Annotated in this window: 104 protein-coding genes and 1 riboswitch (1 of these 105 only partly in view); of the genes, 56 read left to right on the top strand and 48 right to left on the bottom strand. The window is 71.3% G+C overall.

The window, feature by feature from the left end; genetic code table 11:
- The 3 genes from ABZ880_RS14295 to ABZ880_RS14285 form a co-directional block, all read left to right on the top strand.
- Positions 1-1568, top strand: the 3' portion of a protein-coding gene (locus tag ABZ880_RS14295; RefSeq protein ID WP_361261263.1) for a SpoIIE family protein phosphatase. 985 nt of this gene lie to the left of the window's left edge; 1568 of the gene's 2553 nt are visible here — the last part of the coding sequence; its start codon lies beyond the left edge, outside the window; it ends in the stop codon at positions 1566-1568.
- Between the two features lie 99 nt (positions 1569-1667).
- Complete coding sequence (locus ABZ880_RS14290; protein WP_361261261.1) at positions 1668-4472, top strand: SpoIIE family protein phosphatase; 2805 nt, start codon at positions 1668-1670, stop codon at positions 4470-4472.
- A 157-nt stretch (positions 4473-4629) separates the two neighbouring features.
- Complete coding sequence (locus tag ABZ880_RS14285) at positions 4630-5469, top strand: chitosanase (RefSeq protein WP_361261259.1); 840 nt, start codon at positions 4630-4632, stop codon at positions 5467-5469.
- 47 nt (positions 5470-5516) lie between these two features.
- Here the strand turns inward: ABZ880_RS14285 and ABZ880_RS14280 are convergent, their stop codons facing one another.
- The gene (locus tag ABZ880_RS14280) at positions 5517-6209 is read right to left on the bottom strand and encodes a hypothetical protein (RefSeq protein ID WP_361261257.1); all 693 of its coding nucleotides are present in this window, start codon (positions 6207-6209) and stop codon (positions 5517-5519) included.
- Between the two features lie 235 nt (positions 6210-6444).
- Here ABZ880_RS14280 and ABZ880_RS14275 point away from each other — a divergent pair, with 235 nt between their 5' ends.
- Entirely contained in the window at positions 6445-7809 is a 1365-nt protein-coding gene (locus tag ABZ880_RS14275; RefSeq protein WP_361261256.1) for an FAD-dependent oxidoreductase, read from the top strand.
- A 76-nt stretch (positions 7810-7885) separates the two neighbouring features.
- On the opposite strand, the gene ABZ880_RS14270 is transcribed toward ABZ880_RS14275, so the two are convergent.
- Entirely contained in the window at positions 7886-8056 is a 171-nt protein-coding gene (locus ABZ880_RS14270; RefSeq protein ID WP_361261254.1) for a hypothetical protein, read from the bottom strand.
- Positions 8057-8231: 175 nt separating this feature from the next.
- On the opposite strand from ABZ880_RS14270, the gene ABZ880_RS14265 reads away from it, so the two are divergent.
- Positions 8232-9266 (top strand): alpha/beta hydrolase, encoded by a 1035-nt coding sequence (locus ABZ880_RS14265; protein WP_361261252.1) that lies wholly within the window; start codon positions 8232-8234, stop codon positions 9264-9266.
- On the opposite strand, the gene ABZ880_RS14260 is transcribed toward ABZ880_RS14265, so the two are convergent.
- On the bottom strand, positions 9260-9823 hold the full coding sequence (locus tag ABZ880_RS14260) for a CGNR zinc finger domain-containing protein (RefSeq protein ID WP_361261250.1): 564 nt from the start codon (positions 9821-9823) through the stop codon (positions 9260-9262). The two genes, ABZ880_RS14265 and ABZ880_RS14260, sit on opposite strands and share 7 nt — an antisense overlap.
- A gap of 134 nt (positions 9824-9957) precedes the next feature.
- Here ABZ880_RS14260 and ABZ880_RS14255 point away from each other — a divergent pair, with 134 nt between their 5' ends.
- Together ABZ880_RS14255 and ABZ880_RS14250 are read left to right on the top strand one after the other, a co-directional pair.
- Positions 9958-11103 carry an FAD-dependent oxidoreductase gene (locus ABZ880_RS14255; RefSeq protein ID WP_361261248.1) on the top strand — a complete coding sequence of 382 codons (1146 nt, stop codon included), beginning with the start codon at positions 9958-9960 and terminating at the stop codon, positions 11101-11103.
- Between the two features lie 104 nt (positions 11104-11207).
- Complete coding sequence (locus ABZ880_RS14250) at positions 11208-11705, top strand: lamin tail domain-containing protein (protein ID WP_361261246.1); 498 nt, start codon at positions 11208-11210, stop codon at positions 11703-11705.
- A gap of 75 nt (positions 11706-11780) precedes the next feature.
- Here ABZ880_RS14250 and ABZ880_RS14245 read toward each other — a convergent pair whose 3' ends face one another.
- From ABZ880_RS14245 to ABZ880_RS14230, 4 genes are all read right to left on the bottom strand, one after another.
- Complete coding sequence (locus ABZ880_RS14245) at positions 11781-12260, bottom strand: hypothetical protein (protein ID WP_361261244.1); 480 nt, start codon at positions 12258-12260, stop codon at positions 11781-11783.
- Entirely contained in the window at positions 12250-12783 is a 534-nt protein-coding gene (locus tag ABZ880_RS14240) for a hypothetical protein (protein WP_361261242.1), read from the bottom strand. The genes ABZ880_RS14245 and ABZ880_RS14240 overlap by 11 nt, the downstream gene beginning before the upstream one ends.
- The gene (locus ABZ880_RS14235) at positions 12780-13160 is read right to left on the bottom strand and encodes a PadR family transcriptional regulator (RefSeq protein WP_361261825.1); all 381 of its coding nucleotides are present in this window, start codon (positions 13158-13160) and stop codon (positions 12780-12782) included. The genes ABZ880_RS14240 and ABZ880_RS14235 overlap by 4 nt, the downstream gene beginning before the upstream one ends.
- A gap of 145 nt (positions 13161-13305) precedes the next feature.
- Entirely contained in the window at positions 13306-13806 is a 501-nt protein-coding gene (locus ABZ880_RS14230; protein WP_361261241.1) for a hypothetical protein, read from the bottom strand.
- Positions 13807-14072: 266 nt separating this feature from the next.
- Between ABZ880_RS14230 and ABZ880_RS14225 the strand changes: the two genes are divergently transcribed.
- The 4 genes from ABZ880_RS14225 to ABZ880_RS14210 all read left to right on the top strand — a co-directional run bounded on the left by ABZ880_RS14225 (position 14073) and on the right by ABZ880_RS14210 (position 19054).
- Positions 14073-15254: a hypothetical protein gene (locus tag ABZ880_RS14225; protein ID WP_361261239.1), complete on the top strand. Its 1182-nt coding sequence runs from the start codon at positions 14073-14075 to the stop codon at positions 15252-15254.
- Positions 15255-15351: 97 nt separating this feature from the next.
- Entirely contained in the window at positions 15352-15921 is a 570-nt protein-coding gene (locus tag ABZ880_RS14220) for a 2Fe-2S iron-sulfur cluster-binding protein (protein WP_361261237.1), read from the top strand.
- Positions 15918-16910 (top strand): xanthine dehydrogenase family protein subunit M, encoded by a 993-nt coding sequence (locus ABZ880_RS14215; protein ID WP_361261235.1) that lies wholly within the window; start codon positions 15918-15920, stop codon positions 16908-16910. The genes ABZ880_RS14220 and ABZ880_RS14215 overlap by 4 nt, the downstream gene beginning before the upstream one ends.
- A 23-nt stretch (positions 16911-16933) precedes the next feature.
- Complete coding sequence (locus ABZ880_RS14210; RefSeq protein WP_361261233.1) at positions 16934-19054, top strand: xanthine dehydrogenase family protein molybdopterin-binding subunit; 2121 nt, start codon at positions 16934-16936, stop codon at positions 19052-19054.
- A 6-nt stretch (positions 19055-19060) separates the two neighbouring features.
- Here the strand turns inward: ABZ880_RS14210 and ABZ880_RS14205 are convergent, their stop codons facing one another.
- A complete protein-coding gene (locus ABZ880_RS14205) occupies positions 19061-20134 on the bottom strand; it encodes a hypothetical protein (protein WP_361261231.1) in 1074 nt (357 codons plus the stop codon).
- Between the two features lie 241 nt (positions 20135-20375).
- Between ABZ880_RS14205 and ABZ880_RS14200 the strand changes: the two genes are divergently transcribed.
- From ABZ880_RS14200 to tgmB, 3 genes are all read left to right on the top strand, one after another.
- Complete coding sequence (locus ABZ880_RS14200; RefSeq protein ID WP_361261229.1) at positions 20376-20690, top strand: YkvA family protein; 315 nt, start codon at positions 20376-20378, stop codon at positions 20688-20690.
- A gap of 117 nt (positions 20691-20807) precedes the next feature.
- Complete coding sequence (gene tgmA / locus ABZ880_RS14195; RefSeq protein ID WP_361261227.1) at positions 20808-20999, top strand: putative ATP-grasp-modified RiPP; 192 nt, start codon at positions 20808-20810, stop codon at positions 20997-20999.
- Between the two features lie 17 nt (positions 21000-21016).
- The gene (gene tgmB / locus ABZ880_RS14190) at positions 21017-22000 is read left to right on the top strand and encodes an ATP-grasp ribosomal peptide maturase (RefSeq protein WP_361261225.1); all 984 of its coding nucleotides are present in this window, start codon (positions 21017-21019) and stop codon (positions 21998-22000) included.
- 7 nt (positions 22001-22007) lie between these two features.
- Here tgmB and ABZ880_RS14185 read toward each other — a convergent pair whose 3' ends face one another.
- Complete coding sequence (locus ABZ880_RS14185; RefSeq protein WP_361261822.1) at positions 22008-22226, bottom strand: hypothetical protein; 219 nt, start codon at positions 22224-22226, stop codon at positions 22008-22010.
- Positions 22227-22351: 125 nt separating this feature from the next.
- Positions 22352-22822 carry a hypothetical protein gene (locus ABZ880_RS14180; protein WP_361261224.1) on the bottom strand — a complete coding sequence of 157 codons (471 nt, stop codon included), beginning with the start codon at positions 22820-22822 and terminating at the stop codon, positions 22352-22354.
- A 179-nt stretch (positions 22823-23001) separates the two neighbouring features.
- Between ABZ880_RS14180 and ABZ880_RS14175 the strand changes: the two genes are divergently transcribed.
- On the top strand, positions 23002-23970 hold the full coding sequence (locus ABZ880_RS14175; protein WP_361261223.1) for a helix-turn-helix domain-containing protein: 969 nt from the start codon (positions 23002-23004) through the stop codon (positions 23968-23970).
- Between the two features lie 12 nt (positions 23971-23982).
- On the opposite strand, the gene ABZ880_RS14170 is transcribed toward ABZ880_RS14175, so the two are convergent.
- Positions 23983-24222 (bottom strand): DUF5133 domain-containing protein, encoded by a 240-nt coding sequence (locus tag ABZ880_RS14170; RefSeq protein ID WP_361261221.1) that lies wholly within the window; start codon positions 24220-24222, stop codon positions 23983-23985.
- 171 nt (positions 24223-24393) lie between these two features.
- Here ABZ880_RS14170 and ABZ880_RS14165 point away from each other — a divergent pair, with 171 nt between their 5' ends.
- A complete protein-coding gene (locus ABZ880_RS14165; protein WP_361261219.1) occupies positions 24394-24747 on the top strand; it encodes a hypothetical protein in 354 nt (117 codons plus the stop codon).
- A gap of 45 nt (positions 24748-24792) precedes the next feature.
- Here ABZ880_RS14165 and ABZ880_RS14160 read toward each other — a convergent pair whose 3' ends face one another.
- Complete coding sequence (locus ABZ880_RS14160) at positions 24793-25650, bottom strand: aldo/keto reductase (protein WP_361261217.1); 858 nt, start codon at positions 25648-25650, stop codon at positions 24793-24795.
- Positions 25651-25865: 215 nt separating this feature from the next.
- Between ABZ880_RS14160 and ABZ880_RS14155 the strand changes: the two genes are divergently transcribed.
- Positions 25866-26759, top strand: coding sequence for a Gfo/Idh/MocA family oxidoreductase (locus ABZ880_RS14155; RefSeq protein ID WP_361261215.1), 894 nt, complete (start codon positions 25866-25868; stop codon positions 26757-26759).
- A 113-nt stretch (positions 26760-26872) separates the two neighbouring features.
- Here the strand turns inward: ABZ880_RS14155 and ABZ880_RS14150 are convergent, their stop codons facing one another.
- Together ABZ880_RS14150 and ABZ880_RS14145 are read right to left on the bottom strand one after the other, a co-directional pair.
- Positions 26873-27202 carry a hypothetical protein gene (locus ABZ880_RS14150; RefSeq protein ID WP_361261214.1) on the bottom strand — a complete coding sequence of 110 codons (330 nt, stop codon included), beginning with the start codon at positions 27200-27202 and terminating at the stop codon, positions 26873-26875.
- Positions 27203-27285: 83 nt separating this feature from the next.
- Positions 27286-28182 carry a GNAT family N-acetyltransferase gene (locus tag ABZ880_RS14145; protein ID WP_361261212.1) on the bottom strand — a complete coding sequence of 299 codons (897 nt, stop codon included), beginning with the start codon at positions 28180-28182 and terminating at the stop codon, positions 27286-27288.
- Between the two features lie 254 nt (positions 28183-28436).
- Here ABZ880_RS14145 and ABZ880_RS14140 point away from each other — a divergent pair, with 254 nt between their 5' ends.
- Complete coding sequence (locus ABZ880_RS14140) at positions 28437-29546, top strand: PP2C family protein-serine/threonine phosphatase (RefSeq protein ID WP_361261210.1); 1110 nt, start codon at positions 28437-28439, stop codon at positions 29544-29546.
- Here ABZ880_RS14140 and ABZ880_RS14135 read toward each other — a convergent pair.
- Positions 29518-31779, bottom strand: coding sequence for an MMPL family transporter (locus ABZ880_RS14135; RefSeq protein WP_361261208.1), 2262 nt, complete (start codon positions 31777-31779; stop codon positions 29518-29520). The genes ABZ880_RS14140 and ABZ880_RS14135 overlap by 29 nt on opposite strands.
- Positions 31780-31992: 213 nt before the next feature.
- Here ABZ880_RS14135 and ABZ880_RS14130 point away from each other — a divergent pair, with 213 nt between their 5' ends.
- On the top strand, positions 31993-32199 hold the full coding sequence (locus tag ABZ880_RS14130; protein ID WP_361261206.1) for a hypothetical protein: 207 nt from the start codon (positions 31993-31995) through the stop codon (positions 32197-32199).
- A 36-nt stretch (positions 32200-32235) separates the two neighbouring features.
- On the opposite strand, the gene ABZ880_RS14125 is transcribed toward ABZ880_RS14130, so the two are convergent.
- Positions 32236-33366, bottom strand: coding sequence for a sulfite oxidase (locus ABZ880_RS14125; protein WP_361261204.1), 1131 nt, complete (start codon positions 33364-33366; stop codon positions 32236-32238).
- Between the two features lie 142 nt (positions 33367-33508).
- Here ABZ880_RS14125 and sthA point away from each other — a divergent pair, with 142 nt between their 5' ends.
- The gene (sthA, locus tag ABZ880_RS14120; protein WP_361261202.1) at positions 33509-34912 is read left to right on the top strand and encodes a Si-specific NAD(P)(+) transhydrogenase; all 1404 of its coding nucleotides are present in this window, start codon (positions 33509-33511) and stop codon (positions 34910-34912) included.
- Between the two features lie 10 nt (positions 34913-34922).
- Here sthA and ABZ880_RS14115 read toward each other — a convergent pair whose 3' ends face one another.
- Positions 34923-35426 carry a DUF5709 domain-containing protein gene (locus ABZ880_RS14115; RefSeq protein WP_361261200.1) on the bottom strand — a complete coding sequence of 168 codons (504 nt, stop codon included), beginning with the start codon at positions 35424-35426 and terminating at the stop codon, positions 34923-34925.
- A 350-nt stretch (positions 35427-35776) separates the two neighbouring features.
- On the opposite strand from ABZ880_RS14115, the gene ABZ880_RS14110 reads away from it, so the two are divergent.
- Positions 35777-37249 (top strand): APC family permease, encoded by a 1473-nt coding sequence (locus tag ABZ880_RS14110; protein WP_361261198.1) that lies wholly within the window; start codon positions 35777-35779, stop codon positions 37247-37249.
- A gap of 11 nt (positions 37250-37260) precedes the next feature.
- Positions 37261-38220 carry a hypothetical protein gene (locus ABZ880_RS14105; protein ID WP_361261196.1) on the top strand — a complete coding sequence of 320 codons (960 nt, stop codon included), beginning with the start codon at positions 37261-37263 and terminating at the stop codon, positions 38218-38220.
- Between the two features lie 29 nt (positions 38221-38249).
- On the opposite strand, the gene prcB is transcribed toward ABZ880_RS14105, so the two are convergent.
- From prcB to ABZ880_RS14080, 5 genes are all read right to left on the bottom strand, one after another.
- A complete protein-coding gene (gene prcB / locus ABZ880_RS14100; RefSeq protein WP_361261194.1) occupies positions 38250-39104 on the bottom strand; it encodes a proteasome subunit beta in 855 nt (284 codons plus the stop codon).
- 79 nt (positions 39105-39183) lie between these two features.
- Positions 39184-40656, bottom strand: coding sequence for a hypothetical protein (locus tag ABZ880_RS14095; RefSeq protein ID WP_361261819.1), 1473 nt, complete (start codon positions 40654-40656; stop codon positions 39184-39186).
- Between the two features lie 89 nt (positions 40657-40745).
- Positions 40746-43082: a glycosyl hydrolase family 65 protein gene (locus tag ABZ880_RS14090; protein WP_361261193.1), complete on the bottom strand. Its 2337-nt coding sequence runs from the start codon at positions 43080-43082 to the stop codon at positions 40746-40748.
- Positions 43079-43822 (bottom strand): beta-phosphoglucomutase family hydrolase, encoded by a 744-nt coding sequence (locus ABZ880_RS14085; RefSeq protein WP_361261191.1) that lies wholly within the window; start codon positions 43820-43822, stop codon positions 43079-43081. The genes ABZ880_RS14090 and ABZ880_RS14085 overlap by 4 nt, the downstream gene beginning before the upstream one ends.
- A 67-nt stretch (positions 43823-43889) precedes the next feature.
- Positions 43890-44315 (bottom strand): SgcJ/EcaC family oxidoreductase, encoded by a 426-nt coding sequence (locus ABZ880_RS14080; protein WP_361261189.1) that lies wholly within the window; start codon positions 44313-44315, stop codon positions 43890-43892.
- A 71-nt stretch (positions 44316-44386) separates the two neighbouring features.
- On the opposite strand from ABZ880_RS14080, the gene ABZ880_RS14075 reads away from it, so the two are divergent.
- Positions 44387-45058, top strand: a complete 672-nt coding sequence (locus tag ABZ880_RS14075) for a nucleoside/nucleotide kinase family protein (RefSeq protein WP_361261187.1) — start codon at positions 44387-44389, stop codon at positions 45056-45058.
- Here ABZ880_RS14075 and ABZ880_RS14070 read toward each other — a convergent pair.
- The 6 genes from ABZ880_RS14070 to ABZ880_RS14045 all read right to left on the bottom strand — a co-directional run bounded on the left by ABZ880_RS14070 (position 45048) and on the right by ABZ880_RS14045 (position 53319).
- A complete protein-coding gene (locus ABZ880_RS14070) occupies positions 45048-46880 on the bottom strand; it encodes a hypothetical protein (protein WP_361261185.1) in 1833 nt (610 codons plus the stop codon). The two genes, ABZ880_RS14075 and ABZ880_RS14070, sit on opposite strands and share 11 nt — an antisense overlap.
- A 51-nt stretch (positions 46881-46931) precedes the next feature.
- Positions 46932-48650: a hypothetical protein gene (locus tag ABZ880_RS14065; RefSeq protein ID WP_361261184.1), complete on the bottom strand. Its 1719-nt coding sequence runs from the start codon at positions 48648-48650 to the stop codon at positions 46932-46934.
- A gap of 2 nt (positions 48651-48652) precedes the next feature.
- Positions 48653-49555: a carbohydrate ABC transporter permease gene (locus ABZ880_RS14060; protein ID WP_361261182.1), complete on the bottom strand. Its 903-nt coding sequence runs from the start codon at positions 49553-49555 to the stop codon at positions 48653-48655.
- The gene (locus tag ABZ880_RS14055; protein WP_361261180.1) at positions 49552-50463 is read right to left on the bottom strand and encodes a sugar ABC transporter permease; all 912 of its coding nucleotides are present in this window, start codon (positions 50461-50463) and stop codon (positions 49552-49554) included. Before ABZ880_RS14055 ends, ABZ880_RS14060 begins: the two co-directional genes overlap by 4 nt.
- Positions 50464-50579: 116 nt before the next feature.
- A complete protein-coding gene (locus ABZ880_RS14050) occupies positions 50580-51911 on the bottom strand; it encodes an extracellular solute-binding protein (protein WP_361261178.1) in 1332 nt (443 codons plus the stop codon).
- A gap of 274 nt (positions 51912-52185) precedes the next feature.
- Positions 52186-53319: an ROK family transcriptional regulator gene (locus tag ABZ880_RS14045; RefSeq protein ID WP_361261176.1), complete on the bottom strand. Its 1134-nt coding sequence runs from the start codon at positions 53317-53319 to the stop codon at positions 52186-52188.
- Between the two features lie 229 nt (positions 53320-53548).
- Here ABZ880_RS14045 and ABZ880_RS14040 point away from each other — a divergent pair, with 229 nt between their 5' ends.
- From ABZ880_RS14040 to ABZ880_RS14010, 7 genes are all read left to right on the top strand, one after another.
- Positions 53549-54448: a BadF/BadG/BcrA/BcrD ATPase family protein gene (locus tag ABZ880_RS14040; protein WP_361261174.1), complete on the top strand. Its 900-nt coding sequence runs from the start codon at positions 53549-53551 to the stop codon at positions 54446-54448.
- A gap of 200 nt (positions 54449-54648) precedes the next feature.
- On the top strand, positions 54649-56583 hold the full coding sequence (locus ABZ880_RS14035; protein ID WP_361261172.1) for a phosphatase PAP2 family protein: 1935 nt from the start codon (positions 54649-54651) through the stop codon (positions 56581-56583).
- 37 nt (positions 56584-56620) lie between these two features.
- A complete protein-coding gene (locus tag ABZ880_RS14030; RefSeq protein ID WP_361261170.1) occupies positions 56621-58372 on the top strand; it encodes a phospholipid carrier-dependent glycosyltransferase in 1752 nt (583 codons plus the stop codon).
- Between the two features lie 124 nt (positions 58373-58496).
- Positions 58497-59420: a MurR/RpiR family transcriptional regulator gene (locus ABZ880_RS14025; RefSeq protein ID WP_361261168.1), complete on the top strand. Its 924-nt coding sequence runs from the start codon at positions 58497-58499 to the stop codon at positions 59418-59420.
- Between the two features lie 284 nt (positions 59421-59704).
- Positions 59705-60076, top strand: coding sequence for a hypothetical protein (locus ABZ880_RS14020; RefSeq protein ID WP_361261816.1), 372 nt, complete (start codon positions 59705-59707; stop codon positions 60074-60076).
- A 60-nt stretch (positions 60077-60136) separates the two neighbouring features.
- A complete protein-coding gene (locus ABZ880_RS14015) occupies positions 60137-60703 on the top strand; it encodes an antibiotic biosynthesis monooxygenase (RefSeq protein WP_361261166.1) in 567 nt (188 codons plus the stop codon).
- A 204-nt stretch (positions 60704-60907) separates the two neighbouring features.
- Complete coding sequence (locus ABZ880_RS14010) at positions 60908-63199, top strand: SpoIIE family protein phosphatase (protein WP_361261813.1); 2292 nt, start codon at positions 60908-60910, stop codon at positions 63197-63199.
- A gap of 283 nt (positions 63200-63482) precedes the next feature.
- Here ABZ880_RS14010 and ABZ880_RS14005 read toward each other — a convergent pair whose 3' ends face one another.
- Entirely contained in the window at positions 63483-64145 is a 663-nt protein-coding gene (locus ABZ880_RS14005; RefSeq protein WP_361261164.1) for a peptidoglycan-binding domain-containing protein, read from the bottom strand.
- Between the two features lie 249 nt (positions 64146-64394).
- Here ABZ880_RS14005 and ABZ880_RS14000 point away from each other — a divergent pair, with 249 nt between their 5' ends.
- Together ABZ880_RS14000 and ABZ880_RS13995 are read left to right on the top strand one after the other, a co-directional pair.
- A complete protein-coding gene (locus tag ABZ880_RS14000; protein ID WP_361261810.1) occupies positions 64395-65063 on the top strand; it encodes a TetR family transcriptional regulator in 669 nt (222 codons plus the stop codon).
- 136 nt (positions 65064-65199) lie between these two features.
- Positions 65200-65613: a zinc ribbon domain-containing protein gene (locus tag ABZ880_RS13995; RefSeq protein WP_361261807.1), complete on the top strand. Its 414-nt coding sequence runs from the start codon at positions 65200-65202 to the stop codon at positions 65611-65613.
- Here the strand turns inward: ABZ880_RS13995 and ABZ880_RS13990 are convergent.
- Positions 65595-66968: a Gfo/Idh/MocA family oxidoreductase gene (locus ABZ880_RS13990; RefSeq protein ID WP_361261162.1), complete on the bottom strand. Its 1374-nt coding sequence runs from the start codon at positions 66966-66968 to the stop codon at positions 65595-65597. The two genes, ABZ880_RS13995 and ABZ880_RS13990, sit on opposite strands and share 19 nt — an antisense overlap.
- A 186-nt stretch (positions 66969-67154) precedes the next feature.
- Between ABZ880_RS13990 and ABZ880_RS13985 the strand changes: the two genes are divergently transcribed.
- Entirely contained in the window at positions 67155-69935 is a 2781-nt protein-coding gene (locus ABZ880_RS13985; protein WP_361261160.1) for a hypothetical protein, read from the top strand.
- 57 nt (positions 69936-69992) lie between these two features.
- Here ABZ880_RS13985 and ABZ880_RS13980 read toward each other — a convergent pair whose 3' ends face one another.
- The 3 genes from ABZ880_RS13980 to ABZ880_RS13970 form a co-directional block, all read right to left on the bottom strand.
- Positions 69993-70385: a PPOX class F420-dependent oxidoreductase gene (locus ABZ880_RS13980; protein ID WP_361261159.1), complete on the bottom strand. Its 393-nt coding sequence runs from the start codon at positions 70383-70385 to the stop codon at positions 69993-69995.
- A gap of 9 nt (positions 70386-70394) precedes the next feature.
- Positions 70395-71153 (bottom strand): type 1 glutamine amidotransferase domain-containing protein, encoded by a 759-nt coding sequence (locus ABZ880_RS13975; protein ID WP_361261157.1) that lies wholly within the window; start codon positions 71151-71153, stop codon positions 70395-70397.
- Between the two features lie 69 nt (positions 71154-71222).
- The gene (locus tag ABZ880_RS13970) at positions 71223-72401 is read right to left on the bottom strand and encodes an aminotransferase class I/II-fold pyridoxal phosphate-dependent enzyme (RefSeq protein ID WP_361261155.1); all 1179 of its coding nucleotides are present in this window, start codon (positions 72399-72401) and stop codon (positions 71223-71225) included.
- A 25-nt stretch (positions 72402-72426) separates the two neighbouring features.
- Here ABZ880_RS13970 and ABZ880_RS13965 point away from each other — a divergent pair, with 25 nt between their 5' ends.
- The 3 genes from ABZ880_RS13965 (at position 72427) to ABZ880_RS13955 (ending at position 75806) form a co-directional block, all read left to right on the top strand.
- Positions 72427-73434, top strand: coding sequence for a hypothetical protein (locus tag ABZ880_RS13965; RefSeq protein ID WP_361261153.1), 1008 nt, complete (start codon positions 72427-72429; stop codon positions 73432-73434).
- 54 nt (positions 73435-73488) lie between these two features.
- Complete coding sequence (locus tag ABZ880_RS13960; RefSeq protein WP_361261151.1) at positions 73489-74310, top strand: SAM-dependent methyltransferase; 822 nt, start codon at positions 73489-73491, stop codon at positions 74308-74310.
- A 113-nt stretch (positions 74311-74423) separates the two neighbouring features.
- Positions 74424-75806 (top strand): S1 family peptidase, encoded by a 1383-nt coding sequence (locus ABZ880_RS13955; RefSeq protein ID WP_361261149.1) that lies wholly within the window; start codon positions 74424-74426, stop codon positions 75804-75806.
- A gap of 4 nt (positions 75807-75810) precedes the next feature.
- On the opposite strand, the gene ABZ880_RS13950 is transcribed toward ABZ880_RS13955, so the two are convergent.
- The 3 genes from ABZ880_RS13950 to ABZ880_RS13940 all read right to left on the bottom strand — a co-directional run bounded on the left by ABZ880_RS13950 (position 75811) and on the right by ABZ880_RS13940 (position 78154).
- On the bottom strand, positions 75811-76647 hold the full coding sequence (locus ABZ880_RS13950) for an EamA family transporter (protein ID WP_361261147.1): 837 nt from the start codon (positions 76645-76647) through the stop codon (positions 75811-75813).
- Positions 76648-76708: 61 nt separating this feature from the next.
- Positions 76709-76894 carry a hypothetical protein gene (locus tag ABZ880_RS13945; protein ID WP_361261146.1) on the bottom strand — a complete coding sequence of 62 codons (186 nt, stop codon included), beginning with the start codon at positions 76892-76894 and terminating at the stop codon, positions 76709-76711.
- 99 nt (positions 76895-76993) lie between these two features.
- Complete coding sequence (locus tag ABZ880_RS13940) at positions 76994-78154, bottom strand: ROK family transcriptional regulator (RefSeq protein WP_361261144.1); 1161 nt, start codon at positions 78152-78154, stop codon at positions 76994-76996.
- Between the two features lie 168 nt (positions 78155-78322).
- Between ABZ880_RS13940 and ABZ880_RS13935 the strand changes: the two genes are divergently transcribed.
- The 4 genes from ABZ880_RS13935 to ABZ880_RS13920 are packed head-to-tail and all read left to right on the top strand — an operon-like array spanning position 78323 to position 82834.
- On the top strand, positions 78323-79291 hold the full coding sequence (locus ABZ880_RS13935; RefSeq protein WP_361261142.1) for a sugar ABC transporter permease: 969 nt from the start codon (positions 78323-78325) through the stop codon (positions 79289-79291).
- Between the two features lie 18 nt (positions 79292-79309).
- A complete protein-coding gene (locus ABZ880_RS13930; RefSeq protein WP_361261140.1) occupies positions 79310-80233 on the top strand; it encodes a carbohydrate ABC transporter permease in 924 nt (307 codons plus the stop codon).
- A 10-nt stretch (positions 80234-80243) separates the two neighbouring features.
- Positions 80244-81593, top strand: coding sequence for a sugar ABC transporter substrate-binding protein (locus tag ABZ880_RS13925; protein ID WP_361261138.1), 1350 nt, complete (start codon positions 80244-80246; stop codon positions 81591-81593).
- A 38-nt stretch (positions 81594-81631) separates the two neighbouring features.
- Positions 81632-82834, top strand: a complete 1203-nt coding sequence (locus ABZ880_RS13920; protein WP_361261804.1) for a Gfo/Idh/MocA family oxidoreductase — start codon at positions 81632-81634, stop codon at positions 82832-82834.
- A gap of 48 nt (positions 82835-82882) precedes the next feature.
- On the opposite strand, the gene ABZ880_RS13915 is transcribed toward ABZ880_RS13920, so the two are convergent.
- Together ABZ880_RS13915 and ABZ880_RS13910 are read right to left on the bottom strand one after the other, a co-directional pair.
- Positions 82883-83581, bottom strand: a complete 699-nt coding sequence (locus ABZ880_RS13915; RefSeq protein ID WP_361261136.1) for a L,D-transpeptidase family protein — start codon at positions 83579-83581, stop codon at positions 82883-82885.
- A 160-nt stretch (positions 83582-83741) separates the two neighbouring features.
- Positions 83742-84539 (bottom strand): SDR family NAD(P)-dependent oxidoreductase, encoded by a 798-nt coding sequence (locus ABZ880_RS13910; RefSeq protein WP_361261134.1) that lies wholly within the window; start codon positions 84537-84539, stop codon positions 83742-83744.
- A gap of 49 nt (positions 84540-84588) precedes the next feature.
- Here ABZ880_RS13910 and ABZ880_RS13905 point away from each other — a divergent pair, with 49 nt between their 5' ends.
- On the top strand, positions 84589-85137 hold the full coding sequence (locus ABZ880_RS13905; RefSeq protein WP_361261132.1) for a hypothetical protein: 549 nt from the start codon (positions 84589-84591) through the stop codon (positions 85135-85137).
- On the opposite strand, the gene ABZ880_RS13900 is transcribed toward ABZ880_RS13905, so the two are convergent.
- The 5 genes from ABZ880_RS13900 to ABZ880_RS13880 form a co-directional block, all read right to left on the bottom strand.
- The gene (locus ABZ880_RS13900; protein ID WP_361261130.1) at positions 85128-86042 is read right to left on the bottom strand and encodes an SDR family oxidoreductase; all 915 of its coding nucleotides are present in this window, start codon (positions 86040-86042) and stop codon (positions 85128-85130) included. The genes ABZ880_RS13905 and ABZ880_RS13900 overlap by 10 nt on opposite strands.
- Positions 86043-86161: 119 nt before the next feature.
- Positions 86162-86572 (bottom strand): hypothetical protein, encoded by a 411-nt coding sequence (locus ABZ880_RS13895; protein WP_361261128.1) that lies wholly within the window; start codon positions 86570-86572, stop codon positions 86162-86164.
- A gap of 17 nt (positions 86573-86589) precedes the next feature.
- Positions 86590-86964 carry a DUF4180 domain-containing protein gene (locus ABZ880_RS13890; protein WP_361261126.1) on the bottom strand — a complete coding sequence of 125 codons (375 nt, stop codon included), beginning with the start codon at positions 86962-86964 and terminating at the stop codon, positions 86590-86592.
- A gap of 85 nt (positions 86965-87049) precedes the next feature.
- On the bottom strand, positions 87050-87679 hold the full coding sequence (locus ABZ880_RS13885) for an MBL fold metallo-hydrolase (protein ID WP_361261124.1): 630 nt from the start codon (positions 87677-87679) through the stop codon (positions 87050-87052).
- The gene (locus ABZ880_RS13880; RefSeq protein ID WP_361261122.1) at positions 87679-88767 is read right to left on the bottom strand and encodes an S-(hydroxymethyl)mycothiol dehydrogenase; all 1089 of its coding nucleotides are present in this window, start codon (positions 88765-88767) and stop codon (positions 87679-87681) included. Before ABZ880_RS13880 ends, ABZ880_RS13885 begins: the two co-directional genes overlap by 1 nt.
- A gap of 182 nt (positions 88768-88949) precedes the next feature.
- Between ABZ880_RS13880 and ABZ880_RS13875 the strand changes: the two genes are divergently transcribed.
- Positions 88950-90704: an ABC transporter ATP-binding protein gene (locus ABZ880_RS13875; RefSeq protein WP_361261120.1), complete on the top strand. Its 1755-nt coding sequence runs from the start codon at positions 88950-88952 to the stop codon at positions 90702-90704.
- Between the two features lie 6 nt (positions 90705-90710).
- On the opposite strand, the gene ABZ880_RS13870 is transcribed toward ABZ880_RS13875, so the two are convergent.
- A complete protein-coding gene (locus tag ABZ880_RS13870; protein WP_361261118.1) occupies positions 90711-91556 on the bottom strand; it encodes a (2Fe-2S)-binding protein in 846 nt (281 codons plus the stop codon).
- A 208-nt stretch (positions 91557-91764) separates the two neighbouring features.
- On the opposite strand from ABZ880_RS13870, the gene ABZ880_RS13865 reads away from it, so the two are divergent.
- From ABZ880_RS13865 to ABZ880_RS13825, 9 genes are all read left to right on the top strand, one after another.
- Entirely contained in the window at positions 91765-92757 is a 993-nt protein-coding gene (locus ABZ880_RS13865; RefSeq protein ID WP_361261802.1) for an iron ABC transporter permease, read from the top strand.
- Complete coding sequence (locus tag ABZ880_RS13860) at positions 92754-93803, top strand: iron ABC transporter permease (RefSeq protein ID WP_361261116.1); 1050 nt, start codon at positions 92754-92756, stop codon at positions 93801-93803. Before ABZ880_RS13865 ends, ABZ880_RS13860 begins: the two co-directional genes overlap by 4 nt.
- 35 nt (positions 93804-93838) lie before the next feature.
- A complete protein-coding gene (locus ABZ880_RS13855) occupies positions 93839-94648 on the top strand; it encodes an ABC transporter ATP-binding protein (protein ID WP_361261799.1) in 810 nt (269 codons plus the stop codon).
- 33 nt (positions 94649-94681) lie between these two features.
- On the top strand, positions 94682-95701 hold the full coding sequence (locus ABZ880_RS13850) for an iron-siderophore ABC transporter substrate-binding protein (protein WP_361261114.1): 1020 nt from the start codon (positions 94682-94684) through the stop codon (positions 95699-95701).
- A gap of 87 nt (positions 95702-95788) precedes the next feature.
- Complete coding sequence (locus ABZ880_RS13845; protein WP_361261112.1) at positions 95789-96964, top strand: ATP-grasp domain-containing protein; 1176 nt, start codon at positions 95789-95791, stop codon at positions 96962-96964.
- The gene (locus ABZ880_RS13840) at positions 96961-98643 is read left to right on the top strand and encodes an IucA/IucC family protein (RefSeq protein WP_361261110.1); all 1683 of its coding nucleotides are present in this window, start codon (positions 96961-96963) and stop codon (positions 98641-98643) included. Before ABZ880_RS13845 ends, ABZ880_RS13840 begins: the two co-directional genes overlap by 4 nt.
- Positions 98640-99833 (top strand): MFS transporter, encoded by a 1194-nt coding sequence (locus ABZ880_RS13835; RefSeq protein ID WP_361261108.1) that lies wholly within the window; start codon positions 98640-98642, stop codon positions 99831-99833. Before ABZ880_RS13840 ends, ABZ880_RS13835 begins: the two co-directional genes overlap by 4 nt.
- Positions 99833-101566: an IucA/IucC family protein gene (locus ABZ880_RS13830; RefSeq protein WP_361261106.1), complete on the top strand. Its 1734-nt coding sequence runs from the start codon at positions 99833-99835 to the stop codon at positions 101564-101566. The genes ABZ880_RS13835 and ABZ880_RS13830 overlap by 1 nt, the downstream gene beginning before the upstream one ends.
- On the top strand, positions 101563-102765 hold the full coding sequence (locus ABZ880_RS13825; RefSeq protein ID WP_361261104.1) for a type III PLP-dependent enzyme: 1203 nt from the start codon (positions 101563-101565) through the stop codon (positions 102763-102765). Before ABZ880_RS13830 ends, ABZ880_RS13825 begins: the two co-directional genes overlap by 4 nt.
- Positions 102766-102854: 89 nt before the next feature.
- On the opposite strand, the gene ABZ880_RS13820 is transcribed toward ABZ880_RS13825, so the two are convergent.
- Positions 102855-103187: a hypothetical protein gene (locus ABZ880_RS13820; protein WP_361261103.1), complete on the bottom strand. Its 333-nt coding sequence runs from the start codon at positions 103185-103187 to the stop codon at positions 102855-102857.
- Positions 103188-103359: 172 nt separating this feature from the next.
- Here ABZ880_RS13820 and ABZ880_RS13815 point away from each other — a divergent pair, with 172 nt between their 5' ends.
- Positions 103360-103725, top strand: coding sequence for a nuclear transport factor 2 family protein (locus ABZ880_RS13815; RefSeq protein WP_361261101.1), 366 nt, complete (start codon positions 103360-103362; stop codon positions 103723-103725).
- A gap of 265 nt (positions 103726-103990) precedes the next feature.
- A riboswitch (ZMP/ZTP riboswitch) is annotated at positions 103991-104074 on the top strand.
- 23 nt (positions 104075-104097) lie between these two features.
- Positions 104098-104946 carry a bifunctional 5,10-methylenetetrahydrofolate dehydrogenase/5,10-methenyltetrahydrofolate cyclohydrolase gene (locus ABZ880_RS13810; protein ID WP_361261099.1) on the top strand — a complete coding sequence of 283 codons (849 nt, stop codon included), beginning with the start codon at positions 104098-104100 and terminating at the stop codon, positions 104944-104946.
- Here the strand turns inward: ABZ880_RS13810 and ABZ880_RS13805 are convergent, their stop codons facing one another.
- Both ABZ880_RS13805 and ABZ880_RS13800 read right to left on the bottom strand, forming a co-directional pair.
- The gene (locus tag ABZ880_RS13805; protein WP_361261096.1) at positions 104947-105921 is read right to left on the bottom strand and encodes a CU044_5270 family protein; all 975 of its coding nucleotides are present in this window, start codon (positions 105919-105921) and stop codon (positions 104947-104949) included.
- Positions 105914-106465: a sigma-70 family RNA polymerase sigma factor gene (locus ABZ880_RS13800; protein WP_361261095.1), complete on the bottom strand. Its 552-nt coding sequence runs from the start codon at positions 106463-106465 to the stop codon at positions 105914-105916. The genes ABZ880_RS13805 and ABZ880_RS13800 overlap by 8 nt, the downstream gene beginning before the upstream one ends.
- A gap of 105 nt (positions 106466-106570) precedes the next feature.
- Between ABZ880_RS13800 and ctaD the strand changes: the two genes are divergently transcribed.
- Both ctaD and ABZ880_RS13790 read left to right on the top strand, forming a co-directional pair.
- Positions 106571-108178, top strand: coding sequence for a cytochrome c oxidase subunit I (gene ctaD, locus ABZ880_RS13795; RefSeq protein ID WP_361261093.1), 1608 nt, complete (start codon positions 106571-106573; stop codon positions 108176-108178).
- Complete coding sequence (locus ABZ880_RS13790) at positions 108175-108510, top strand: hypothetical protein (RefSeq protein WP_361261091.1); 336 nt, start codon at positions 108175-108177, stop codon at positions 108508-108510. The genes ctaD and ABZ880_RS13790 overlap by 4 nt, the downstream gene beginning before the upstream one ends.
- A gap of 88 nt (positions 108511-108598) precedes the next feature.
- Here the strand turns inward: ABZ880_RS13790 and ABZ880_RS13785 are convergent, their stop codons facing one another.
- Positions 108599-110566, bottom strand: coding sequence for an RICIN domain-containing protein (locus ABZ880_RS13785; RefSeq protein WP_361261090.1), 1968 nt, complete (start codon positions 110564-110566; stop codon positions 108599-108601).
- Positions 110567-110783: 217 nt separating this feature from the next.
- On the opposite strand from ABZ880_RS13785, the gene ABZ880_RS13780 reads away from it, so the two are divergent.
- The gene (locus ABZ880_RS13780; RefSeq protein ID WP_361261796.1) at positions 110784-112013 is read left to right on the top strand and encodes a glycosyltransferase; all 1230 of its coding nucleotides are present in this window, start codon (positions 110784-110786) and stop codon (positions 112011-112013) included.
- The last annotated feature ends 91 nt before the right edge of the window (positions 112014-112104 follow it).

Raw genomic sequence — 112104 nt, 5'->3', positions numbered from 1 at the left:
TGGGCCGCTCCCGGGCGCAGTTGCTCGGCCGTCCGCTGTGGGAGGGCGTGCCCTGGCTGAACCAGCCCACCTGCGAGGACCATCTGCGCAGCGCCCTGCTCTCCCCGGAGCCGGTGCGCTTCCACGTGGGGCGCCCCGGCACGGACGGCGCGGACGACGACGCGTCGCACGAGAGCGCCTGGCTCGACGTGTCCGTCCATCCGGGTCCCGACGTTCTGACGTGCACGTTCCGTCCGGCCAACCGCGTGGCGGACGCCACCGCCGACCTGGCGCCCCAGCCGCCGCCGGAGCCGGAGCCCGTCGCGTCCTCCGCGGCCGACGTGCCGTCGATGGCTCCGCTGTACCGGCCGATCGTCCTCGCCATCGCGCTCACGGAGGCGGTCACCGCGCGCCAGGTGGCGGCCGTGGTCATGCGGGAGCTGCTGCCCGCGTTCGGCGGCCGCCGTCTCGCGATCTACCTGCTGCAGGACCGGCACCTGTATCTGGCCTGGGAGAACGGCTTCCCCAAAGGTTTCCTCGCCCCCTTCGAGGGCGTGGGACTTGACGCCCGGCTGCCCGGCGTCGAGACACTGACCACCGGCCGGCCGCTGTTCTTCGACTCGATGCAACAGCTGACGGCCGCCTACCCGGGCATCGCGCTGGACGCGGAGGTGGGGGCCCGCGCCTTCCTGCCGCTGATCGCCTCCGGCCGCCCCGTCGGCTCCTGCATCCTGGGCTTCGACCGCTCCCGCAGCTTCAGCACCGAGGAACGCACCGTGCTGACCGCGCTCGCCGGGCTGATCGCGCACGCCATGGAGAAGGCGCAGCGCTACGAGAGCGAGGCGGCGCTCGCCCGGGGCCTGCAGCAGGCCCTCCTCCCCCGCCGGCTGTCGGCCCATCCGCAGGTGGAGACCGCCGGGCGCTATCTGCCCGGCACCCAGGGCATGGAGGTGGGCGGCGACTGGTACGACGTCGTAGAGGCCGGGGACGGTCTGGCGCTCGTCATCGGCGACGTGCAGGGGCACGGGGTGCAGGCGGCCGCCACCATGGGCCAACTGCGCAGCGCCGTAAGGGCGTTCGCGCTCGGCGACCGTCCGCCCGACGAGGTGATGAGCGGTACGAACCATCTGCTGATCGACCTCGATCCCGGCCAGTTCGCGAGCTGCTGCTACATCCGGCTCGATCCGGCCTCGGGGGTGGCGCGGGCGGCCCGGGCGGGCCATCCGCCGCCGCTGCTGCGCCATCCCGACGGGCACACCGAGGTGGTCGATCTGCCGGTCGGTGTCGTGCTCGGGGTGGATCCGCAGGCCCACTACCCGGTCGCGGAGCTGCGGATCGAGCCCGGCGCCGTGCTCGCGCTGTACACCGACGGGCTTGTCGAGCGGCCCGGCGTGGACATCGACGAGGGCATCACCGCCCTACGGGTGGCGCTGGCGAAGGCGGGCGCCCCCGCCACCCGGCAGGGCCGCCGTCCGCTGGCCGGTGTCGCCGACCGCCTCACCGCCACGGCCCGGCACTCGGCCGACCGCCCCGACGACATCGCCCTGCTGCTCGCGACCCGCCGGGTCGGGCACCACGGTCGGCGCTGAGACGGCCCGCCCCCGACATCAAGCGCGGACGGCGGCGCATCCTGTCACCCTCTGTGACGCCTCTCGCCTCCTGGGGCCCGGCAGTGTAGACATGGGCACATGGTCCGACTTCCGGACCGTTCCGGGACCCGGTCGCCCCGCCGTCCCGGCGGTCCCCGTGCCCGGCTCACGAGCGAGCGCGCCCACGGAGCGCACCGGCGGCGAACGGCGCGGACGCCGGGCAGTGCGGCCACCCGGCACGGCAGGCAATCGGGCGCGACGGACCAGGGCCGTCTCGCGGAGTTCCGCTCGGCGCTGACCGGCCGCAGCATCGCCAGGCAGGTGTTCGTCTTCCAGGTCGTGATCGTGCTGCTGCTGGTGGTCGCCGCGGTGGTGGCGCTGTATCTGCAGGTGCGCCACGACAGCACGCAGGAGGCCCGCAACCGGTCGGTCGCCGTCGCCGAGTCGTTCGCCAACGCGCCGGGCACCCGTGAGGCCCTCAGCAGCCCCGACCCCACGGCGATCCTGCAGCCGCGGGCAGAGGCGGCCCGCAAGGCGACCGGCGTGGACTTCATCGTCGTGATGAACACCGACGGCATCCGCTACACCCACCCCAAACCGAACCGCATCGGCAAGAAGTTCGTCGGCACGATCGAGCCCGCGCTGGCCGGCAAGACCGTCGTCGAGGAGATCAACGGGACGATCGGGCGGCTGGTGCAGGCGGTCGTGCCGATCAAGGATCCCGAGGGCAAGGTCGTGGGCCTGGTGTCGGCGGGCATCACGACCGAGAACGTGGGCGGCGCCGCCAACCGGCAGCTGCCGCTCGTCCTGGTCGCCGCCGCCGTGGGCCTCGCCCTGGCGACCGGCGGTACGGCGCTGGTGAGCAGACGCCTGCTGCGCCAGACGCACGGCCTGGGCCCGCACGAGATGACCCGCATGTACGAGCACCACGACGCCGTACTGCACGCCGTCCGCGAGGGAGTGCTCATCGCCTCCGGCGAGGGCCGGTTGCTGCTCGCCAACGACGAGGCGCACCGGTTGCTCGACCTGCCCGCGGACGCCGAGGGCCGGCACGTCCTCGACCTGGACCTGCCGCCCGACACCGCCGATCTGCTGGCTTCCGGCCGTGTCGCCACCGACGAGGTGCACCTGGTCAAGGACCGGCTCCTCGCGGTCAACCAGCGGCCCACCGACGTCCAGGGCGGCCCGCCGGGCAGCGTCGCCACGCTCCGCGACTCCACCGAGCTGCGCGCCCTGTCCGGCCGCGCGGAGACGGCCCGCGAACGCCTCAACATGCTCTACGACGCCGGGGTCGGCATCGGCACCAGCCTGGACGTCGCCCGCACCGCCCAGGAGCTGGCGGATCTCGCCGTGCCCCGGTTCGCCGACTTCACCACGGTCGACCTCTTCGACGCAGTGCTCAGCGGCGGTCAGCCGGAAGAGGTGACCGCCTTGCGCCGCACCGCGTTCGGCGGGATCCGCGAGGACGCGCCCCTCTATCCGACGGGCAAGCAGATCCGTTTCGTCGACTCCTCGCCGCAGGCCAGCAGCCTGCGCTCCGGACAGGCCGTGCTGGAGCCCGACCTCCGCAGGGCGCCGGGCTGGCACGCCCAGGACCTGGAGCGGACCGCGCAGGTCGTGGAGTACGGCATCCACTCGCTGATCACCGTGCCGCTGCGCGCCGGGACACTGGTCCTGGGTGTGGTCAGCTTCTGGCGCTCCCAGAAGCCGGAAGCCTTCGACGCGGACGAACTGGCCCTCGCCGAGGAGCTGGTGGCCCGGGCCGCGGTCTCCATCGACAACGCCCGCCGCTACACCCGCGAGCACAGCATGGCCGTCACCCTGCAGCGCAGCCTCCTGCCGCGGAGCCTGCCGGAGCAGTCGGCCCTGGACATCGCCTACCGGTATCTGCCCGCGCAGGCCGGTGTCGGCGGCGACTGGTTCGACGTACTGCCCCTGTCGGGCGCCCGTGTCGCCCTCGTCGTGGGCGACGTCGTCGGACACGGACTGCACGCGGCGGCCACCATGGGACGGTTGCGTACGGCAGTGCACAACTTCTCCGCCCTCGACCTGCCGCCCGACGAACTGCTCGCCCTGCTCGACGAGTTGGTCGGCCGCATCGACCAGGACGAGACGGCGGAGGGCGGCACCGCCCCGGTCACCGGCGCGACCTGCCTGTACGCGGTCTACGACCCGGTGGCCCGGACCTGCACCATCGCCCGCGCCGGCCATCCGCCGCCGGCTCTCGTACGGCCCGACGGCACCGTCGAGTTCCCCGACGTGCCCGCCGGTCCCCCGCTCGGCCTCGGCGGCCTGCCGTTCGAGACGGCCGATCTCGCGCTGGAGGAGGGCAGCCGTCTCGTCCTGTACACGGACGGGCTGGTCGAGGACCGGGAGCGGGACATCGACGAGGGGCTCGAGCTCCTGCGCGGCACGCTGGAACGAGCGGGTACCTCGCCGGAGGAAACCTGCCAGATCGTGCTCGACTCACTGCTGCCGACCCGGCCGAGCGACGACGTCGCCCTGATCGTCGCCCGCACCGAGGCGCTCGCCGACGACCGCATCGCCGAGTGGGACGTGCCGAACGACCCGGCGGCCGTCGGCGAGGTCCGCGCCGCCGTCACCCGGCAGCTCGCCCGCTGGGGGCTGGAGGAGCTGGAGTTCACCACGGAGCTCGTCCTGAGCGAGCTGGTGACCAACGCGATCCGCTACGGCGCGGATCCCATCCACGTCCGTGTGCTGTACGACCGCACCCTGATCTGCGAGGTCTTCGACAGCAGCAGCACCTCACCGCATCTGCGGTACGCGGCGATGACGGACGAGGGCGGCCGCGGGCTGTTCCTCGTGGCCCAGCTCGCCGAACGCTGGGGCACCCGCTACACCCCGAAGGGCAAGGTCATCTGGGCGGAGCAGCCGCTGCCCTGACCGGGTGTCGTTTCGTTCGTCCCTACGAATTTGCCGCGCGAAGGGTGTCCGCGGTCACAGGTATCTGATAGGAAACCTTCCAATCAGAGTTAGGAAACCTTCCTAACGCAGTGACGCACGGTCAACTCCCCACCCCCCACCACCCTTTGGAGCCCCCGTGAGGCACCCCTCCCCCGACTCGGCGCAGCCTGCCCACACCTCGCGCCGCACCCTCCTCGCCCTGCTCGGCGCGACCCTGACCGCGGCACCCCTCCTGCGCCCCGCCCACGCCTCGGCGGCGGCGAACTGCGCCGGACTCGACGACCCGGCGAAGAAGGAGATCGCCATGCAGCTGGTGTCGAGCGCGGAGAACTCCTCGCTCGACTGGAAGGCGCAGTACAAGTACATCGAGGACATCGGCGACGGCCGCGGCTACACCGCCGGGATCATCGGCTTCTGCTCCGGCACCGGCGACATGCTCGACCTCGTCCAGCTCTACACCGACCGCAAGCCCGGCAACGTACTCGCCAAATACCTGCCGGCCCTGCGCCGGGTGAACGGCTCCGACTCGCACGAGGGCCTCGACCCCAACTTCCCCAAGGACTGGCGCAAGGCGGCCCAGGACACCGCGTTCCAGCAGGCGCAGAACGACGAACGGGACCGCGTGTACTTCAACCCGGCCGTGGCGCAGGGCAGGACGGACCGGCTGGGAACGCTGGGGCAGTTCGCGTACTACGACGCCATCGTCATGCACGGCGACGGCGACGACCCGACGAGCTTCCGCAACATACGCAAGCGCGCCCTGAACAAGGCCAAGCCGCCGGCGCAGGGCGGCGACGAGGTGGCGTACCTGAACGCCTTCCTCGACGCGCGTGTGTGGGCCATGAAGCAGGAGGAGGCGCACAGCGACACCAGCCGGGTCGACACGGAGCAGCGGGTCTTCCTGCGCAACGGCAACCTGTGCCTGAACACACCGCTCAACTGGAAGGTGTACGGGGACAGTTACCACATCGGCTGACTGCCGGGCCGCCGTACCGCGAGCGCGCGGTACGGCGGCCCACGGGCTCAGGGACGTCGGCCGATGCGGTCGACGACGCCCCTCCCCTCCAGGGCGAGCACTTCGTGGTACCAGCCGTGGGCTTTCCACTCGCCGCCGACCCAGTCCGCGGTGCTTCCCTTCGAGCGCATGCCCAGATAGGCGTACGTCTGCGGGTCGAAGACGAACGCGAAGTCGGTCTTCGGGTACGAGACCGCGACCCCGCGGCCGCCCAGAGCGTCCACCGCCCGGTGGTCGACGCTCACCCCGGGAATCCTCGCGACGGCCTCGAACGTGGCGGCCTCCAGACCGGGCGGCATGACCCACGGCACCACGAAGAGCCGGCAGGCCTTCATGAACGCTTCCTTGTCGGCCCCCGGCTCGGCGTACTCGGTCGACGCCCGGATGCGGTCGACGGAGAGCCAGCTCTCGTCCGACCAGGTCCTGGTCCCGCCGCCGTTCACGTAGGTCCTGGTGGTGTGCGTCTTCGTGTACACGTACTGGCCGTCGCGCGGCATCGGCATGTCGGCACTCTCGGCCCGGGACCTCTCGGCGGCCCTGCGCAGCAGCCGGGCCGCGTCGGTCGGCGGGGTGTCCGTCTCCCCGTCGTGCCGCATGGCCACGACAACGCCGCCCACGACCGCCGCCGTGGCCGTTCCGGCGACGGCGGCCCTGAGCATCAGCCGCCGGGACAGCGGGCGAGAGCGGGCATCGTCATTCACGATCGGCCTCCTCGGTCTCCTCGTGAGATCATCCCAGGCGATCAGCAGCAGCACGTCCCGGTGCCGGGAGGGCAACGCCACGAGGGTGACCGCCAGTTGGGCACGGGAGGCTCCAGCCGCCAGCTCATAAAATTGATTTATGAGCTCATAGACCGGACCCGCGTACCGACTTAGGCTTGCCTTAGCTTAGGCTTCCCGATCGAGTCGCCTGTCATCGCTCGAAGGGAACCTGATCATGCCGCGCCCCCTGCGGGTAGCCATCGTCGGAGCCGGCCCCGCCGGGATCTACGCCGCCGACGCCCTGCTCAAGTCCGAGGTGGCCGCCGAACCCGGCGTGTCCATCGACCTCTTCGAGCGGATGCCCGCACCGTTCGGCCTGATCCGCTACGGGGTCGCCCCCGACCATCCGCGCATCAAGGGCATCATCACCGCCCTGCACCAGGTGCTCGACAAGCCGCAGATCCGTCTCTTCGGCAATGTGGACTATCCGAACGACATCAGCCTGGACGATCTGCGCGCGTTCTACGACGCCGTGATCTTCTCGACGGGCGCGACGGCCGACCGCGAGCTGCGCATACCCGGCATCGACCTGGACGGCTCCTACGGCGCCGCCGACTTCGTGTCCTGGTACGACGGTCACCCGGACGTGCCCCGCACCTGGCCGCTGGAGGCCGAGAAGGTCGCCGTCCTCGGCGTCGGCAACGTCGCGCTCGACGTGGCCCGCATCCTCGCCAAGACGGCGGACGAGCTGCTGCCGACGGAGATCCCGCCGAACGTCCACGACGGCCTGAAGGCCAACAAGGCGCTGGAGATCCACGTGTTCGGCCGCCGCGGCCCGGCGCAGGCGAAGTTCTCCCCGATGGAGCTGCGGGAGCTGGACCACTCCCCGAACATCGAGGTCATCGTCGACCCCGAGGACATCGACTACGACGAGGGCTCGATCGAGACCCGGCGCGGCAACAAGCAGGCCGACATGGTCGCCAAGACCCTTGAGAACTGGGCGATCCGCGACATCGGCAACCGCCCGCACAAGCTGTTCCTGCACTTCTTCGAGTCGCCGTCCGAGGTCCTCGGCGAGGACGGCAAGGTCGTCGGCCTGCGCACCGAGCGCACCGCCCTCGACGGCACGGGCAACGTCAAGGGCACCGGCGAGTTCAAGGACTGGGACGTCACCGCGATCTACCGCGCGGTCGGCTACCTCTCCGACAAGCTCCCCAAGCTCCCCTGGGACATCGACTCCGGCACGGTTCCCGACGAGGGCGGCCGCGTCATGCAGGAGTCCGGCGAACACCTGCAGTCGACGTATGTCACCGGCTGGATCCGCCGCGGCCCGGTGGGCCTGATCGGCCACACCAAGGGCGACGCCAACGAGACGGTGGCCAACCTGCTGGACGACTACGCGGGCGGCCGTCTGCAGACGCCGGGTTCGCCCGAGCCCGAGGCGGTGGACGCGTTCCTCGCCGAGCGCGAGGTCCGCTTCACCACCTGGGAGGGCTGGTACAAGCTGGACGCGGCGGAGAAGGCGCTGGGCGAGCCGCAGGGCCGCGAGCGCGTGAAGCTGGTCGAGCGCGAGGACATGCTCAGGGAGAGCGGCGCCTGACAAGACCCAAACCGAACGCCGGTCGTGCCACGGGGCACGACCGGCGTTTTCCTTTGCGCACTCACCGACACGCAACTCACAGGCACGTACGAACGAGCCACTCGTCGGAGTTGTAGGTGTCCCGCGCCGGATCCGGCACCGTGGCAGGCCGCTCCTCGACGGTGTCCTCGAGCCGAACCCGCTCCGGCAGCGTCCCGAACCGGGCCCGCCGTACGATCTCGGCCGCTTCCTTGTCTGTGACAGCCATGAGGAGTCTCTTCCCTGCCGAAGTTCACAGTTACTGATTCGATCGGTGACGATGCTTACAGCAAGAGCGCCACCAGTCAAGTCAGCTTTCTAGCGTCACCGCTTTGACAGGTGACACCCCTCGTGCCACAGTCATGCTCGAAACCGCAACACCGGGCCGGCAGAGGGGACTTCACATGTTCGACAGGCGCAGCTTCGGCAAGTTGACCGGTGCGGGAGCGGTCGCCGCCTCGCTGACCGGATGGTCCGCGCCTTCGGCCGCTGCCTCGCCGGCCACGTCGCACACGTCCTTCGCCCCGCTGAAGCAGGTCAGGGCCGGCGTGCTGAACATCGGATACGCCGAGGCCGGGCCCGCGCACGGCCCCGCCGTGATCCTGTTGCACGGCTGGCCGTACGACATCCACAGCTACGTCGACGTCGCTCCCCTCCTGGCCGCGGAGGGTTACCGGGTCGTCGTCCCGTACCTGCGCGGCCACGGCACGACGCGTTTCCTGTCCGAGCGGACGGTCCGCAACGCCCAGCAGTCCGCGGTCGCCCTGGACGTCATCGCCCTGATGGACGCGCTCGGGATCGAGAAGGCCGTCCTGGCGGGGTACGACTGGGGCTCACGCACGGCCGACATCGTCGCGGCGCTCTGGCCGGAGCGCTGCAAGGCGCTGGTCTCCGTGACCGGCTACCTGATCACCAGCCGCGCCGCGAACAGGCAGCCGTTGCCGCCGGCGGCCGAGTGGGCCTGGTGGTACCAGTACTACTTCGCCACGGAACGCGGCCGGCTCGGGCTGGAGAACAGCGATTACCGGCGCGATCTGGCCAGGCTGGTCTGGAAGTTCAACTCGCCGACGTGGGACTTCGACGACGCGACCTTCGAGCGCGCCGCCGCCGCGTTCGAGAACCCCGACTACGTCGACATCGTGATCCACAACTACCGCTGGCGACTGGGCCTCGCGGAGGGCGAGCCGCGCTACGACGCCCTCGAGCAGCAGCTCTCCCAGGCGCCCGCCATCACCGTTCCCGCCGTCACCCTCGACGGTGAGCGCGATCCCTTCACCCCGGCCGGGGACGGTGCAATGTACCGGGACAAGTTCACCGGCCCCTACGCCCACCGCACGCTGCAGGGCATCGGCCACAACGTGCCCCAGGAGGCGCCGGAGGCCTTCGCCGACGCCGTGATCGAAGCCGACGGATTCACGGCATCGCGCACCGCTCAGTGAGCGGCGGGCTCCTCCACCTGCTTCCTGCGCGCGCGATAGGCAGCCGCCTTCAGGCGGTTACCGCAGGACTCCATGCCGCACCACTGGCGCCGCATGCCGCGCGACCGGTCGATGTAGACGCGGGTGCACTCGGGGTTGCCGCACTCCTTCATCAGCGGCACGTCCGGCCCGCTGAGCAGCTCGACGGCGTGGCGGGCCACCGTGGAGAGCGCCTGCTCCGGTGTCGCGTCGGACCACCGTCCCGTCGGGGTGAGTTGAGGGGTCACGGGAGACCTGCGGGCCGCGTTGTTCATCACCGCGAGCGCGGTCTTGTCGTAGGTCTCCCCGGCCAGACGCGCGGTGACCAGCTCGTAGACCGCTTCCCGCACCGCGACCGCCTGCTCGACATCCGCTTCCCGGCTGGGCGTGACGGCGTCGACGATCCCGGACTCCAGGTACCAGGCGTCCAGCCGGTCCGGCGAGGCGAACATCTCGAACCGCGTCGACCGCCGGGCGCGAAGGGTCGCGGCGAAGTCGAGGGCGGGGTTTCCGCACAGGAAGACATGATCCAGGTTCACATCACCATCCTGACAGGTGACGCGGCCGTCCGGCAAGGATCGTCACGCCGGCGTGGAACCCCTGCCGCCGCTCGGGCGTTCCTCCCTGTGCGTGTACGGCCGCGGGGGCCGGGCGGAGGCGAGCGGGGTGGGGCGTGGCGCGAGTACTGGTCATCGGCGGCGGAATCGCCGGTACGGCGACGGCTCTGGCCCTGCACAAGGCGGGCTTCGACGTCGAGGTGTACGAGGCGCATCCCGACTCGGCCGAGGATCTGGGCGCGTTCCTCACCCTCGCCGGCAACGGCATGCTCGCCCTCGCGCAGGTCGACGCCTCCCCCGCGGTAACCGCGCTCGGCTTCCCGCTGACCTCGATGCGCGTCCTGGACGACACGGGCTCCGAGCTGGCACACGTCCCCCTGGGCGAGGCCGCCGACCCACTCCTGCAGTACCGCTGCCTGCGCCGCGGTGACCTGAACACCGCCCTGCAGACGGAGGCCGCACGCCGAGGCATCACCGTCCGGCACGGCATGCGAATCGACTCCGTCGAGGACGAACCCGGCGGCGTCACCGCCCACTTCACCGACGGCACAGCCGCGACCGGCGACCTGCTCATAGGCGCCGACGGCCTCAACTCCACGGTCCGCCGACTGCTCGCCCCCGACACCCGGCCGCTCTACGCCGGCCAGCGGGTCTTCTACGGCTACACCGCCGCCGTGCCCCTGTCCGAACCGGACGCGTGCATCACGATGGTGCGCGGCAGCGCTGCCGCCTTCGGCTACGCCGTCTCGCCCGAGGGTGAGACGTACTGGTTCGCGCGCGTGGCAGGCGAGCCACTGCCCGCCGACGAACTCACGGACGGCACTCCCGCCGCCTGGCGCGATCTGCTCGTGCCGTTGCTGCGCAAGGACGCCACACCCGCCGCGGACATCGTCGCGGCCACGGGCGACGACGTCATGGTCACCAACGCCACCGAGATACCCACCGGCACCCCCTGGCGATCCGGGCGGACCCTGCTCATCGGCGACGCGGCCCACGCGGCCTCGCCCGCGACCGGGCAGGGTGCGTCGATGGCGCTGGAGGACGCCGTCGTCCTCGCCAAGTCCCTGCGCGACGCACCGGACACGGAGACCGCGCTCTCCCTCTACGAGGAACTGCGCCGCCCGCGCGTGGAACACAACATCACCGTCAGCGGCAACATCTCCCGCGGCGGCCCCTCGGCCCGGGGCACGGCCGCACCCGGCCCCGGGGAGGACGAGCTCGTCCGGCTCCTGGAGTGGGACATCGACATCCGGACGACATAACTCCGGGCGATGCGTGGCCTTTTCGGCGAAATCAACCCCCAAATCCCCCCGGTTGTATACGCTCCAGATCCTTCACCGGGAAATCCACAACAGGGGGGATTTACATGCGTATACGCACTGTCGCCGCCACCGCGACCGCCGCCGGCACTCTCGCCGTACTCGCCACCGCCGTCCCGGCGCACGCCACCGAGTACCAGTCCGCGCTGAAGATCAAGGGCATCCAGTACGACGCGCCCGGCCGCGACTCCAACAACTGCACGACCGGGAACACGCGCGACGAGTATCTGACGATCAAGAACTACTCGTCCGGCACGACCGTGAACCTCAAGGGCTATGTCGTGAAGGACAAGGCCGGCAACAAGTTCACCTTCAGCCACAACCACTATCTGCAGCCCGGGGACTACGTGAAGCTCCGCGGCGGCCGCGGCACCGACTCCGACAGAAACAACGTCGTCTACCGCAACAACTGCAACTTCATGTGGAACAACGACAAGGACACGATCTACGTGTACAAGCCGTCCGGCAGCGGCGCCGACTCGCACGCGTACACCAAGACGGCCAACGACCCCGACAAGAACGGCTACATCACGTTCCACGGATGACGGCGGCCGAACGGGGTCACCGTGCGGGCCGCCTCCGCCTTCACGTCGTGCGGACGGCCGTGTCGCCCCGGCAGGTCAGCGTGCGGCGAGGTCGCGCCTGGCCGCGACCGCCAGCACCACGGTGAGCAGTGCGAGCGCGGCCGTCTGGCCGAGCGCCCCGCCGAGATAGGCGGCGGGGAGGGGAACGCCGAGCCAGGGATACAGCGCGGCGATGCGCACGATCAGGAGGAGCAGGCCGAGCGCGGCCAGGGCGAGGGCGGGGCAGGCGGCGCGCCGGTCCGTACGGTGCCTGCGCAGCAGGAGCCAGCCGAGGGCGCCGACTACGAAGCTCGTGGCCGGCGCCCAGGCCGCGTCGGCCATGGCGGGCAGCACCACGAGGGACGCGCCCATCACCACACTGCAGGCCGCGAAGGCGAGGCCGGGCGAGCCGACGGGCAGCTCCGCGGCCGGGGCGTCGCGGTGGTAGGCGGCGCACAGGGCGAGCGCCGGCAGCCAGGCGAGCAGCGCGGTGGCGGTGGCGAACCACGGGTCCGCGGCCGCCAGTTCACCGGCCATCGGCCCGAGGAACGGCCACAGCGTGGGCAGCGCGGCGAGCAGCACCGGACGCCCGGGCCAGGAGCCGACGGTCGTGCAGGAGGGCGAAGAAGGCGACCGTCCACAGCAGCGGCAGTGTCCATTCGGCGGCCTCGACGACGCCGGGCAGCACTCCGCGGCCGGTGAATCCCGACACGAACATGTCCCAGTCGCGCGGGCCGTGGGTCGAGGACCAGGTCAGGATCAGCACCCGGTCGACGACCGCGGCGGCCGCCTGCAGCAGGACGGCGAACAGCGCGAAGTGGCGGGCGGCCGCCCCCAGCAGGACGTACGGCCGCGGCGCTCCGGCTGCGGCCAGCCTGCTGCGCACGGCGAGGGCGGCGACGCTCGCCACCTCGCCCAGCGTGGGCCTGCTCTGGTCCTGGGTGTCGCGGTCGAGGTCCCACAGGTACACCTCGACCATCTCCTCCTCCCGGGCCCGCCGGTAGTAGGCGGGGAGCAGGCGCAGCACGGTGCGGTAGCGCGCCTCGAGCAGCGTCGTCATGCGAGACCTCCCGCGAGTCCGGGTCCTGCGGACGGGTTGGTGACCGGCTTCGCGGCGGGCCCGGGGGCCTCGCGTCCTTCGGCGATCCGCCGCTTGGCGGCGCTGGCTCCGGCGGCCATGCGCTCCGCCTCCGCGTCCAGGGCCTGCATGCCCTCGTCGGTGAGGCGGTAGTAGCGCCGCAGCCGCCCGTCGTGCACCTCCTCGCGGTCCAGGACGATCAGCCCGTCCGCGGTCAGCCGGTCCAGCACGCCGTACAAGGTGCCGACGCGCAACTGCACGGCGCCGTCGGACAGTTCCTCGACCTCACGCAGAATCCCGTAGCCGTGCCGGGGCTGGTCGGCCAGGGCGGTGAGGACGAAGAACGCCGCCTGAGTCATGTTCTTCGATGCCATGCGGCCATGATATCTCGGCTCCCGATATATAGCGACTGGGCGAGTCACGCGGCGTGTCGGGCCCCGCCCCATGCGTGTACGGGCCCTGGGGTTTTCGGAATACCGGGCCCACAGGCGGTGCCTCGGACTCTCAGTCGCTGAAGCAGCCGAAGTCCTCGTCGTCCCGGGCCTCGTACTGCTTGCGGGATTCCGCCTTGCCGCTGTCGAAGACGATGCGGCCGGAGCCCGCCGACAGCTGGCCGGGGCGGAAGGTGAGGAAGCCGGAGACCAGGTCTTCCGACTTCATGTTGGTGCGCAGGGCGTAAGTGGTGCCGGGTTCGAGGGTGGTGGTCAGTGCGTGCAGGGTGGTGAAGCCCTTGGGGGTGCTGCCCAGGCGGAGGCGGTGCAGCAGGGCGCCGTGGTCGGACTTGATGCGCCACAGCAGTTCGCCGGGCTCGTCGACCGTGCTCGACCTGTCCCACGTGTACAGGCCGACCTCGTCGATGCCGTCGGGGTCTGCGCCCGGGCAGTCCCGCCACCCGATGACGGGCCCGGCGGCGTCGCCTTCGACGTAGAGCGGATCGAACTCGGCGCCGCAGGACGTCAGCAGGAACATGAGCCCGGCGGCCGCTGCCGCTCTCCCCCATCGCATGGGCGGAGTGTAGAGGGCACCGCCGCGGCCGGGGGCACGCGAACAGGACCCGCCCCGAAGCGGATGGTGGGCGGGCCCTGTTCGGGGCGTCATTATGGCGGCACGCGTACCCGGGGGGACATGGGTGAACTGCCGCGGTCTGGAGTGGACCGCTCGCGCCCCGAGTGCGTGCCGCACATCCCGTGCGCACCACCCCCCGGGTGATCTCCGCCGACCCGCACCGACGATACTGGGGTACGCACGTGCCCCCGCCTTTAGATGGACTCATGCGCACCTCCGCCACCGCCCGCCCGACGCCCTCCCCCACGCTGTGGCTGGCCCGGGGCCGCCATACCGGGCCCGACGCGGAAGACGTCGTACACCGGACCCTGCAACGACTCAAGGCCGCCGAGGTCATCGACGACCATTCGGATCCGGCTCCGTCCGGGTCCGAGGACTCCGAAAGCGCCGAGAAGCTCGTCTTCGAGGCGCGTTGGAGGATCGCCGGGACGGTCACCGTGCGCGCCCGGCTGACACTCGCGCGCGCGTCGGAGGACGGGCGGGAGTGGGTGCTGGCGGCCGAGGCGGAACGCCCGTGGCAGCAGGAGTGGCCCTCCCCCGCCACCATGTTCTGGCCCGACGCACCGGACGCCACCTGGGACCACGAGCCCGCCACGGGGCTGCGCCTGCGGGACGTCAACCGGCTGCCCGAGGACGACAAGGACATCCGGCGCCTGCTGCGGGCCTCCGTGCGCGGCAGCTGGGGCATCAACCTCGTCGTGCACGAGGCGATGACACCCGACGAGCGCGGCCGGCGGTCGCTCGGCCCGTTCCTGCCGTCGAGCCTGCGCCACCGCGTGGTGGAGCACAGGGCCGCCCCCGACCAGCTGCGCATCGTGAACCGGGTGCTGCGCGAGTTCGGCGTGCAGGTCCCGCGTGGCGGCGCCGTCGTGCTGCCCACGACGCCGGCCCCGGAAGGCTTCGACGGGGACGACTTCGCCGTACGCACCGTCTTCCTCGACGGGTCGCGGCCGACGGAGCTCATCGACACCGTGGCCCGCTTCGCCGCGCTGCCGCTTCCGCTGCCGGACGGTGCCGAGGAGGCCGTCACCGCGCTGCGGGAGGAGTGGGAGCTGCTGACCCTCGAGGAGGAACTCGCCCGGCAGCGCAGCCTCGTCGCCATGTACGCCGAGGCGCTCGAGGCGATGACGAAGTCCCGGGACCTGTACCGCGAGGCCGCCGAGCGCGCCCACGAGGCGCTGGCCGTCTACCGCGAGTCCGGCACCGAGATTCCCGCGCAGTCGCAGTCGCAGCCGCCCACCGCGCCCGCGGGCTCCCCGTTCCAGCAGCTGACGCGCAGGCTGGAGCGTCTGAAGGACACCGCGAAGGCGCTGCGGCCCACGCCTGCCGCCGACGGCGGGCGGAAGGCGGACGACATCTCCGACCGATCGGACTCCTCCGGCGACTGAGGTGCACGCGGGTGACACCGGGGTGGATGTGTCAGTCGGCGCAGCCTGGATACGCGGTCGGGACGGCACCACAGTGCGTTCCGGAAGGTCTCCCCTCATGGCCGGCAGCCAGCACCTCCACCCCGGGAGCGGCACCGCGGCCGCGCCCCGCCACCGCTCCGACACCACGCTGCGGGTCAACGGCACGGCTCACACGCTCGCCGTGGACCACCGGCGCGTCCTGCTGGACGTTCTGCGGGAGGATCTCGGCCTGTTCGGCGCGAAGAAGGGCTGCGACCACGGCCAGTGCGGTGCATGCACCGTCCTGGTGGACGGGCGCCGCGTCAACAGCTGCCTTCTCCTCGCGGTGGCGCTGGACGGCTGCGAGGTCACGACCGTCGAGGGGCTCGGCGCCGCCGGACAGGAGCTGCACCCCCTGCAGCAGGCCTTTCTCGACCGTGACGCCTTCCAGTGCGGGTACTGCACTCCGGGACAGATCTGCTCCGCGATCGGCGCGCTCGCCGAGGCCGCGGCAGGCCACCCCTCCCATGTCACCGACCCCGGCACGCCCTCCGGCCGGCCCGTGCCCCTGAACCGGGACGAGATCCGTGAACGGCTCAGCGGGAACCTGTGCCGCTGCGCCGCGTACCCGCACATCGTCGAGGCGGTTGAGGACGTGATCCCGTGAAGCCCTTCGACTATGTCCGCGCCTCGACCGTCGAGGAGGCCACCGCCGCGTACGCCGCCCTGCCCGGCGCCCGCTACCTCGGCGGCGGCACCAACCTCGTCGACCTGATGAAGCTCGGCGTCGAGCAGCCTCTCGCGCTCGTCGACGTCAGCCGTCTCCCGCTGGATGCGGTGGAGGAGCTGCCCGACGGTTCGCTGCGCGTCGGTGCCATGGTCCGCAACAGCGACCTGGCGGCCCACCCGGTCGTCCGCGACCGCTATCCGGCGCTGTCCCAGGCACTGCTCGCGGGCGCGTCGGGACAACTGCGCAACGTGGCCACGACCGGCGGCAACCTGCTGCAGCGCACCCACTGCCCGTACTTCCAGGACGTCTCCAAGCCGTGCAACAAGCGCGAGCCGGGCAGCGGCTGCGGTGCGCGGGACGGCGTCCACCGCGACCACGCCGTACTCGGGCACTCGCCGCAGTGCATCGCCACACACCCGTCGGACATGGCGGTCGCACTGGCCGCCCTCGACGCCCGGATCGAGCTGTACGGCTCCGAGGGTGCCCGCAGCTTGGCCGCGGCCGACTTCCACCGGCTCCCCGGGGACCGTCCGGAGCAGGACACCGAGATCCGCCCCGGCGAGCTGATCACGGGCGTGGTGCTGCCGACGGCCACGGCCGGGCTGCCGTCCGTGTACCGCAAGGCCCGCGACCGGGCTTCGTACGCCTTTGCGCTGGCCTCCGTCGCTGCCGTGCTGCGGGTGTCGGACGGCGTCGTCGCCCATGCCGGGCTCGCTTTCGGGGCGCTGGCCCACCGGCCCTGGCGGGCGCGGACGGCCGAGCAGGCGCTGACCGGCGCGGCCCCCACCGCGGCCGCGTTCGAGCGTGCCGTGGACCTCGAACTCGCCGCGGCCAGGCCGCTGCGCGACAACGCCTACAAGGTGCCGCTCGCCCGCGGTCTCGCCCTGGACGTCCTGACCCGGCTCGCCGAGCCCGTCCGTATCTGAACCGGCTTCCCGAGGAGGACCGCATGCCCGGCACCCCCACCGCCGTGGGCGCTCCCGCCGAGCGCCGGGAAGGGCGGGAGAAGGTCACCGGCACCGCCCGCTACGCCGCGGAACAGGCACTGCCCGCCCGCGCGTACGCCTGGCCGGTGCCTGCCACGGTCGCGCGAGGCACGGTCACCGCCGTCGACACGGCCGCCGCGCTGGAACGGCCCGGTGTCCTGGCCGTGCTCACCCACGAGAACGCGCCCCGGCTCGCCGAGCCGGACGATCCCACGCTCGCCGTGCTGCAGAACTCCCGGGTGCCGCACAGGGGTTGGTTCGTGGCGCTGGTGGTGGCCGAGACCCTGGAGGACGCCCGGGCGGGTGCCGCCGCGGTGCATGTCTCGTACGACGTGGAGGGCCACGACGTGACCCTCACCGAACGACATCCGGGCGCGTACGTTCCCGAGGTGGCCAACGGCGGATATCCGGGCAGCCGTGAACTCGGCGATCCCGAGGGCGCGTTCGCCGCCGCGGAGGTGCAACTCGACGTCGGCTACCGGGTGCCGCCCCTGCACAACCATCCGATGGAACCGCACGCGAGCACCGCGCGCTGGGACGGCGACCGGCTCACCGTGCACACCTCCAGCCAGGGCGCCACGGTCGTACGGGCCGTGCTCGCCGGGTTGTTCGGGCTGCCGGAGGAGCGGATCGGCGTCGTGGCGCAGCACGTCGGCGGCGGTTTCGGGTCGAAGGGCACGCCACGGCCCGACGTCGTACTAGCCGCGATGGCGGCGCGGCAGACCGGCCGACCCGTCACCCTCGCCCTGCCGCGCCGCTTCCTGCCCGCGGTGGTCGGACACCGGGCGCCCACCCTGCACCGCCTCCGCCTCGGTGCGCATGCCGACGGACGCCTCACCTGTCTGGTCCACGAGGTCACCACGCACACTTCGCGTATCACGGAGTTCGTGGAGCAGGCGGCGGTGCCGGCCCGTGTCATGTACGCCGCGCCGCACAGCCGGACCCTGCACCGCGTGGTGCCGCTGGACGTGCCCTCGCCGTCCTGGATGCGGGCGCCGGGCGAGGCTCCCGGCATGTACGCGCTGGAGTCCGCCATGGACGAACTGGCCTGTGAACTCGGCATGGATCCGGTCGAGTTGCGGGTCGTCAACGAGCCGGACGTCGAACCCGACAGCGGCAAGCCCTTCAGCAGCAGGCATCTCGTGGAGTGCCTGCGCGAGGGCGCGCGCCGCTTCGAGTGGTCCCGGCACGACCCGCGGCCGCGCTCACGCCCGTCCGGACCGCTGTGGCTGGGCACGGGTGTGGCCGCGGCCATGTTTCCGGTGCTGATGTGGCCGTCCACGGCGGCGGCCCAGGCACTACCAGACGGGACCTTCCTCGTACGGATCAACGCCACGGACATCGGCACCGGCGCCCGTACCGTGCTGGCACAGATCGCGGCCGACGCGCTCGGCGTGCCGCTGGAACGGGTCCGGACCGAGGTGGGGAGCAGCGATCTGCCGTCGGCCTCGCTGGCCGGCGGCTCGTCCGGCACCGCCTCGTGGGGCTGGGCGGTCCACGAGGCCTGCACCCGGCTGGCGGCTCAACTGTCCGCTCACACCGGGCCGTTGCCCGAGGACGGCATCGGTGCCCGCGCCGACACGGGCGGGCAGGCCGACGCCGACAGCCCCTGGGCGCGCCACGCCTTCGGGGCGCACTTCGCCGAGGTGGCCGTCGACACGGTGACCGGTGAAACGCGGGTGCGCCGACTGCTGGGCGTGTACGCGGCCGGGCGGATCATCAACTCCCGTACCGCGCGCTCCCAGTTCATCGGCGCCATGACCATGGGCCTGGGCATGGCGCTGACCGAGACCAGCACCATGGACCCCGCGTTCGGCGACTTCACCGAGTCCGACCTGGCGTCGTACCACGTGCCCGTGCACGCCGACGTGCCGGACATCGAGGCGCACTGGATCGACGAGGCCGATCCGCACCTCAACCCCATGGGCAGCAAGGGGATCGGTGAGATCGGCATCGTCGGAACCGCGGCCGCGATCGGCAACGCCGTCCACCACGCCACCGGCGTCCGCTTCCGCGAACTGCCGCTGACACCGGACCGGGTGCTGACCGGACTGCGGTCCCACCACGACCCGCGGACGGCGTGAGCCGGATCAGTCGGGCCGGCGACTCGCGGTGGCCAGGCGCTGCGGCGGCCTCGGTGCCCGGGGCGGCCGCGGTGCCGCCTTCGCGGCCGGTGCGCGCGAGGCGAGGCGGACGATCAGGGCCGTCAGTGCCACCAGCGCCGCGCCCATGGCGGCCAGGCCCGCGACCGAGCCCGGAGCGAGCGTGAGGTCGAGCGCCTGCGACAGCCACGGGTTCTGGAGCCGGCCCTCGTACAACTGGGCGGCGGCGAGCAGCGCCGGCACCACCACCGCGACCACGAGGGCGGGCACCACCGGCCGCAGCGTCAACAGCCCGGCCAGCGCCGCGCACAGCACCGACGCACCGAGGGCGATGCCGTAGGACTGCAGCGACGCGTCGTTCCGGTACAGCGGGAACCAGAGCATCGCGCACAGCAGGAGTCCTGCCGCGGCGAGCAGGCCCGGCCACGTCGGCTGCGCGACACGGCGCTCCGGCGGGCGGACGGGCCGTCGCGCCACGCCCTCGACAGCGATCGCGGGCGGGGCGACCGGAAGGGGCGGCGGGAGGACGAAGTCCCGGGTCCGCTCCTGCTCGCGGTTCGGCTGCCATGCCGGCATGGGCATGGGCGTCGTCAGCGGCGGAGCGCCACGGGTGTCGCGCTCCTCACTCAGCCGGCCGATGAGTTCCACGAGTTCCTCGACGGGCCGTGCGGTGGCGGCCGCGCGGGCCGCCGCCTGTCCGCAGTGGGGCTCCATCGGCGCCCGGTGCAGCAGCGCCATCAGCCGTGACACGTCCTCCACCGACCGGGTCTCGGCCGCCGAGCGGATGGCCTCGTCCGCGCTCGCGGGGTCTCGCGGCGGTTTGGTCAACAGGGTGACCAGACGGCTCACGTCCTCCATGGAGCGGTCCGTGCCGACCGCGCGCAGCGCGTCGACCGTGGCCTGCGCGTACTGCGGGGACTGCTCCAGCAAGGTGATCAGGTTGGCGACCTCCTCCAGGGGCCGGTCGGCGACGGCAGCGTGCAGCAGGGCGCTGAGCGGATCGTCGTGCGCGGCGGGTATGGAGGGTTTGTTGGAATGGGATGTTGAAGAGCGGGTTTCCATGCTCTCCTCCTGCTCTGTTCCATCGCTCGGATGGAAGAGTTCGTCGGCTCTCGCGCCCCGGACGTGCCTCACGCGACGTCACGGTGCCATTAGTAAGCGCTGCTTGCCCCACCTGCCACTCGGGTGCGCCACGGGCATGAGGCAGCGCACACCACCGGCCGACACCCGGATACGTATGAGTGCCCGATCCGGGAATCCGTGAAGTAGGCGGGCCGTTCGGCACGCCGGACGGAGGAGGACCGTGAATTCCACCACAACGGTGATCGTCGTCGCCGCAGTCCTCGCGGTGCTCGTCCTCGCGGTGGCCGTGACCCTCCTGGTGCGGCTGGTGCGGGCCCGGCGCGACCTGAGGCGGGCGGGCCTTCCGACCGGTCCGCGCTGGGTTTTCTGGGGTGCCGTCCTCTATTTCGTCCTACCGACCGATCTGTTGCCCGATCCGGTGTACCTGGATGACATCGGCGTCCTTCTCCTCGCTCTGCGCACCCTTCACAGCTCGCTCGGCAGGGCGAATGATCACGAATCGTCCCTTCCTTCTCCTCTTGATTACAGAGAGTAAGGAAACCAATCACCCGTTCGATTCGTATAAGTAAGCGGAAGGGCAAGGCAGTCGGCGGCCCGGGCGCGCCGCAGGGCGAGTACCGCTCGGGCGGCGCAGACCGACGAGGGAGACACGATGCAACCGTTCGCGCTCAACTACGCACGTCCGGCGGTGAAGTTGGAAGCCACGACTCCGTACGCCTACGACTCCGGGCTGCAGTTGAACGTGCTCTTCGACGGCCGGGTCGCAGCCCGCGACCTGGCTCTGCTCAGAGAGTTGGGGACGACGACATCCACCGCGGGCTCCAAGACCCACTTCGACGACTGAACGCGGAACCACCGACCATGACCGTGCTGATCCTGACCTGTGAAGAGGATGTGACCGCCGACATGGTGGTCGTGCACCTGAACGCGTCCGGGGTCCCTGTGGTCCGCCTGGACCCCGCCGACCTCCCCGGCGGCGTTGCGCTGTCCGGTGAGTACGTGCACGGCGCCTTCCGCGGCCATCTCCAGTCCGCGGGCCGCCTGGTGAGCCTGGCCGGGCTGCGGTCCGTCTGGGTGCGCAGGCCGGGCACCGTCGCGACACGGACGGCCGAGCCCTCCGCGTGGCTGACCGAGGAGTCCTCCCAGGCGCTCTACGGCATGCTGCGCGGATCGGACGCCCGCTGGATGAACCACCCGGACGCGGCTCGCCGGGCCCGCCACAAGCCCTGGCAGCTGCGGCTCGCCCAGCGCTGCGGGCTGCCCGTACCGGCCACGCTGATCACGACGTTCCCGCAGGCCGCCCGCGAGTTCGCCGAGCGCTATCCGGATCTGGTGGTCAAGCCGGTCTCGGGAGCACATCCGCAGGATCCGCCCCGGGCGGTGCCGACCAGCCGGGTGGCGCCGGACACGGACTTCACCGCGGTGGCGTACGGGCCGACGCTGCTGCAGCGGCGCGTCGCGAAGCGGGCCGACATCCGGCTGACCGCGGTCGGCGAGCAGTTGCTGGCGGCCCGCAAGGCGACCGCCCCGGACGCCGATCCCGACGACGTGGACGTGCGGTTCGCCAGCGGCGACACACCGTGGCGCCCCACCGACGTCCCGCCGCGTGTCGCCGCCGCCGTCCACTCGTACCTGAAAGCGGCCGAACTTGCTTACGGCGCCTTCGACTTCGCCGAGGACGCCGACGGGACCTGGTGGTTCCTGGAGTGCAATCAGTCGGGACAGTTCGGCTTCGTCGAGGTGGAGACGGGTCAGCCGATCGCCCGGACCATCGCGGAATGGCTCGCCCATTCCGGCCCGGAACCGCAGACACGCGTCAACGGCTCCAATACGACGGTGTGTTGAGGGAGGGTCAGTGCGGCAGCGAGCCGGGCAGCAGCGCGCTCCGTTGCCAGCCGGCACCCGGGGAGGCGGGGCGCTCGGGGGACAGGCCGGGGCCGAGGGACGACTGCAGCGGTCGCATGACGTACTCCAGTTCCCGGCTGACGCGCTCGGCCTCCCGGCGTGCCTGGGTGGGGACGTCGCCGCGCTCGGCGACGAGTCGGTCGTAGATGGGGGAGTCCTGGAACACGGACGCGCCTTTCGTGTGGTGGCCCATGCGCATGGGCACGGTTGACGAGTCTATGCGGACCAGGACACCGGGGTGTGAATTCCCCAGGAGCACTTGACGTCGGACGCGGCACCGTGCGTGGCCGGTCACGCCCCCGTCGTCGAGCCGGGACGGACGATCATCAGGACCGTGACCGTCGCCCACAGCAGGTTGAAAAGGCCCGTGAACATGGCGAGTTGCACGGTGTTCGCCCGTTCCACGGGCTGTCGCGCGTCCAGTTGCCCGAGGAGCTCGTCCTGGCGGGGCAGGACGAAGGCGATCAGGATGCCGGCGGCCACGGCGGTCAGGGTGATGGACGTGATGAGCCAGCCGCTGCCCAGGACGCCCATCGCGGCCGCGGTGGCCAACCCGAAGGCGGGCACCGCCAGTCCGATGCGGGCGTAGACCCGGCAGATGCGGTGCAGCAGCCGGACCGTGCCCACGGCCCCGGCGTCCACTCCCCCGTCGCCGGCCTGGGCACGGCGCACCACCGGCGGAACCATGCTGGCCGCGACCGTCACCGGGCCGACGGCGACGATGGCGGCCAGGACGTGGAGGGAGAGCAGGAGCTTGGTCATCGAGCGCCTTTCCATGGTGCGGTCAGCCGTGTGCCCGGCTCACGCTAGGGATCTCCAAGACGGCCGCACAGAGGCTGAAATGACAGGAACCAACGGGTTCTCGCCAACGCTGCAGTCTGCTCCTCCCGGGCATACACCCAGCTCTGCCTCTTGGCGGGAATCCGCCTATCGTGGGGATCATGCACTCAGTGGCGATCCTCGCGCTCGAAGACGTCGTGCCCTTCGACTTGGCGGCACCGCTGCAGGTGTTCGACTGGGCACGGCTGCCCGACGGACGGCGGCCCTACCGTGTGCGGGTGTGCGCCGAGTCGCCCGAGGTGCGCGGGGACGGTCTCGCCCTGCGGGTGGACCGGGGGCTCGAGGCGCTGGAGGACGCCGACACGGTGATCGTGCCGGGCTGCGCCCCGGGTTCCGGCCCCACGTCCGAACCGGTGCTGGCGGCCCTGCGGCGGGCGGCCGGGGCGGGCACCCGGATCGCGTCCGTGTGCGTGGGCGCCTTCGTGCTGGCGGAGGCGGGACTGCTGGACGGGCTGCGCGCGACCACGCACTGGGTGGCCGCCGACCAGCTGGCGCAGCGTTATCCGGACGTCACGGTGGAGCCGGGCGTGCTGTACGTCGACAACGGTCAGATCCTCACCTCGGCCGGTGCGGCCGCCGCGCTGGACATGTGCCTGCACATGATCCGGCGGGACCTGGGGTCGGCCGTCGCCGCGGACGCCGCGCGGATGTGCGTCATGCCCCTCGAACGGGAGGGCGGGCAGGCGCAGTTCATCGTGCACGAGCAGCCGCCCGTGCCGCGCGGCTCGACCCTCGAACCGATCCTGGAGTGGATCGAGGACAACCTGGCCGGCGAGATCACCCTGGGCGCGATGGCGGCCCGCTCGGGCATGAGCGAGCGCACCTTCAGCCGCCGCTTCCGGGAGCAGACCGGGACGACGCCGCTGCAGTGGCTGCTGCGGGCGCGGGTACGGCGGGCCCAGTACCTGCTGGAGAACAGCGACCGTCCCATCGAACGCATTGCTCAGCAGGCGGGGTTCGGGTCCCCGACTGCGTTCCGCGAGCGGTTCCGCCGGGTGGTGGGCACCACACCGCAGTCGTACCGCTCCGCGTTCCACGGCAAGGCGCGTGTCCTGGCCGCACACTCCTGAAGCCGTACGGCTTCAGACGGCCAGTGAGAGGCCGTCCTCCTCGTCCGTCGTCCGCCGCGGGGCGAGCAGCAGGGCGTCCGCCTTCGCGATCGCCTCCTGGATGCTCCCGGCGCCGGTCAGGCGGCACAGGGCACGGCTGACCTCGGCCAGCTCCCGTGCCGCCTGCGGCTTCTCGCGCTCCGCCTGCGCGATGCGCAGCGACGCGTACCTGGTGAGCAACGTTCTGACGACCTTCGGGTCCGGAACGAGCACGAAGCGCCCCTCTCTCGGTTGTTCGCCTCCCATGCCCGGGCAGGGCCGGACCAACCACTTCTTCCGTGCCCCGGGCCGTATGTGACGCAATATCGCCGCTCGACCCGATTCCCCGCGCCCCGCGAGACGTTGAACAGAGGGTAACTCTCCCACCACGAACGGTGAATACCCATGAACCGCTCCGGTCGCCTCCTCAGTGCCCTGTACCTCGCCACCACCGGCGGGCTCGCCTGGACCACGGTCCTCGAATTCCGCTACGGCCCCCGGTGGGCCGCGTTCCTGTTCGCCGCCGCGAGCCTGGTCCCGGTCATCGCCGTCGTACGCGAGACCCTGATCACCGACCTGATCCGGGCGGCCGTCGCACCGCAGCTGCCCGAGCACCCGGCGGCGGACGCGGTGACCCGCGAGGACGCGGTCATCCGGGAGGAACTGGACGCCGCGTGCTGCGAGCGCTGGTGGACGAGTCTCGGCACCGACCACGACCTGGTCTGCCGACACCGGAGCCGACGCAGCAGCGCCGCCTGAGGCGGTGGCCGACCGGCCTCGGGCGGCGCATCCGACAGGGCTGTTTCAGACGGCGTCCAGTTCGGCGAGTTCGTCGGCGGTCAGGACGAGGTCCGTCGCGGCGAGGGAGTCGAGGATCGTCTCCGGGCGGCTGGCGCCCGGGATGGGGACGACCACCGGCGACTTGGCGAGCATCCAGGCCAGGCACACGCGCTGCGGACTCACCCCGTGGGCCTCGGCGATGCGTGCGAACGGCGCGTACGTGGAGCCCAGTTCACCGGCGCGGGAGATGCCGCCGAGCGGACTCCAGGGCAGGAACGCGATGCCGAGCTCGTCGCACAGGTCCAGCTCCTGCTCGCTGGAGCGGAAGGCCGGGGAGAACTGGTTCTGCACGGAGACCAGGCGCCCGCCGAGGATCTCCTGCGCCTGCCTGATCTGGTCGGGGTTCGCGTTCGAGATGCCTGCCAGGCGGATCTTGCCCTCGTCGAGCAGATCCCGGATCGCACCGACGGACTCGGCGTACGGCACCCTCGGGTCGGGGCGGTGGAACTGGTAGAGCCCGATGGCCTCCACGCCGAGCCGGCGCAGGGACGCTTCGCAGGCCTCCTTGAGGTGCCGGGGGCTGCCGTCGAGGGTCCAGCTGCCGTCGCCGGGGCGCAGGTGGCCGCCCTTGGTGGCGACCAGGACGTCCCCGCCGCGGTCGTGGGAGGCGAGGGCCTTGGCGATCAGGGTCTCGTTGTGGCCCACCTCGTGGGCGTCGCGGTGGTAGGCGTCCGCGGTGTCGATCAGGGTCACGCCGGCGTCGAGCGCGGCGTGGATCGTGGCGAGGGAGCGTGCCTCGTCCGGCCGTCCCTCGATCGACATGGGCATCGCGCCCAGGCCGATGGCGCTGACTTCGACGTCACCGATGCGGCGGGTGTGCATGTGCTCTGACCTCTTTCGGCTCTCGGTGCCGGAACGGTCTCCAGCCTGTCCCGCCCGTGGCCCGAGGTCCAATAGAGGATGGAGAACGCATTCAGCAGCCGGTCCACTGAATCGCGGTGTCCTGCCGTGAACCGGGTTGCGCGCTCCGGCGGTCGGTGTGCGACGCTCGCCCCGATCGGACGCCGCGACGTGCGGCGCGGTGGAGAGGCGGCGGCATGCGCATAGGACTGCTCGGTACCGGCCCCTGGGCGGGGATGGCTCACGCTCCGGCCCTGCACCAGCACACCGGACTGGATTTCGCGGGTGTGTGGGGCCGGCGCCCCGAGGCCGCGAAGGAGCTCGCCGACCAGTACGGCACGCGCGCCTACGACGACGTGGACGCGCTGTTCGCCGACGTGGATGCCGTCGCGGTCGCCCTGCCGCCGGGTGTTCAGGCGGAGCTCGCGGTGCGGGCGGCGCGGGCGGGGTGCCATCTGCTGCTGGACAAGCCGCTCGCCACGACGGTCGCCGAGGGGCGGGCGGTGGTCGAGGCCGTGCGGGAGGCCGGTGTCGCGTCGGTCGTCTTCTTCACCAGCCGTTTCGTCTCGGAGACGGAGGCGTGGATCACCGAACAGGCGGCCGCGGGCGGCTGGTTCACGGCGCAGGCGCAGTGGCTCGGGGCGTTGTTCGGCGGCGACGGCGACAGCCCGTTCGCGAACTCGCCGTGGCGGCGTGAGAAGGGGGCCCTGTGGGACGTGGGCCCGCATGCCCTGTCCGTACTGCTGCCGGTCCTCGGCGACGCCCGGCGCGTGGCGGCCGCGGCTCCCGGTCCCGGGGACACGGTCCATCTGGTCCTCGACCATGTGAGCGGCGCGTCGAGCACCGTCACGCTCAGCCTGTCGGCCCCGGTCGCGGCGGCCGGAGCGGCGGTCGAACTCCGGGGCGGGACCGGCGTGTCGGTACTTCCGGAGAGCTCCGAAGGAGCGGTCATCGCGCTCGTCCATGCCGCCGACGCGCTGATCGCCGCCGCCGACAGCGGACAGCCGCACGCCTGCGACGCGGCATTCGCACTGCGCGTCACGGAGATCCTCACCGAGGCCGAGGCCCTGCTGGAAAGTGGCATCGGCTGACACACCGTCATGCCGGCGCGGGCCGGCACAACGTCATGCCCGGTCCACGGCGGCGATGACCGAGTCCGCCATCGCCGCCACGGGCCGCCCCCGCATCGCCCACGTCGCCGGCCCTACTGATCCTGGTCCTCGAACGGCTCGTCGCTCCAGCGGAACCAGGCGCGGTCGCCCTCGATGTGCAGCAGGAATTCCGGGACCGGTCCGTCCGGTGAGGAGAGGGAGACGCGACGTCTGATGTCGTCGTACGCCGACTCCCACTCCTCCCAGTCGTCGTCCCGCTCGGCCAGGGCGAGTTCGCGGACGAACAGTTCCCGGACGGCGCCGTACGCCTCACCGGCGGTGAAGCGGCCCGACAGCCACGGAAAGTCGGCGTCGTCGATCAGGATCTCCCCGACCGCCTCCTCGCCGCTGCGTACCCGCCAGACCTCGCCCACGAACCCCACTGCGCCTCCCCCGCCACGCGTTGATCACGACACGGACCAGCATCGCACGCGGCACTGACAGCCGGTCCGGTCACACAGCAGGGCTATTCACGCCGCGCGGGTGCGAAGTTGATGCGTTCGCGTACGACGGGATAGCCGGCCTTCGTGAAGTTCGCGGCCATGGGGAAGTTGCCGCGGTCGGTCGCCGCGGACACGGACTCCGCGTCCCGCTCGACCAGGAAGTGCGTGCACTCCGCCAGCAGGTCGTAGGCGTAGCCACGGCCGCGTTGCTCGGGCACCACGCCGATGAAACCTACGCACGGACCCCCGGGATTGTGTACGGGGATGTGGATGCCCGCCAGCTCCCCCGCGGTCGTGTACGCGGTCTGCCACCACTCCCGCGGCGACGGGCACCAGCGGAAGAAGTCGAGCTCCTCCTGCGCGGCCCGGTCGAGGCCTCCCTCCTCGATGGCCTTGAGGGAGTGCGCGTCCAGGGTGACGGAGTGGATGCGCCGCAGTGCGTCGAAGAACACCGCGTCGTCCGGTTCGGCGCGGAACACGAGCCGTCCGGGGCGCTCCGGCAGCCCGCAGTCCGGCGTCCACCGGTACAGGAACCGTTCCACCAGGAGCTCGTATCCGGCGGCTCGGGCGGCGGTGAAGCGCGCCTCGGCGGCAGCCTGCAGCCGCGTGTCCTCCCGCCAGCCGGCCGGCAGGTTCAGCTCGAGCTCGACCTGCCAGGGGGCGCTGCGCAGGAGCTCGGCCCCCGCGTCCTCCTCCCCTTCGGCCACGTCGAACCAGTTGACGTTGACGGGTTCTGTGTCGTCGGGGCCGCCCCACCAGGCGGCGCGCGCGACAACCTCGCCGTCGCGCAGGGCGACCCGCTTCCAGTCGGCGCGATGCCGGGTCAGCCGGTGCGCCGCACGGGCGTCCAGCGGGTCCTGCAGGGTGTCGAAGAGATGGGCGTCGCTCTCGTCGAGCGCGCGGATGACCAGGTCGGTCATGGATCCTCCGGGATGCGTACTGCGTGGAGCGCTCCCGGGTCAGGTCAGACGAAGCACGCCGGGGCAACGGAAAGGGAGCGCTGGTTCGGTGTGGTCTGCACGGCACTCGCCTCCTTCCGTCGGTCTCGGGGCGTGGCGTGGCGTCACACGATACGGACCTGTCGTGACCATGTCCATCACTTTCCCGGCATGCGTTCGTCCGGCATGCGTTCGTCCGGCATGCGGGAGGCCGCCCGGCGTAGGAGCGTGGTGGTGTGGGAAAGGTGCGCGTCCTGTCGTCGCGCCGGGACCGTGCCCGGCAGGGCTGGCTGCGGGGTGCGCCGCCGCCGCGCTGGGTGAAGGTCCTGCCGGTCGCCCTGATCGCGGGCGTGTGCGCGGCGACGCTGATCAGCCCCGACCCCCTCGACATCGGATTCCTGCTCGGCGCCATCCCGCCGCTGGCCGTGCTGACGTACGGGCCCTGGGCGACCGCGGTGCTCGGCGGTCTCGTGGTCGCCGTGCTCAACATTCCGACCTTCCATCTCAACCACCCCGGCAACACAGACCTGTTGACCATCTCCTTCGTCGCCGTGCTGAGCGTGTTCGTGTCCTACGTCCGCAGCCGCCGCGACGCCCAGCTGGACCTGGAGCGCACGGTCGCCGAGGCCGCGCAGCGCGCCATCGTCCCGCCGCTGCCCGAGCGGGTCGGCCCGGTCCGCTGCGTCGGTCTGTACCGGGCGGCGCAGCGCGGCACGCTGGTCGGCGGCGACTTCTTCGACGTGCGCGAGGGGCCCCACGGCGTGCGCGCGGTGATGGGGGACGTCCAGGGGCACGGGCTGTCGGCGGTCGCGACGGTCGCCTCGCTGCTGGGAGCCTTCCGGGAGGCGGTGCTCGAGCAGCCGGACCTGGAGTCGATCGCCACCCGGCTGGACCGCAGGCTGGTGGTGGACTCGGCGTCGTCCCGGTACGCCGAGCTGTTCGCGACCGCCGTACTGCTGGAGTTCTCGCCCGACGCCCGGACGGTGCGGATGGTGTCCTGCGGGCATCCGGCACCGGTGCTGCTGCGCGGCTCGCGGGCCACCGAGATCGAGCTGGCCGCGTGGACGCCGCTCGGTCTCGGTCTGTCCGACGGCGGCCCGCAGGCCGGGCTCACGCTTCGGCTGGAGCCCGGCCAGAGCCTGTTCCTGGCCTCGGACGGCGTGAGCGAGGCCAGGGACGCCTCCGGCACCTTCTATCCGTTGACCGCCCGCCTGTCCGCGCTGGCCGACACCGACCCTGCCGTGCTCGCCGACCGGGTCTGGTCGGATCTCGTACGGTACTGCCCGGCCGTCGTCGACGACGTGACGATGCTGGTGCTCACGCCCGCGTCACCGGACGCTCGCTGACGTCCTGCTCGGCGCTCTGTTCCTGGTCGCCCTCGGCGTCGATGTGCGGCAGGATCCGGTCCAGCCAGCGGGGCGTCCACCAGGCGTGCGGCCCCAGCAGCGTCATCACGGCCGGAACCATGAGCAGCCGCACGACGGAGGCGTCGATCAGCACGCTCACGGCGAGGCCCAGACCGAGCATCTTGACCACGATGTTGTCGCTGACGATGAAGGCGGCGAAGACGCTCATCATGATCAGTGCGGCGCAGGTGATGACCCGCGCGGTGATCTCCAGCGCGTGGGCGACCGAGGCCTTGGCGTCCCCGGTGCGCAGCCAGGCCTCGTGGACGCGGGAGAGCAGGAAGATCTCGTAGTCCATGCTCAGGCCGAAGATGATCGCGAACATCATCATCGGCACATAGCTCTCGATGGGTACCTTGCCGTTGACGCCCAGCGCGGGCCCACCCCAGCCCCACTGGAAGACGGCCACCACGACGCCGTACGAAGCCCCGATGGACAGGACGTTGAGGACTGCGGCCTTGACCGCGACGAGCAGGCCACGGAAGACGGCCAGGATGATCAGGAAGGCCAGCGCGACGACGACGCCGATGATCAGGGCGAGCCGGCTCGCGACGATGTCGCGGAAGTCGACCTGGGCCGCGGTGGTGCCGGTGACGTAGCCCTTGGCGTCGGTGCCGGAGACCGCGTCCGGGAGGGTGTGGTCGACCAGGCGGTTCGTCAGGTCCGTGGTGGAGGCGCTCTGCGGGGACTGCTTCGAGTAGACCGTGCCGATCAGGACGTCCCCGTCCTTGGTGGGCGTCAGCTGGGTGACCGTGGAGGCGCCCGCCACGCCGTTGAGGGTCTTCTGCGCCTGCGTGGACAGGGAGGAGCGCTGGTCGGACGGTACGGAGCTCTGGTCGATGACGACGGTGAGCGGGCCGTTGGAGCCCGGTCCGAACGCGTCGGTCATGAGGTCGTACGCCCGCCGGTCGGTGAAGGAGGTGGGGTCGGCGCCGTCGCCGATGTGTCCGAGCTGGATGGAGAGCACCGGGATGGCGAGGATCACGACGGTCGTGACACCGGCGGCCAGGAACTGCCACGGTCGTCGCTCGACGCGCTGTGCGTAGCGGTGCCAGGTGCCGGTGGGGGTGGCGCCCGGGTCCGCGTCCGTCTCGGCGACGGGACGGCGGACGTGGTAGCGGTCGATCCGTCTGCCGATGAGCCCGAGCAGGGCCGGGACCAGCGTCAGCGCGCCGATGACCGCCGAGACGACCGTCACGGCGGCCGCCAGGCCGAGTTTGCCGATGAAGCTCACTCCGGACGCGTACAGCCCGGCGAGGGCGATGATCACGGTGCAGCCGGAGACCAGGACGGCCCGTCCGCTGGTGGCGGTGGCGTGGCCGGCCGAGTGCACCGGGTCGGCGCCGTTCATGAGGTTCTGCCGGTGCCGCGTGATCAGGAAGAGGGAGTAATCGATGCCGACGCCGAGGCCGATCATCGTGGCCAGGGTCGGCGAGACGGTGGCGAAGGTGAAGGCCGCGGCGACCAGCCCGAGGATCGCAAGCCCGCCGACCGCGGCGACCAGTGCGCTCAGCAGGGGCAGACCGGCGGCGATCACACTGCCGAAGCCGATCAGCAGGACGACGATCGCGACCCCGAAGCCGATGAGTTCGCTGACCCGGTCGTCGGCGGCGGGCCGGGCCAACTCGCCGAGCGGTCCCCCGTACTCGACCTGCGCGCCGGCCGAGCGCAGCGGCTGGACCGCCTTGTCGACGCCGTTGAGGTAGCTGTCGCCCAGCGTCGAGGGCTGGACGTCGAAGCGGACGGTGATGTAGGCCGTCTTCCCGTCGGTGGACAGGGGACCGACCTTCGAGGCGGGGGCGGACAGCGGGTTCTGGGCGGACAGGACGTGCGGCAGCTTCTGCAGGTCGCCCACCGTGGTGGACATCTGCGAGCTCAGCGTGGTCACGGACTTCTGTCCGTCGTGCAGGACGATCTGGCTGCTGTAACCGCCCGCCGCGGGGTCATGCTCCTTGAGAACGTCCAGGCCCTTCTGGGACTGCGAGTCGGGCAGCGAGAAGTTGTCGGAGTAGTCCCCGCCGAACGACCGGTTCAGGGTCTGCAGTGCCACCAGCGCGACGAGCCAGGCAATGATGACGATCACGAAGTGCCGGGCGCACCACTCTCCCTGCCGTCGCAGTACCCCTTTGGCGACGGGCCCCGTTCCCCCCGCGGTGGTGCGGGTCGGTGGCATGGCCTCGGTCTTCTCCGCCGATGTTCTCGGTCGGCCATCGCCGCGATCTGCCCTGTCGCTTCTCCGGCGGCCGACTCGTGCGTCGTCTCTCATTAGACGCCCGCCCGGTCACTCCGGCATCTCGGGCCCCTTCCCTGTCCCTTCCGGATGCACGCCGCGCCTCGGCGGTGAATGGTGATAGCAGAAGCGATCCGGACATGAGGAGCCGAGACCATGCCGACGTCACAGCCCGACGCGTCCAGGTCGTTCGAGGACCGCGTCACCCCGGACGACCTTCTCCACACCAGCACCGGCACCGAAGTGTCGCCGGAGGACCTCGTCCTTGCCACGGGCAGGGACATCACCCCGCGCAACCTCGAGTGGGCCAGGCGCAAGCTCGAGGCGGAGGGACCCGCCGCCCTCGAGAAACTGCTGCCGTAGCGTCCGCGGGCACCCGTCCGGAGATCCGGCGTCGGTTCAGCCCTGCTCGCCGGGCTCCAGGCACAGCACCGGCACCCGCTGGACGAGGTTGTTGACGAAGCCGCCGCGGTTCCAGGGCTGTTCCAGGGGCTGGGTGCGGCCTTCGGCGTCGCTGGCCCGTGCGCTGAGCTCGTGCTCGCCCGGGGTAGCCGTCCAGTCGTAGTGCCAGCGGCGCCACGCCCACCGCCGCCCGCCGTCGGGCCCCAGTTCGGCCTCGTGCCAGGTGCGCCCCGCGTCCGTGCTCACCTCGACGCCGGCCAACGGCCCCTGTCCCGACCAGGCACGCCCCTCGAGCGGCACCCGGCCCGGCCGCACCACCCGGGTCCGCGACATGAAGTCAGGGAAGCCGGGCGGGAGAAGCAGGGCGCGCGGAGCGATCCGGGTGACCGGCTCGCCCTCCTCGCCGGACTCCTGGCGCAGCCGGTAGGCGACGCTCTGCTGGAACCCCGTGAACGGTTCGTCGGTGACGGCGATCTCGCGCAGCCACTTCACGTGCGCCATGCCGTACCAGCCGGGCACGACCAGCCGCAGCGGACGGCCGTGCTGGGGCGGCAGCGGGGCGCCGTTCATCGCGTACGCCACCAGCACCTCGGGCTCGGTGCCCATGGCCACGTCCAGTGGCAGGGACCGTTGGTAGTCCTGCTCGACGCCGCGTTCCACGCCGTGGTCGGCGCCGGTGAACACCACGTCGACGGCGTCCGGTTCCACCCCGGCCTCGGCGAGCAGCAGCCGCAGCGGCACGCCCGTCCACTCGGCGGTGCCGACCGCCTCGACGAGCCAGGGCTGGCTGACCGGGCGGGGCGTCAGCAGGGCCCGCCCGTTGCCCGCGCACTCCAGCGTGACGCGGGTGGTGACCGCGGGGAAGGCCCGCAGATCGGCCAGGTCCAGGTGCAGCGGACGAGCGACGCGGCCTGCGACGGCCAGCGGCCAGGGGGTGTCGTCGGGGACGTACGGGATGTCGTAGTGCGTCAGTACGTAGTGCAGGCCCGGCGGGGTGACGTCGTAGCGGAGCGCCTCGAGCGGGAGGCCGTGGTTGCGGGTGGCGAGCGCCAGTTCGTCCCGGCCGATGCCCTCGTCGGGGGCGGCCAGCCGGGCGGGTGTGCTCGCGTCGGCGAGTCGTTGGCCCATGGGGGCATTATCGCGCCGGACGGCCGGAAGGGAGAACCGACGGCGCGGGTGAGGCAACCGAGCAGCGATCAAGCGGAGTTGAGATCGCTGGTTGCCCGTTCACCCTTTCGAAGAGGGCCTTCGGGCTGACAGACTCCTGAGGGTGCCCGACTTCGACATGCTCGTCATCGGATCCGGCCCGGGCGGCCAGAAGGCCGCCATCGCCGCGGCCAAGCTCGGCCGCCGGGTCGCCGTCGTCGACCGCCCCGACATGGTCGGCGGGGTCTCCATCCACACCGGAACCATCCCCTCCAAGACCCTGCGCGAGGCGGTGCTGTACCTGACCGGTCTCACCCAGCGCGATCTGTACGGCCAGAGCTACCGGCTGAAGGAGGACATCACCGTCACCGATCTGACCTCGCGCACGCAGCACGTGGTCAGCCGTGAGGTCGACGTCATCCGCAGCCAGCTCTCCCGCAACCACGTCTCCCTGTTCGCCGGCACCGGCCGCTTCGTCGACCCGCACACCGTGGCGCTGCGCGAGGTGACCGGTCACGAACGGCTGATCAGCGCCGAGAACATCATCATCGCCACCGGTACCCGCCCGGCGCGGCCGGACAGTGTCGAGTTCGACGGCCGTACGATCATGGACTCCGACAACGTCCTCAACCTCGAACGCGTGCCGCGCTCCATGGTCATCGTCGGCGCCGGGGTCATCGGCATGGAGTACGCCTCCATGTTCGCCGCGCTGGGCAGCAAGGTGACGGTCGTCGAGAAGCGGGCCGGGATGCTCGACATGTGCGACGTCGAGGTCATCGAGTCGCTCAAGTACCACCTGCGCGACCTCGCCGTGACGTTCCGGTTCGGGGAGACCGTCGCCGCGGTCGAGCGCCATCCCCGCGGGACCCTCACCGTCCTGGAGAGCGGCAAGAAGATACCGGCAGACGCCGTGATGTACTCGGCCGGCCGGCAGGGTCTGACCGACGAACTCGACCTGGACAAGGCGGGGTTGGCCGCGGACAGGCGCGGCCGGATCACGGTCGACGAGCACTACCGCACCGAGGTGCCGCACATCTACGCCGTCGGTGACGTGATCGGCTTCCCCGCGCTGGCCGCGACGTCGATGGAGCAGGGCCGGTCGGCGGCCTACCACGCCTGCGGCGAGCCGGTCGGGCAGATGCACAACCTGCAGCCCATCGGCATCTACACCATCCCGGAGATCAGCTTCGTCGGGCGGACCGAGGACCAACTGACCGAGGACTGCGTGCCGTTCGAGGTCGGCATCTCCCGCTATCGCGAGCTGGCCCGCGGCCAGATCATCGGCGACTCGCACGGCATGCTGAAGCTGCTGGTCTCCCCCGAGGACCGCAAGCTGCTCGGCGTGCACTGCTTCGGCACCGGCGCCACCGAACTGATCCACATCGGGCAGTCCGTGATGGGCTGCGGCGGCACCGTCGACTACCTGGTCGACGCGGTGTTCAACTACCCGACGCTGGCGGAGTCCTACAAGGTCGCCGCCCTGGACGCCACCAACAAGCTGCGGCAGATCGACCGCATCGGCGACTGACGGGCGGGCGTCAGCGGCCCTGCTCGGCGTCGGGCAGCTGCGTCTCGTCCTCGACGACATGGACGGCGGCCTCCTCGGCGCCGGCGGCACCGCCGTCGATGCCCACGTCGGTGGCGACCGTCTCCTTGGTCGTGTCGGGGTGGGCGCCCTCGTCCGGGGCGACCAGACGGCCGGCGCGTTCCGTGCCGGCCTCGGGGTCGACGGGCTCGCCCTCGCCTCCGGGGAGGTCGCCGACCTCGTCGCCGGCGGGCGCGGCCACGTCGGGAACCTCCTCGGCGAGCCGTTCGTCGAGGCTCTCACCGGTGTGCTGCTCGGCGGCGGTCGTGCCGTGCTTGGTGACGCCGAGCGGCTTCTCGGGTGGGGACCAGCCCTCGTCGAGGGTGTCGTCGTAGGTGCGTTCGTCGACGGCGTCCTGCAGGTCGAGCGGCGCCGCGTCCTCCTGCTCCTCGTTCCTCGCCGTGGGCTGGTAGGCGTCGTCGGCCATCGGTTCGGGGCGCGTGCGTTCGCTGCCCATGAGTGCCTCCCTCGCGCGCTGGGGCGGGTCGTTCCCTCAACGGTGACCCGATCCGCGTTTCCCGTTGCGCGCCGTCCAACCACGGCCGTCCCCGGCAGCGCCGGAGGTTACCCCTTGGTCAATCTTGAAAGGTCAAAGAGTAGGGCTATCATCACTCGCACACACGGCGTGACCGAACGGCAACGCAGGCAGTCGTGCGCTCTCCACCACCCCCTTTTGTTTTTCGCTGCCCTTGATCCGACCCGAGGCCAACCCTCGGTGATCCGGGGCGGGTTCGTAACCCCCCACCTTCCCCTACGTCGCCGGGGCCAGGTCGCCCTTGCGTCGTGCAAGACGGAAAGCAGCGCAACATGAGCATCAGCAGGGGCAGAGGGCTGCAGGCCAATGCCCTCGGTACGTTCGACACCGTGGTGATGGCCGTCGCGGGCAGTGCTCCCGCGTACTCGATCGCCGCGACCACCGCGGTCCTCGTCGGCTCGGTGGGACTGGCCAGCCCGGCCGCACTGCTGTACTGCGCGATACCCATGCTGGGCATCGCGCTGGCGTTCAGCTACCTCAGCCGCATCGACGTGAACGCGGGCGCCAGTTACTCGTGGGTGGGACGCACCCTTCATCCCTTCCTGGGGTTCATCAGCGGCTGGGCGCTGGTGATCTCGGCGACGATCTTCATGGTGGCCGGCTCGCTGCCCGCCGGTTCGATGACGCTCGCCCTGTTCGACCCCGACCTCGCCGACAACACCGCCCTGTCGACGGTGGTCGGCGCGGCCTGGTTCGTCGTGATGCTGCTCGTGGTGCTCGGTGGTGCCCGCCTCACCGTCCGCGCCCAGCTGGTCATGTCCGGCATCGAGCTCGCCATACTGGCGCTGTTCGCCGTGCTCGCCCTGTTCCACACGGGCAACGCCCGCGCCTTCGACTGGTCCTGGCTCGGCTTCTCCCACTTCGACGGCATGGCCGGCTTCGCCTCGGGCGCACTCGTCGCCGCCTTCTACTACTGGGGCTGGGACGTCACCAGCAACCTCAGCGAGGAGACCCGCAACAGCCGCCGTACGACGGGGCTGGCGGGCCTGATCGGGGTGGGCATCGTCTTCCTGCTGTTCGAGGTGTTCACCATCGCGGTGAACGTGATCCTGTCCTCGAAGCAGATCGAGGACAACGACGCGAACGTGCTGGGCGCGCTCGGCGAGGAGATCTGGCCGGGTCTCGGCGGCAAGCTGCTGATCGTCGCGGTGATGCTGTCGACCATCGCCACCCTGGAGACCACACTCATCCAGGTCACGCGCTCCCTGTTCGCGATGGGCCGCGACCGTACGATGCCGTCGGCGCTGGGCCGGGTGCACCGCACCTGGAACACCCCGTGGGTGGCGATCGCCGTGGTCGGGGGCGTGTCGCTGGCGATGTTCATCGCCTCCAACGCCCTCGGCTCGGTGGGCGAGATCCTCTCCGACGCCATCTCGGCAATCGGCCTGCAGATCGCCGTGTACTACGGGCTCGCGGGCCTCGCGGTGGTGGTGGCGTACCGCAAGATGCTGCTGAAGTCGCCCGCCAACTTCCTGCTCGGCGGGCTGTGGCCGCTGTTCGGCGCCCTGTTCATGTTCTGGATCTTCGTCGAGTCGTTGAGCGAGCTGGACACCGCGGCGATCGCGATCGGCATCGGCGGTCTCGCCGTCGGTCTGATCCCGATGTTCTGGTACTGGAGGAAGGGCAGCGACTACTACCGGCCCGCCCGCCTGGACGCCACCCGCACCGTCGAGGCGGAGTACGTGCCCGACGGCCATGAGATCGCGAACGCCCGTACCTACGAGGGTCTCCCGACCGACTTCTGAGGGAGACCCCGATGGCGCGAGACCGTTTCGCTCCCGACTTCGACCCCGACTGCGGGGATGCGGCCCTCACCAACGCCTGCCACGACATCGTCATCGGCCGCTGGCAGGGCCTCAGGGACCTGCTGCGGACCACCGGCGCCGACTGGCTGGCCCGCGGCCACCGGGTCCGGCTGCTCGCGCAGGCCTGCGCGGGCAGTTCGACGACGGAGACCTGGCTGGCGGCCGAGCCCCGCAGCGCCGACGCGCTGGTGCTGCGGGCGGCGACGGAGACGGCCCGGGCGTTCAACCTGGCGATCAGTGCGGGTCGGGGCGTGCCCATCGACCAGCACCGCATCGACACCGCCGTGACGGCGTGTCTGCAGGCGGCGGACGCCTACCTGGACGATCCGACGCCGTGGATCTCCCTCATCTCCGTGGCCCGCCTCTACCCGGCGGGGGTGCGGCGACAGGAACTGGCGCGCTGGTGGGACGAGTTGCACCAGCGGGACCCGTACAGCGTGGAGGGCCATCTGCAGGTCCTGCACTACTACTCGGCTCGCTGGCACGGCACGCACGGCCTGATGTACGACTTCGCCCGCGACGCGGCCGGAGTGGCACCCCCGGGCTGCGCGCTGCCGGTACTGGTGCAGTACGCGCGCGTGGAGGAGTACCGCTACGCCATCGACGCGGGCCACACCGGGCAGAGCGCCGTCGGCCTCGGGCAGCACTGGAGCAACGACGGCGCCCTCAGCGACGTACGCCGCACCTGGCAGCGCTGGATCATGGGCCGTCCCGACAGCGGCATCGCCCCGGGCGAGCTGCGCGACCTCAACTACCTTGCGCACGCGGCCTGCAACTCGGGCGACAGGGAGGTCGCCGGCGCGCTGCTGCGCATGCTGGGCCCGCGGGCGACGCGAACTCCCTGGTCCTACACGGGAGATGCGGAGCAGCAGCTCCTCAAGTGGCGCAAGGAGCTGAAGCTGCGCGGCTGAACGAAGGTCCGAGCCGGGGCGGACCGGCGTCACGGGGTGGCGTTCGGTCCGTCCGGGCGGTTGCGGCGCTGCTCGACCATCTCGCGGCTCAGCGCCTCCGTCTCCGGCTCGGACAGCCGCTCGAAGCCGTCCTCGGTGATGACCGAAACGATGGGGAAGATACGGCGGTTGATGTCCGGGCCGCCGGTCGCGGAGTCGTCGTCGGCCGCGTCGTACAGCGCCTGCAGGGCGGTCAGGGCGGCCTCGCGCCGGTCCATGCCCTTGCGGAACAGCTTCTTCAATGCGCCCCGGGCATACGGCGATCCGGAGCCCTCGGCGTGGAAGTCCGTCTTCTCGTACAGACCGCCGGCGACGTCGAAGCTGAAGATGCGGCCCTTCTCGCCGTCCGGGGCCGACTCGTCGTAGCCGGTGAGCAGCGGTACGACGGCGAGGCCCTGCATGGCCTGGCCGAGGTTCTGCCGGATCATCCCGGCCAGGCGCCTGGCCTTGCCGCTGAGGGTCATCGGGATGCCCTCGATCTTCTCGAAGTGCGTCAGCTCGACCTGGTACAGCTTCACCATGTCCAGGGCGAGCCCGACCGAGCCGGCGAAGGCCACGGCGGTGTAGTCGTCCGCGGGGTGCACCTTCTCCAGGTCGCGCTGGGCGATGAGGTTGCCCATGGTGGCGCGGCGGTCGCCGGCGATCATCACGCCGTCGCGGTAGGCGAGGGCCAGGACGGTGGTGCCGTGCGGGAACTGTCCGGGCTCGGCGCGGACGCCGTCGGGGAACGGGCGGCGGGTGGGCAGTAGTTCGGGGCGGTGCACCGCCAGGAACTCGGTGAAGGACGCGGTTCCCGGAGTGAAGAACTCCTCCCCCAGCTGGCCCCCGGTGTCGCTGGCTGTCATGCCACTCCCCCTTCTTGTCGGCCGGACAACCGAGTCCTACCTGAACCGGGCCGCCGGGAAACGCCCGGCGGCCCGGCGCTCAGGTCGCCGGGGCCACGTACAGGTGCATGGTGCCGACGCGGTGGGCGGTCCAGTCGCGTGCGTACGCGGGCGGGGAGCCGCCCGGTTCCGTGACGGCTGCGACGGGAATGCGCCGGGCTGTCTGCAGGACGGCCGCCGGCGTCGTGTTGGCGTTGTTTCCGCTGGTGTCGGCCGAGGCGCAGCCGGTGTAGTAGGCGATGGGGATGGCCTCGTGGCCGGTCAGCAGACAGGGCGGACGGACGCCCAGGCGGTGCAGTTCGGCGGCGGTACGAGTCCATTTGTGGCGGTTGGCCAGGGATCCGTCGACGGTGTGCTCCAGGACCGCGTACTGGATGGCAGCGTGCCCGGCCAGCCCGAGCGCCATTACCGCCGTGACCGCCGGCCGCAGCCTTCCGCCCGGCGCGGTGACCAGGTGGAACAGGGCGTCGGCGACCGGGACGGCGAGCAGGGCGTAGACCGGGAGCAGGAAGCGGGGCGCCGCGTATCCGATGAGGAACAGGTAGGGGAAGGCGGCCGTCGCCGCGCAGAGCAGCGGCAGCAGGGTGGGCGCGGTGCGCCGGGCCCGGACGGCGACCGCCAGGCCGAGGAGTGCGAGCAGCGGCAGGGCGAACCACCACAACATGACCGGCGGTGCGGGCATCGCTCCCGTGCACGGACGGCACAAGGTACGTCCGGCCAGGCTGCGCAGCTGGTCGACGACCGCCGGGTGCCAGCCGAGGCCGCCCTGGATGCGGGAGGCGTCGGCGAGCCGTTGTCCCAGGCCGCCGTAGCCGACGCAGGCCTCGATCACCCACTCGCCCGCGCCCGCCAGGAGCCCGGCGAGGACCGCGAGCATGAGCCTCGGGCGGCGGCCTGCGAGGACCAGCAGCGGCAGCACGACCCAGACCGCGTCCATCGGCCGCATCCACGCCATGAGCGCGACGCTCGCGACCAGGCCCCACAGCGCCACCCGGTCCCGTCGGTCCGCGCGGGCCCGCAGGAAGCAGCCGACGCCCGCCAGGGCGCCGATCGCGACCCAGAGGTTGGGCATGGCCTGCGGGCCGTAGAAGACGGTCACCCACAAGGAGGCGAACAGGGCGCCGGCCGCGGCCAGGACGCGGGCCGGGAACAGCGGGCGCCAGACGCGCAGGGCCAGATAGAGGCCGAGGCCGGACAGCAGCGCCAGGTACACCCGCAGCAGCGGAGTGGACGACGACCACAGGGCGACGGGCGCCACGAGCAGCGGGACGCCGCGGGCACGGGGTGCGCTGAAGAAGGCCGTGGGGGTGTCGGGGGCGACCTGGCTGACGTACACCACTTCGTCCCAGCCGAGTCCCAGGCCGGGGCGGACGAAGAGGAGCTGGGCCAGCGTGAAACAGGCGGCCACCGTCGCGAGCAGGAGGTCGCCGCGGACGCGGCGGGGAGGGGCCGGGGCGGTCGACGGCGCGTCACGCCTCGCTCCAGCGAGTGCGGCGTGCGCGCCGTCGGCCATCATCCACCTCTTGATCCTGCACGTACTGGACAAACTAGAACGAGCAGGGCGGACATGCCGTGCGGAATACGGCCAAATGCCTGACGGGTCTAGTGAGGGCTGCGGTGCGGTGGCTGTTCCGGGGCCGGGTGGGCCGGGGGCTGCGGGACCGGGCGGGCGACGGGGCCGTCGTCGCTCAGGGTCAGCGGGGCCTCGTGGTGGCGGATGGTCAGGGGCGGGCCGGACAGCCGGGTGTACGTGGCCTTGTCGGGGCCGATCTCCACGCGCAGGCGGCGGCCGAGGAGCTGGAGGGTGAAGGCCAGGCGGCTGAACCGCTCGGGCAGGCGGGGCGCGAAGCGCAGACTGTCGCCGTCCCGGCGCAGTCCGCCGAAGCCCGCGACCAGGGCCGTCCAGGTGCCGGCCAGCGACGCGATGTGCAGTCCGTCGCGGGTGTTGTGCTCCAGGTCCGCCAGATCCATCAGCGCGGCCTCGGCCGTGTAGGCGTAGGCGAGGTCCAGATGGCCCGCCTGGGCGGCGATCACGGCCTGGACGCAGGCGGACAGCGAGGAGTCCCGGACGGTCAGCGGCTCGTAGTAGGCGAAGTTGCGGGCGATGTGCTCCTCGTCGAAGTGGCTGCCGCACATGTACATCGCCAGCACCAGGTCGGCCTGTTTGACGACCTGCTTGCGGTAGAGGTCGAAGTACGGGAAGTGCAGCATGAGCGGGTACTGGTCCGGGCGGGTGCCGGCGAAGTCCCAGCGCTGGTAGCGGGTGAAGCCGGCGTGCTGCTCGTGCACGCCGAGTTCGTGGTTGTACGGGATGTGCATGGCCTCGGCGGCGTCGCGCCAGGCCGCGCTCTCCTCGTCGTCGACGCCGAGACGCGCGGCCCGGTCGGGGTGCCGCTTGCAGGCGTCAGCGGCGTCCAGCAGGTTCGCGCGGGCCATGAGGTTGGTGTAGGTGTTGTCGTCGGCGATGGCGCTGTACTCGTCGGGGCCGGTGACGCCGTCGATGTGGAAGGCGCCCCGGTCGTCGTGATGGCCGAGCGAGCGCCACAGGCGGGCCGTCTCCACCAGCAGTTCGACCCCGGCGTCCTGTTCGAACCGCTCGTCCCCGGTCGCCGCCGTGTAGCGCACGACGGCGTCGGCGACGGCCGCGTTCACATGGAAGGCCGCGGTGCCGGCCGGCCAGTACGCCGAGCCTTCCGGGCCCTCGATGGTGCGCCAGGGGAACGCGGCGCCGTTCAGGCCGAGTTGGGCCGCGCGCTCCCGGGCGGCGTCCAGGGTGCTGTGCCGCCAGCGCAGCGCCTCGGCCACGGCGTCGGGCGCGGTGTAGGTGAGCAGGGGCAGGACGAAGGCCTCGGTGTCCCAGAAGGCGTGGCCGTCGTAGCCGGAGCCGGTCAGGCCCTTGGCGGGTATCGCGCGCTGTTCGGCGCGGGCGCCGGCCTGCAGGACGTGGAAAAGGGCGAAGCGGACGGCCTGCTGGATCTCCTCGTCGCCGTCGACCTCGACGTCTGCGCGGGCCCAGAAGTCGTCGAGGCTCGCGCGCTGTTCCTCGGCCAGCCCGGCCCAGCCGCCGACCGCGGCGGCCGCCAGGGCCGCGTCGACCTGGTCGCTCATCGCCGGTTTGGAGCGGGTGCCGGACCAGCCGTGTGCGACCAGCTTCTCCACGCGCAGCCGCTCGCCCGGCTCGAGGACCGAGGTGACGGTGAGCCGGGCGACGTCCTCGTTGCTCTCACTGCCGGTCGTGGTCGCGTCCGGGCCCGAGACCACGTGGTCCGCACCCACCGCGACGCGCAGGCCGCTGCGCCGGGTGCGGTGCACGAGTCGCAGCCGGTGACCGTCGGCGAAATCTTCCTCCGGCTCGAGGGGCGACTGCAGGGCGACGGCGGCCCGCGGGTCGCCCTTCGTCTCGGGCAGCTGCTCGTTGGTGACGAGTTCGGACTGGATGACGACACGCGTGCGCGTGTCGACGGGCTCCACTTCGTAGGCCACGGCGGCGATCGCCCGCTGGGTGAGCGAGACCAGCCGGGTCGAGCGCACCCGGACCGCCGTACCGGAGGGCGAGACCCACTCGCAGACCCGCTCCAGCACTCCCCTGCGCAGGTCCAGGGTGCGCTCGTGGGAGACGAGGCGGCCGTAGCGCAGGTCGAAGGGCTCGTCGTCGACCAGCAGCCGCAGGACCTTGCCGTTGGTGACGTTGATGACGGTCTGGCCGGACTCCGGGTAGCCGTATCCGGCCTCCGCGTAGGGCAGCGGGTGCAGTTCGTGCACACCGCCGAGGTAGGAGCCGGGCAGGCCGTGCGGCTCCCCCTCGTCGAGGTTGCCGCGCCAGCCGACGTGGCCGTTGGACAGCGCGAAGACGGACTCGCTCTGCGCCAGGACGTCGAGGTTGAGCTCCGTCTCGCGCACGCACCACGGCTCGACGGTGTACGACCGGTGGCTGATCACGCCCCGCCCCCCAGCTCCGCCAGGTCCTTGACCACGATGTCCGCTCCGTGGGCGAACAGCGCGTCGGTCTGCCCGACCCGGTCGACTCCGACGACGTAGCCGAAGTGGCCGGAGCGCCCTGCGTCCATCCCGGCCAGGGCGTCCTCGAAGACGGCGGCCCGGGACGGTTCGACGCCGAGGTCACGGGCGGCGGCCAGGAAGGTGTCGGGGTGCGGCTTGCCGGGCAGTCCGCGCTCGGCCGCCACCACGCCGTCGATGCGTACGTCGAAGAGGTGCTCGGCGTCGATCGAGCGCAGTACGTCGAGGGTGTTGGCGCTGGAGGAGACGATGGCGGTGCGCAGGCCGTCGGCGCGCACGGCCTCGATGTAGCGAAGGGTGCCCTCGTAGGCCTCGACGCCCTGGGCGCGGATCTTCTCCAGGAGCACGGCGTTCTTGCGGTTGCCCACGCCGTTGACGGTCGGCGCGTCCGGTGGGTCGTCGGGTTTGCCTTCGGGCAGTTCGATGCCCCGGGAGGCGAGGAAGGTGCGGACGCCGTCCGCGCGCGGGCGGCCGTCGACGTACTCGTCGTAGTCGTTCACGGAGTCGAACGGCCGGAAGTCTTCGCCCTCGCGCTCGCGCAGGAACACGTCGAACGTCTCCTTCCAGGCGGCCGCGTGCACCACGGCGGTCCGGGTCACGACCCCGTCGAGGTCGAAGAGGCAGGCCAGGATGGATTCGGGAAGTCCGAGCTGCTGCGTCATACAGGACCGGTTCCCCCGCAGGACCGCTTCCAGCGGGTGGCGCAGGCCACACTGCACGGGAGGTGGGTCAGTCGTGGGGGAACGAATGGTGTTCGTGCGCTACCCGCCAGCGGCCGCGCTCCTTGCGCAGGCCGAGCGTCAATCGCAGCCGGAGTGTGGGGCGTTCGGCCAGTTCCTCCGGTGTGCCGCAGCGCAGCAACGCGTGCGCGTAGGCGACATCGGTGCCGGCGGTGACGTCGAGGGAATCGATGTCGAAGCAGGCTCCCTGCGCCTGCCACTCGAAGAACGGCGGCCAGGTAGCGCGGTAGGCGGCCAGGCCGTGGAGGCCCTCGTGCGGCGGTGGGACGTCGTACATCACGATGTCCTCGGTGTGGTCCGCGAGGACGCCGTCGAGATCGCCCCGGTGGACGGCCTCGGCCCACTTCTGGATCAGTGTGCGGATCTGCGCCGCGTCGTCGGCCACGGCACCGCTCCTTCCCGTACGGAGCTGCATCGACCTGTATGGATACGACTCCCCGCCCGCCCGGAAATCATCGCCGCCGGCCGGGTGACACACTCTGCTGTGTGCCGCTGACTTTCGACGACCTCCTCACCCGTGCCCGCGCCCTCGTCCGCCCCGGCCGGCGGGCGGTCCTCGGCATCGCCGGCAGCCCCGGTGCCGGCAAGACGACGCTCGCCGAGAACCTCGTACGGGAGCTGAACGGGACCGGCGAGCCATGGGTCGCGCACGTCCCCATGGACGGCTTCCACCTGGCCGACGTGGAACTGGACCGGCTCGGCCGCCGGGACCGCAAGGGAGCGCCGGACACCTTCGACGCGGCAGGCTACGCGGCCCTGCTGGGGCGCCTGCGCGAGGAGGGGGACGGCGAGGTGGTGTACGCGCCCGGGTTCGAACGCGTGCTGGAGCAGCCGATCGCGGGGACCGTGCCCGTGCCGCCCACGGCTCGGCTGGTGGTGACCGAGGGCAACTACCTGCTGCTGGAGAGCGGCGCCTGGCCCCGGGTACGGCGGCAGCTGGACGAGGTGTGGTTCTGCGAACTCGACGAGGAGGAGCGGCTGCGGCGGCTCATCGCCCGGCACGAGGAGTTCGGCAAGGGGCACCAGGAGGCGGTGGCGTGGGTGATGCGCAGCGACCAGCGCAATGCCGAACTGGTCGCTGCCACCCGGGACCGGGCGGACCTGGTGGTGCCGGTGGCCGCACTGGGCCGCCCGTCCCGCACGGGCGTCAACGGCTGACGGCACTCAGAGTCAGCGTCGGCTCCCCCTGCTGGTCCTCCGGCCCGATCACCGCGGTGAAGGCGTCCGTCCGGATGGCCAGTCCCTCCTCGGTCCACCCGGCCGACACGGTGATCGGCTGTTCCGAGCCGTACCGGACCGCGAACACGTGCAGGTCGTCCGGCGTGTCGGGGATCGGGTCCGCCTCCAGCGCAGTCGAGCCGACCAGGTGCTTCCAGCCCTCGTCCGGGTTGCCGTAGCCGCGCGGGTCGGCGGCGAGGGCGAACGCGGCCTGTTCCTGGGTGAGTTCGGCGCGGGCGTCGAAGTGGTCCGCGTCCTGGACCGCCGGGTGGGTCAGTCGCAGCGAACCCGCCGACGACACTGCCCCGGCGGCCGTCCGCCGCACCCGGTCGCCGTCGTCCTCGGCGTACGGCAGCCCGGCCAGCAGGTACGGCGTCCCGTCGAGGCGTTCGACGGCGACCGTGGTCCAGAGGGTCGCGCCGTCGGTGACGTACAGGGACCGCACGTGCCGCAGGGCGTGGTCGCGGCCGACGACCGGTTTCGTGACCAGCTTGGCGGTCAGGCCGTCGGCGCGGACGTCGCGGACGCGGACCTCGCCCATGGGGCGGCAGAACACGAATCCGTCCAGCACCGGCCCGAAGCCGTGCTGACGGTTCACGGCCGCCGGCAGGTAGTACGTCCCGCCCGCCTCGACCACCGCCGGAGTCATACGGCCGTCGAAGGCCACCGAGACGGTGCCCGCCCGGAGTTGGTGGCGCACGGGCTCGGTCGAGGGCGTGCGGTGCCAGCGCGTGGTGTCCTGGATCTGCCAGACCAGCATCCAGGCGAAGTGGCCGTCCACCCCGCCGTCCGGCTTGCACGCGTGCCTGGCCCAGCGGCTGTCGCCGCGGTAGCGACCCAGGTCGGCGCCGATGCGGGCACCGAAGTACCGCAGCCCCAGGACCGATTCGAAGGCGGAGTGCTGCTCGCTGTAGCGTGGACCGCCGTTGTCGAAGCCGCCGTTGGTCAGGCGGGCGTCGATGTAGCGGGCGAGCGCGTCGCCGTCCTCGGCGAAGACCGGCTCCCCGCTGACCCGATGGGCCTGGGCGAGGAAGGACAGGGAGATCGGGCCGTAGTTGTTGTCGTAGGCGCCGCCGTGCTCTGGCGGCAGCAGGGCGCCCCGGTCGGCGACGCGGTGGGCGCGGATCTCGTCGCTGTACAGCTTCAGTGCCCGTGCGCGCACCGACTCGCCCTCGGCGTCCGTCAGATGACGCGCCAGCATCAGACCGCCGACCACGCAACCGATCGCCTGGTTGCCCGCCTCCTGCGGGTTGAAGAAGGTCGCCTCGGTGAGCCGGCGCCAGTAGCCGTGCGCCAACTCCAGCAGTTCCGCCCGCTGTTCGTCAGCCACGAGCCCGTCGGTCAGGTCGAGGATGTTGACGGCCTGGAGCAGCGCCCACGCCGTGCTCGGCCAGTCGCCGATCGGATGCGCGCCCACTTCGAGTACGTAACGGGCGTACGGGAAGCGGGAGTTGCGTTGCTTCAGGTTCGGGTAGCCGGGGTTGTCCTCGACGTAGACCCGCTCACGCAGATGGAACGCGAGGCTGCGGTGCACCGCCTCCGGCAGCCGTGGATCCTTGGTCCGCTGCCAGGCGAGCGCCAGCAGCGAGGTGATCCCGAGGGAGGTGTCGCCGATGTCGTCGGCACAGTCGGGGTGTTCGAGGTTGCCCTCCGGCGTGAGCCGGACCAAGGCCTGCTCGACGACGTCGGCGAGGACGGCGTCGTACGCCTCCGGGGTGTCCGGAAGGTCGTGCAGCGAACCGCGCTGGTGGAGGAGGTGCACGGGTGGATCAGCCCTTCATGCCGGAGGTGGCCGTGGCGTGGGTCGTCGGAGTCACGGGACGGGTGCGGGGCGGCGGGCGCGCAGTGCGACGGTCAGTGTCTGCGGGCCGTGGCCACCGATGTGGACACGGTTCCCGGTCGTCGCATCGGTGCCGCCCACCACGGTGTAGTCCTGCCCCGGGTCGTAGCGCAGTACGTCGCCCCGGTCCGGTCCGGCGAGCGGTTCGCCTGCCTCGACGTCGGCCTCGATCCGGATCTCGTCGTCACCGACCCGGTAGGTCATCGGCCCGGTCGTCAGGCACCAGCGCCCGTCGCCGATCGGTACGGCGCCCTCTGGCACGCCACCCGGCCGGAAGGTCAGTTCAAGGGCCCAGGGCACCCGTGGTCCGCTGATGTCGATCCGCAGGTCGGCACCGTCCTCCCTCAGGTCCACTTCGACGCAGGTCGTGTGGGATACCTCGTCCCGAGGCCGGTCCGGGAAGGCCATCGCGGCCGAGAAGCGTCCCTCGTCCACCAGCCGGTACGCGCCGTCGTCCCGCCTCCGGTCCGCAGGGAGCGGCTGGTAGTAGCCGGCCGTGAGGGTCTCGCTGAGCCGGTAGCGGCCGTCGGCGAGCTGTTGCATGCCGGCGGCGCGGAACGGGCCCAGGTCGAAGAACCCCCGCGAGAGGCGGACCGCGTCGAGGACGGCGGCGCCGGCGAACAGGCGCAGGAAGGTGGGGTTGCAGGCGAGGCCCGAGCGGATGCGCCGGTGCTCGGGCACGTCGGAGCCGCCGTACACGACCGTGTGCGCGGTGGCCGAGGCGCGGGAGGCGAGGCGCGCGGTGGTGATGTACCGGTCGCGCGGAAGTGTCTCCGCGGCCGGGGCCGGGAGGGGGTGGCACAGGTCCGGGGTGAGCAGGGTCTGGGCGAGCAGGTCGGGGTCGTTGATGCCGCCTGCGGCCGCCAGCCGCGCCGCCCGGCTGAAGTCGCCCCGGTCGGTGCGGATCGCGAGCAGCCGGTAGTGCGGCAGGTAGGGCGCCAGCGGGAACGGGCGGTTCTGGTCCTGCCGCCGTGAGTGGACGGTCTCCACCGTGCCGTCCGGCCTGATGAGGTCCAGGGTCGTGGCGAGGTTGCGTTCGACGGCATCGAGCAGGTCGGTGCGGCCGAGGACGTCGGCCAGCAGCAGCAGCGACGGGTTGGACACATGGGCCGCGTAGTTGGCGCTGCGTTCCGAGTACAGGCCCTCCGCATCGATGTCCACGCCCTCGGCGAGCCACTCCTCGACGCGGTCGAGCAGTCGGCCGTCCGGGAACGACCTGTGCAGCCGGGCCAGCGCCGCAGACAGCTCCCAGCGGTGGTTCGGGGTGTGCACCCCACCGGTGAGGAGACTGCCGGAGGCGGCCCCGGCGATCTCGGCGAGCGCGGCCGTGACGTCGTCCAGTTCCGGCCCCGCGCCGACGGCGAGGACGTGCGCGTCGCACACGTCGTTGACGGTGAACGCGGAATCCGGCGGTGACTGCACGTTGTCGCCGCCGGCGAAGAGGCCGGTGGCGGTCTGCACGGCCCGGAGGGCGCGGAGGTGGGTCGTCGCGGCGGCGATGGCCTGGGTGCTGCCGTGCAGTGCCGAGTCCGGGGAACGGTACGCCGCGACCAGGGTCTTCACCCGGCGGGCCAGACCACGGTGCGGCACACCGGCGGGTTCCTCGACGGGGCCTTTCGCCAGCGGGACGGCCAGCCGGTCGGCGGCGCGGGCCACCGACCGGACGAACTCGTGGTCGAGCGGGGTGGGCAAGGTCAGTCCTTCAGTCCGGCATTGATGTCGGCGCCCATGACGTAGCGCTGGAAGACCAGGAAGATCACGATCAGCGGGATCATGGAGATGACCGATGCGCCGAGCAGGACCGACCAGTTGATGTTCTGCGCGCCGACGATGCTCTGGATGCCGATCTGCACGGTGAACTTGTTGGGGTCGTTGAGCATCAGCAGCGGCCAGATGTAGTCGTTCCACCGCCACTGGAAGGACAGGATGGCGAGGGTCAGCATGATCGGCCGGGACAGCGGCACCATGATCCGCAGGAAGATCGACAGTTCGCGCGCGCCGTCGATGCGTGCGGCCTCGACGAGTTCGTCGGGAACCGTCAGGAAGAACTGGCGGAACATGAAGCATCCGGTCGCGGTGAGCACGGCCGGGAGGATGATGCCGCTGAACGAGTTGTAGAGGCCGAGGTTGCGGACCACCAGGAACTCCGGGGCGAGCATGACCTCGGACGGCAGCATCGTGGTGGCCAGGATGCAGACGAAGAAGACCTTGAGCCATTTGTTGTCGTACTTGGCCAGCGCGTACCCGGTGCAGCAGCTGACGCCCACCGTGAGGATCGTCGTGATCACGCACACGATGGTCGTGTTGATGAAGTACTGGGAGAAGTTGGCACTGCGCCACGCCGTCAGATAACCCGACAGGGTGGGGTTGTGCGGAACCAGCGTCAGCGGATACGAGAACAGGTCGCTGGCCGGCTTGAGAGAGCTGAGGATGAACCACAGCACCGGCAGCCCGTAGAGGCACGCGAGGATCCACAGCAGTGTCGTCGCGGACACCGCCTGCCGGAGCCCGCCGCCGGCCGCGCCGCGGGTCCGCTTCCTGGAAACGGCCCGTCCGGGATCGGCGTCGACCTTGCGAGGCATGTCTGTGGTTGTCATCGGTTCTCCACCCGCCGGTTGACGATCAGCTGCACGATCGCGACGGCCATCAGGATGAGCATGAGCACGAATGACGCGGCGCTCGCGTAGCCGATCTGGCCCCGTTTGAAGCCGGTCTCATAGATGTACTGGACAAGGAGGTTGTTCGACGTTCCGGGTCCGCCGTTGTTGAGGGCGACGAACACCGGGTATTCCTTCATCGCGTTGATGGTGTTGAGCAGGATCACGATGAACGAGGTGGGCGCGATGCTCGGCAGCGTGATGCTGAAGAACTGGCGCCAGGGGCCGGCGCCGTCGAGCGAGGCCGCCTCGTAGTACGACACCGGTACGTTCTTGATCGCCGCGATGAACAGCAGCATCGTGAAACCCGTCCAGGCCCACGATGCCGCCATCACCACCACCAGCAGCGACAGGTCCGCGTTCGACTGCCACGGAACGGCACTTCCGCCGAGCTTCTCGATGACGTAGTTGACCAGTCCGAAGTTCTCACCGAACAGCCACCGCCACAGGACACCCACGACGATGGGCGACAGCAGCCACGGGATGAAGAAGATGACGCGGGCGACCGACGCGCCCTTGGCGTGCTTGCTCACCACCAGGTTGGCGGCGAGCAACGAGAGCGCGAAGTTCAGCGGCACGAAGAGCACGGCGTACAGCAGCGTCCGGGTCAGCGCGTCGTAGAAGGTGGAGTCCCCGAACAGGTTGTGGTAGTTGTCCAGTCCGATGAACTGGAACGCCCCCACACCCGTGTAGTTCGTGAAGGAGTAGCCGAGCCCGATCACCGCCGGCCAGACGAAGAACAGAGCGAAGAGCACGACATTCGCCGCGATGAGCACGAGCGGCGCAAGGGTGTACTTACTGCGTCTCCTGGGCGGGCTCGCTGACACGACCGAGGCGCGTTTTGTCATCTTCCTGACTCCGTGCTGGTGGAATGGATTCCTGTGGGCTCACGCCATGAGCCCGGCATCACGAGGGCGCCAAGGTCCGGGCGGCGGTGTCTCGACCCGCCGCCCGGACCTGTGGCCTACGATGCGCCGCCGACCTGCTGGTTGTAGCCGGCCACGATGTTCTCCAGGGCCTTGTCGGACGACTGCTGGCCGTTGATCGCCTTGCCGAGTTCCGTCTTGGTCGGGTCCTCGGTGAGGCTCTTGCCCTTCAGCACCCAGTTCGTCTGCGCGCCGTTGAAGTAGCCGGAGATCGGGGCGTAGAGCGGGATCTCCTCGTTGTAGAGCTTGAACGCCGCCTGCGCCGCGTCGGACTTGAAGGGGTACTTCGGGGTCAGACCGCTCTCGACGGGCAGGAACCCGGACGCCGCACACAGCTCGGTGTAGTGGGACGGCTCGTACAGCCAGGACATGAACTTCTTCGCGGCGGTGGCCGCGTCGCCGTTGTTGTTGAACCCGACCATCATGCCGCCGCTGTTGACGTCACTGGCCTGCACCGGCTCCGCGGGGGTCGGGACGCTCGCCCAGTCGAACTTCTTGATGCTCTCCGAGAAGGCGGCGACCTGCCACACGCCGGACCAGTAGGCGACCACGTCACCGCTCTGGAACATGGCCGACGGGTCGGCGCCGCTGGTCCACACCGACTTCGGCATGGTCTTGTCGTCGTTCCATCCGACGAAGGTCTTCACGGCCTTCTTGGTCGCCGCGTCCACCGAGAACTTGCCGGAGGAGTCCGCGTGGACGTACTTCCCGCCGAGCTCGTACACCATGGCGCGCAGCCGGGACGGCGACTGGTCGAACGTCAGGGAGTACTTGGCGCCGGTCTTCTCGCGGACCTTGTTCGCCGCCTTGATGAAGTCGGTCCAGGTCCAGGTCTTGTCGGGCGAGGTCGGGAAGGAGACGCCGGCCTTCTTGAACAGGGACTTGTTGATGAAGAGGCCGGACGCGGTGACGTCCGAGGGGATGGACAGCACCTTCCCGGACGAGTCCTTGGCGAGGAAGTTGGCGTTGATGTTGTTGCTCTTGTTGTTGGCGATGGAGGTGAGGTCGATCAGCTTGTTCGACCAGATCGGGTCCAGCGCCGGCACGGCCGCCACATCGGGCAGGGAGTTCGCCTGCGCGGCGTTGTGCAGCTTCGTCGTGTAGCCGTCGTAGGGGATGTTGACGAGCTTGACCTTGACGCCGGCTTCCTTCTTGTACTGGGCCACCAGCTTCTTCCAGCCCGCGTCCTGTCCCGGGACCGTGGAGATCCAGAACGTCAGCGACTTCGAGGTGCCGCCCGAGCTCGACCCCGACCCGCCGCAGGCGGAGAGCAGAAGGGCACCTGCCGTTGCCACGGCAGCGAGGGGAACTACGCGGCGTATACCGCCGCGGCCGAGTCGGCGGGAGCGCCGCACACCCACACTGGTCATTTTCGATCCCTTTTCGTCGTACTGGACGGAGCACGGCGCCAGCCGAGGCGGCACGGGTGCATTTTGCAGGAAATTTCGCTTTCCGGGGGCACGGCCTCGCCCGGCCGCGTCGCCTTGACAGGTGGGGTCCCCGGCCATGAGGGCCGTCGTCGCACAAGCACGCCCTCGTGCGGCTGCCGTACTTCGAGTACGGGCGGGAGGCTCACCCGGAGTCGGCGTCCCGGCCGACTTAGAAAGCGCTTGTCCGGACATTGGCAGATCGAGTCGGAGGCCGTCAATCCTTCGCCCCCGCGGCCTCGGTCACGGTTTGGACTCCTCGGGAGACCGCGAGCCGGGCGGCGCCCACGACGGTGCCGAGATCGCCGACCGTGCTGCTGACCACTTCGGTGGGCCAGCTCAGCCGGGCCAGCTCGGCCCGCACACCGGGCAGGATCTGCGGGTCCGCGCCGGTGCTGCCACCCAGGACGATCAGTCCCGGGTCCAGTACGGCGGTCACGGCGGCAGCGAGACGGCCGACGTCGGCGGCATGACGGGCGAGCACGGCACGGGCCGCCGGCCGGCCCTCCCCGGCCAGGGCGAAGAGCTGCTCGGCGGTGCGCGGGCACGGCCCGTCCTCGTCCGGCCAGGCCTCGGCCGCCCGCCGAAGCAGCGAGCGGGCGCCGATGTACTCCTCCAGGGCCTCATGGCGCGGCTCACGGCCGTCGTCCCAGGGGTAGGGCAGCCGGGCCAGCTCACCGGCGGCGCCGTTGGCTCCGCGCAGCACCTGCCCGCCGACCACGATGCCGAGGCCGATACCGACGCCGATCCGCAGGTAGCCGAAGGTGCGCCGGCCGCACGCGGCGCCCTCGTGCAGTTCGGCGAGCGCGGCGCAGTTGACGTTGTTCTCGAGGTGGACGGGAACGCCCGGCGGCAGGGCTACGGCCATGGCGTCGAAGACGGGGCCGGCCTTGGCCGTGGCGGGGCGCATGCGGGCGCCCTCCTTCTCGCGTGCGGTGACGTCGCCGACGGCGACGACGACGGTGCGCAGCGGGGCGCCCGCGGGCAGCGCGACGAGTGCCTCGCGCACCACGTCGGGGGCCTGGTCCCGGGTCCCGGTGGCCTGGGCGAGCAGGGTGCCGTCCAGGGCGCAGCCACGCACCCGGGTGAGGGCGGGACCGAGGTCCACGGCGAGCACCACCCCGGCGGCGGGCCCGAGACCGTAGACGGCGGCGGAACGGCCCGTACCGCCGGAGGCGGTGCCGGAGTGGGCGGCGAGCCGGGCACTCTCCAGCTCCGCGACGGCGGAGGACACGGTGGGCTTGGACAGGCCCGCAAGGCTTGCGAGCTGCGGCCGGGTCGCGCTGCCCGCCTCGGCGAGCACGGCGAAGACCGCACTTGCACTCTCGGTCAGACGGGGGGCTTCCGCCACGTCGTGTATCACAGTTCTCCCACGGGTCACGGGCCGCTCAGTGGTCGAGTGCGCGATGCCTCTTGACGCACTGTACTTCGTTAGTTAACTTCCTAACGAACTTCACGGTACTCGCCTGCCGTGTCCGCCAGAAGCCCGTCCCGGGGCTTCCCTAGATCACCAACTCCCCTTCCTACCAGCACGGTTCGCCCACCGTTGCAGTCCAGCGCAACGACGAAAATGAGGTTCCGTGCAGGACTTCACACGCCTCGTGGTCGGTATCGACGTGGGTGGCACCAAGACACATCTGCGTGCCTGCGTCGGCACGGAGCTTGTCGCCGATCATGTGCGGTCGAGCAGCGGCTGGCGGCCGCACGACCCCGTGGCCGCCGCCGGCTGGCTGGCCGCGCTGGCCGCCGACGCGCTGCCGCAGGGCGCACGCCCGGCGACCGTCGCCGTGGGCGGCCACGCCTGTGAGACTCCGCGCCAGTGCGCCCAGATTCGTACCGCTCTCCAACTGCACTTCGACGCGCCCGCGCTGGTCGTGGGCGACGCCGAACTGCTCGCTCCCGCGGCGGGGTTGGACAAGGGGGTCGGCCTGGTGGCCGGCACCGGTTCCGTCGCCGTGGGCCGTCTGGCCGACGGCACGGCCGTCCAGGTCGGCGGCTGGGGTGCGGTACTGGGCGACGAGGGCGGCGCGGCCGGTCTCGTCCGCGAGGCCGCACGGGCCGCATGGGCGGCCCACGACCGCGGCGAGCAGCCCGACGAACTCGCCCTCGGTCTCGTCTCCGCGTTCGGAGTCGCCGAAGTACCCGCGCTCGGGGACGCGTTGGAGAGCGCCCAGGACGTCTCCGCGGAATGGGGCCGGCGCGCGCCGGTCGTGTTCGCGGCCGCCGAGGCCGGCTCCGCGCTCGCCCGCACCGTGATCGCCGAGGCCGGACGGTCGCTGGCCGCACTGGTCGAACGGCTCGCCGCGCGCGGGGTCGCCGTGGACGACGTGGTGGTCGCCGGCGGCACGATCCTCAACCAGCCCGCCCTGTACGACGCGTTCGCGTCCGCGCTCGCCGCAGCCGTGCCCGGGGCACGCCCGCAGCCGCTGCGGGCGCCGCCGGTGGAGGGTGCGGTCGCGCTGGCCCGTTCGATCCTGTGAACCGGTCGGCCCACGTTCACGCACACGACACGTCACGGTCGCCGGGCAATCGCCGACGGGTCAGGACCCGGCCGTAGATCTTCGCTCAAAGCTTCACGGGACACACCGGAATCGCACATCACATGCGTCCCGCGGAACACCTTCCTTCGCACGATCTCCTTCCTGGCCGCAGGGCCGAAGAACTGAAGAGAGGCACACGCATGCCGTCACCTGCCGGGCACCGCTCCTCCTCGTCGGCCGGTCGACTCGCCGTCGGCCGGCGGGGGTTCCTCAAGTCGTCCCTGGGCGCCTCGGCCGGTGTGCTGGCCGCGCCGACCTTCGTGTCGTGGCTGGGCGCCGCGGACGCCAAGGCGGCCACGAGCGCCGCCGCGTTCGTCGACGACTACAAGACGAACGTCCTGGCGAACCTCACGCCCGAGACCAACGCGGTCGTCCGGGTCCTCGGCGGCTTCGCGCAGATATGGAAGACGGGCGGCGCCTGGAACACCGGCGCACCCCTGCTGCCCGAGGTGCTGCGCGCCAACATGAGCTACTGCGCCCGGATCACCGGCGCGCGCACGGACGCGCAGGCCAAGGAGGCGTTCCTCTACGACCGCCAGCACCAGAGCTACGCGATGATCGCGGGCCTGGGTCCGCTGGCCGACCTCTACAAGGCGGGTGCCAAGGCGGTCACGTCGATCACCAGCGCGCCCGACGGCACGCCGGCCACCACCATCAGCGACGCCGTGCCCGCCGGCGCCCCGGCCGGCTCCGCGCTGGGTGCCGGTTCGCACGACTCCGCGCTCGGCAAGGTGGCCGAGCTGGTCGACACGGTGCGCGGCCCGTACGCCTCGGGCAACCCGGCCAAGTACGCCTTCCAGTACCCGCGGCCGTGGCGCATGAACGAGGACAGCGAGGTCGTCGACACCGGCGCGAAGGACGCGCTCGGCTACCCCGTGTACGACTCGAAGGTGGTCGTCGCGCCTCAGCTGCTGCGCCAGCGCAGCACGTCGGCAACGGACGACGGCGGTTTCCCCAGTGGCCACACCAACGCCTTCCACCTGGCGGCGCTGGCGTACGCGTACGCCGTGCCCGAGCGGTTCCAGGAGCTGGTGACGCGGGCCTTCGAGCTCAGCCACACCCGGATCATGGCGGGCATGCACTCCACGGTCGACGTGATCGGCGGCCGCATCATGGCCACCGCCCTCGCCGCCGCCACCCTGGCCGACTCCGCGAACGCCGACCTCAAGGCCGCGGCCCGCGCCCAGGCCCTCGCCTACTTCGAGGCGCAGACCGGCACGACGGCCGACACCCTGTACGCGTACGCGCACTCCGACGCGAGCGACGCCTACGCCGACCGGGACGCCAACGAGCGTGCCGTCGAGCCCCGGCTGACGTACGTGCTGACCCGGCACGGCCGCAGCGAGGACCTGACCGTCCCGAAGGGCGCCGAGGTACTGCTGGAGACGCGGCTGCCGTACCTGGACGCGGCGCAGCGGCGCGAGGTGCTGCACTCGACCGCGCTGCCGTCCGGGTACGTCCTGCTGGACGGCTTCGAGCAGTGGGGACGGATCAACCTGTTCGCCGCTGCCGACGGTTACGGCGCCTTCGACTCCGACGTGACCGTGACACTGGACGCGTCGGCCGGCGGCTTCAATGCGGCCGACAGCTGGCGCAACGACATCGACGGCGACGGCGGCCTGACCAAGAAGGGCACCGGCACGCTGACGCTCACGGGCCACAACAGCTACACGGGCGGCACCGTCCTCAAGGAGGGCGTACTGGCCGCCGCCTCGGCGCATGCCCTGGGGCACGGCGACGTCCGGGTGTCCGGCGGGACGCTGCGGGTGGCGACCAAGTCGTCGGTGCAGATCCACGGCACGTACGCGCAGGAGTCGTCCGTGCTGGAGGCCACCCTGCGTTCGGGACGCGGCCCCGCCCTGGAGGTGACGCGGCGCGCGGTGCTGGGTTCCGGCAGCGTGCTGTCGCTGCGGCTCGACGCCGACAAGCCGCCGGCCGCGGGCAGCACGGTGCGCGTCCTGGCCGCCCAGGGACTGCGCGGCCAGTTCGACCGCGTGGAGCTGAACTCGGACACGCTGCGGGCCGTACCCGTCTACACGACGGAAGGTCTGTCGGTACGACTCCTGAAGCGGTGACGCCCCGGGGGGCGGGAGCTGATGCGAAAGTGGGCGCATGGGGCGCCCCGAGGATCACTCCCGCCACCCCGCGGCCGGTGTCGCCGCGGGGCGGATCATGGCGCACGAACAGCACTCGGTCCTCGATCCCGTCGCCCGCGACGGTGAGGAACACCCCCCGCCGCGGGTGACGGCGCCCCGGCCGCCCGGCCGGCCCGGCCGGCGGTGGCTGCTGCCGCTGCTCGTGTTCGTGCTGCTCGCGCAGATGGCCGCCGCCATGGTCACCACTGCCGTACAGCAGACCCCCACCATCGACGAGCCCGTGTACGTCGGCACGGCCGCCGACTATCTGCACGAGCACCAGCTGCGCCTCAACCCCGAACATCCGCCGCTCGGCAAGCTCGTGATCGCCGCCGGGGTGGCGGTCGCCGACCCGCACGTGGACACGTCGTACACCGGCGACCAGGGCGCCTTCGGACGGCATCTGCTGTACGAGTCCGGGAACGACCCCTGGCGGCTGATGTTCTGGGCCCGGCTGCCGGTGATCGCGCTGACGCTGCTGTCCGGGCTGGTCGTGTTCGCCTTCGCCCGTGAACTCGCGGGCGCCGGGGCCGGGTTGGCGGCGCTGGCACTCTACGCCTTCTCCCCCGACGTCATCGCCCACGGCTCGCTGGCCACCCTCGACGTGCCGGCCGCGGGGTTCGTGCTGACGTCGGCCTGGCTGGCGTGGCGGGCCCGCCTGCGGCCCCGCCTGTACGTGCCGCTGTCCGGACTGGCGCTCGGCGCCGCGCTGGCCACCAAGATGAGCGTGCTCCCGGTCGTCCCGGTACTGCTCGCGCTGGCCGCCTGGTCGGTGTGGCGCGCGGGTGCGCAGGACCGGCGCAGAACCCTGCTGCGCGCGGCCGCCGCGGCTTGCGTCGCCGCTGCGGTCGCCGTGGCCGTCGTATGGGCCGCGTATCTGGTGGTCGATCCGCGGTTGCGCTGGTCGCCCGAGGAGCATGTGCCGTCCGTGCACGGGCTGAAGGGGCTGCTCGTGCAGCTGATGCCGTTCCCCGAGGCGTACCGGGACGGCATGCGGATCCAGTTCGGCTTCGAGAACTACCCGTGGCAGGGCTTCCTGTTCGGGCATCTCTACACCGGGTCCCTCTGGTACTACCTGCCGGCCGCGCTGCTGGTGAAGACGCCGCTCGGCATGCTCGCCCTGTGGGCCGCGGGTGCCGTCGCGATGGTGGCGGTACGGCGGCTGCGGCCGGCGGCGCCGTACGTGCTGGTGCCCGCCGGCGTGCTGCTGGCGGCGGCCATGACCGGGTCACGCGACTTCGGGACGCGGTACGCGCTGTTCGTGCCGATGTTCCTGGCGGTGGCCGCGGGCTGTGCACCCGCGGTGCGGTGGCGGTGGGCGCCGCTGGTGACCGGGGTGCTGGTGCTGTTCGTCGCGGTGAGCTCGCTGCGGACGTTTCCCTACTATCTGCCGTACTCCAACGAGGCGTTCGGCGGTCCGGCCAAGACGCATCTGCGGCTGCACGACTCCAACGTGGACTGGGGCCAGGACCTGGGCCGGCTCGCGGACCGGCTGCGCGAGCGGTACCGGGGCGAGCGTATCTGGCTGGTGTACAAGGGCAGCGGCGTGCCCTCGTACTACGGCATCCACGCGTCCGACCCGCGCAAGGTGCCCGCCTCTGACGTGCACGGGCTGCTGGTCGTGTCGGACTCGTCGGTGGCCAAGGCGCAGGGACGGCTCGCCGAACTGATCGCAGGCAGCCGTCCGGTCGACGAGGTCGGGCATTCGATCACGATCTACCGCCGGTGACGCAAGTGCTGGGCGAGCAACCTGAGGATCCGTCCGCCGAGGGCCGGATGCCCTCGTACAAGCCCTGGTCAAAACGGTGTGTGAGCTATGTTGAAGCACTGTGGGAGACAAAGGAGGCGCACCGGTGCCATCGCCGCAGCAGGCACGCGCCCAGGCATCCGCGATCACCTCGGGCAAGACCGCTCCGGAGGCCGAGGCCGCCCCGGCCTCCCAGCTGCGAACACTCTTCGACCGGCCCCGGCTCTCCCCGGGCCAGCGGCGCATCGCCCAGTACCTGATCGAGCACATCACCGAGGCGGCGTTCCTCTCGATCACCGACCTCGCCGAGCGCGTCGGCGTGAGCCAGCCGTCCGTGACGCGTTTCGCCGCGGCGGTCGGCTTCAGCGGCTACCCGGCGCTGCGCGAGAAGCTCCAGTCGATCGCCCTCGGCACCCTGGCCGGCGGGCCCGCCGCGACCGAGGAGAACGGCAGCAACGAACTGCAGGCGGCGGTCGACGCCGAGATCGAGAACCTGGAGAACCTGCGGCGCGACTTCGCCGACCCCGACCAGCTCATCGACGTCGGCCGCAAGCTGTCGGCGTCCACTCCCCTGACCGTGCTCGGGCTGCGCATCTCGGTCTCGCTGGCCGAGTACTTCGCCTACGCCGCGCGCCGTATCCACCCGGACGTGCGGCTGGTGACGCGGGGTGGCAGTGTCGCCTACGACGCGCTGTTGCAGTCGCGTGAGGCGGGGGGCACGTGGGTGCTGGCGTTCTCGATGCCCCGGCATGCCCAGGAGACCCTCACGGCGGTGCGGGTCGCGCGCAGCGCCGGGCTGCGGATCGCCCTGGTCACCGACCTGGCGCTGGGGCCGGTGGCCGACGAGTCGGACGTGGTCTTCGCCACCGGCACCGGCTCCCGCCTGGTCTTCGACTCCTACGCGGCGCCGGGCGTCGTCGCCGCCGCGCTGCTGCAGGCCATGACGGACGCCGATCCCGAGCGCACCCAGGCCCGGCTCGAGGAGTACGAGCAGATCTCCGACCAGCACCAGTTCTTCCTCCGGGACTGAGTCCCGCACCCCACTCCTGCCATACGGCATTACAAAGGGACCTTTCACAACATATCGCGCATGAATGTTTTCATACGTCTTGCAAAGCGGACGGCATATATAAATACTGCTCACGCGTCACCCGGACACCCGAAGCCGCCGTCTCCTACCCGCGTCGGCGCCCGGGGTGTCCGGCCGGGCCTCGCCTGCGCGAGCGCCCGTGGCGGCCCCGGTCATCCCCTAGACCGGGGCCGCCCGCCCTCGTCGGACCACCCTCACGACGCCGCACACCGGAAGCGATGACCATGACACTGACGACGACCACGCGCATCACCTCGGACTGGCCGTGCCAGGTCAAGGCACCCGGCTCCTACGACTGGGAGCGTTCGGCGGCGAAGTGGCTGCGCGAACTGGTGCCGGCGCGCTACGCCAGCTACCCGGCCCTGATCCGCCACCCGGTGCTGCTCGCTCGTCATGCTCAGATCCAGGTCCAGCACGAGATCCGGGTGGCGCGGACCGCGCTGCAGACCGCGCGCGCCGATCTGCCCGCGCTCGGCATGCCGGAGTCGGTCATCGAGCACACGATCAAGCTGTACGCGGCGGAGGTGCTGCAGCTGCAGCACATCGCGCGCAGCGTCCGGGCGGTCACCCAGGCACTGATCGACTCCGGGCGCTGACCCCGCAGAGTCCGGTTGCGCGGGGCATGATTCGTGCCACGCGTGGCACACGTGGTGAGCATGAGCACCACCCAGTTGCGCAGGCGCGATCCGGTCACCACCGTGCTGACCTGGCAGGTGCGTCCCGGCCGGGAAGCGGAGTTCGAGGAGTGGACCCGCGGGATCACCCGCTGCGCCAGACGGTTCCCCGGCAACGAGGGCGTCTCCTGGCTGCGCCCCGAGGACGGCCACCGCTACCACGCGGTGCTGCGCTGGTCCGATCCGGAGCGGCTGACGGCCTGGCTGGAGTCCGCCGAGCGGGCCGAGTGGCACGCCCGGATCCAGGGGATCGCCACCGAGGCCGACGACGAGCGGCAGTCGACGACCGGCATGGAGACCTGGTTCAGTCTGCCCGGCACCACCGCGCAGTCCCCGCCCCGCTGGAAGATGGTGCTGACCACCTTCCTCGGCGCCTATCCGTGCACCCTGCTCATCCAGTGGCTGGTGACGCCCCGCACCACGGCCTGGCCGCTGCCGCTGCGCGCGGCCGTGTTCCCGATCGTGCTTCTGCCCGTACTGACCTACCTGGTCATGCCGCTGCTGAGCCGGTTGTTCCGGCTGTGGCTGTACCCGCCGCCCGACGGTTGACCGCGGCGGGCACGCCCCGGCGTCCACCGCGACGGTCCGGGGCTTCTTCTTTCGAGTGAAGCCCGAGGGGACAAGCCCCCGGTCAGACGCCCCTACTTGTGCAATGCTCGACGCGTGACGAGCGAACCAGCCACGCCGGCGGAGTCCCGGACCGCTCCCGACACCGCCTCGCTGGCCAAGGTCGTCGCAAGGCAGCGCGCCGAGATGGACCGGCTGCGGCACCTGGCGGCGATGTCGGCCGTCCTGGAGCAGGCCAAGGGTGTGCTCATGGCGCTGACCGGCTGCTCCCCCGGTGCCGCCGAGGAGCTGCTGCAGCAGCGCGCCGAGGCCGGCGCCCGCTCGGTGCTGGAGGAGTGCTGGATCACCCTCGGCAGCCTGCCGCCGCCGGGCGGTGAGGCCCCCGAGACACAGCCCGCCGCCTCCCTCGAGTCGGCCGTGCCGCCCGCGCGGGACGAGGCCGCCGTCGAGGGTTCCGCGGTCCTCGGCGCCCTCGCCAGGGAACTCGTCCACGTCGCCACACCGCAGGATCTCGCCCACTGTCTGCTGGAGCATCTCGCGCCCGAGGTCGGCGTCGACGCGATCATGATCTATGCGCGGCTGCCCGCCGGAGGACTCGAACTGGTCGGCCACGTCGGCATCGACGACACGCTCGCCGCCCAGTGGCGCCAGGTCCCGCCGCTCAGCGGGATCGCCGCCCTCGCCGCACTGCGGGCGGGCGAGCCGCGCTGGCTGGAGGACGTGGCGGCGGACCGGAAGCGGTATCTGCTGATCGGTGATCCGCCCGACCGCTGGTCGTCGCGCGCCTGGCTGCCCGTGCCGGCCGGCGCCTCGCCGAACGTGTGCATCGGCGTCCTGCGCACCCGTCAGGGGCGGTTCACCGCGAGCGAGCGGGCCCATCTGCAGGCGGCCGCCCGGCTGTGCGGCGGCCGTCTGCACGCGTTCGACACCGGTCCGCAGGCCGCCGCCGACGCCGCCGCCGACGCGGTGCAGACCGTCTTCGACGCACTGTCCGGCGCCGCCATGCTGCTCACGCCGCTGCCGGCCGCCTCCGGAGGGATCGAGGACTACCGCATCGACGCCGCCAGCGCGCAGGCCGACGACGTGGTCGGCCGCGCCGGGCGCGAGCTGGTCGGCCGGCGGTTCCAGGAGGCCTGCCCGGCGCTGGCGGGCGAGCCGCTGTGGCAGGGCCTGCGCAGCGCGCTCGCCACCGGGGAGCCGTACGAGAGCGAGCCGTTCGCGCATCACGAGGTCGTGGACGGTGTCGCGGAGCTGTCCACGTACACGGTGCGCGCGGCACGGCTGGGCGACGGACTGGTGGTGACCTGGGTGCGGCACGGCTCCTCGGACCGCCAGGAGCAGCGCCTTGCGGACGTGCAGCGGCTGGGCAGCCTCGGCTGGGCGAGCTGGAACCTGGTCACGCACGAGGTCACCTGGTCGTCGCACGTCTTCTCGCTCCTGGGCCGCGACCCCGCCGAAGGCCCGGTCGGCCTCACCGACCTCCCGGACCTCGCCCTGCCCGAGGACGTGCCCGCGCTGGCCCATGCCATCGGCGAACTCCTGGGCGGGCGCGGGCCGTTCGACGTCCCCTTCCGGATCAGGACGGCCGGCGGGCTACGGCATCTGAGAGCCGTGGCCGAGGCCGTACCCGACGTGCACGGAACGCCCGTCGAGGTGCACGGCGTCGTACAGGACCTCACCGCGCAGCGCAGCGCGGAGCTCGCCCTCGTCGAGAGCGAGCGGGCCATGCTCACCCAGCACGACGTGCTGCGCGCCGAGCGGACGCTGGCCGGCCGGCTGCAGCACGCCCTGCTTCCTCTGCCCACCAGGCCCGTGCGGCTGACCGGGCTGTACGTCGAAGTCGTCTATCTGCCCGCCCAGTCGGGCATCCACGTCGGCGGCGACTGGTTCAGCGCCATCGAACTGCCCGACGGCAAGGCCCTGTTCGTGGTCGGTGACGTCGCCGGGCACGGCATCGACGCGGTCGCCACGATGGCCCAGCTCCGCTTCACCGCCAAGGGCATGGTCATCACCGGGTCCTCGCTGACCGGCGCCCTCGCCCGGCTCAACACGCTGCTGCTGCACTCCCGTGACACCCATGGCACCGCGACCATGGTCCTCGCCCGGTACGACCCCACGGAGCGCCGTCTGGTCTGGGCGCAGGCCGGTCATCCACCACCGCTGCTGCTGCGCGACGGCCAGGCGCGCTATCTCGACCGTCCGGGCGGCATGCTGCTCGGGGCGAGTGCCACGCCGTCCTTCCAGGAGGCGGAGTGCCTTCTGCGGCCGGGCGACCGCGTCATCCTCTACACCGACGGACTGGTCGAGCGGCCGGGGGAGGGACTCGACCGGGGGCTGAAGCGGCTCGCCGAGGCCGTCACGACCCACCACACCGACGAGCCCGGCTCCCTGCGGCCGCTGCTCGCCGCGTTGCTGGAGGGCGAGCGGCGCGACGACGTCTGCGTGCTCGACATCAGGGTTCCGCGGGACGAGGAGTAGCCGGCGGCACCGACCCGGCCGGGGGATCTGTCAGTCGTCGCCGCGATGCCGCCAGTACCAGAACACGCCCACGACAAGAGCCAGTAGGAACACGGCGGGCAGCACCAGGCCCGGGATGCGGGAGCCGGTCATCGGTCATGGCTTTCGGGTCGGGACGGGCGGGACGCCACGTACGCCGGCCCTGTGCCCATATGGTGACGCGTGACAGTCCCTTGTCCAGGCCCTCCACCAGGTCTTTCCCCACCCGTTGCACGGTGTTCGAGCCTGCGTGCAGGCCACCGCGTCAGCCGGTGCCGGAACCCGTCCGGGACTCCAGCGATTGCCGGGTGTCGTTGCCGTAGACGCCGGTCTCGTCGCCCCTGATGCCGTACCAGAGCTGGAAGCGGGCCACCGCTGCCTTGAGGGTGGCGTCGTAGGTGCCGCTGGTGGAGCCGTTGGCGTAGACGTCCGGGATGCGCAGCAGCCGTTCTTGCAGGTCGGTCACCGCGGGGCCGCTGTCGCCCTCGCGCAGGGTGCCTTCGCCGTCGGGGTCCGAGGCGCCGGTGGCGGTGGCGGTCGGGGTCGGCTCGGCGGACGCCGTCGGGTGGGGCGGCTGCGCGGCTGCGTCGTCGTTCCTGGCGACCAGCAGGAGGGCGGAGCCGAAGCCGATGACGGCGGCCGCGGCGACGCCGATCGTGATGGCGGCGCGGCGCAGCCCCGGCCCGAAGCCGAACCGGCCTTCGGGGGGTGCCGAGTTGCGGCCGTCCACGCGCACGGGCGGCAGTTCCTGCGTCTCGCCCTCGTCCCAGGACCGCGAGTCCGGTACGGCGACGGACTCGAGGTCGCCGGTGCCCTGCTCCATCTCCTTGAACAGCTCCGCCAGGGCGTCGGTGCGGCGCGGGCGCAGGACGACGATGGGCTCCAGCGGCGGACGGTCGTGCGACCCGGATGCGGACGGTGTGGGCACTGTGCTCTCCTTCCGTCCCGTGATCACGGGACTCTCCGCCTTCCCCGAGGAGTGATACGCGGCCGCCGCCCCGGGAGTTCAGCGATCCGGTGCGGATGCGCACGGGATCACCGGCCGGCTGGGGTGAGCGCTCTTCAGCCCCGAGGGGAGCACTGAGTTCCCTGTCAGGTGTGCACTGAGTGCCATCAGTACGTTTGGGGTGCTACGTTCCCGTCCATGAAGACGGAGCCGGCGGCCGGGAAGCCACCGATGCGGGACGCGCTGGTGGCGGCGGCCTTCCAGCTGTTCCTGGAGCGGGGCTACGAGCAGACGACCGTTGACGACATCGTGGCGCTGGCCGGCGTGGGACGGCGGTCGTTCTTCCGCTACTTCCCCTCCAAGGAGGACGTGGTCTTCCCCGACCACGAGCGCTGCCTGGCCGACATGACGGCGTTCCTCGCCGACGGCGCGGACGAGGACGAGCCCGTGCAGCGGGTCTGCGACGCGGCCCGGCTGGTGCTGCGGATGTACGCCGAGAACCCGACCTTCTCCGTGCAGCGCTACCGGCTGACCAAGAAGGTGCCGGGGCTGCGGGCGTACGAGCTGTCGGTGGTGTGGCGCTACGAGCGCGCCCTGGCCGAGTATCTGCGCGCCCGCTTCGCCGCCCGGCGCGGCGGCACGCTGCAGGCCGACGTGATCGCGGCCGCGGTGGTGGCGGCGCACAACAACGCGTTGCGGTCCTGGCTGCGTTCGGACGGCGAGGGCGACTCCGAGGCCGCGGTCGACCACGCCCTGGGCTACGTCCAGTCCGCCTTCGGCGAGCCGCCCGCGCACCGCGGCGGCGCGGAGCCCGAGGACGTGGTGGTCGTCGTCTCCCGGCGCGACGCACCCCTGTGGCGGGTCGTCCAGGAAATCGAGTCCGCTCTTGGTCGGAATTGAGGGTACGCAGTGCCTTTACCTGTGGCACTGAGTGCCATACATTGAGGTCGTGCACGGTGGCACGGTGAACCGCGCACGTGCGTGCACGGGCACCCGCGCACGCGGGATTCCGGCCGAGCGCAGGGAGTTGACCAGCGTGTACCACCACTCAGGAAGCGTTGTTCGTGAGGCAGCCGGCTCCGCGACGGGACTGCTGGACGCCGCGAAGTCCGAATCGGACGCCATCCTCTTCCAGCGCTGCACCTGGTGCGGCACCGCCATGTACCACCGGCTGCTGTGTCCGGTCTGCCAGGGCGGCGACCTGCGTACGGAGCGCAGCGAGGGCGTGGGCACGGTCCGCCACTCGACGATCGTGCACCGCAACACCCCGGCCGCACGCAATGTGTCGCTCGTCGAGATGGCCGAGGGCTTCGTCGTACGGGGTCGGGTCATGGGCCCGCCGATCGGCATCCACAGCGGTGACCGGGTACGGCTGTCGACGGCCAAGGACCCGGTCCGCGGCGAGCCGGTCTTCCAGCTGGTCGACGAGCCCTACCGCGCCTGGACCTGACGCTCCCCCACCCCGGGCACCACATCCCGTACGGCCACGGGACGCCCGGTGTCGAAGCACCGGTTGGCGGCGAGCCCCACCGCCAGGGCCAGGGCGCCGTCGCGTTCGGTGGCCGTGGGATGCGCGGCCCCGCCCTGATCCGCCCCGCCCGTGTCCGCCGTACCGGAGTCCACGGGTCCGAACAGGGCGTCGAGCATGCGGGGGTCTCCCCCGCCGTGGGCCTCGTGGGCGACGTCGAGCGGGACCTCGACCGGCGGCCGCCACAGCGTGCGCAGGGCGAGCCGGGCGCCGCCCGCGTGTTCCGCGGCCGTGTCGCCGTGCACGGCGCCGCTGTCCGAGGCGATGCGGGTCTGCGGCTGCGCCCAGCGGCTCTCCTCGACCTCCAACTCCAGGCGGCCGGCGCTGCCGTTGAACATGACCCGGTACCCCTCCCACGGGGAGTAGGCGGTGAGGTGGTACGTCATCGTCGCCCCGCGCGAGTAGCGGACCAGGACCGCCATGTCGTCCTCGATGGTGACCGGGCCGCCGAAGACGTTGCGGTCGCGGAGGTAGCCGTCGTCCTGCTCGGCGTCGAGGTAGAGGGCGCGCAGGGTGTCGTTGGCGGCCAGGTCCAGCGCGAAGGGGTCGTCGGCGGCCGGTTCGGCGCCGTGGGCACGGTCGTAGTCCCGGCGCAGTCCGTGGCGTTCGCCCGCGGCACGGCCGTAGAAGCCGAGCCGTCCGTAGCCGAACACCTCGTGCGGCTCGTCGGCGAGCCACCAGTTGACCAGGTCGAAGTGGTGGCTGGACTTGTGGACCATCAGGCCGCCGCTGTTGATCTTCTCGCGGTGCCAGCGGCGGAAGTAGTCGGCGCCGTGGCGCACGTCGAGGACCCACTCGAAGTGGACGGAGAGGATCTCGCCGATCGCGCCGTCGGCGAGCAGGGCGCGCACCCTCTCGTGGACCGGGTTGAAGCGGTAATTGAACGCGACGGTCAGGGAGTTGCCGGTGGCCCGCACCGTGTCGAGGATGCGGGCGCAGCGGGCCGCGTCCACGGTCATCGGCTTCTCGGTGACCACGCGGCAGCCCGCCTGCAGGGCCGGGACGATGTAGCGGTCGTGGGCCGCGTCGACGGTGGTGACGACGACCTCGTCGATGTCCTCCTTGGCGAGCAGCTCGGCGAAGCCGTCCGGCTCCCAGGTCGTGGCGGCGGGTTCGCCGGCGGCGGTCAACAGCCTGTTGTGGAAGGCCATTCGGGTCGGGTTCGGGTCGCACAGGGCGGCCACGCGGTGGCCGGGGCGTGCGGCGAGGCCGCGGGTGAAGGTCTGGGCACGGTGGCCGGTGCCGACGATCGCGGCGCGCAACGGGGTTCGGCTCATGCGGGTGCCCTATCCCCGAGTCGGCGCGTGCATGCCTCCTCGGCCGGGTTGGCCTGATCGCGCCCCGGACGCCCGCCGGTTGCCCGGACACAGGCAACCCACAGACTCCCGTTGCCGTCCTCCGAGACGCAAGAGGCCCCCGCTGACCAACGGGGCGCCTGTGCTCATGACTTGAGGAGGGCAACCTTGTTCCGTGCCCGGCGAATATGGGTCACCGCTGCGGCGGTGCTCGCGATGGCGGGGGGATCGCCAGGGCTGGCACAGGCGGCACCGCCGTCGGACGCCAGACCGACGGCAGCGGCCGACGACAACAACGGCGGTCTTCCGCCGGGCTGGCGGATCACCGGGGAAGGTGACGCACGGCAGCTCGTCTGGCGCTCGACGGCGCCGGTCGCGATGGGGGACGCGCGCGTCGACTTCTACGCCGGGGACCGGCTGCTCGGCCACCCGACGCCCGGAAAGGACGGGCGTACGTACCGCCTCGACCTCGAACGGGTCCGGACGGCAGGCAAACTGACGGATCTTCATGTACGCGCGGGTGGGCGGCAGTTGGACGCCGCAGGCCGCACCGAGACGCCGGGCGGCCGGAGTGCGGCGGCAGCGGCGCAGCCGCCCGCGCAGCTCCCGGCGAACTCCGTCGACCCGGGCAAGCCGGGCTCGTACCGCACGGCCACCGGCGAGTACGACCTCGACCCGGTGAAGCTGCCCGGCTTCCCCGAGCCGGTCGAGATGCGCGCCGTCGTGGTCGCACCGAAGGGCGCCACCGGGCAGCGGCCGCTCGCGCTGTTCCTGCACGGCCGCCACGCCACCTGCTACAAGGGCGACGACGTCACCGGCGACTGGCCCTGCCCCACCGGCACGAAGTCGATCCCCAGCTACCGGGGCTATCTGCGCGACCAGCAACTCCTGGCCTCCCAGGGCTATGTGACCGTGTCGATCTCCGCCAACGGCATCAACGCCCAGGACTACGCGGCCGAGGACGGCGGTGCCCAGGCCCGCTCCTCGCTGGTACGGCAGCACCTGGCCCGCTGGGCCGACTGGGCCGCCAACCCGGCCTCGGCACCCGCGGTCGTACGCAACGCCCCGAAGGCGGACCTGTCCCGCGTGCTGCTCGTCGGCCACTCGCGGGGCGGCGAGGGCGTGAACCGCGCGGCCATGGACAGCCTCTACCCGCCGCCGGCCGCGCAGGACGGCTACCACGGGCCGGTGCGCTGGCACATCCGCGGCACCGTCCTGATCGGACCGACGATCTTCGGCCAGAATCCGGTCGCGGACGTGCCCTCGGCGACGATCCTGCCGGGCTGCGACGGCGACGTGTCCGACCTCCAGGGCGAGGTGTTCGTCGACGGCACCCGCTCGGTCAGCAACGGCAAGGCCCTGCACAGCGCCGTGTACGTGATCGGCGCGAACCACAACTTCTTCAACACGGAGTGGACTCCGGGGCAGGCCCAGGCGCCCTCGGACGACGACTTCTACAACGACCCCGAGCACCGCGACCCGGTGTGCTCGCCGGGCACCGCGACCCGGCTGACCGCGAACCAGCAGCACAAGGCCGGCAGCACGTACATCGCGGCGGCGGCGCGGCTGTTCGTCGCCGGTGACGACCGGGTACGGCCGCTGCTCGACGGCTCGGGCAGGCGGGCACCGTCGGCCGACCCGGCGCGTGTGCTCACCCACGCGGTCGGCGCGAACCGCGGCGGTGGTTTCCTGCCGGACGGCGAGTTCACGGTGACCGGAGGACGGCTGTGCTCGGCCGTGGACCCGGACGACCACGTGGCCTGCCTCGGATCCGGGGTGAAGGGGGCCTCCCCGCACTTCGCGCAGTGGGACACGGAACGCGAGGTCGGCCGCCGCGCGGTCGCGCTGAACTGGTCGGCGCCCGGTTCCGCCGTGACGCTGCGTCCGGGGACCCCGGTCGGACTGACCGGTTCCAAGGGCCTTTCGCTGCGGGTGATCGTGCCGCCCAACTCGACCGGCACCAAGCTCGACGTGTCCCTCACCGACACTCACGGCAAGCGGGCCACCCTCGGCCGCGTCCGGGTCGACGGGCTGCCGGGCACCGGGCAGACGGCCTCCTACTGGGCGCGGGAAGTCCGCGTCCCGCTGACCGCTGCGGCTCGTGCCGGACTCGACCTCAAGCACGTCAAGTCCCTCGAACTGACGCCGCGTTCGACCAAGGGACGGGCCTGGCTGATGGACGCCTGGGGCTGGCGCCCGGGCACCCCGGCGGTGCGGGAGGCCGCGCTGCCGCGCGTCGACGTCGGCCGTACGACGGTCAAGGAGGGCGACTCGGGCGTCCGTACGTACCAGGTGCCGGTGCAGGTGTCCGGGCAGGGCAGCGGGCAGGTGCGGGTGTACGTCGTCGACCCGGCCACCGGCAAGACGGAACAGCACCTGGTCACGGTGCGTCCGGGCGGCCACGACATCGACGTACCGGTGCAGGTGAAGGGCAACACGCGCTTCTCCTACGACGTCGACAACACGGTGCTGGTCAAGGCCGTGCGGGGCGCGGTGATCGGCTCGTACCGCGGCGGGGTCACCGTGGAGAACGACGACCCCATGCCGACGGTCGGCGTGACGCCGGTGGCGGACCGGGTGACCGAGGGACAGCCCCTGAAGTGGAAGGTGACGCTGTCCGAGGCCGCGGACGTGGACATCTATCCGTACTTCGTCGTCCAGCCGGTCACCGGTGGTCCGGAGCTGTCCACGAAGGACGTCGACCCGGCGTGGCTCGACTCCGTCTCGGGTGAGAAGCCCGATCCGGAGCGGCCGCTGTCCCAGGTGAAGTACCTGGCCCTGTTCGCGGAGGTACCCGCGGGGAAGCTGAGCGCGGAGGTGAACCTGCCCACGGTCAAGGACCAGGTGGCCGAGCCCGCCGAGTCCGTCCGCTTCCAGCTGACCGACGACAACGGGAATCCGCAGCCGGGCGGGCCCGTGCTGAGCGGCACGGTGCTGGACGCGTCGTAGGCCGGGATCGGAAGGTGTGACGACCGCGCGGTTCTCCTCGGAGGGCCGCGCGGTTCGTCATGCGGTCGGGTCCGGGGTCACGCGGATGCCCACGGTCCCCTTCAGCCCCCGGCGCAGTCGGCTGCCGAGAAGGGTCAGCCGGCCGACGATGCCGTACTTGCGCGCGATCAGCTTGCGGTAGCGGGCGACGGTGGCCTCGTCGGTGATCTCGGCGCTCGCGGGCAGCTGGGCGCCGGTCGGGTTGCCGCGCAGGTCGCAGGGGCCGACGAGGATGTCGCCGCGCGCCCGGATCCGCTTGACCTTCCAGGAGTCGGCGACCGTCCACACACCGAGCGTGCCGCCGTCCCGCACCACCCAGACCGGGGTGGCGACCGGGGTGCCGTTCTTGCGATAGCTGGTGATCAGCACGTACTTGCCCGCCCCGAGCCGCTCCAGCGACGTGTCGTCCATGGCGGAAGTCTAGGCATCCATCGGCTTCCCGAGGAGTTCGAGGTAGCGGCGGGCGAAGAGGTAGGCGTCGCCTGGCCAGCGCGCCGACACGTAGGTGCCGTCCTGAACGACGAAGGCGTGGGTGTCGTCGGTCTCGGTGCCGCGCCGGGTGAGGACGCGGGGGCCGCGTTCGAACTGGGCGGCCGGATCGGCGAGGGCGGAGCGCACTTCTTCCTCGACGTATGCCGGGTAGGTGCGGTAGTAGCGGCCGAGGCGCCAGGCGGTGGTGACGTAGGCGGTGCGTTCCATGTACTTGGGCAGGCAGGTGGTGCGGCGGTCGGCCAGGACGCTGCGGCCGGTGCCGGGGTCCTGGGTGCGGGCCAGGACCAGCACGCCATGGCAGATCGCGCCGACCGGCCGGCCGAGCGCCCAGAACCGGGCCACCTGTTGCTGCAGGTCGGCGGATCCGAGGTACTGCCGCATGCCGGGCGCGTGTCCGCCCGGCAGCAGCAGTCCGTCGTACGCCGTCATGTCCACGTCGGCCCAGGCGACGGTGGCGGTGAATTCCGGGGCCGCGGTGAGCTGTTCGTAGAACTGTTTCGGCTCGTCCTCCGCACCGAGCTGCCCGAACAAGACACCGGTCAGCAGGCGGGGATCGGCCGCGAGCCGGGTGCCGGCACGCTCGGTGGCAAAGACGACCTCGTGCCCGGCGTCGGTGAGCAGCCGCCAGGGCACGGCGACCTCGGTGACGTCGAAGTCGTGGTCGGGGACGGGCATCAGCACGCGCATGGGGCCATCATGCAGCGCTGTCACGTGTCCATGACACCCGACCCCCGGCGTCCATGACGTCCGTCCCGCTCAGCCGAGCGCCGCCGCCATCCGCCGTACGCCCTCCGTGAGCACCTCGGGCGAGGTCGCGAGGTTCAGGCGCGCGTGTCCTGCCCCGCCCGTCCCGAAGGGGATCCCGGAGTTCAGCGCCACCCGCCCGCGTTCCAGGAAGACCTCGGCGGGATCGTCGCCCAGACCGAGCGTGCGGCAGTCGAGCCAGGCGAAGTACGTGCCCTCGCCCGGCCGGTGGGTGAGGGCGGGGAGGTGTTCGGCGAGCAGGTCGGTGAGCAGGCGCCGGTTGTCGTCGAGGCCGGCCAGCAGCGCATCGAGCCAGTCGGTACCGTCCCGCAGGGCCGCGGTGTGGGCGATGACACCGACGTGGCTGGGCCCATGGCTGACCTCCTCGGGCAGCCGGGCGAGGTCGGCGGCGGCCTCGGGGCCCGCGATCGCGAGCGCAGCCTTGAGCCCGGCCAGGTTCCACGCCTTCGACGCGGACATGAGGGACAGGCCGCTCTCCGCGCCGGTGACGCTCAGGTACGGCACGAAGTCGACGCCCGCGGCGGTCAGCGGCGCATGGATCTCGTCGGCGACGACGCGCACGCCGTACCGGTCGGCGAGGGCGGCGACGGCTGCCAGTTCCTCGGCGGTGTGCACGGTGCCGGTCGGGTTGTGCGGGCTGCACAGCAGGTAGGCGGCCCGGCGGCCGCCCGCGACGGCCTGCTGGAAGGTGGCCTCCAGCGTGCCGAAGTCGATGCGCAGGTCAGCACCGAGCGGGGCTTCGAGGACCTGCCGGTCCATGTGCCCGACGAACTGGAAGAACGGCGGATACACAGGCGAGTTGACGACCACCGGGTCCCCGTGCCCGGTGACCAGCTTCAGCATCTCGACGACGCCGAGCATGACGTCCGGCACGATCGCGGTGCGCTCCACCGCGAGCCCGCCCCACCCCCACCGCTTGTCCGCGAAGCCGGCCAGCGCCTCGGCATAGGCGGTGCCCGCGGGATATCCGGTGTCCCCGGACTCGAGTGCCTGGTTGACTGCGGTGACGACGGGTTCGGCGAGGGGTACGTCCATTTCGGCCACCCACAGCGGCAGCACATCGGCCGGATAGGTGCGCCATTTCATGCTCGTACGACATCGCAGGCGGTCGAGGGAGAGTGCGCGCAGGGGATTCGGTTCACCGGACGTGTCGTGCGGGATGCTGGTCATGGGGCACAAGATAGGGGGCTGTGGTGTGACCTGGAACGTCCTGGAAGTCGGCTGCGACGAGTCGGGGTCGGACGGCGAGAATCTCACCGGCGGGAACACCGATGTGTTCGCGCACGCCAGTGTGCGGCTGCCCGTCGATTCCGCGGCCGGACATGTACAGGAGGTCCGGGACCGCATTCGCTCGCCCGCGTCGGAGTACAAGGCCAATCATCTGCTGCGGGAGAAGCATCGGGCAGTGCTGGAATGGCTGCTCGCGCCCGAGGGGCCCATGCACGGGGCCGCCCATGTGCATCTGACGGAGAAGGCGTTCTTCGTCGTGGACCGGGCGACCGATCTGCTGCTCGGTGAGAGTGCCCCGGCCCTGGTGCTGTTCCGGGAGGGGCGGCGGGTATTCGGGGACGAGCAATGGCAGGAATTCCTGGAGGCGGCCAATCAGCTTCTGCGCGTCAGGAACGACGGGGAACCGTCGCAGCCCGCAGACGTCTTCTTCCGTACGGTGGACGACTTGCGGCGCGCGCATTCCGGTACGGATGTCGCCCCGGTCCTGGAAAGGCTGGCGGCGACCCGTTCCCGTGCCGATTCCTACCGGGCCGCGATTCTCGCAGGTCCGACCCTGGTTCCGGTGCTCAATCCGCTGCTGCCCGCCATCCTCAGAACCGCCGCCTACTGGAGTGCGGACGGCCGTCCCGTCCATCTGGTGCACGACCGGCAGAACATGCTGACGCCGGAGCGCATCGCCTGGATCGAGGAGACGGCACGGCTGTCCGGAATCGGGCTCGACGGCATGCGGCTCGTGCAGGCACGGCTCGATCCGCGGGTGCAGCTGGCCGACTTCCTCGCCGGGATCGCCCGCAAGCTCGCCTCCGACGAACTGAACCGCCGGGCGGACCCGGCACTGACCGCTCTGCTGCGCCCGTACGTGGATACGGCGTCCGTGTGGGGCGACGAGGCCGGCTGGGCGCTGCTCGGGGGAGGAAACCGGGGAGAAAACACCCGCTCCGCACCCTCGGCAGACATCAACTCCGCCGTCTAGATTGCCGGTTGTCGTCGTACGATCGCACCACCAGGCACTCCAGGAGCTGAGCCCGTGACGGAGAAACCGGCAGCCACGGAAGAACCCGCCGCGGCACTGCGCAGACGCATCGACACACTGCGCCCGCACACGGCGCGGATCTGGAACTACTGGCTGGGCGGCGGGGACTACTACGAGGTCGACCGGGTCGCCGGTGACCGGATCCGCGAACTGCACCCGGGCATCGGCGAGTACGCCCTCGCCGACCGGCTGTTCCTGGGACGCGCCGTGCATCATCTCGTCGCCGACGCCGGCATACGGCAGTTCCTCGACATAGGCACCGGGCTGCCCACCGCCGACAACACGCACGAGGTCGCCCAGCGGCTGGCCCCGGACACCAGGGTCGTCTACGTCGACAACGACCCGCTGGTCCTGGCCCACGCCCGCGCGCTGCTCACCAGCACGCCCGAGGGCCGTACGGACCATCTGGACGCGGATCTGCGCGAGCCCGAGGCGATCCTGGAGCGTGCCGCCGAAACGCTGGACCTCAGCCGGCCGGTCGCGCTGATGCTGCTCGGGGTGGTCATCTTCCTCGGCGACGAAGAGGACCCGTACGGCGTGGTGCGGCGGCTCATGGACGCGCTGCCGTCCGGCAGTCATCTCGTGCTGTCCCACACCATCACGAGTCCGGCACTGCCCGAGGTGGACGAGGCGGTCCGGTTCTGGAACGAGCACGGCACGCCGAGGCTGACCCAGCGCACCCCCGAGGATGTCGCCCGGTTCTTCGACGGACTGGAGCTGCTGGAGCCCGGCGTGGTGTCGTGCTCGCACTGGCGGGCGGAGCATTCGGACGTGCCGGTAGTGGCCATCCACGGCGGAGTGGGCCGCAAGAGGTAGAAGATCGTCCGTTCACTGAACGCGGACGCCCCCGCACACGTATGGAGAGAGGGCCCTCAACGACCGGAGTGCCCCGCGGTGTTGAACCGCGCGTTCGGGTACGGGAGTCATGCATGAGGCACGCACGACGACGGATCGTCCGGCGAGTGACGCGGCTGGCGGCCGTCGGCGGCCTTCTCCTCGGAGGAGCGATGGTCACGCAGGCCGCCATGGCGAGCGAGACCCCCGGCACCTCCGCGCTGCCGTTCAGTGCCTCGGGGACCTCGGACAACCCCGGCGCCACGCTGGTCTCCCAGCTCGGCACCTCCCGTACGGCGGGCACCTGGATCGGCGCCGACGGGCGTCCGGTCGTCGCGGTGACCGACAAGCAGGCGGCGGCCGAGGTCGAGCGTGCGGGCGTCGAGGCGAAGATGGTCGGCCACAGCATGAACGAGCTGAAGGCCGCCACCAAGACGCTGCGCTCGGCACCCCGGGTGGCCGGCACGGCCTGGGTGATGGACTACCGAACGAACCAGGTGGTGGTGCAGGCCGACAGCACCGTCTCGGCCGGCGACTGGTCGAGCATGACCAAGGTCGCGAGCGGCATCGGCTCCTACGTCCGTATGGAGCGCACACAGGGCAAGTTCACGACCCGCCTCAACGGCGCGCAGCCGATCCTGTCGACCGGCGGGCGCTGCTCGGCGGGCTTCAACGTGACCAACGGGCAGAGCGACTTCATCCTCACCGCCGGGCACTGCGGACCCACCGGGTCGACCTGGTTCGCGGACAACCAGGGCAACCAGCAGCTGGGCAAGACGGTCCAGCAGAACTTCCCCGGCAGCGACTTCTCCCTGGTCCAGTACGCGAGCGGCTCGGCCGGCCAGGGCGCCGACATCGTGGCCATCGGCAACGGCAACGGGGTGCGCATCACGGGCGTCGGTGATCCGGCCGTCGGACAGCGCGTGTTCCGCAGCGGCAGCACCAGCGGGCTGCACGACGGCGAGGTCAAGGGGCTCGACGCCACCGTCAACTACCCGGAGGGCACCGTCACCGGCCTCATCGAGACGAATGTGTGCGCCGAACCCGGCGACAGCGGCGGCCCGATGTTCTCCGACGGCATCGCGCTGGGCGTGACCTCGGGCGGCAGCGGGGACTGCACTTCGGGCGGCACGACGTTCTTCCAGCCGGTGACGAAGGCGATGCAGGCGCTCGGCGTCCAGATGATCGTGTCGAAGCAGGCAGCCGCCGGGCAGAGCTCCTCGCCGTCGCCCGCGCCGTCCGCCTCCGCCACGCACAGCGCGATCGCACCGGGCTCCACGTCCCCCGGTTCCTCCGCCCCCGTGACGGGGATCGCCGACGGCTCGACCCTGCTGGCCCGGCTGACGAATCCCAGGAACATCGGTCCCGGGATGCTGGTCATCGGAGGCAGCCTGCTCGCCCTGGTGGCCACCCGCTACATCCGCGCCGAACAGGACCGCAAGGCGTACCGGCGCTACTACTCGGCGACTTGGGGCTGAGCCCTCAGCCGAGCGTCAGCAGGACCGTGGCCGCCGCCGCGCCCAGCAGCCCGGCCGTCTGCCACCGGGTGACCCGCTCGTGCAGCAGGGCGAGGCCGAGGACGACGGGGAGCGCCGGGTAGAGCGAGGCGAGGACCACGGCGACAGCGAGCAACTGCCGCTGGGCGGCGAGCAGGTAGAGGATCAGCCCGAGGGCGGCCCCGGCCCCGACGAGCAGCGCCTGGGCGGTGAGCCCTCCCGGCAGCCTCAGGCGCCGTCCGTGCCGCATCGCGGCGGGCAGCAGCACGAGTACGGCGGCGACGCGGCCGGCAGCCACGGGCCACAGTCCGGCGGCCGGCCCCGCCAGCCCGAGTGCGACGTACTGCACGGCGACGCCCGCGCTGGCGAGCAGCCCGTCCCGTACCTCACCGCCGGCACCCTCCCGGTCCGATCCCCCGCCGCCGGCGACGAGCCAGAGCGCGGGCACGGTGACCACGATGCCCGCCCAGGCCAGGACGCCCGGGCGGTCGCCGAGGGCGAGCACCCCGCACAGCACGGACAGGGCGACACCGGTCACCGCGCTGACCGGCACGACGACGCTCATCGCGCCGCGGCTCAGCCCGCGGTTGAGGAAGTGCATGGCGGTGCCGCTGCCGACGCCGGACAGGGCACCCCAGCACAGGTCGGATGCGCGCACGGTGCCGGCAGTCACAAGGAGCCCGGCGGCGCAGGCGAGGACCAGGCCGCCGAGTTGGCCGAGGAAGGTGATCGAGGTGTGGGGCGCGCGACGGGACAACAGCCCGCCGGCGAAGTCGACGATGCCGTAGCAGACGGCCGAGGCCAGTGCGAGGAGAGGGCCCATCCGGTCAGGGGTGCCCCGGAGCGGGGCGCCGATGCACGGCGGCGGGCCTCAGCCGGAACTCTCAGGCGGCCCGCGCGGGCTGCGGGGCCGCGGCGGCCCACTCCAGGACGAGGCGCTGGTACTCCTCGCGCTGCTCGCCGCTCAGTGTCCCGCCCGACCGGCGCCACAGGGCCCGGATCTCCTCGTTGACCTCGGCCGCCGAGCGATCGGAGCGGGGTTCAACAGTGGTGGACATGTTGTGAAGCATACGGCTCCGGGGGTGAAGGCGCTGTGAGTAAGCTGACACGAATCGGGCCTATCGGACGTGTTGCTGATCACGTCCATGCGTCAAGATCCGTCGGTTAGTTCACGCTTCCACTGCCCCCAGGACCAGCACCTGGATGGCCAGGACGGCGGCGCCGCGGGCCCAGTCGTGAAAGTCGGACACCTTGGTCTCCAGGGCGACCGGGGCGGCCATCGGATGCCGGTTCGTCCGGATCGTCTCCTGCACTGTGTTCCCGGCCACGTCCATCAGCCCGACCCCCTCGCCCGCGAGCAGGATCTTCTGCGGCATGGCGAAGTTGGCGATCTGGGCGACGAGTGTGCCCAGGGCGCGCGCCGCCTCGTCGATGACGCGAGCCGGCATGGGCTCACCGGCGGCGGCCTGGGCGAGGATCTCCTCGTAGCCGTGGTCGCGGCCGGTGGCGGCCCGGATCTGGTAGCGGATACTGGAGATGGTCAGCAGCGAGACGGCGCTGCCGCGTTCCCCCTCGGGGGTGAGCGGCCCGGCGGGGTTGACGATCCAGTGGCGGCCGAAGCCGCGGTCCTCCTCGGCGCAGGACACCCGCTTGCCGCCCAGGACCAGGCCGTAGCCGATGCCGGCGCCGATGGTGAGGACGACGAAGCGGTCCAGCCCGCGGCCGGCCCCGAACCAGGTCTCGGCCTCCACGAGCGCGGCGACATCGTTCTCGACGACCACCGGCAGCCCGGTCCGCTCCTCGACGAGCCCGGCCAGCGGGACGTCCCGCCAGTGCAGGAAGGGTGACTCCCCCACCACGGCACGGTCCTCGACCAGGCCGCCCACGCCGATGCCGATACCGGCGAGACGCGGGTGCGCACGGGCGAGCTCGTCCGTCATCTCCGCGAGCAGGTCGGCGACTTCGGCCGGATCATGGCTGGTCAGCGGGCGGTCGTAGCGGGCGACGATGTCGCTGCGGAGGGTGGTGACGACGCCGTAGACCATGTCGTCGGTGATCTTGTAGCCGATGAAGGAGCGGGACTCGGCGACGACGTCGAGCGGCTGCGAGGGGCGTCCCTGGCGCACCTCCGCCGGGGTGCCGGCCTCGGTGACCTCGATCAGCAGGCCCGACTCGATCAGCGGTTTGGTGAGCCGGGTGAGACTGCCCTGGGACAGGTCGAGCCGTCGGGCGAGTTCGGTGCGCGACAGCGGGCCGCCCAAGAGCACCTCGATCGCCACCGAGCGCTCTCCGGGGCTCAACGGAAGCCAACTGGCGGCAACTGTGGTCATGAAGGTCAGACTCCCACATGATTTCTTTCGCCATAAAAGCAACCAGGTCAGAGTAGCGAGCTCAACGCGCCCCGCAAAAGATGCTTGCAGGCCTCTTGACGACTCGATTCTTTCGCATCAAAAGTAAGTGGCCCGAGGACGAGCCGCCGCAGACGAGGGAGTCTCCCGATGACCATCGCCTCCAGCAGCCCTCCGTCGCGTCTGCCACTGAGCAGCGCCGAAGGGGCGGGCAGCAAACAGAGGACCGGACGACGGGCCAAGGCCCGTGAGAGCGGAGGCGACGGGCGGCTGGCCGCGGTGTTCATCGCACCGGCGCTGCTGGGCTTCACGGTCTTCCTGCTCTGGCCGACGCTGCGGGGCATCTACTTGAGCTTCACCCGCTTCAACCTGCTCACTCCGGCGGAGTGGGTGGGGTTCGACAACTACGTGCGGATGGTCCACGACCCCATCTTCTGGGACTCGTTGAAGGTCACCGTCGAGTACGTGGTCATCAACATCGGCATCCAGACGGTCTCCGCCCTCGCGATCGCCGTGCTGCTGCAGCGGTTGACGCAGTCGGCCGTGCTGCGCGGGATCGTGCTCACGCCGTATCTGATGTCGAACGTCGTGGCCGGCATCGTCTGGCTGTGGATCCTGGACACCCAGCTGGGCATCGGCAACGAGATCATCTCGGCGATCGGGTTCGACCACATCCCCTTCCTGGCGGACGAGACCTGGGCCATCCCGACGATCGCGCTGATCAACGTGTGGAGGCACGTCGGGTACACCGCGCTCCTGCTGTTCGCCGGACTGCAGGCCATCCCGAACGACGTGTACGAGGCCGCCAAGGTGGACGGCGCGAGCGAGTGGCGGATGTTCTGGCGGATCACGATGCCGCTGCTTCGGCCGGTGCTCGCAGTGGTGCTGATCATGACGGTGATCGGTTCGTTCCAGGTGTTCGACACGGTCGCCGTGACGACCGCGGGCGGTCCGGCGAACGCCACCAACGTCCTGCAGTTCTACATCTACGGCGCCGCGTTCGGCCGCTTCCAGTTCGGCTATGCCTCGGCGATGTCCGTGGCCCTGCTCGTCGTGCTGAGCGCGATCACCGTCCTGCAGTACCGGCTCACCCGGGCCGGCCAGAGCGATCTCGGCTGACGGAAGGGAGACACCGACATGGCTGCCGTGACCACCACTGCAACGACACACGTACGGCCCGCCAGGCGCCGGCCCTCCTTCGGACGGGTCGTGGCCTGGGCGGCGATGGCCGCGATCGTGCTCGTCACCCTGCTGCCGTTCTACTGGATCCTGCGCACCGCACTGTCCGCCAACAGCGGTCTGGCCGCCCACCCCGGCGACCCGCTGCCGGTCGATGTGACGGCCGGCGGTTTCGAGCGGGCGCTCGGTCTGCAGTCGACCAAGGAGGCGATCGCTCAGGGCGGTGCGGGCGGCGGGCTGAAGTTCTGGCGCTATCTGCTCAACTCGGTGATCGTCTCGACACTGATCACCGTCTGCCAGATCTTCTTCTCCTCGATGGCCGCGTACGCCTTCGCACGGCTGCGCTGGCGCGGCCGGGACAAGGTGTTCGGGCTGTTCCTGGCCGGGCTGATGGTGCCGACCATCTTCACCCTGCTGCCGAACTTCGTGCTCATCAAGCAACTCGGCCTGGTGGACACGCTGTTGGGGATCGCCCTGCCGACGATGTTCATGACACCGTTCGCGGTGTTCTTCCTGCGCCAGTTCTTCATGAACATCCCCTCCGAGGTGGAGGAGGCGGCGCTGCTCGACGGCGCGGGCAAGGTACGGATCTTCTTCCGGGTGCTGCTGCCGATGGCGTCCACGCCGATCCTGACGCTGGCCGTACTGACGTACATCACCGCCTGGAACGACTACTTCTGGCCGCTGATGGTGTCGTACAGCGACAGCTCGCGCGTGCTCACCGTGGCGCTGGCCATCTTCCGGGCGCAGACCCCGCAGACCGGCACCGACTGGTCGGGCCTGATGGCGGCGACGCTCATCGCGGCCCTGCCGATGCTCGTGCTGTTCGGGTTCTTCGCGCGCCGCATCGTCGGCTCCATCAGCTTCACCGGCATCAAGTAAGGGGACGGACATGCGAGTTCGGATGCGTACGGTCGCGGCACTGACCGGAGCACTGGCGCTGTCCCTGGTGAGCGGCTGCGCGAAGGGCGGGGGCACCGGGTCGTCGGCGAACACGGTGACGTACTGGCTGTGGGACGCCAACCAGCTGCCCGCCTACCAGGCCTGTGCGAAGGGGTTCGAGAGGCAGAATCCGGGCCTGAAGGTGAAGATCACGCAGATGGGCTGGGACGACTACTGGACCAAGCTCACCGCGAGCTTCATCGCCGGCACCCAGCCGGACGTGTTCACCGACCACATCCAGAAGTTCGGCCAGTTCGCGGACCTGAAGGTGCTGGAGCCGCTGGACGACCTGGACATCGACGACTCCGCCTACCAGCCCGGCCTCGCCGCCAACTGGATCGGGCAGGACGGCCACCGCTACGGCGCGCCCAAGGACTGGGACACGGTCGCCCTCTTCTACAACGAGAAGGCGGCCAAGGCCGCGGGCCTCACCGCCGAGCAGCTGAACGACCTGTCCTGGAACCCCAAGGACGGCGGCACCTTCGAGAAGGCCATCGCGCACCTGACCGTCGACAAGAACGGCAAGCGGGGCGACGAACCCGGCTTCGACAAGAACAACGTCAAGACCTACGGCCTGGCCAGCAACGGTGGCGGTGACGGCGACGGGCAGACGCAGTGGAGCAACTTCGCCGCCTCCGCGGGCTGGAGCTACACCGACAAGAAGCGGTGGGGCACCAAGTACCAGTACGACTCCAAGACCTTCCAGTCGGCCATCAAGTGGTACTTCGGGCTGGCGAAGAAGGGCTACATGGCGCCCTTCACCGCCTACAACTCCCAGTCCAGTCCGGGCAACGCGCAGGTGGCGGCGGGCAAGGCGGCGGCCACGTTCGACGGGGCGTGGATGATCTCGACGTATGCCGGCTTCAAGGGCATGAAGATCGCCACCGCGCTCACCCCCGAGGGTCCCACGGGCAAGCGCGCCACGATGATGAACGGCCTCGCGGACTCCGTCACCAAGAACGCCACCAACAAGGCGGGCGCGAAGAAGTGGGTGCAGTACCTGGCGTCGAACGAGTGCCAGAAGACGGTGGGCAGTTACGGCATCGTCTTCCCGGCCACGCCCGACGGTACGAAAGCCGCAGTGGCCGCGTACAAGAAGAAGGGCATCGACGTCACGGCCTTCACGAAGCCGGTCGCCGACAAGAGGGACTTCACCACCTTCTCCTATCCGATCACCAACTACGCGGCCGACGTGTTTGCGTTGATGCACCCGGCCATGCAGGACATCTACGGCAACGGCAAGTCCGCGAGCAGCCTGAACCAGACCAACAGCCAGATCAACCTGATACTCGACCAGTGAGTCGACCTGTCACTCGACCCATGAAGGGCATGCCTTACATGACGTTCTCCCTCGGCATCGTCGGCGCCGGCCAGTTCTCCGGCCAGTTCGCCACGCTGTTCCAGGCCCACCCCGGAGTCGGCGACGTCTACGTCACCGACCTGCTGCCCGAGCGCGCCGAACAACTCGCCGCCGCACAGGGGTTGGCGGGCACCTTCCCCTCCTACGAGGCCATGCTGGAGTCCCCGGCCGTGGACGCGGTCGCCATCTTCACACAGCGCTGGACCCACGGACCGCTGGTCCTGCAGGGCCTGAACGCGGGCAAGCACGTGTACTCCGCGGTCCCCATGGCGATCGCCACGGAGGAGATCGCCGCCATCATCGACGCGGTCAAGGCGACCGGGCTGACGTACATGATGGGCGAGACCAGCCAGTACAACCCGGCAACCGTGCACGCCCGCAACCAGATCGCCACGGGCGCGTTCGGGCGGATCTTCTACGCCGAGGGCGACTACGTCCACGACATGGATCTGGGGTTCTACGAGGCGTACCAGTACAGCGGCGGCGAGAACTGGAAGCAGACGGCCAGCTATCCCCCGCTGCTGTACCCCACGCACTCGGTGGGCGGTGTGCTCGGCGCCTGGCAGACGCACGCGGTGAGTGTGTCGGCGATCGGTGTGGTCGACGAGCGCGGCGACGGCGTCTTCGACAAGGACGTCAGCCAGTTCGGCAACGACTTCTCCAACGCGACCGCACTGTTCGAGGTGGCGGGCGGCGGTTCGTTCCGTACGAACGAGTTCCGGAGGGTCGGCTATCCCTCGCACATCCGGGAGTCCCGTTTCCGGTTCTTCGGCACCGACGCGAGCATGGAGCAGCTCGCGACGGTCGCGCTGTGGCAGGACAAGAAGGGCGTGCAGGACATCAGCGAGCTGCTGGAGCCCAAGCCCACCATGTCTCCTGACGACCCGTCACTTCAGCACATCGCGCCGGAACTCCGGGCCGCCTTCACCTCGGGATCGGCGCCGGTGCACGACCGCGCGCGGCTGCCGCGGGAGTTCGACAACCTGCACAACGGACACGAGGGCAGCCACCATTTCCTGGTCGACGACTTCGTGACCGCCGTGAACACACGGTCGCTGCCGTCGGTGAACGCATGGGTGGCCGCCCGCTACACCCTGCCGGGCATCGTCGCGCACGATTCGGCACGGCAGGGCGGGGCCAGGCTGGAGATCCCGGACTTCGGGGACGCCCCCGAGGTGTAGGGCCCGGCCCTCGGATCAGCCCGGCGCGAGCCGGGTGCCTGCGCTGCGTCAGGTGCCCGGCTTGCGGCCGTACACGAAGACGTCGTCGCCCGTCTTCAGCAGCGACCAGTACTTCTTGGCCGTGGTCGAGGTCATGTTGACGCAGCCGTGCGAACCCGGCGGGTTCCACATGCTGAGGCTGACCGAGTGGAAGGCCTGGCCGCCGTCGAAGAACTGGCTGTAGGGCATCGGCACGTTGTAGATGTTCGAGACGTGGTCGATGTCCCGCCAGTAGATCTTCTTCAGACCGGTGCGGGTCTCGTAGCCGTCGCGGCCGGTGCGGACCGGGACGGGGCCGTAGACGAGCCTGCTGCCGTCCTGGATCCAGCTGAGCTGGAGGGTGAGGTTCACGCAGGCGATGCGGCCCTTGTTGGTCGGGCACTTGCCGTCCTTGTTGGGGTTGTTCCCGACGGCCTTCTGCTTGTTCATGAGATCCATCACGCCCCAGGTGACGGACCCGGCGTAGCCGATGTTCGGCGTGATGCCGTGCTTGGTCTGGAAGGCCTTGATGGCCTTGCAGTCGGTGGCGGACTGCTTTCCGTCGACCGGCAGGCCGAGGAACTTCTCCACCTGCTTCTGGTAGGGCCCGGTGCTCGTGGTGCAGCCCGTGGCCGCCTGGGCGGGTGCGGTGCCCAGTGCGAGCGTGAGCGGTGCCACCAGTCCGGTGATGCCGAGCGCGACGGCTCCCCGTCTGCGTATGTCCCCCATGGCAGGCCTTGCCTTTCGTGCGGAATGGACGTCTGATCTGCGAGCTCTGCCAGCTAGACCGGTATCCGGCGCGATCGGTTGCAGGGCCCACTCACGATGCGACGAAACGGTGACATTCGCAGTGCCGCAGGTCACAGCGTGATCATTGCCGCAGAGGTGCTCAGACGTCCCTGTTCTGGCGGGTGGCCCTTAGGAATCCCGTGTTCACCGCGGTGACGCCGCCGTCGACCGTGAGGGCGGTGCCGGTGATCCAGGACGCGTCGCGGGAGGCGAGGAAGGCCACGGCGGCGGCGATGTCGTCCGGTTCGCCGACCCGGCCCAGTGGATAGAGGCTGCGCATGGCCTCGAGCTCGTCGTCCCGGCCCTCCCACGCCGAGGTCCGCACCGTGCCCGGCACCACGAGGTTGACGCGGACACCGCGGGCGGCGACATGCGCGGCCATGGTGCGGGTCAGGGAGCCGAGGCCGGCCTTCGCGGCGCTGTAGGCGTGGTTGCCGAAGTCCTGCAGGGCGTTGACCGAGCCGATGTTGACGACGGCGCCACGGCCGGTGGCGGCCAGGTGCGGGAGGGCGGCGCGGCAGCAGCGGTAGGTGCCGGTCAGGGTGATGTCGAGGTCGAGGTCCCAGGCGTCGTCCGGGCCGTCCTCGAAGAGCGGGGTGTCCGGGGTGCAGTGCGCGGCGCTGTTGACCAGGACCTCCAGCGAGCCGAACGCGTCGACGGCATGCGCGACGGCCGCCTCCACGGATGCCCGGTCGGCCACGTCGCACGCCAACGCCTCGGCGGCGAGACCCAGTTCACGCAGCCTGGCCGCGGTCTTCTCCGCCTCGGGCGGATCGACGTCGGTCACCAGGACCCGCGCCCCCTCCTCGGCGAGCCGCCGGGCGACGGCGGCGCCGATGCCGCGGGCGGCGCCGGTGACGAGAACCCCGTATCCCTCGAAGCGCTTGGTGTCAGCCATGGGCCGAACCTACTCCCGGGACGATCAACCGGGCAGATACGGTGCGCTCATGTCTGCGTTCATACAGCAACTTCCCGCGCTCATCGGTGTCGTCATCGGTGCGCTGGGCTCGTATCTGGCGGTCGTGCGGGGCGACCGGGCGAGGTTCCGGCGCGAGCAGGCGGCGCGCTGGGAGGAGAGACGGCTGGCGGTGTACGGCGACTACGCGCGGTCGGTGAAGGCGACGGTCACGGTGACGTACCGGGTCGCCGCCGAGCACGGCAACGATCCGCACCCGGATCCCCTCGCCCTCGACGAGGCCAGGCCGCTGCTGGCCGAGGCGACCACCGGCCGGGATCCGTCGGGCGAGGCACTGATCATGCTGGGCAGCCCCGCGGTGGTGGACATGGCACGGGCATGGGTCATGACGGCCATGGAGATGGAACGGTTCGTGCGCGAGGGCACACGGGATCCGGAGGCCTGGCAGGCCTTGCTGGAGCGGCAGCGCGTCGGGCGTGAGGGCTACTACACGGCCGTACGGGAAGACCTCGGCCTCCCGCCCGGCCACTCGGCACGCTGGGCTCTCCCCGCCGCGGACCCGGTGTCTCCTCAGCGATAGCCGGTGGTGTCCGCCGGCTTCCCCGCGTCCTGCACCTCGACGACGTAGCGCCAGGCGTCCGGTCGGCTGCCGTCGAGGTCCGTGAAGCCGTACTCCTGGGCGAGGGAGCCGCTGGAGAGGGAGTCTCCGTTCCAGCGGGCCACCTCCGGGTCGGCGGCGAGGGCGGCGACGGCCCGGCCGACGTAGCGCGGGGTCTCGGAGATGGCGAAGTGGGGGACGCGGTCGAGGGCGTCGCGCCAGTTGTCCTCGCGTACGCCGAAGTTGTCGAGCATCATCTCCGAGCGCAGCCAGCCCGGGGTCAGGGCGACGGCGGTGGCGCCGCGGGGGCCGAGTTCACGGCCGAGGGCGAAGGCCATGCGCAGGACGGAGGACTTGGCGAGGTCGTAGAAGAAGGAGTTGCGGTAGTTCGCGCGGTTGTAGTCGTCCGTGCCGTCGGTCATCTCCACGACCAGTCCGCCGGGGTGGCGCAGGAGCAGCGGCAGAGCGTGGTGACAGGTGATCGCGTGGGTCTCGACGGCGAGCCGGAGCAGCCTGAGCCCGTTGTCGAGGTCGTGCTCCCAGACGGGGCTGTCCCACTCGAAGAGCTTCTCACCGCCCCAGATGTCGTTGACGAGGACGTCGAGGCGGCCCTGCTCGTCCGCGATGCGGTCCACGAGAGCGCGGACCTGGGCGGGCTCGAGGTGGTCGGTGGGGACGGCGATGCCCCGGCCACCCGTCTCGGTGACGAGGTCGGCGGTGTCCTCGATGGTCTCGGGGCGGTCGTACTCGGAGCGCTGTGCGTGGGTGCTGCGTCCGGTGACGTAGACGGTGGCGCCGGCCGCGCCGAGCTCCACGGCGATCCCGCGGCCCGCGCCGCGTGTCGCTCCGGCTACCAGCGCGACCTTGCCCTTCAGCGGCTGTGACATGTCCGGCCTCCCGTTGAACGCGTTGTCGCCTTCACACTGCCGGGTAAGCCGGACACCTTCTGTCGTCTTTACGGGCGCGTCTTCTTCATGGGTCTACGGCCGCGTCCGGGTGGGTGGTGTCACTCCGGCTGCGTCACCGTCAGCGCCCACCGGATCGTCTCCGCCGACGCGTCGATGCCCACGGAGAAGGATCCCCACTGGACCACACCCGGGTCCAGGGTCACCGAGCCGACGTCGGCGGTCCCGGCAGGGCAGTCGACGGAGAAGTCGGCCACCGGTGTTTCCTGCGAGCGCATCGTCACCTGCACGCTGCCGCCGCCCTCGCAGGCCACGGTGAGCACGGTCGGCAGCCCCGGGTTCGCTCCCGCCGACACCACCCCGCCGTCGCCCGTCTGCTCGGGCACCCACACCAGACCGTCCGGCCCGGGGTGCGGCAGCAGCACATCGTCGGCCGCGGAGGCGGTCCCGGTCACGGCCGCCACCGTCCCCAAGGCCGCCACTGCTGCCAGAAGAACATTGGTACGTCTCACGCTTACTCCCCTGATGATCAGTTGTGGAGCCGGAGTTTCGCCTCGAGTTCGTCGAAGTCCGCGAGGATCCACACCTGGCTGCCCTGGTTGGTCTCGTGGACGAAGTCGCGCAGGGCGGTGCTCTCGGTGACGTGCCAGGACACGTCCCCCACCACGGCGAGGCGCACCCGGTAGTTGACGAACTTCTGCATGACCGCGCCCGCGACCCCCGACCGCAGCCGGAAGAACTCGTCGGCCACCCGCTCGACGGGCACCGCGACCAGCTCGGCGTCCTGACCCATCGCGTCGCCGATCAGATCGAGCGCGGCGCTCTCGCCGTCCAGTGACGGACCGTCGGAGGCCAGGCGCAGAACGCGTACGTCGTGCAGGGTCACAAGCGTGTTGGTGGTCATGGGGCGTGATCGTACGGTCGGGTCCCGCCCCTGACCACGGGTTTTCCGGCCCGACTGGTTCCGGCCCCGTCGCCGCGGTCCGGCCTCAGTGACCGCGGGCGATCCACTCCTCCAGGTGCGGGGCCTCGATGCCGATGGTGGTCGGATCGCCGTGTCCGGTAAGGACTTTGGTCTCGGGCGGGAGCGTGAGCAGGCGGTCGCGGATGGAGTCGATGATGGTCGGGAAGTGCGAGTACGACCGCCCGGTGGCACCGGGGCCGCCCTGGAAGAGGGTGTCTCCGGTGAAGACGACGCCCAGGCCCGGGTCGTGGAGGCAGACCGCGCCCGGCGCGTGGCCGGGAGTGTGGATCACCGTCAGGTCGGCCCCCGCCGCCTCGATGACCTGGCCGTCGACCAGATGGGCGTCGGGGTCGCGGTCGGGGTGGGTCTGCTTCCACAACGGCAGGTCGTCGGGGTGCAGCCAGATGGTGGCGCCGGTGCGGTCGGCGAGGGCGGGTGCCGCGTCGATGTGGTCGTTGTGGGCGTGGGTGCACACGATCGCCGTCAGCCGCCGGTCGCCGACCGCCTCGGCGATGGCGTCGGCGTCGTGCGCGGCGTCGATCACGATGACCTCGTGGTCGTCGCCGATGAGCCACACGTTGTTGTCCACGTCCCAGGTGCCGCCGTCCAGGCTGAACTGCCCCGAGGTGACCAGGCGTTCGATCCGCGCGGTCATCACAGCACCACCACCGAGCGCAGCACGTCGCCGTGGTGCATCCGCTCGAACGCCTTCTCCACCGCGTCGAGTTCGATGGTCTCGGTGACGAACGCGGCCAGATCCAGCCGGCCCTGCAGGTGCAGGTCGATCAGCATCGGGAAGTCCCGCGAAGGCAGGCAGTCGCCGTACCAGGACGACTTCAGCGCCCCGCCCCGCCCGAACACGTCCAGCAGCGGCAGCTCCAGCTTCATCTCCGGGGTCGGCACCCCGACCAGGACGACGGTGCCGGCCAGGTCACGGGCGTAGAAGGCCTGCCGGTAGGTCTCCGGGCGGCCGACCGCCTCGATGACCACGTCGGCGCCGAAGCCCCCGGTCAGCTCGCGGATCGCCTCCACCGGGTCGGTCTCACGCGAGTTGACGGTGTGGGTGGCGCCCATCTCGCGGGCCTTGGCCAGCTTGTTCGCGTCGATGTCCACCGCGATGATCTTCGCGGCGCCGGCCAGCCGCGCCCCGGCCACGGCCGCATCGCCCACCCCGCCGCAGCCGATCACCGCGACGGTGTCGCCGCGGCCGACGCTGCCGGTGTTGATCGCCGCGCCGATGCCCGCCATCACCCCGCAGCCCAAGAGACCCGCCACCTGCGGCGCCACGCCCGCATCGACCTTGGTGCACTGCCCGGCCGCGACCAGGGTCTTCTCCGCGAACGCGCCGATGCCCAGCGCCGGGGACAGCTCCTGGCCGGTCGCGGCGAGAGTCATCTTCTGCTTCGCGTTGTGGGTGTTGAAGCAGTACCAGGGCCGCCCCCGCAGACAGGCCCGGCACTGCCCGCACACCGCACGCCAGTTGAGGATCACGAAGTCACCGGGCGCGACATCGGTGACACCCTCGCCGACCGCCTCCACCACCCCCGCGGCCTCGTGCCCGAGCAGGAAGGGGAAGTCGTCGCTGATGCCGCCCTGCTTGTAGTGCAGGTCGGTGTGGCACACCCCGCAGGCCTGGATCTTCACCACGGCCTCGCCGGGACCGGGATCCGGGACGACGATCGTCTCCACCCGCACCGGCTCGCCCTTGCCCGGTGCGATCACACCCCGTACTTCCTGCGCCATGGTGTTGAACCCTTCCGTCAGCCTCGGTACGTCCCTCCCGACCCTACGGGTGACTGATCGGTAACGGCATCGCGGCTCCCGCCGCGCAGCCCCGCGCACCGCCCTCCTGCCGCGCAATCGACAGGCCGGGCGGGAGACGGCGGACGTAGCCTGAATGCTCCGCACGACTGCTGAGGAGCGCCGTGAGCATCGCAGAGACCCGGACCGGCCGGCCCGCCTGGCGGCTCCTGCTCGAATACGTTCGGCCGCACCGGTGGACGCTGCTCGCGGGCGCCCTGCTGTCGCTGGTCACGGGCGCCACCGGGCTGCTGCTGCCGCTGGTGGCCCGGGGGCTGATCGACGACCTGTCGCACGACCGGGCCATCACGGGCGCGCTGCTCGCCATGTCCGCCCTCGTGGTCGCCAACGCGGCGCTGGGCGCGCTGGGCTCGTACGTGCTGCGGCGCACCGCCGAGTCGGTGGTGCTCGGCGCGCGGCGCGCCCTGTCGTCGTATCTGCTGCGGCTGCGGATCACGGCGGTCGACCGCAGCGAGCCGGGCGATCTGATGTCCCGTATCACCTCGGACACGACGCTGCTGCGCGAGGTCACCACGGATTCGCTCGTCGGTCTGGGCACCGGCGGGCTCACGCTCATCGCGACCGTGGTGATGATGGGCCTGGTGGAGCCGGTGCTGCTCGCGGTCACGCTGGCGGTGATCGCCGGTGCGGGCACGGTGCTCGGTGTGATCGTGCCGCGCATCAACCGGGCGAGTCGGCAGGCGCAGGACGCGGTCGGGGTGATGGGCGCCTCGCTGGAGCGGATCCTCGGCGCGCTGCGCACGGTGAAGGCGTCCGGCGCCGAGCACCGGGAGGAGGAGACGTTGCATGCGGCGGCCGAGGAGTCGTGGCGGCAGAGCGTGCGGGCCGCCAAGTGGTCGGCGGCGGCGGGCAATACGGCCGGTCTGGCGATGCAGATCGCGTTCATCACGGTGCTCGCGGTGGGCGGGGCGCGGGTCGCGACCGGCGCCATCGGCGTGGGCACGCTGGTCGCGTTCCTGCTGTACGTCTTCTATCTGATGTCGCCGATCCAGCAGGTGGTCGGCGCGATCACGCAGTACCAGACGGGCGCCGCGGCCCTCGCCCGCATCGAGGAGGCGCTGAGCCTGCCCGCCGAACCGGCGGCCCTGCCCGCCCCGTTGCCCACCCCCGGCGCCGAACCGGCCGCGCTCGCCTTCGACGACGTGCGCTTCCGGTACGCCGACGATCTGCCGTACGTCCATCACGGGGTGACGTTCGCGGTGCCGGCCCGGGGCATGACGGCGTTCGTCGGCCCGTCCGGCGCGGGCAAGACCACGGTCTTCTCCCTCATCGAGCGGTTCTACGACCCCGAGTCCGGCGCGATCACCGTCGACGGGCGCTCGCTGGATGAGTGGGACCTGCCTCAACTCCGGTCCGCGATCGGCTATGTGGAGCAGGACGCACCGGTGCTGTCGGGTTCGCTGCGGGACAACCTGCTGCTGGGCAACCCGGAGGCCGACGACGACACCCTCACCCGCGTGCTCAAGACGACCCGCCTGGACGGCCTGGTCGCCCGGCTGCCGCGCGGCGTCGACACGCTGGTCGGGCACCGGGGCACCAAGCTGTCGGGCGGCGAACGCCAGCGCGTCGCCATCGCCCGTGCCCTGCTGCGCCGGCCGCGGCTGCTGCTCCTGGACGAGGCCACCTCGCAGCTCGACGCGGTGAACGAGGCGGCGCTGCGCGACACGGTCGCCGATGTGTCCCGTACGACCACGGTGCTCGTCGTCGCGCACCGGCTGTCCACGGTGACCATGGCCGACCGGATCGTGGTCATGGACGCGGGCCGGGTCCGCGCGGTGGGCACCCATCGCGAACTCGTGGCCGCCGACCCGCTCTATGCCGAGCTGGCGGCCACGCAGTTCCTGGCGACGGCCGGCTGACCCCGCTCAGCTCCCGAGTCGGCGCAGTCGCTCCGCGTCACCGGTGCGGGGGCAGGTCACACAGGCCTCGGCGGGCCGGATGGCGTAGAACATGCAGCATCCGCTGCGCGTTCTGGTGGCGTGCCGCCGGCCGTTCTCGCCCACCAGGTACCGGAAGTCGGCGCCGTCCGGATACGGCGGGACGGCGATCGGCAGCACCTCGTCGGCGGCCCGAACGGCGGCGCCCTCCTGGCCGAGCATCCGGCCGAGGTACCAGATGCCGGAGACGAGATCGTCGCCGACCATGCCCCACAGGGCGCGCGCCCGCCGTCGTGCGACGGGACCGATCGCGGCCAGCAGCGGACGCATGTGATCGGCGACCGCCATGCGCAACGCGGCCCGCAGCGGCTCTTCCTGAGGCACCGTCAGCACCCCGGGCAGACCGGCGAACGGGTCGTCGGCGAGGCAGGCGAGCTCGGTCCCGGGGGTAATCACGTAGGCCCCCGCGTCGAGGTCCAGTCGCAGGTCCTCGGGCCGGATCCGCGGCACCCTGCGCTCGAGGTACCAGGCGCCGCCCAGCAGCAGCCCCACGGACCAGGCGTAGTCGTGCAGAGCGCGGGAGGCGGCGACGTCACGGCGCGCGGCGACGTCGTAGCGGCCTTGGATGCGGGCCGCCTCGGCGTCGACGAAGGCGTCCAGGACCTCCGGGTCCGACACCAACTCGGCGGCCGAGAAGCCGATTTGGGTCACGTCGTCGCCCGGTTCCGCGACCTGCACGGTCAATGCTTCGCAGACGTCCGCCAACCGCCGGTACACAGCACCGAGGGCATGCGCGACGGCACCCGGTGGCAGGGTCTTCAGGGCGACGGACATGGGCGCTCCCACACAGGGGTTTCAAAGAATACTGGAAAGGCAAGGCTTACCTTATTTCACACCCGGTGAGATTGATCAACAAGCCGTCCGTAGCGTCCGACCACGAAATCCCCACGTCACAGCGACCTCATGGTCGCTTGAAAAGTAAAGGAAGGCTCACCTAAGCTCACGGCTTGTGACCGCCACCCCACCGGGTGCACCCAGCGGTGTGCCCTTCCACGCCCTCAGACATCTCCCCCTGTTCCTCGCCGGCCTCGCCGCCCTGGCGCTCTGCACGGCGCTGAGCCTCGCTCTCGGTGCCCGTTCGGTGCCCCTGTCGACGGTGGCCGACGCGCTGTTCGGCCGCACCCACGGCCGGGAGGCGCTGGTGGTGACCGGGCTGCGGCTGCCGCGTACCGTCATCGGTCTCGCCGTCGGGGCGGCGCTGGGGGTCGCCGGGGCGGTGGCCCAGGGCATCACCCGCAACCCGCTCGCGTCGCCGACCACCCTCGGCATCAACGCGGGCGCCGGTTTCGCGATGGTCGTCGCGATCTACGCGCTGAAGTTCAACGACCCTGTGCAGTATGTGTGGTTCGCGTTCGCCGGCGCGGCGGCCGCGGCGCTGTTCGCCCAGGCCCTCGCCCGCCGCGCCGGGGACATCGATCCCGTGCGGCTCGCGCTCGGCGGCACCGTCCTCCAACTCGTGCTGCTGTCCTGGACGTCGGCGGTGATGCTGCTGAACCAGCGCACGCTCGACGAGGCCCGCTTCTGGCTGGCCGGATCCCTCTCCGGCAGGCCGCTCGATGCGCTGTGGCCGGTGCTGCCGACCCTGCTGCTCGGTCTGGTGGTCGCCCTGGCGGTCTCACCCGCCCTCAACGCCCTTGCCCTGGGCGACGATTCGGCCCAGGCGCTCGGTGTCCCGGTGGCCCGCATCCGGCTGGCCGGCGGCATCGCGGTCGTGCTGCTCGCCGGGTCGGCGGTCGCCGTGGCCGGTCCGATCGCCTTCATCGGCCTCGCCGCGCCCCATCTCGTACGACCGCTGCTGGGCGGCGACCACCGGCTGCTGGTGCCCGGCTGCCTGATCGCAGGACCGTTGCTGCTGCTGTCGGCCGATGTGCTCGGCCGGATGGTGATCCGGCCTTCGGAACTGGAGGTCGGCATCGTGACGGCGTTCCTGGGCGCGCCCCTGCTGGCACTGCTTGCACGGAAGGTGGCCCGATGACCGCCGCCGTCGCAGCCGTCCGTACGAAGCCCGCGTCCCGGGTCCGGGTGCGTCGCCGTGCCCTGCTGTTCGCCGCGACCGGTCTCGTCGCCCTGCTCCTGCTGCTCACCGTGTCCCTGACGATCGGTGAGATGCCGATGCCCGCGACCACGGCGCTGCGCGCGCTGGTCGGGCTGGGGGATTCGGGGGATGTGCTGGTGGTGCAGCAGTTCCGGGCGCCGCGGGCCATGGCGGCGATCGTCGCCGGAGCGGGTCTCGGAGCGGCGGGCTGTGTGCTGCAACGGCTGTTCCGCAATCCCCTGGCATCTCCGGATGTCATGGGCGTGACAGGCGGGGCATCGCTGGGCGCCGTAGCGCTGATCGCCGCCGGAGCCTCGCAGTTGCTGATCCCGGTCGGGGCGCTCGGCGGAGGGCTGCTCGCGGCGCTGCTGCTGGGCGTGTTCGCCTGGCGGTCGGGGCTCGCCGTGACGCGGCTGGTGCTCACCGGGCTGGCCGTGCAGGCGGGGCTGGCCGCCGCCGTGAACCTGATGATCGTGCGCTTCCCGGCCGAGCTCGCCGGGTCGGCGCTGCAGTGGACGACCGGTTCGGTGTACGGGCGGACATGGACGGAGGTGTGGGGAGCGGGCGGCGCCATGGTGCTCGCGCTCGCCGTCGCCCTCGTACTGCACCGGAGGCTGGCCGTGCTCGACCTCGGGGACGACTCGGCGGCCGCGCTGGGACTCAGGACGTCGGCCGCACGTCTCCAACTCCTGTTCGTCGCCGTGGCGTTGGCATCGCTGGCCGCCGCACTCGCCGGTCCGGTGACGTTCGTGGCGCTCGCGGTGCCGCACATCGTGCGGTTCGTGACCGGGCCGCCGACGGCCGCCTCCCTGGGCCTGGCGAGCCTCACCGGAGCGGTGCTGCTGCTCGCCTCCGACCTGGTGGTGCAGCACCTGCTGCCGGTCGAGGGACTTCCGGTGGGCGCGGTCACGGCCACGCTCGGGGCGCCCTGGCTGCTGGTGCTGATGTTCCGGCAGAGCTCGCCCGTGCAGAGGAGTCACGCATGACCGGCGTACAGGAAGAAGCCCTTCAGGAGCCGCACATGACCAACCAGCTGGAAACCCGGGGCCTCGATCTGCGCTACGGCGACCGGGTCGTCGTCGGCGGGCTCGACCTGACGCTGCCGGGCGGCGCCGTCACCGCGATCGTCGGGCCCAACGCCTGTGGAAAGTCGACCCTGTTGCGCGGTCTGAGCCGGCTGCTCGCGCCGTCCGCCGGCAGCGTCACGCTCGACGGCGCCGACATCCACCGGATGCCCGCCCGCACCCTGGCCCGCCGGATGGGCCTGCTGCCGCAGCAGCCGGTCACACCGGAGGCGATCACCGTCGAGGCGCTCGTACGCCTGGGCCGCTACCCGCACCAGCGGCTGCTGAGCCCCTGGTCGGCCGCCGACCAGCAGGCGGTGGAGGCCGCCCTGGAGCGCACCGGTACCGCGGCCCTGCGCGACCAGCCCGTCGACCGGCTCTCCGGCGGTCAGCGTCAACGCGCCTGGATCGCGCTGGCGTTGGCACAGGACACCGAACTGCTGCTGCTCGACGAACCGACCACCTTTCTCGACCTCAGGCACCAGCTCGACGTCCTCGACCTGGTCGCCGCGCTGCACGCCGAGGCGGGCCGCACCGTGGTGATGGTGCTGCACGACCTCGGACAGGCCGCCCGCTACGCGGACCACATGGTGGTCCTCAAGGACGGCCGCCTCGCCGCCGCCGGCACCCCGGCCGACGTCCTGGACGTGGACCTGGTCAGGTCTGTGTTCGAGGTGGACTGCCGGGTGATCCCCGACCCGGAGACCGGCACCCCGCTGGTCGTTCCGAAGAGCAGTGCGGTGCGGCACACCGCCGCGCCCGCCTGACCCGTGACACCCCTACCAGAAAGACCACCCCCCATGTTCAAGAGCTCTCCCCTGCGCGGAATCGGCCGGCTGATCGCCGTGCTGCTGTCCGTCGTGCTCGGTGCGGCCGTACTGGCCGCATGCGGCAGCGAGAAGACCGACGCGGCCGACACGGCGAACGCCGCCGGCTCGTCGTCGGCCGGCTTCCCGCGCACCCTCAAGACCGTGATGGGCGACGTCAAGATCCCGTCGAAGCCGAAGCGGGTCGTCGTGCTCGACACCGGTGAGCTGGACGACGTCACCCTGCTCGGCATCGACCCGGTCGGTGCGGTCGCCCCGCACTTCAAGACCGAGGGCGGCTTCCCGACGTATCTCAAGGGCGAGTTGAGCGGCACCGCGGACGTCGGTCCGCTGCTCGAGCCCAACCTCGAGAAGATCGCCTCGCTCAAGCCCGATCTGATCCTGTCCTCCAAGGTCCGCCACGAGAAGGTCTACGACAAGCTCAGCGCGATCGCCCCGACCGTCTTCACCGAGACCACCGGCGGTGTCTGGAAGCAGAACCTGAAGGTGCACGCCGAGGCGCTGGGCCTGGAGAAGGAGGCCGCGGCGAAGCTGAAGGAGTACGAGACGCAGGCCAAGGCGCTGGGTGCGGCGATCAAGAAGAAGGACGGCGGCACCATGCCGACCGCGTCCGTGGTCCGCTTCATCGCCGGTCCGACCCGCCTGTACCAGTCCAACTCCTACAGCGGTGTCGTCCTGAACGACATCGGCTTCAAGCGGCCCAAGTCCCAGGTCTCCAACGACCCCGAGGTCACGATGAAGGACGTCAGCCCCGAGGAGATCGACCAGGCCGACGCCGACCTGATCTTCGTCACCTCGGCCGACGTCGACGACAAGACCCAGAAGAAGCAGGTCACCTCCAACCCGGTCTGGAAGTCCCTCCCGGCCGTCAAGGACGGCAAGGTCTACGAGGTCCCGGACGAGACCTGGATGTCCGGCATCGGCGTCCAGGCCGCCGAGCAGATGCTCAAGGACGTGGCGAAGGCCACCGGCGCGGAGCTCCCGAAGAAGTAACTCCCGCTCTTTCGGGGCGGGTCGCACCCGGCCTGGGTCCGGCCCGCCCCCAACCCCCCACCCACCAGCGGAAGTTGTTCCTCGCCCATGCGTCTGTACCTGCTTGCTCTCAACCCGACCGATTCCGTCACCGAAGGCTTCCTGCCCGCCGCCGCCCGGCTGGGCCTGGACGTCACCGTCCTCACCGACCAGCCCGACGCGCACCGGCGCACGTACCCGGACCTCGAGGTCCTGGCGTGCGACGTCCGTGACCACCGGGCGGTCGTCACCCGGATCTCGACGCACCGTCGCCCCGACGCCGTCTTCACCAACAGCGACCACCTCCAGGCCCAGGCCGCCCTGGCCGCCGACTACTTCGGCCTGCCCGGCAAGGACTGGCGGGCCGCCCTGCGCACCAAGGACAAGGCCGAGATGCGGCGCCGTCTCGCCGCGGTCGGCGTCGACACCGTGTGGTCGGCCGAGCTGACCGAAGCGGTCGTGCCCGACGGGACGCCGTACCCGTGCGTGCTCAAGCCGCGCGAGGGCGTGGCCAGCGAGGACGTCGTCCTGGTCGACGGCCCGGAAGAGCTCGTGGCCCACGCCAAGGAGATCCTCGAGCGGCGCCCCGGTGCCGTCCTGGTCGTCGAGGAGTACCTCCCCGGCGAGCTGTACACCCTGGAGACCCTCGGCGACGGACAAGTCCGCCATGTCCTGGGCGGTTTCCACACCGAGCTGTCGCCGCCGCCGTACTTCATCGAGGAACGCCTCACGTTCGTCCCCGCACACCCCGAGCCGGTCGTCGCGCAGGTCCTCGCCCAACTGGACGCCCTCGGCGTCGGCTTCGGCGCCTGTCACACCGAGTTCGTGGTGCACGACGGCCGGGCGCGGATCATCGAGGTCAACTACCGCGCCATCGGCGACCAGTGCGACCTGCTGCTGGCCCGACTGCTGCGGATACCTCTCTTCGAGCTGATCCTGCGCACCCACTTGGGCGAGCCGCTCCCCGCCGACCTGGGCGCCCGCCGCGACGGCGCCGCGCGTGTGGAGTACCCGTGCGCCGACGGCGCCGGAACCCTCACCCACGCCCCGGCCGCCGCCGAACTCACCGTCGGCAACGTGCATCTGACGTACCGTCCGCTGCGCAAGGTGGGCGAGCGCCACGAGCTGTACCGCACCAACCGCGACTACCTCGGCGTCCTGCGGGCCGTCGGCACCGACGAGGCGACGGTCGACCGGATGTCGGCCGACTTCCTGGGCGCACAGCGCTGGGAGATCCAGCCGTGACCGCGCCCACCGTGACGGACGGCTGCGAGGCGCAACTGGTCACGCGAGTGCTGAGCGCATTGCTGCGCGAGGACGTGGTCGGCCTGCGCACCCGCAGCACGCTCCGGCACCTGCCGGACGGCGACTGGCTGCGGCTGCCCGCCGGGGAGGGCGACGCCCTGCTGCTCCCCGTGGCCGAGGACGGCTACCAGTGCGCGTACGCGGCCCGGCTGCCCCTCCTCGTCCGCGAGTCCGACGGCTCCGAGCTGACCTCGTACGACGTGGTGCTCGGCGCGCTGCGGGCGCTCGCCGAGTCGGAGGACCGGGGCGGTTTCGACGCCTTCGTCGAAGAGTGCCGGCAGACGCTGGCCACGCTGCGGCTGCACGCGGCGACGCGGGCGGAGGTCATGGCACGGCTCGGCGAACCGACCACCGGCCTCGACGGCAGCCTGGCGTACGACGCGCTCGCCGCCCGTCTCGACCATCCCGTCTACCCGACCGCGCGCGGCCGCTCGGGGCTCACCGAGGACCAACTGCGCGCCTACGCACCGGAGTTCCGTCCGCGTTTCGCACTGCGCTGGCTCGCCGTGCCCCGGGAAACCGTCACAATGACCGGCAGCCTCCCGGAGGTCTGGCCGAGGCACACGGCGCTCGGCATGGATGCGCTGCAGGACACCCATGTGCCCCTGCCCGTCCATCCGTTGACCGTCGAGGCCCTGTCTGCCGTCGGTCTCCCGGACGGCGCGGTCCTCGCCGATCGCGCCCACCTGAACGTGGTACCTACCCTGTCGATGCGCACCGTCGCCACGGTCGCGGACCCGGCCCTGCATCTCAAACTCCCCCTGGCCACCGCGACATTGGGCCTGCGCAACAAGCGGACCGTCAAGCCCGGCACGCTGGTCGACGGGGCGGCCGGGCAACGGCTGCTGGAAGCCGTGATCGCCCGCGAGCCGCGCTTCCGGGACACCATCCTGCACGCCGACGAGACAACGTACGCGCACGCCGACCACGAGCTGCTGGCCGTCCTGTGCCGCCGCTACCCGGCCGGCCTCGACGACGCGACACTCGTGCCGCTGGCCGCCCTCCTTGCCGAGGCGCCCGACGGGCGGCAGGTCGTCGACCACCTCGCCGACCGCTTCTACGGCGGCGACCCGCTCGCCCTGCTGGACGCCCTCCTGACGCTGCTGTTCGACTGGCAGACCACGCTGTTCGGCTACGGCATCGCGCTGGAGTCGCACCAGCAGAACATCTCGGTGGTGCTGCGGCCGGGCGAACTGCGGCTGCTGTTCAAGGACAACGACGGCCCGCGCATCAACTCCCTGCGACTGGACGCCGTACTCCCGGGGCCGTGGGGCTTCGACGACGAGCGGATCTTCGGTGAGGACGACGGGCCGGTCGCCGACGTGTTCGCGACCATCACCCTCCATCTGTGTGCGGGCGCCTACGCGTTCGGGCTGCCGAAGCACCGCGGGGCCCTACTGGATCTCATACGCACCCGGCTGACGGATGCGGTGGACCGACTCGGCGGCGATGCCGGAGCCGTCCTGCGCGCCCGCGTTCTGGAGGCGCCGCGACTGCCGGTGAAGGCGATGGTGACGGCCGGGACGCTGCTGTCCAAGGAGCGCTCGGGTGCCGCCGACATCAACAAGCACTACACGACCGGCCCCAACTACCTGCTGCCCGGCGGTGGTTCGGCATGAGCACCCAGGCTCTGCGGATGCCGCGGTCCGGGTTCGGCCGCGGTCATGTGCACGCGGTGGCCGGCTGCTACTTCGTGGCGTCCTTCGCAGCGCTCGGACTGCCGCCGTATCTCACCGAGATCCTCCCGGAGTTGGGCGACCACCGGGCCCGCTGGGCGGGCGTGCTCTATGTCGTCCCGACCGTGTTCGGGGCGCTGGGTGCCCCGCTGTGGGGGCGGCTGGCGGATCGCTACGGCCGCAAACGGCTGCTGCTGCGCGCCCAGTTGGGGCTCGCGGTGGCCTTCCTGCTGGCCGGCTGGGCGGACTCACTGGTCACCTTCACGGTGGCGCTCGTGCTCCAGGGCGTCCTGGGCGGCACGTTCGCCGCGTCCAACGGATACCTGGGCGCCGCCCTGGAGGGCCCGGCCCTGTCCAAGGCGCTCACGTTGATGCAGGGCAGTGCGCGGGCCGCGCTGGTCGTGGCGCCGATCGTGGTCGGCTCGCTGTCCGGGTGGCTGTCGCCGCAGCGCCAGTACGCCCTGCTCGCCGTACTGCCGCTCACGGCCGCCCTGTTGCTCGCGGCACTGCCCGAACCGGAGCCCGTGGAGCAGCCTCAGGGCGAACCCGCGACGGAGCAGGCGATGCCGATGGTCTCGCTGAAGACCCTGTACGGCCTGGAGTTCGCGTTCGTGTTCTCCACCGTCATCTCCTTCCCGTACCTGATCGCGCTCGTCGACGACCGGCTGCCCGGAACCTCGCCCGCGCTGTCCGGTGTGCTGTTCGCCCTGCCCCACCTGGTCTATCTGGTGTCGGCACTGGCGGTGCACGCCGCGTTCCGGGACCGTCCGCGAGCCGGGATAGCGCTCGGCTTCGCCTGTATCGCGCTCGGGCTGGCCGGGCACGGGGTCGCCGGTTCGCTGACCGCGCTGATAGCCGTACGACTGCTGCTGGGCGCCGGTCTCACGCTCGGCCTGGTGTGTCTGTCGTTGCTGGCCGCCGACTGCGCCAAGGGCCGTGCGCCGGGCGGCATGTTCGGCTCGCTGGAGTTCTTCTCCAAGGCCGGCGCGGTCGCCGCCGGCGTGGCCGCGGCGGCGGGCAGCGCCCGCTTCGGACCGGCCGCACCCGTGCTGATCGGCGGCACCGCGGCCGCCGTCACCGTCCTCGCGACCCTCCTGACCACCCTGAACCACCGCACCCGCCGGAGCCGCTGATGCCTTCCCTGACCGACTCGCTCGGCAGCACCGCCGCCCCCGCCGCCCTGCCCACCGCCGGCGAGGCGACGGCCCACACCCTCCTCAACTGCCTGCTGCGCGAGGTGTCCGGACCGGAGCACCAGTCCGTCGTCACCGACGGCCACCTGCTGGTGCGCCTGCCGCGCCGCGGGATCCTGCTGCGCGTCGCCCTGCGCCGCACCTCGCTGCTCGGTGCGCACCGGTTCACGGGTGCGGTCAGCGAACAGCGCGAGGGCGAATGGGTCGAGGTGGACTGGCGGCGACTCGCCGAGTACACGCACGACGAGCTTTCGCTGCGTACGGGGGTGCGCAACGAGGAGTTCCTGGAGCAACTCGCCTCCAGCCACGCGGCCGTGGCGACCTCGCTTGCGGCCACGCGCGCCGTGTCGGCCCCGGACGACCGGCTCTCGGCCTACCTGGCCTCCGAACAGTCCCTGCTGTTCGGCCACCGCTTCCACCCGACGCCCAAGGCCCGTACCGGCGACCCGCGCGCCTGGTCCGCGTACGCCCCGGAGGTCGGCGCCTCCTTCCCGCTGCGGCACCTCGCGGTCCGCGCCGGACTGATCGCCGAGGAGTACGCCGACGCCTCGGCCGTCGTCCCGCTGGACAGGCTGCGCTCGGACCTCCCCGACGGCTACCGGCTGCTGCCCGCCCACCCCTGGCAGTACGAGACGCTGCGCGAACACCCCTTGCTGCGCGCCGCCCTCGACCGCGGCGACGTCCTCGACCTCGGCCCGGGCGGGCGGCCCTTCGCCGCCACCGCGTCGGTGCGCACGCTCTACGACGGGGAGAGCTTCCTCAAGTTCAGCCTGAACGTGCGGATCACCAACTGTCTGCGCAAGAACAGCAGTTACGAGCTGTCCGGTGCCGTCGCCCTGACCCGCGCCCTGGCCCCGGCCCTCGCCGAGCTGGCCGAGCGCTTCCCCCACAGCGCGGTCCTCCGCGAGCCCGCCTACCGCACGCTCGCCCTCCCCCGCCCGGACGGTGCCCCGGACCGCGAGCTTCTGGAGGGCTTCGGCGTCATCGTGCGCGAGGGCCTCCCGCACCGCCTCGCCCCGGGCACCACCCCCCTGCTCGCGGCAGCCGTCGCCGACGAGTACCCGACCGGCGCCGCCCACATCTCCCGCCTGCTGGAGGGTGCGGACGTCCGGACGGCTCTCGCCTGGTGGTCGTCGTATCTGGACCTGCTCGTCCCGCCCGTCCTGTCCGCCTACTTCGAGCACGGGCTGGTCCTGGAACCGCACCTCCAGAACGTCCTGATCTGCGTCGACGGTGACGGCATGCCCGCCCAGGTGCTCTTCCGCGACCTGGAGGGCACCAAGCTCGTCCCCGAGCACCACGCCGAGACGCTGTCGGCGCTGCCGCCCGAGGTCGCGGGTCCGATGACGTACGACGCACAGCGCGGCTGGGACCGGGTCGTCTACTGCCTGCTGGTCAACCACGTCGCCGAACTGCTCGCCGCGCTCGCCGACCTGCACCCGCAGACGGAGGCCGCGCTGTGGGCCCGGGTGCGCGCCACGCTCGAGGCACACGCCGACGAGTACGGCTGCCCGCCCCGGCTGGCCGCCCTGCTCGCCGGAGTGCCGCTGCCCGCCAAGGCCAACCTGCTCACCCGTTGGGAGCGCAAGGCCGATCGGGACGCCGGCTACGTCCGGCTGCCGTCCCCGCTCGCCGAGGACATCCTGCGCGACTCGAACGGAAGCCGCCGATGACCGCCCCGACACCCGCGGTCCGCGACCGCGTCCTGTCCCTGCCGTCCGCCGAACTGCCCGCGTATCTCTACGACTTGGCGGCCCTGCGCAGGCACGCCGCCGCCGTGCGGGACGCCCTGCCCGAGCGGGTCGAGCTGTACTACGCCGCCAAGGCGAACCCGGAGCCGGAGATCCTCGCCGCGCTGGGCCCGTACGTCGACGGGTACGAGGTCTCCTCGGGCGGTGAACTCACCCATGTCGCCAAGGCCGTTCCGGGCCGGCCGCTCGCCTTCGGCGGTCCCGGCAAGACCCCCGCCGAGGTGACGGCGGCGCTGGAACTGGGCGTCGACCGTTTCCATGTGGAGAGCGAGTACGAGCTGCGCATGCTGGCCGAGTTGGCGCGCAGCTCCGCGCCGGGACGGCGGGTGGCGGTGCTGCCTCGCGTCAACCTGCCCGTCGCGGACGGGTCGTTGGCGGGGAGTTCACTGGCGATGGGCGGCCGTCCGACACCGTTCGGTCTTGATCCGGTGCAGGCGGTCGAGGTTGTCCGTGCCCTCGCCGACGGGATGTATCCGAACCTCGAACTGCGTGGCATTCACGCCCACTTGGCCAGCGGGCTGGAGGCCGCGGAGCAGCTGGCGGTGGCCGAGTCCGCCGTGACTTGGGCCATGGGCCTCGGCGTTCGGCTCGCCGAGGTGAACGTCGGCGGCGGCATGACCGTCGACTACACCGACCCCGGCCGCCGCTTCGACTGGACCGCATACGGCGAAGGGCTCGCCCGGCTGACCGAGGCACACCCCGGGCTGACCCTGCGCATCGAGCCGGGGCGGGCGCTGACGGCCTACTGCGGCTGGTACGCCACCGAGGTGCTGGACGTGAAGCACAGTCACGGCGAGGAGTTCGGCGTCGTCCGGGGCGGGACCCACCATCTGCGGACCCCGGCGACGAAGGGGCACGACCAGCCCTGTTCCGTACTGCCGGTGGACGCCTGGCCGCACCCGTGGCCGCGGTCGGCGGCCGAGGGCGAGCAGGTGACGCTGGCCGGGCAGCTGTGCACCCCGAAGGACGTCCTGGCCCGGCGTGTCCCGGCGCCCGGGCTCAGGGCGGGCGACCGGGTGGTGTTCTCGCTGGCGGGCGCCTACGCGTGGAACATCTCCCACCACGACTTCCTGATGCACCCCGGGCCCGGCTTCCACTTCCTCGACATGTCCGCCACGTGAAAGCCAATTCACACAGCGGACGTCAGAGCGGAGGGCCGCCCGGCCTCCGGACGGCCCTCCACGAGACGCGCGATACGGCGTCGATCCGCTCAACGGCCCCAAGCAGCCCAGTTGGCCTGCATGTCGGCGGCCCGGTGCAACTGCTTGAGATCCCTGATGTTCCTGAGCTGCTCCACCTGCTCGGGCCGCGGAGCCTGCGGCTTGGTCTCCTCGGTCTCCCTGGTCGCCACGGGCTCCTTGCGCTCCACCGGCACGGCAGTGGCGCTGAGCGCGTCGACCGTGGTGATCGGGTTGAGCAGGTCGGTGCCCGGGACAGCCGCGTTCGCGACCGCCGCTTCGTCCGCATGCGCCAGCGGCGCGACGAGGCCGGTGAGCCCTGCGGCGAGACCAACGGCGGTGACGATACGTCGTGTTGAGATCATGCATTCAGCAACGGAACCGGGCGCCCGGCGGACACGGGGGTGCCGCCCCGCTCACCCGTCAGGCGCAGCGGTCGGCTGCGCTTGCCGAGCCTGCCGGGGCGGAGGAGTCTCGAAGGTGAGCCCCCTCGCGGCCCGTGCTCCCGTCGGGTCGCGGCCCTCGAAGGAGGTCACCATGGGCACCGCGGCAACGCCCGCCTTCAGCGCCGACACTCTGCGCCGGGGCGTAGAAGCACACACGGCGGCAGATCTTCTGTCGCTCTACGCGGACGATGCGCAGATACGCATCGTGGACCGCAACACCCAACCCAGCCAGCCCAAGATCCTGCGCGGTCGCGACGAGATCGGGGCACTGTTCGAGGACATCTACAGCCGTGACATGACGCACAAAGTGGACCAGTGCATCATCCAGGGCGACCATGCCGCCTACAGCCAGTCGTGCCAGTACTCGGACGGGACGCGTGTCCTGGCCGAGTCGATGATCACGCTGCGCGACGGAAAGATCACAGAAGAGGTCCTGATCCAGGCATGGGACGAGTAGGAAGCAGAACCGCGAGGGTCCAGGTCACAACCCGGCTGACCTGGACCTTCTCGGCGCGTGCGGCGCTGGGTCGAGTGCGTACGGCCCGGCCCCGACGCCCGGGGCCGGTTTCCGCGGCAGAAGGCCTGGCGTCCGTCGCTCTGCTGCGGTCCGTGCTGCGGGCGGTGCGACCTCGCCCGCTTCCGCCGGCACAGCATGCCGGCCGTGCACGCAGACGGCGCATCCTGCGTCACCGATGAGCCGTACCCACGCCCCCGGTTAGGCTGATGGCGGCCGTGACTGGCGCTGAGGTGGAGCACCACCGGGGAGCGGCCACGCAGAGTCGATGCCGTGCGCCTGGGCGATCCCGTCACACCAGCCCAGGAGTGGATCATGTCTCAGGCCCGGCTCATCGACGGCACCGCGCTCGCCCGGCGCAGCGTCGAGGACACCGCCAAGCGTGCGGCCGCCCTTACGGAAACCACGGGCACGCCCCCCTGTCTGGCGACGGTGCTGGTCGGCGAGGACCCCGCCTCCGTCACGTACGTCCGCATGAAGCAGAACCGCTGCCGCAAGGCCGGCATCGAGTCCCGACACGTGGCGCTGCCCGCCGCCACGACCACCGAAGAACTCGTAGGAAAACTCCGGGAGTTGTCGCAGGACCCCGCTGTGCACGGCATCCTGCTCCAGCATCCGATGGGCGAACACATCGACGAGCGGGCCGCGTTCGAGGCGATCGCGCCCGAGAAGGACGTCGACGGTGTCACGTTCGCCTCGTTCGCGACGATGAGCTTCGGCCTGCCGGGTTTCGTGTCCTGCACGCCCGGCGGGATCATGCGGCTGCCCGACGAGTACGACGTCGACCCGTCCGGGAAGCGGGCCGTGGTCGTGGGCCGCAGCGCCATCCTCGGCAAGCCGGTCGGCATGCTGCTGCTCGCCCGCGACGCGACGGTGACGTACTGCCACTCACGCACCCGGGACCTGTCGTCGGTGGTCCGGGAGGCGGACATCGTGGTCGCCGCCGTGGGGCGGCCGCGGCTGATCCGGGGCGCGGACATCAAGCCCGGCGCCGTCGTGATCGACGCCGGGTACAACCCGGGCAACGTCGGCGACGTCGACTTCGACTCCGCGCTGGAGCGGGCCTCGCTCATCACTCCGGTGCCGGGCGGGGTCGGCCCGATGACGATCGCCACGCTGCTGGAGCAGACCGTCGATGCCGCCGCCCGGCAGCTCGGGGTGTGATCAGCGCATCCAGGCGCTGTACTCCTCGACGTCCCCGGCCTTGACGCCGTACTCCCGCTCCGCCTCGGTCAGGACTGTCTCCAGGCCGAGGACGGCGCCGGTGGCCGGGTCCATGATCAGCATCCGGCGGAAGCCGGAGCCCTCGTACACATAGACCTGGCCGCGCCGCCCGAGCCGGTCGGTCACCTGGCCGGCCGGGCGCAGCCCCTCGGTGTCCGCCAGGAGCCGGGCGAGCGTCGCGGACTCGCGGGCGCCGAGGGTCCAGTGGTCGAGCAACACCTGGACGCCGTCGAGGAGTTCGGGGGTGCCGAACTTCGTGTGGGTGTACGTGGCCTCCTTCAGGTAGGCCCGCAGCTGTGCCGTGTCGTGCGGCGGCGGGGACTCGGGGGGTGCGTCGCTCCAGCTCGGCGGATAGGTCTGCCGGCTGATGACGTGGCCGTCCTCGACCAGGTGGGGAGCGTCGCCGTCGTCGCGCAGGACCGGCCGGCCGGGGTGCCGCGGGTCGGTGGCCACCACCAGCTCGGTGTGGCTGCCGTCGGCCTTCCAGCGCACGACCCGCTCCTCGGGCAGGGTGACCGGGGGCCTGTCGTCGCTCATGCCCATGCTCCAGGACTGCACGTGCGTACCCATGCGCAGCTTCGGCGCACCGCCCTTCATGGCCAACTGCTGTGCCCGGTCTGCCAGTTGGTCCAGGGATACGGGGGTGGAGTCGGCCTGGACGACCAGTGCGCGGGGTGCGGCGATGGCCGGGGTGGTGCTCGGACCGCCGAGTGTCAGCGTCAGGGCGGTCGCGGCGACGACGGCGGTGGCCGCTAGGCCCCAGACCAGCCGGGTGCGGCGACGGGGCGCTGGCCGGTCGTGCAGCAGCCGGTTGAGCCGCCGCTCGGCGCTGTGGTCCAGGGGGCCCTCCCCGTAGTGGGGGCCGTCGGCCGGCACCGGGTTGGCGCGGCGCAGGAGTTCGAGTTCGTCAGCCATGGCCGTGTTCCTTCGAGGGGGTCGCGTCGGCGGAGGTCGCGGTGGGACGCACGCGGTCTATCTCGGCTCTCAGCCGGCGCCGGGCGCGGTGCAGCCGCATCGACGCGGCCCGAGTGCCGCAGCCGAGGGCGACGGCGACCTCGTCGATGCCCAGTTCCTCCCATGCCGTCAGGCGCAGCACCTCCTGGTCGCCCTCGGACAGCCGGGCCAGCGCGTCGTGCACCCAACCGCCGGGGGCCTCCGCGTCGGGGCTCGCAACGACCTGCCGGCCGTGCGCGGTCTCGTCGTTGCCCAGGCGGTCGACCAGCCGCCGGCGACGTCCGTAGCCGCGTACCGCGTTCGACAGGCAGTTGCGTGCCACGCCGTACAGCCAGGGCAGCGGGGACCCCGGAAGGTCGGCCCGGCGTCGCCAGGCGACCGTGAACACCTCCGCCACCACTTCCTCCACCTCGCCGGCCCGCCCGTCCAGTCGCCGCGCGACATAGCGGCTGACCGCCCAGTAGTGCTCGCGATAGGCAGCGGCGAAGATCTCGTCGTTGCTCATGTTCCGTTCGTGTCCGGCACCATCCGGATCGTCACACCCGTTTCCGTGATTCTCCTCGCGTCACTCGAGTGTGACCGGCGTGCCCGGAGCGGACACAGGCGGGGCATGAGGCACCTCAAGTGGCTGACGACCACCGACCACAAGACGATCGGGACGCTCTACCTGGTCACGTCGTTCTCGTTCTTCTGCATCGGTGGCGTGATGGCGCTGCTCATGCGCGCCGAACTCGCCCGTCCGGGCCTGCAGATCATGTCGAACGAGCAGTTCAACCAGGCGTTCACGATGCACGGCACGATCATGCTGCTGATGTTCGCGACACCGCTGTTCGCGGGCTTCGCCAACTGGATCATGCCGCTGCAGATCGGGGCGCCGGATGTGGCGTTCCCGCGCCTGAACATGCTGGCCTACTGGCTGTATCTCTTCGGCTCGCTGATTGCAGTCGGCGGCTTTCTGACCCCTCAAGGCGCGGCCGACTTCGGCTGGTTCGCCTACTCCCCGCTGTCGGACGCGGTCCGCTCCCCGGGTGTGGGCGCCGACCTGTGGATCATGGGTCTGGCCTTCTCCGGCTTCGGCACCATCCTCGGTGCGGTCAACTTCATCACCACCATCATCTGCATGCGCGCGCCGGGCATGACCATGTTCCGCATGCCGATCTTCACCTGGAACGTGCTGCTGACGGGCGTGTTGGTGCTGCTGGCCTTCCCGGTGCTGGCCGCGGCCCTGTTCGCGCTGGAGGCGGACCGCAAATTCGGTGCGCATGTCTTCGACGCGGCCAATGGCGGCGCCTTGCTGTGGCAGCACCTCTTCTGGTTCTTCGGCCATCCGGAGGTGTACATCATCGCGCTGCCGTTCTTCGGAATCATCAGCGAAGTGATTCCGGTCTTCTCGCGCAAGCCGATGTTCGGCTACATGGGCCTGATCGGCGCGACCATCGCCATCGCGGGACTGTCCGTGACGGTGTGGGCGCACCACATGTACGTCACCGGCGGCGTGCTGCTCCCGTTCTTCTCCTTCATGACGTTCCTCATCGCGGTACCGACGGGCGTGAAGTTCTTCAACTGGATCGGCACGATGTGGAAGGGGTCCCTGTCGTTCGAGACCCCGATGCTGTGGGCGACGGGCTTCCTCGTCACGTTCGTCTTCGGCGGCCTGACCGGCGTGATGCTCGCCTCGCCGCCGCTGGACTTCCCGACGTCCGACACCTACTTCGTCGTCGCCCACTTCCACTACGTCATCTTCGGCACCGTCGTCTTCGCGATGTTCTCCGGATTCCACTTCTGGTGGCCGAAGTTCACCGGCAAGATGCTCGACGAGCGGCTCGGAAAGATCACCTTCTGGACGCTGTTCATCGGATTCCACGGCACCTTCCTGGTCCAGCACTGGCTGGGCGTGAACGGAATGCAGCGCCGAATTCCGGACTATCTGGCGGTGGAGGGCCTGACGACGCTCAACACGGTGTCGACGATCTTCTCGTTCCTCCTCGGCATGTCCTTCCTGCCGTTCTTCTACAACATCTGGAAGACCGCAAAATACGGCGAGAAAGTCGAGGCCGACGACCCGTGGGGCTACGGCCGTTCGCTCGAGTGGGCGACCTCCTGCCCGCCCCCGCGCCACAACTTCGTGGCGCTCCCCCGGATCCGCAGCGAATCCCCGGCCTTCGACCTGCACCACCTCCAGGATCCGGCGCCGCAGAGGGAGTTGACCGCGCCATGAGCAGTGAAGACGTTCAGGTGCTCCTCAACGAGATCGAGGGGCACCTGCTCCTCGCGTCGATCCGCGACCAGGGGCACACGGCCGCGCTGCGTTTCACGGCCTCGCTCGACTGGCTGACGGAGGGGCAACGGGCGGAGGTGGAGCGCCGGTTCGAGGCCGAGTACCTCGCGCTCGCCCGCACCTCCTGGCAGCGCACGGCCGAGCGGAGCAGGCAGTTGCGCGAGGAGTACGAGGAGACGTACGCCCGGCTGCGCCACCGGCTGCTGGCGGTCTGCCTGCTGGCCTGCACCCTGCTCCTGGCGACGGGCCTCGCGGTGCTGCCACTGCTCTAGGGCGCCGCGGCGCCGTCGGGCTCCGTGCCGGGGCGGCCGACTCGCCGGGCCGCGGACGGCGGCCCGGCGACTCCACTCGGTCACGGGGCTAGTTGAGCGTCCACTTCTGGTTGTCGCCCGTACCGCAGGACCACAGCACCATGGAAGTGCCGTTGGCCGTGCCGTTGTTGTAGGCGTCCAGGCACAGGCCCGCGTTGACGTTGGTGATCGTGCCGTCGCTGTTGACGTTCCACTTCTGGTTGTTCTGGCCGTTGCAGTCCCAGATCACGATCTTGGTGCCATTGGTCGTGCCGAGGTTGTAGGCGTCGAGGCACTTGTTGCCGTACACCACGAGTTCCTTGCGGGAGGTGTACGTCCAGGCCTGGTTCTGGCCGCCGTTGCAGTCCCACAGTTCGGCCTGGGTGCCGTTGGTGATCGTGTTGTTGTAGATGTCCAGGCAGCGGCCGGACTGCTTGCCGACGACCTGGGAGCCGTTCGCACCGGCCAGAGGTCTGACGGCGATCGAGTCGAGGGTCGGGGCACCGGAGAAGGTGAGCGAGTTGGTCGAGCCCTTGGCCAGGCCGACCTCCAGCGAGATCGTGCCCGCGCTGGAGCCGGTCGGCGGGAAGGCGACGGCGGTCGTGCCCTGGCCGTTGACCTTGACGGTGCCGACGCGGGTGCTGGAGGTGTTGTTCGTGTACGACACGTCGACGACCTTGACGCCGGTGCTCCCGGCGACGACGCCGCTGAAGCTCGACGTGCCGGTGTACGTGCTGCTCGACGCCTCCGTGCCGCCGGTGACCGTCAGCATCACCGAGCCGCCCGCAGGCACGCCGGCGGTGTAACTCGTGCCGTAGCTACCGACGTCGGCCCGCGCCCACAGATCGCGCACGGTCGCGGACGCGTTGGTCAGCCCGAGGTCGGACCAGCGCACGGTGATGTTCTGCGCGGTGGAGGTGCGGTTGAGGAGCACGACGGCGCGGTTGCCGGTGCCGGCGAGGACCTTGCCGTACACCTGCAGTCCGGTGGTGTCCTCGGCGACCTTGACGCCCTGCAGTCCGCGCGGGTCCTGGTCGACGCCGATGACCTCGGGGTTCTTGAGGATCCCGGCGGTCTCGGAGGTCATGGTGGACAGGTCGTTGCCGGCGAGGAGCGGGGCGCCGGAGATCGCCCACAGGTTCATGTGGGTGCGGTTCTGGGCGGCGGTGAAGCCGTCCATGCCCACCATCAGCATGTCCGGGTCGTTGTAGTAGCCGGTGTGCTGGGCGGTCGGGTGCAGGGTCTGGTCGAAGTTGGACAGCAGGTTCGTCATCGACGGCTTGTTGCCGTAGTAGATGATGTCGGTGCTGGTCCGGTACATCGGGGCCAGGCCCGGGGCCCAGTTCCAGGGGTTCTGGTAGCCCCAGTTGCAGATGGAGAGGGTGAGCGGGCGGCCGGTGGCAGCCGTCGCCTTCGCGACCGAGTCGCTGATCGACTTGTACGTCGTCGCCGCGTCGAGTCCCTCGGCGTCGCCGCCGCACCAGTCGACCTTCACGAAGTCGAAGCCCCACTTGGAGAACTGCAGCATGTCCTGGTCGTAGTGGCCCTCGCTGCCGCTGCCCGGCGCGGCGGGGCGGCCCGTCGGGAAGTAGTAGCCGCAGCCGTCCTTGCCGGCGTCGGTGTAGATACCGGCCTTGAGGCCCTTGCTGTGGATGTAGTCGGCGATGGCGCTCATGCCGCCGGGCCACTCACCGGTGTCGACGGTGATGTTGCCGGCGCTGTCGCGGGTGCCCTGCCACCAGCCCTCGTCGATGTTGATGTACTTGTAGCCGGCCGCCGGAAGGCCCGCGGCGACGAACGCGTCGACCTGCTGCTTGATGACGTTGTAGTCGATCTTGGCGGCGAAGCTGTTCCAGGACGCCCAGCCCATCGGCGCGGTGGGCACGGCCATCTGACGGGTCGTCGCCGCCTGCGCCGGACCGGGCACGGCGAAGAGCAGCGCGGCGGCCGCGGTCAGGGCGAGGGCCAGGAGGCGTACGGCGGCGGCTCTGAGGCGTCGTACGAGAGCACCGGGGGACGTGCGCGGTGGGGGATACATGCGGCTCCTTCGGCGGGAGGAACTCCCAGGCTGGCAAGGACACTTATTCGAGATACCGAACGAGGATCGGTGAACCGAACGCGTCGCGCGCCGAAGGTAGAGCCACCGGGAGAGTGAAGTCAACGGCTGCGACAGGGGTGAACTGGCCGTTCTGCACCGGTTGTTGTCGCCGAGGGCGCACCACGGCGCCATACTGGCCGTCGTGCGCGTAGCGATCATGACGGCGGGATCCCGGGGCGACGTGGCCCCGTACACCGGACTGGGACACGGGCTCGCCCGTGCCGGGCACGAGGTCACTCTGGTCACGCATGCCCGGTTCGAGCCGCTGGTGGCGGGCTCGGGGGTCCGTTTCCATCCGCTGCCGGTGGATCCGCGGGCGGAGCTGGAGTCCTCGCGCGGGCGCGGGCTGCATCGCAGTGCGACCGGTGCGGGGAAGCTGGTGCGGGTGGTCGCGATGGCGCGGGCGCTGGTCGGGCGGATGACCGACGACCTCGTGGCGGCCGCCCGGTCGAGCGATCTGCTGTTGCTGTCCGGCTCGGCGGGCCCGCTCGGACGCACCATCGCCGAGGGCCTGCACCTGCCGTATCTGGACGTGCCTCTCCAACCGCTCGCCCCCACACGGGAGTTCGGGCCGCCGATGCTGGGCGGGCGCTCGCTGGGAGCGGTGGGCAACCGGATCGCCGGGCACGGGGTGGGCCTGGCCGTGGAGCAGGTCTTCGCCGGGGCGCTGCCCGCGGTACGGCAGCGGCTGGGGCTGCCCCGGACGAGTGCCGCGGCGGCGTGGCGGGCCCGGGAGCGGCAGGCGCGGCCGGTGCTGCACGGCTTCAGCGAGCTGGTGGTGCCGCGACCGGACGACTGGCGGGCCGGTCTCACCGTGGCCGGCTACTGGTGGCCGTACGACGGCGAGGCCCAACTCCCTGCGGAGCTGGGGGACTTCCTCGACGCCGGGCCGCCACCCGTGTATGTCGGCCTGGGCAGCGCGACCGTGCCCGACCCCGAGCGGCTGAGCACCGTCGTCGTACGCGCCCTGCGCCGGGCCGGGCTGCGGGGCGTGATCCAGCGGGGCTGGGCCGGCCTCGAGGCCTGCGGCCCGGACATGCTGACGATCGACGAGGCCCCGCACGCGGCCCTCTTCCCCCGTCTGGCCGCCGTCGTCCACCACGCGGGCGCGGGCACGACGGCGGCCGGCCTGCGCGCCGGCGTACCGTCGGTGCCGGTCCCGATCCAGTTCGACGAGGGCTTCTGGTCGGCCCGTCTGGTCGCCCTGGGCGTCGCCCCCCGCGCGCTGCCGCTACGTCGCCTCACCGCCGACACCCTGGCCTCGGCCCTGCTACGGGCCACCCGCGACCCGGCGTTCGCGCGCCGCGCGGCCAAGCTGGGGGCACGGATCAGAGACGAGGACGGCGTGACTCCGGTGCTGGCCGCGGTGAACGCGGTGGGCGGCTAGGCGGTTTCGTTTGGATCATCGGGCGGACCAGAGGAAGATGCCTGCGATGTGGAGTCCGGCCAGGTAGATGGTGGCTGTCTTCTCGTAGCGG

The sequence above is a fragment of the Streptomyces sp. NPDC047043 genome, assembly GCF_040644055.1.
Lineage (GTDB): Bacteria > Actinomycetota > Actinomycetes > Streptomycetales > Streptomycetaceae > Streptomyces.
Note: the sequence above shows the minus strand (reverse complement) of the source record. Positions and strands in the feature narration are given on the sequence as shown.

What these genes read in the sequence shown, in the direction of transcription:
- ABZ880_RS14290 (WP_361261261.1), top strand. Translation starts at nt 1,668, where the DNA reads ATGGTCCGACTTCCGGACCGTTCCGGGACCCGGTCGCCCCGCCGTCCC.
- ABZ880_RS14275 (WP_361261256.1), top strand. Translation starts at nt 6,445, where the DNA reads ATGCCGCGCCCCCTGCGGGTAGCCATCGTCGGAGCCGGCCCCGCCGGG.
- ABZ880_RS14270 (WP_361261254.1), bottom strand. Translation starts at nt 8,056, where the DNA reads ATGGCTGTCACAGACAAGGAAGCGGCCGAGATCGTACGGCGGGCCCGG.
- ABZ880_RS14265 (WP_361261252.1), top strand. Translation starts at nt 8,232, where the DNA reads ATGTTCGACAGGCGCAGCTTCGGCAAGTTGACCGGTGCGGGAGCGGTC.
- ABZ880_RS14250 (WP_361261246.1), top strand. Translation starts at nt 11,208, where the DNA reads ATGCGTATACGCACTGTCGCCGCCACCGCGACCGCCGCCGGCACTCTC.
- ABZ880_RS14245 (WP_361261244.1), bottom strand. Translation starts at nt 12,260, where the DNA reads ATGGCCGGTGAACTGGCGGCCGCGGACCCGTGGTTCGCCACCGCCACC.
- ABZ880_RS14240 (WP_361261242.1), bottom strand. Translation starts at nt 12,783, where the DNA reads ATGACGACGCTGCTCGAGGCGCGCTACCGCACCGTGCTGCGCCTGCTC.
- ABZ880_RS14235 (WP_361261825.1), bottom strand. Translation starts at nt 13,160, where the DNA reads ATGACTCAGGCGGCGTTCTTCGTCCTCACCGCCCTGGCCGACCAGCCC.
- ABZ880_RS14230 (WP_361261241.1), bottom strand. Translation starts at nt 13,806, where the DNA reads ATGCGATGGGGGAGAGCGGCAGCGGCCGCCGGGCTCATGTTCCTGCTG.
- ABZ880_RS14225 (WP_361261239.1), top strand. Translation starts at nt 14,073, where the DNA reads ATGCGCACCTCCGCCACCGCCCGCCCGACGCCCTCCCCCACGCTGTGG.
- ABZ880_RS14220 (WP_361261237.1), top strand. Translation starts at nt 15,352, where the DNA reads ATGGCCGGCAGCCAGCACCTCCACCCCGGGAGCGGCACCGCGGCCGCG.
- ABZ880_RS14210 (WP_361261233.1), top strand. Translation starts at nt 16,934, where the DNA reads ATGCCCGGCACCCCCACCGCCGTGGGCGCTCCCGCCGAGCGCCGGGAA.
- ABZ880_RS14205 (WP_361261231.1), bottom strand. Translation starts at nt 20,134, where the DNA reads ATGGAAACCCGCTCTTCAACATCCCATTCCAACAAACCCTCCATACCC.
- tgmA (WP_361261227.1), top strand. Translation starts at nt 20,808, where the DNA reads ATGCAACCGTTCGCGCTCAACTACGCACGTCCGGCGGTGAAGTTGGAA.
- tgmB (WP_361261225.1), top strand. Translation starts at nt 21,017, where the DNA reads ATGACCGTGCTGATCCTGACCTGTGAAGAGGATGTGACCGCCGACATG.
- ABZ880_RS14180 (WP_361261224.1), bottom strand. Translation starts at nt 22,822, where the DNA reads ATGACCAAGCTCCTGCTCTCCCTCCACGTCCTGGCCGCCATCGTCGCC.
- ABZ880_RS14175 (WP_361261223.1), top strand. Translation starts at nt 23,002, where the DNA reads ATGCACTCAGTGGCGATCCTCGCGCTCGAAGACGTCGTGCCCTTCGAC.
- ABZ880_RS14165 (WP_361261219.1), top strand. Translation starts at nt 24,394, where the DNA reads ATGAACCGCTCCGGTCGCCTCCTCAGTGCCCTGTACCTCGCCACCACC.
- ABZ880_RS14160 (WP_361261217.1), bottom strand. Translation starts at nt 25,650, where the DNA reads ATGCACACCCGCCGCATCGGTGACGTCGAAGTCAGCGCCATCGGCCTG.
- ABZ880_RS14155 (WP_361261215.1), top strand. Translation starts at nt 25,866, where the DNA reads ATGCGCATAGGACTGCTCGGTACCGGCCCCTGGGCGGGGATGGCTCAC.
- ABZ880_RS14145 (WP_361261212.1), bottom strand. Translation starts at nt 28,182, where the DNA reads ATGACCGACCTGGTCATCCGCGCGCTCGACGAGAGCGACGCCCATCTC.
- ABZ880_RS14135 (WP_361261208.1), bottom strand. Translation starts at nt 31,779, where the DNA reads ATGCCACCGACCCGCACCACCGCGGGGGGAACGGGGCCCGTCGCCAAA.
- ABZ880_RS14130 (WP_361261206.1), top strand. Translation starts at nt 31,993, where the DNA reads ATGCCGACGTCACAGCCCGACGCGTCCAGGTCGTTCGAGGACCGCGTC.
- ABZ880_RS14125 (WP_361261204.1), bottom strand. Translation starts at nt 33,366, where the DNA reads ATGGGCCAACGACTCGCCGACGCGAGCACACCCGCCCGGCTGGCCGCC.
- ABZ880_RS14115 (WP_361261200.1), bottom strand. Translation starts at nt 35,426, where the DNA reads ATGGGCAGCGAACGCACGCGCCCCGAACCGATGGCCGACGACGCCTAC.
- ABZ880_RS14110 (WP_361261198.1), top strand. Translation starts at nt 35,777, where the DNA reads ATGAGCATCAGCAGGGGCAGAGGGCTGCAGGCCAATGCCCTCGGTACG.
- ABZ880_RS14105 (WP_361261196.1), top strand. Translation starts at nt 37,261, where the DNA reads ATGGCGCGAGACCGTTTCGCTCCCGACTTCGACCCCGACTGCGGGGAT.
- prcB (WP_361261194.1), bottom strand. Translation starts at nt 39,104, where the DNA reads ATGACAGCCAGCGACACCGGGGGCCAGCTGGGGGAGGAGTTCTTCACT.
- ABZ880_RS14095 (WP_361261819.1), bottom strand. Translation starts at nt 40,656, where the DNA reads ATGGCCGACGGCGCGCACGCCGCACTCGCTGGAGCGAGGCGTGACGCG.
- ABZ880_RS14085 (WP_361261191.1), bottom strand. Translation starts at nt 43,822, where the DNA reads ATGACGCAGCAGCTCGGACTTCCCGAATCCATCCTGGCCTGCCTCTTC.
- ABZ880_RS14080 (WP_361261189.1), bottom strand. Translation starts at nt 44,315, where the DNA reads ATGCAGCTCCGTACGGGAAGGAGCGGTGCCGTGGCCGACGACGCGGCG.
- ABZ880_RS14060 (WP_361261182.1), bottom strand. Translation starts at nt 49,555, where the DNA reads ATGACAACCACAGACATGCCTCGCAAGGTCGACGCCGATCCCGGACGG.
- ABZ880_RS14055 (WP_361261180.1), bottom strand. Translation starts at nt 50,463, where the DNA reads ATGACAAAACGCGCCTCGGTCGTGTCAGCGAGCCCGCCCAGGAGACGC.
- ABZ880_RS14050 (WP_361261178.1), bottom strand. Translation starts at nt 51,911, where the DNA reads ATGACCAGTGTGGGTGTGCGGCGCTCCCGCCGACTCGGCCGCGGCGGT.
- ABZ880_RS14035 (WP_361261172.1), top strand. Translation starts at nt 54,649, where the DNA reads ATGCCGTCACCTGCCGGGCACCGCTCCTCCTCGTCGGCCGGTCGACTC.
- ABZ880_RS14030 (WP_361261170.1), top strand. Translation starts at nt 56,621, where the DNA reads ATGGGGCGCCCCGAGGATCACTCCCGCCACCCCGCGGCCGGTGTCGCC.
- ABZ880_RS14020 (WP_361261816.1), top strand. Translation starts at nt 59,705, where the DNA reads ATGACACTGACGACGACCACGCGCATCACCTCGGACTGGCCGTGCCAG.
- ABZ880_RS14015 (WP_361261166.1), top strand. Translation starts at nt 60,137, where the DNA reads ATGAGCACCACCCAGTTGCGCAGGCGCGATCCGGTCACCACCGTGCTG.
- ABZ880_RS14010 (WP_361261813.1), top strand. Translation starts at nt 60,908, where the DNA reads ATGGACCGGCTGCGGCACCTGGCGGCGATGTCGGCCGTCCTGGAGCAG.
- ABZ880_RS14000 (WP_361261810.1), top strand. Translation starts at nt 64,395, where the DNA reads ATGCGGGACGCGCTGGTGGCGGCGGCCTTCCAGCTGTTCCTGGAGCGG.
- ABZ880_RS13990 (WP_361261162.1), bottom strand. Translation starts at nt 66,968, where the DNA reads ATGAGCCGAACCCCGTTGCGCGCCGCGATCGTCGGCACCGGCCACCGT.
- ABZ880_RS13980 (WP_361261159.1), bottom strand. Translation starts at nt 70,385, where the DNA reads ATGGACGACACGTCGCTGGAGCGGCTCGGGGCGGGCAAGTACGTGCTG.
- ABZ880_RS13975 (WP_361261157.1), bottom strand. Translation starts at nt 71,153, where the DNA reads ATGCGCGTGCTGATGCCCGTCCCCGACCACGACTTCGACGTCACCGAG.
- ABZ880_RS13970 (WP_361261155.1), bottom strand. Translation starts at nt 72,401, where the DNA reads ATGACCAGCATCCCGCACGACACGTCCGGTGAACCGAATCCCCTGCGC.
- ABZ880_RS13955 (WP_361261149.1), top strand. Translation starts at nt 74,424, where the DNA reads ATGAGGCACGCACGACGACGGATCGTCCGGCGAGTGACGCGGCTGGCG.
- ABZ880_RS13950 (WP_361261147.1), bottom strand. Translation starts at nt 76,647, where the DNA reads ATGGGCCCTCTCCTCGCACTGGCCTCGGCCGTCTGCTACGGCATCGTC.
- ABZ880_RS13945 (WP_361261146.1), bottom strand. Translation starts at nt 76,894, where the DNA reads ATGCTTCACAACATGTCCACCACTGTTGAACCCCGCTCCGATCGCTCG.
- ABZ880_RS13940 (WP_361261144.1), bottom strand. Translation starts at nt 78,154, where the DNA reads ATGACCACAGTTGCCGCCAGTTGGCTTCCGTTGAGCCCCGGAGAGCGC.
- ABZ880_RS13935 (WP_361261142.1), top strand. Translation starts at nt 78,323, where the DNA reads ATGACCATCGCCTCCAGCAGCCCTCCGTCGCGTCTGCCACTGAGCAGC.
- ABZ880_RS13930 (WP_361261140.1), top strand. Translation starts at nt 79,310, where the DNA reads ATGGCTGCCGTGACCACCACTGCAACGACACACGTACGGCCCGCCAGG.
- ABZ880_RS13925 (WP_361261138.1), top strand. Translation starts at nt 80,244, where the DNA reads ATGCGAGTTCGGATGCGTACGGTCGCGGCACTGACCGGAGCACTGGCG.
- ABZ880_RS13920 (WP_361261804.1), top strand. Translation starts at nt 81,632, where the DNA reads ATGACGTTCTCCCTCGGCATCGTCGGCGCCGGCCAGTTCTCCGGCCAG.
- ABZ880_RS13915 (WP_361261136.1), bottom strand. Translation starts at nt 83,581, where the DNA reads ATGGGGGACATACGCAGACGGGGAGCCGTCGCGCTCGGCATCACCGGA.
- ABZ880_RS13910 (WP_361261134.1), bottom strand. Translation starts at nt 84,539, where the DNA reads ATGGCTGACACCAAGCGCTTCGAGGGATACGGGGTTCTCGTCACCGGC.
- ABZ880_RS13905 (WP_361261132.1), top strand. Translation starts at nt 84,589, where the DNA reads ATGTCTGCGTTCATACAGCAACTTCCCGCGCTCATCGGTGTCGTCATC.
- ABZ880_RS13900 (WP_361261130.1), bottom strand. Translation starts at nt 86,042, where the DNA reads ATGTCACAGCCGCTGAAGGGCAAGGTCGCGCTGGTAGCCGGAGCGACA.
- ABZ880_RS13890 (WP_361261126.1), bottom strand. Translation starts at nt 86,964, where the DNA reads ATGACCACCAACACGCTTGTGACCCTGCACGACGTACGCGTTCTGCGC.
- ABZ880_RS13885 (WP_361261124.1), bottom strand. Translation starts at nt 87,679, where the DNA reads ATGACCGCGCGGATCGAACGCCTGGTCACCTCGGGGCAGTTCAGCCTG.
- ABZ880_RS13880 (WP_361261122.1), bottom strand. Translation starts at nt 88,767, where the DNA reads ATGGCGCAGGAAGTACGGGGTGTGATCGCACCGGGCAAGGGCGAGCCG.
- ABZ880_RS13870 (WP_361261118.1), bottom strand. Translation starts at nt 91,556, where the DNA reads ATGTCCGTCGCCCTGAAGACCCTGCCACCGGGTGCCGTCGCGCATGCC.
- ABZ880_RS13860 (WP_361261116.1), top strand. Translation starts at nt 92,754, where the DNA reads ATGACCGCCGCCGTCGCAGCCGTCCGTACGAAGCCCGCGTCCCGGGTC.
- ABZ880_RS13855 (WP_361261799.1), top strand. Translation starts at nt 93,839, where the DNA reads ATGACCAACCAGCTGGAAACCCGGGGCCTCGATCTGCGCTACGGCGAC.
- ABZ880_RS13850 (WP_361261114.1), top strand. Translation starts at nt 94,682, where the DNA reads ATGTTCAAGAGCTCTCCCCTGCGCGGAATCGGCCGGCTGATCGCCGTG.
- ABZ880_RS13845 (WP_361261112.1), top strand. Translation starts at nt 95,789, where the DNA reads ATGCGTCTGTACCTGCTTGCTCTCAACCCGACCGATTCCGTCACCGAA.
- ABZ880_RS13835 (WP_361261108.1), top strand. Translation starts at nt 98,640, where the DNA reads ATGAGCACCCAGGCTCTGCGGATGCCGCGGTCCGGGTTCGGCCGCGGT.
- ABZ880_RS13830 (WP_361261106.1), top strand. Translation starts at nt 99,833, where the DNA reads ATGCCTTCCCTGACCGACTCGCTCGGCAGCACCGCCGCCCCCGCCGCC.
- ABZ880_RS13825 (WP_361261104.1), top strand. Translation starts at nt 101,563, where the DNA reads ATGACCGCCCCGACACCCGCGGTCCGCGACCGCGTCCTGTCCCTGCCG.
- ABZ880_RS13820 (WP_361261103.1), bottom strand. Translation starts at nt 103,187, where the DNA reads ATGATCTCAACACGACGTATCGTCACCGCCGTTGGTCTCGCCGCAGGG.
- ABZ880_RS13815 (WP_361261101.1), top strand. Translation starts at nt 103,360, where the DNA reads ATGGGCACCGCGGCAACGCCCGCCTTCAGCGCCGACACTCTGCGCCGG.
- ABZ880_RS13810 (WP_361261099.1), top strand. Translation starts at nt 104,098, where the DNA reads ATGTCTCAGGCCCGGCTCATCGACGGCACCGCGCTCGCCCGGCGCAGC.
- ABZ880_RS13805 (WP_361261096.1), bottom strand. Translation starts at nt 105,921, where the DNA reads ATGGCTGACGAACTCGAACTCCTGCGCCGCGCCAACCCGGTGCCGGCC.
- ABZ880_RS13800 (WP_361261095.1), bottom strand. Translation starts at nt 106,465, where the DNA reads ATGAGCAACGACGAGATCTTCGCCGCTGCCTATCGCGAGCACTACTGG.
- ctaD (WP_361261093.1), top strand. Translation starts at nt 106,571, where the DNA reads ATGAGGCACCTCAAGTGGCTGACGACCACCGACCACAAGACGATCGGG.
- ABZ880_RS13790 (WP_361261091.1), top strand. Translation starts at nt 108,175, where the DNA reads ATGAGCAGTGAAGACGTTCAGGTGCTCCTCAACGAGATCGAGGGGCAC.
- ABZ880_RS13785 (WP_361261090.1), bottom strand. Translation starts at nt 110,566, where the DNA reads ATGTATCCCCCACCGCGCACGTCCCCCGGTGCTCTCGTACGACGCCTC.
- ABZ880_RS13780 (WP_361261796.1), top strand. Translation starts at nt 110,784, where the DNA reads ATGACGGCGGGATCCCGGGGCGACGTGGCCCCGTACACCGGACTGGGA.